The sequence below is a fragment of the Mycobacterium sp. NGS67 genome (genome assembly GCF_059812185.1).
Genome location: NZ_JCALCF010000020.1, coordinates 1 through 110,177 on the forward strand (window position 1 = coordinate 1; position 110,177 = coordinate 110,177).

At 66.5% G+C, this 110,177-nt stretch carries 117 protein-coding genes and 1 pseudogene (1 of these 118 running past the window's edge); 54 read left to right on the plus strand and 64 right to left on the minus strand.

Annotated elements, in window-relative coordinates; genetic code table 11:
• Positions 1-99: 99 nt before the first annotated feature.
• The gene (locus AC5Y4D_RS18345) at positions 100-840 is read right to left on the minus strand and encodes a dienelactone hydrolase family protein (RefSeq protein ID WP_500037824.1); all 741 of its coding nucleotides are present in this window, start codon (positions 838-840) and stop codon (positions 100-102) included.
• Between the two features lie 153 nt (positions 841-993).
• Here AC5Y4D_RS18345 and AC5Y4D_RS18350 point away from each other — a divergent pair, with 153 nt between their 5' ends.
• Genes AC5Y4D_RS18350 through AC5Y4D_RS18365 form a run of 4 tightly spaced genes read left to right on the plus strand, consistent with a single transcriptional unit; the run spans position 994 to position 4,328 of the window.
• Positions 994-1,794, plus strand: a complete 801-nt coding sequence (locus tag AC5Y4D_RS18350; protein WP_500037825.1) for a thymidylate synthase — start codon at positions 994-996, stop codon at positions 1,792-1,794.
• Positions 1,791-2,276: a dihydrofolate reductase gene (locus AC5Y4D_RS18355; protein WP_499942298.1), complete on the plus strand. Its 486-nt coding sequence runs from the start codon at positions 1,791-1,793 to the stop codon at positions 2,274-2,276. The genes AC5Y4D_RS18350 and AC5Y4D_RS18355 overlap by 4 nt, the downstream gene beginning before the upstream one ends.
• Positions 2,277-2,331: 55 nt before the next feature.
• Positions 2,332-3,066 carry a cell division protein DivIVA gene (locus AC5Y4D_RS18360; protein ID WP_500037826.1) on the plus strand — a complete coding sequence of 245 codons (735 nt, stop codon included), beginning with the start codon at positions 2,332-2,334 and terminating at the stop codon, positions 3,064-3,066.
• Positions 3,067-3,089: 23 nt separating this feature from the next.
• Positions 3,090-4,328, plus strand: coding sequence for a winged helix-turn-helix domain-containing protein (locus tag AC5Y4D_RS18365; protein WP_500037914.1), 1,239 nt, complete (start codon positions 3,090-3,092; stop codon positions 4,326-4,328).
• 18 nt (positions 4,329-4,346) lie between these two features.
• On the opposite strand, the gene AC5Y4D_RS18370 is transcribed toward AC5Y4D_RS18365, so the two are convergent.
• Positions 4,347-5,777: a Fis family transcriptional regulator gene (locus AC5Y4D_RS18370; protein ID WP_500037827.1), complete on the minus strand. Its 1,431-nt coding sequence runs from the start codon at positions 5,775-5,777 to the stop codon at positions 4,347-4,349.
• Positions 5,778-5,945: 168 nt separating this feature from the next.
• Between AC5Y4D_RS18370 and AC5Y4D_RS18375 the strand changes: the two genes are divergently transcribed.
• From AC5Y4D_RS18375 to AC5Y4D_RS18410, 8 genes are all read left to right on the plus strand, one after another.
• On the plus strand, positions 5,946-7,817 hold the full coding sequence (locus AC5Y4D_RS18375; RefSeq protein WP_500037828.1) for a hypothetical protein: 1,872 nt from the start codon (positions 5,946-5,948) through the stop codon (positions 7,815-7,817).
• Between the two features lie 14 nt (positions 7,818-7,831).
• A complete protein-coding gene (locus AC5Y4D_RS18380; RefSeq protein WP_500037829.1) occupies positions 7,832-9,457 on the plus strand; it encodes a class I SAM-dependent DNA methyltransferase in 1,626 nt (541 codons plus the stop codon).
• Positions 9,458-9,575: 118 nt separating this feature from the next.
• On the plus strand, positions 9,576-10,676 hold the full coding sequence (locus tag AC5Y4D_RS18385) for a restriction endonuclease subunit S (RefSeq protein WP_500037830.1): 1,101 nt from the start codon (positions 9,576-9,578) through the stop codon (positions 10,674-10,676).
• A complete protein-coding gene (locus AC5Y4D_RS18390) occupies positions 10,676-11,770 on the plus strand; it encodes a PDDEXK nuclease domain-containing protein (RefSeq protein ID WP_500037831.1) in 1,095 nt (364 codons plus the stop codon). The genes AC5Y4D_RS18385 and AC5Y4D_RS18390 overlap by 1 nt, the downstream gene beginning before the upstream one ends.
• Positions 11,767-14,946, plus strand: a complete 3,180-nt coding sequence (locus AC5Y4D_RS18395) for a type I restriction endonuclease subunit R (protein WP_500037832.1) — start codon at positions 11,767-11,769, stop codon at positions 14,944-14,946. Before AC5Y4D_RS18390 ends, AC5Y4D_RS18395 begins: the two co-directional genes overlap by 4 nt.
• 49 nt (positions 14,947-14,995) lie before the next feature.
• Positions 14,996-15,769, plus strand: coding sequence for an FAD-dependent thymidylate synthase (gene thyX, locus AC5Y4D_RS18400; protein ID WP_500037833.1), 774 nt, complete (start codon positions 14,996-14,998; stop codon positions 15,767-15,769).
• 40 nt (positions 15,770-15,809) lie between these two features.
• Entirely contained in the window at positions 15,810-16,712 is a 903-nt protein-coding gene (gene dapA, locus AC5Y4D_RS18405; RefSeq protein ID WP_499942305.1) for a 4-hydroxy-tetrahydrodipicolinate synthase, read from the plus strand.
• 7 nt (positions 16,713-16,719) lie between these two features.
• Entirely contained in the window at positions 16,720-18,396 is a 1,677-nt protein-coding gene (locus AC5Y4D_RS18410) for a ribonuclease J (protein WP_500037835.1), read from the plus strand.
• Here AC5Y4D_RS18410 and AC5Y4D_RS18415 read toward each other — a convergent pair.
• From AC5Y4D_RS18415 to AC5Y4D_RS18425, 3 genes are read right to left on the minus strand one after another with little or no spacing between them, the layout of a single operon-like run.
• Positions 18,393-19,265 (minus strand): SAM-dependent methyltransferase, encoded by an 873-nt coding sequence (locus AC5Y4D_RS18415; RefSeq protein WP_500037836.1) that lies wholly within the window; start codon positions 19,263-19,265, stop codon positions 18,393-18,395. The two genes, AC5Y4D_RS18410 and AC5Y4D_RS18415, sit on opposite strands and share 4 nt — an antisense overlap.
• A 3-nt stretch (positions 19,266-19,268) precedes the next feature.
• Positions 19,269-20,090, minus strand: a complete 822-nt coding sequence (locus AC5Y4D_RS18420; protein WP_499942311.1) for a mycofactocin-coupled SDR family oxidoreductase — start codon at positions 20,088-20,090, stop codon at positions 19,269-19,271.
• The gene (locus AC5Y4D_RS18425; RefSeq protein ID WP_500037837.1) at positions 20,090-20,404 is read right to left on the minus strand and encodes a putative quinol monooxygenase; all 315 of its coding nucleotides are present in this window, start codon (positions 20,402-20,404) and stop codon (positions 20,090-20,092) included. The genes AC5Y4D_RS18420 and AC5Y4D_RS18425 overlap by 1 nt, the downstream gene beginning before the upstream one ends.
• 173 nt (positions 20,405-20,577) lie before the next feature.
• On the opposite strand from AC5Y4D_RS18425, the gene AC5Y4D_RS18430 reads away from it, so the two are divergent.
• Positions 20,578-23,097, plus strand: coding sequence for an FtsK/SpoIIIE family DNA translocase (locus AC5Y4D_RS18430; protein WP_500037838.1), 2,520 nt, complete (start codon positions 20,578-20,580; stop codon positions 23,095-23,097).
• Positions 23,098-23,144: 47 nt separating this feature from the next.
• Here AC5Y4D_RS18430 and AC5Y4D_RS18435 read toward each other — a convergent pair whose 3' ends face one another.
• The gene (locus AC5Y4D_RS18435) at positions 23,145-23,657 is read right to left on the minus strand and encodes an amino-acid N-acetyltransferase (RefSeq protein WP_500037839.1); all 513 of its coding nucleotides are present in this window, start codon (positions 23,655-23,657) and stop codon (positions 23,145-23,147) included.
• A gap of 58 nt (positions 23,658-23,715) precedes the next feature.
• On the opposite strand from AC5Y4D_RS18435, the gene pgsA reads away from it, so the two are divergent.
• From pgsA to pspM, 4 genes are all read left to right on the plus strand, one after another.
• Positions 23,716-24,312 carry a CDP-diacylglycerol--glycerol-3-phosphate 3-phosphatidyltransferase gene (pgsA, locus tag AC5Y4D_RS18440; RefSeq protein WP_500037840.1) on the plus strand — a complete coding sequence of 199 codons (597 nt, stop codon included), beginning with the start codon at positions 23,716-23,718 and terminating at the stop codon, positions 24,310-24,312.
• A gap of 103 nt (positions 24,313-24,415) precedes the next feature.
• A complete protein-coding gene (gene clgR / locus AC5Y4D_RS18445) occupies positions 24,416-24,736 on the plus strand; it encodes a transcriptional regulator ClgR (protein WP_500037841.1) in 321 nt (106 codons plus the stop codon).
• Between the two features lie 126 nt (positions 24,737-24,862).
• Entirely contained in the window at positions 24,863-25,684 is an 822-nt protein-coding gene (pspA, locus tag AC5Y4D_RS18450) for a phage shock protein PspA (protein ID WP_500037842.1), read from the plus strand.
• A gap of 20 nt (positions 25,685-25,704) precedes the next feature.
• Entirely contained in the window at positions 25,705-26,532 is an 828-nt protein-coding gene (pspM, locus tag AC5Y4D_RS18455; protein WP_500037843.1) for a phage shock envelope stress response protein PspM, read from the plus strand.
• Here the strand turns inward: pspM and AC5Y4D_RS18460 are convergent, their stop codons facing one another.
• The gene (locus AC5Y4D_RS18460; RefSeq protein ID WP_499942324.1) at positions 26,533-26,967 is read right to left on the minus strand and encodes a limonene-1,2-epoxide hydrolase family protein; all 435 of its coding nucleotides are present in this window, start codon (positions 26,965-26,967) and stop codon (positions 26,533-26,535) included. It abuts the gene before it with no gap.
• 43 nt (positions 26,968-27,010) lie between these two features.
• Between AC5Y4D_RS18460 and AC5Y4D_RS18465 the strand changes: the two genes are divergently transcribed.
• Positions 27,011-28,177 carry a glycosyltransferase gene (locus AC5Y4D_RS18465; RefSeq protein ID WP_500037844.1) on the plus strand — a complete coding sequence of 389 codons (1,167 nt, stop codon included), beginning with the start codon at positions 27,011-27,013 and terminating at the stop codon, positions 28,175-28,177.
• A 21-nt stretch (positions 28,178-28,198) separates the two neighbouring features.
• Positions 28,199-28,393, plus strand: a complete 195-nt coding sequence (locus AC5Y4D_RS18470) for a DUF3046 domain-containing protein (RefSeq protein WP_499942328.1) — start codon at positions 28,199-28,201, stop codon at positions 28,391-28,393.
• 78 nt (positions 28,394-28,471) lie between these two features.
• Here the strand turns inward: AC5Y4D_RS18470 and AC5Y4D_RS18475 are convergent, their stop codons facing one another.
• Positions 28,472-29,107 (minus strand): (2Fe-2S)-binding protein, encoded by a 636-nt coding sequence (locus tag AC5Y4D_RS18475; protein ID WP_500037845.1) that lies wholly within the window; start codon positions 29,105-29,107, stop codon positions 28,472-28,474.
• 161 nt (positions 29,108-29,268) lie between these two features.
• Here AC5Y4D_RS18475 and recA point away from each other — a divergent pair, with 161 nt between their 5' ends.
• Genes recA through AC5Y4D_RS18495 form a run of 4 tightly spaced genes read left to right on the plus strand, consistent with a single transcriptional unit; the run spans position 29,269 to position 32,963 of the window.
• Positions 29,269-30,309 carry a recombinase RecA gene (gene recA, locus AC5Y4D_RS18480; RefSeq protein WP_499942331.1) on the plus strand — a complete coding sequence of 347 codons (1,041 nt, stop codon included), beginning with the start codon at positions 29,269-29,271 and terminating at the stop codon, positions 30,307-30,309.
• Positions 30,275-30,793 carry a recombination regulator RecX gene (recX, locus tag AC5Y4D_RS18485; protein WP_500037846.1) on the plus strand — a complete coding sequence of 173 codons (519 nt, stop codon included), beginning with the start codon at positions 30,275-30,277 and terminating at the stop codon, positions 30,791-30,793. Before recA ends, recX begins: the two co-directional genes overlap by 35 nt.
• A 38-nt stretch (positions 30,794-30,831) precedes the next feature.
• Positions 30,832-32,355 carry a tRNA (N6-isopentenyl adenosine(37)-C2)-methylthiotransferase MiaB gene (gene miaB, locus AC5Y4D_RS18490; RefSeq protein WP_500037847.1) on the plus strand — a complete coding sequence of 508 codons (1,524 nt, stop codon included), beginning with the start codon at positions 30,832-30,834 and terminating at the stop codon, positions 32,353-32,355.
• A gap of 11 nt (positions 32,356-32,366) precedes the next feature.
• On the plus strand, positions 32,367-32,963 hold the full coding sequence (locus AC5Y4D_RS18495) for an Rv2732c family membrane protein (protein WP_500037848.1): 597 nt from the start codon (positions 32,367-32,369) through the stop codon (positions 32,961-32,963).
• On the opposite strand, the gene AC5Y4D_RS18500 is transcribed toward AC5Y4D_RS18495, so the two are convergent.
• Complete coding sequence (locus AC5Y4D_RS18500; RefSeq protein WP_500037915.1) at positions 32,960-34,327, minus strand: DUF349 domain-containing protein; 1,368 nt, start codon at positions 34,325-34,327, stop codon at positions 32,960-32,962. The genes AC5Y4D_RS18495 and AC5Y4D_RS18500 overlap by 4 nt on opposite strands.
• 529 nt (positions 34,328-34,856) lie before the next feature.
• Between AC5Y4D_RS18500 and AC5Y4D_RS18505 the strand changes: the two genes are divergently transcribed.
• The 7 genes from AC5Y4D_RS18505 to AC5Y4D_RS18535 all read left to right on the plus strand — a co-directional run bounded on the left by AC5Y4D_RS18505 (position 34,857) and on the right by AC5Y4D_RS18535 (position 43,817).
• The gene (locus AC5Y4D_RS18505) at positions 34,857-35,822 is read left to right on the plus strand and encodes a DMT family transporter (protein WP_499942338.1); all 966 of its coding nucleotides are present in this window, start codon (positions 34,857-34,859) and stop codon (positions 35,820-35,822) included.
• A 38-nt stretch (positions 35,823-35,860) separates the two neighbouring features.
• On the plus strand, positions 35,861-36,550 hold the full coding sequence (locus AC5Y4D_RS18510) for a class III extradiol ring-cleavage dioxygenase family protein (RefSeq protein WP_500037849.1): 690 nt from the start codon (positions 35,861-35,863) through the stop codon (positions 36,548-36,550).
• Positions 36,547-37,467: a tRNA (adenosine(37)-N6)-dimethylallyltransferase MiaA gene (gene miaA / locus AC5Y4D_RS18515; protein WP_500037850.1), complete on the plus strand. Its 921-nt coding sequence runs from the start codon at positions 36,547-36,549 to the stop codon at positions 37,465-37,467. Before AC5Y4D_RS18510 ends, miaA begins: the two co-directional genes overlap by 4 nt.
• A gap of 4 nt (positions 37,468-37,471) precedes the next feature.
• Positions 37,472-38,341: a diaminopimelate epimerase gene (gene dapF, locus AC5Y4D_RS18520; RefSeq protein ID WP_500037851.1), complete on the plus strand. Its 870-nt coding sequence runs from the start codon at positions 37,472-37,474 to the stop codon at positions 38,339-38,341.
• 47 nt (positions 38,342-38,388) lie between these two features.
• Positions 38,389-39,819 (plus strand): GTPase HflX, encoded by a 1,431-nt coding sequence (gene hflX / locus AC5Y4D_RS18525; protein WP_500037852.1) that lies wholly within the window; start codon positions 38,389-38,391, stop codon positions 39,817-39,819.
• Between the two features lie 74 nt (positions 39,820-39,893).
• Positions 39,894-41,054, plus strand: coding sequence for an acyl-CoA dehydrogenase family protein (locus tag AC5Y4D_RS18530; RefSeq protein WP_499946290.1), 1,161 nt, complete (start codon positions 39,894-39,896; stop codon positions 41,052-41,054).
• 447 nt (positions 41,055-41,501) lie between these two features.
• A complete protein-coding gene (locus AC5Y4D_RS18535; RefSeq protein WP_499946289.1) occupies positions 41,502-43,817 on the plus strand; it encodes an LGFP repeat-containing protein in 2,316 nt (771 codons plus the stop codon).
• A 9-nt stretch (positions 43,818-43,826) separates the two neighbouring features.
• Here AC5Y4D_RS18535 and lexA read toward each other — a convergent pair whose 3' ends face one another.
• Positions 43,827-44,495, minus strand: a complete 669-nt coding sequence (lexA, locus tag AC5Y4D_RS18540; protein WP_499946288.1) for a transcriptional repressor LexA — start codon at positions 44,493-44,495, stop codon at positions 43,827-43,829.
• A gap of 293 nt (positions 44,496-44,788) precedes the next feature.
• On the opposite strand from lexA, the gene AC5Y4D_RS18545 reads away from it, so the two are divergent.
• From AC5Y4D_RS18545 to AC5Y4D_RS18555, 3 genes are all read left to right on the plus strand, one after another.
• Entirely contained in the window at positions 44,789-45,295 is a 507-nt protein-coding gene (locus AC5Y4D_RS18545; RefSeq protein ID WP_499946287.1) for a LysM peptidoglycan-binding domain-containing protein, read from the plus strand.
• A gap of 88 nt (positions 45,296-45,383) precedes the next feature.
• Entirely contained in the window at positions 45,384-45,845 is a 462-nt protein-coding gene (gene nrdR / locus AC5Y4D_RS18550; RefSeq protein WP_499946286.1) for a transcriptional regulator NrdR, read from the plus strand.
• A gap of 17 nt (positions 45,846-45,862) precedes the next feature.
• A complete protein-coding gene (locus tag AC5Y4D_RS18555; protein ID WP_499946285.1) occupies positions 45,863-46,348 on the plus strand; it encodes a peroxynitrite isomerase in 486 nt (161 codons plus the stop codon).
• 24 nt (positions 46,349-46,372) lie between these two features.
• Here the strand turns inward: AC5Y4D_RS18555 and AC5Y4D_RS18560 are convergent, their stop codons facing one another.
• Both AC5Y4D_RS18560 and AC5Y4D_RS18565 read right to left on the minus strand, forming a co-directional pair.
• Positions 46,373-47,398, minus strand: a complete 1,026-nt coding sequence (locus tag AC5Y4D_RS18560) for an alpha/beta fold hydrolase (RefSeq protein WP_500037853.1) — start codon at positions 47,396-47,398, stop codon at positions 46,373-46,375.
• Positions 47,399-47,439: 41 nt separating this feature from the next.
• Entirely contained in the window at positions 47,440-48,411 is a 972-nt protein-coding gene (locus tag AC5Y4D_RS18565; RefSeq protein ID WP_499946283.1) for a proteasome assembly chaperone family protein, read from the minus strand.
• Positions 48,412-48,608: 197 nt separating this feature from the next.
• On the opposite strand from AC5Y4D_RS18565, the gene AC5Y4D_RS18570 reads away from it, so the two are divergent.
• Positions 48,609-49,313 carry a trypsin-like serine peptidase gene (locus AC5Y4D_RS18570; RefSeq protein WP_500037916.1) on the plus strand — a complete coding sequence of 235 codons (705 nt, stop codon included), beginning with the start codon at positions 48,609-48,611 and terminating at the stop codon, positions 49,311-49,313.
• Here AC5Y4D_RS18570 and sthA read toward each other — a convergent pair whose 3' ends face one another.
• Positions 49,314-50,720, minus strand: coding sequence for a Si-specific NAD(P)(+) transhydrogenase (gene sthA, locus AC5Y4D_RS18575; protein ID WP_499946300.1), 1,407 nt, complete (start codon positions 50,718-50,720; stop codon positions 49,314-49,316).
• Between the two features lie 112 nt (positions 50,721-50,832).
• Here sthA and AC5Y4D_RS18580 point away from each other — a divergent pair, with 112 nt between their 5' ends.
• Complete coding sequence (locus AC5Y4D_RS18580; protein ID WP_500037854.1) at positions 50,833-51,888, plus strand: DUF4192 domain-containing protein; 1,056 nt, start codon at positions 50,833-50,835, stop codon at positions 51,886-51,888.
• Between the two features lie 7 nt (positions 51,889-51,895).
• Here AC5Y4D_RS18580 and ideR read toward each other — a convergent pair whose 3' ends face one another.
• The 3 genes from ideR to AC5Y4D_RS18595 form a co-directional block, all read right to left on the minus strand.
• On the minus strand, positions 51,896-52,588 hold the full coding sequence (gene ideR, locus AC5Y4D_RS18585) for an iron-dependent transcriptional regulator IdeR (RefSeq protein ID WP_499946280.1): 693 nt from the start codon (positions 52,586-52,588) through the stop codon (positions 51,896-51,898).
• A gap of 147 nt (positions 52,589-52,735) precedes the next feature.
• A complete protein-coding gene (gene sigB / locus AC5Y4D_RS18590) occupies positions 52,736-53,725 on the minus strand; it encodes a sigma-70 family RNA polymerase sigma factor SigB (protein ID WP_499946279.1) in 990 nt (329 codons plus the stop codon).
• 119 nt (positions 53,726-53,844) lie between these two features.
• On the minus strand, positions 53,845-54,276 hold the full coding sequence (locus tag AC5Y4D_RS18595; protein WP_499946278.1) for a DUF3099 domain-containing protein: 432 nt from the start codon (positions 54,274-54,276) through the stop codon (positions 53,845-53,847).
• Between the two features lie 58 nt (positions 54,277-54,334).
• Here AC5Y4D_RS18595 and AC5Y4D_RS18600 point away from each other — a divergent pair, with 58 nt between their 5' ends.
• Positions 54,335-54,574, plus strand: coding sequence for a DUF3039 domain-containing protein (locus AC5Y4D_RS18600; protein WP_499946277.1), 240 nt, complete (start codon positions 54,335-54,337; stop codon positions 54,572-54,574).
• Here AC5Y4D_RS18600 and AC5Y4D_RS18605 read toward each other — a convergent pair whose 3' ends face one another.
• Together AC5Y4D_RS18605 and AC5Y4D_RS18610 are read right to left on the minus strand one after the other, a co-directional pair.
• Positions 54,575-55,564 (minus strand): YihY/virulence factor BrkB family protein, encoded by a 990-nt coding sequence (locus tag AC5Y4D_RS18605; protein WP_499946276.1) that lies wholly within the window; start codon positions 55,562-55,564, stop codon positions 54,575-54,577. It lies immediately after the preceding gene.
• 65 nt (positions 55,565-55,629) lie between these two features.
• Positions 55,630-55,815, minus strand: a complete 186-nt coding sequence (locus tag AC5Y4D_RS18610) for a DUF7455 domain-containing protein (protein ID WP_306241216.1) — start codon at positions 55,813-55,815, stop codon at positions 55,630-55,632.
• A gap of 126 nt (positions 55,816-55,941) precedes the next feature.
• On the opposite strand from AC5Y4D_RS18610, the gene AC5Y4D_RS18615 reads away from it, so the two are divergent.
• Entirely contained in the window at positions 55,942-56,313 is a 372-nt protein-coding gene (locus tag AC5Y4D_RS18615) for a DUF952 domain-containing protein (RefSeq protein ID WP_500037855.1), read from the plus strand.
• On the opposite strand, the gene AC5Y4D_RS18620 is transcribed toward AC5Y4D_RS18615, so the two are convergent.
• The 3 genes from AC5Y4D_RS18620 to ppgK all read right to left on the minus strand — a co-directional run bounded on the left by AC5Y4D_RS18620 (position 56,253) and on the right by ppgK (position 59,543).
• Positions 56,253-56,669, minus strand: a complete 417-nt coding sequence (locus AC5Y4D_RS18620; RefSeq protein ID WP_500037856.1) for a RidA family protein — start codon at positions 56,667-56,669, stop codon at positions 56,253-56,255. The two genes, AC5Y4D_RS18615 and AC5Y4D_RS18620, sit on opposite strands and share 61 nt — an antisense overlap.
• A 406-nt stretch (positions 56,670-57,075) precedes the next feature.
• Entirely contained in the window at positions 57,076-58,584 is a 1,509-nt protein-coding gene (locus tag AC5Y4D_RS18625) for an RNA polymerase sigma factor (protein WP_500037857.1), read from the minus strand.
• Positions 58,585-58,760: 176 nt separating this feature from the next.
• The gene (gene ppgK, locus AC5Y4D_RS18630) at positions 58,761-59,543 is read right to left on the minus strand and encodes a polyphosphate--glucose phosphotransferase (RefSeq protein WP_500037917.1); all 783 of its coding nucleotides are present in this window, start codon (positions 59,541-59,543) and stop codon (positions 58,761-58,763) included.
• A gap of 115 nt (positions 59,544-59,658) precedes the next feature.
• Between ppgK and AC5Y4D_RS18635 the strand changes: the two genes are divergently transcribed.
• On the plus strand, positions 59,659-60,528 hold the full coding sequence (locus AC5Y4D_RS18635) for an inositol monophosphatase family protein (protein WP_500037858.1): 870 nt from the start codon (positions 59,659-59,661) through the stop codon (positions 60,526-60,528).
• 5 nt (positions 60,529-60,533) lie between these two features.
• On the opposite strand, the gene cei is transcribed toward AC5Y4D_RS18635, so the two are convergent.
• Positions 60,534-61,196, minus strand: coding sequence for an envelope integrity protein Cei (cei, locus tag AC5Y4D_RS18640; protein ID WP_499946270.1), 663 nt, complete (start codon positions 61,194-61,196; stop codon positions 60,534-60,536).
• Positions 61,197-61,387: 191 nt separating this feature from the next.
• On the opposite strand from cei, the gene AC5Y4D_RS18645 reads away from it, so the two are divergent.
• Entirely contained in the window at positions 61,388-61,690 is a 303-nt protein-coding gene (locus AC5Y4D_RS18645) for a DUF4193 domain-containing protein (protein ID WP_008258544.1), read from the plus strand.
• On the opposite strand, the gene AC5Y4D_RS18650 is transcribed toward AC5Y4D_RS18645, so the two are convergent.
• Positions 61,691-62,170, minus strand: a complete 480-nt coding sequence (locus tag AC5Y4D_RS18650; RefSeq protein ID WP_499946269.1) for a DUF3093 domain-containing protein — start codon at positions 62,168-62,170, stop codon at positions 61,691-61,693.
• A 25-nt stretch (positions 62,171-62,195) separates the two neighbouring features.
• On the opposite strand from AC5Y4D_RS18650, the gene dut reads away from it, so the two are divergent.
• Positions 62,196-62,660 carry a dUTP diphosphatase gene (dut, locus tag AC5Y4D_RS18655; protein ID WP_499946268.1) on the plus strand — a complete coding sequence of 155 codons (465 nt, stop codon included), beginning with the start codon at positions 62,196-62,198 and terminating at the stop codon, positions 62,658-62,660.
• A complete protein-coding gene (locus AC5Y4D_RS18660) occupies positions 62,660-63,427 on the plus strand; it encodes a DUF3710 domain-containing protein (RefSeq protein WP_499946267.1) in 768 nt (255 codons plus the stop codon). Before dut ends, AC5Y4D_RS18660 begins: the two co-directional genes overlap by 1 nt.
• On the opposite strand, the gene AC5Y4D_RS18665 is transcribed toward AC5Y4D_RS18660, so the two are convergent.
• Positions 63,424-64,143 (minus strand): alpha/beta hydrolase, encoded by a 720-nt coding sequence (locus AC5Y4D_RS18665; protein WP_499946266.1) that lies wholly within the window; start codon positions 64,141-64,143, stop codon positions 63,424-63,426. The genes AC5Y4D_RS18660 and AC5Y4D_RS18665 overlap by 4 nt on opposite strands.
• A gap of 153 nt (positions 64,144-64,296) precedes the next feature.
• Here AC5Y4D_RS18665 and AC5Y4D_RS18670 point away from each other — a divergent pair, with 153 nt between their 5' ends.
• On the plus strand, positions 64,297-64,665 hold the full coding sequence (locus AC5Y4D_RS18670; protein ID WP_463755996.1) for an OB-fold nucleic acid binding domain-containing protein: 369 nt from the start codon (positions 64,297-64,299) through the stop codon (positions 64,663-64,665).
• 28 nt (positions 64,666-64,693) lie between these two features.
• The gene (locus tag AC5Y4D_RS18675; protein ID WP_499946298.1) at positions 64,694-65,386 is read left to right on the plus strand and encodes a DUF3159 domain-containing protein; all 693 of its coding nucleotides are present in this window, start codon (positions 64,694-64,696) and stop codon (positions 65,384-65,386) included.
• Here AC5Y4D_RS18675 and AC5Y4D_RS18680 read toward each other — a convergent pair.
• Together AC5Y4D_RS18680 and AC5Y4D_RS18685 are read right to left on the minus strand one after the other, a co-directional pair.
• Positions 65,383-66,057: a potassium channel family protein gene (locus AC5Y4D_RS18680; RefSeq protein WP_499946265.1), complete on the minus strand. Its 675-nt coding sequence runs from the start codon at positions 66,055-66,057 to the stop codon at positions 65,383-65,385. The genes AC5Y4D_RS18675 and AC5Y4D_RS18680 overlap by 4 nt on opposite strands.
• A gap of 7 nt (positions 66,058-66,064) precedes the next feature.
• Positions 66,065-66,736: a potassium channel family protein gene (locus tag AC5Y4D_RS18685; protein ID WP_499946264.1), complete on the minus strand. Its 672-nt coding sequence runs from the start codon at positions 66,734-66,736 to the stop codon at positions 66,065-66,067.
• Between the two features lie 101 nt (positions 66,737-66,837).
• Between AC5Y4D_RS18685 and AC5Y4D_RS18690 the strand changes: the two genes are divergently transcribed.
• The 4 genes from AC5Y4D_RS18690 to dxs all read left to right on the plus strand — a co-directional run bounded on the left by AC5Y4D_RS18690 (position 66,838) and on the right by dxs (position 73,525).
• Positions 66,838-68,835 carry an APC family permease gene (locus AC5Y4D_RS18690; protein WP_499946263.1) on the plus strand — a complete coding sequence of 666 codons (1,998 nt, stop codon included), beginning with the start codon at positions 66,838-66,840 and terminating at the stop codon, positions 68,833-68,835.
• Positions 68,832-70,025, plus strand: coding sequence for a class I SAM-dependent RNA methyltransferase (locus AC5Y4D_RS18695; RefSeq protein WP_499946262.1), 1,194 nt, complete (start codon positions 68,832-68,834; stop codon positions 70,023-70,025). Before AC5Y4D_RS18690 ends, AC5Y4D_RS18695 begins: the two co-directional genes overlap by 4 nt.
• A 70-nt stretch (positions 70,026-70,095) precedes the next feature.
• Positions 70,096-71,559: a cation:proton antiporter domain-containing protein gene (locus tag AC5Y4D_RS18700; RefSeq protein WP_499946261.1), complete on the plus strand. Its 1,464-nt coding sequence runs from the start codon at positions 70,096-70,098 to the stop codon at positions 71,557-71,559.
• A 37-nt stretch (positions 71,560-71,596) separates the two neighbouring features.
• On the plus strand, positions 71,597-73,525 hold the full coding sequence (gene dxs, locus AC5Y4D_RS18705; protein ID WP_499946260.1) for a 1-deoxy-D-xylulose-5-phosphate synthase: 1,929 nt from the start codon (positions 71,597-71,599) through the stop codon (positions 73,523-73,525).
• Here dxs and AC5Y4D_RS18710 read toward each other — a convergent pair.
• The 3 genes and pseudogenes from AC5Y4D_RS18710 to AC5Y4D_RS18720 all read right to left on the minus strand — a co-directional run bounded on the left by AC5Y4D_RS18710 (position 73,522) and on the right by AC5Y4D_RS18720 (position 76,308).
• Entirely contained in the window at positions 73,522-74,808 is a 1,287-nt protein-coding gene (locus AC5Y4D_RS18710; protein ID WP_499946259.1) for an HRDC domain-containing protein, read from the minus strand. The genes dxs and AC5Y4D_RS18710 overlap by 4 nt on opposite strands.
• 1 nt (position 74,809) lies before the next feature.
• Positions 74,810-75,465 (minus strand): annotated as a pseudogene (locus AC5Y4D_RS18715) (DUF3000 domain-containing protein).
• 36 nt (positions 75,466-75,501) lie between these two features.
• A complete protein-coding gene (locus AC5Y4D_RS18720) occupies positions 75,502-76,308 on the minus strand; it encodes an enoyl-CoA hydratase/isomerase family protein (RefSeq protein WP_499946258.1) in 807 nt (268 codons plus the stop codon).
• Between the two features lie 53 nt (positions 76,309-76,361).
• Between AC5Y4D_RS18720 and hemE the strand changes: the two genes are divergently transcribed.
• The 7 genes from hemE (at position 76,362) to AC5Y4D_RS18755 (ending at position 81,896) form a co-directional block, all read left to right on the plus strand.
• Positions 76,362-77,423 (plus strand): uroporphyrinogen decarboxylase, encoded by a 1,062-nt coding sequence (gene hemE, locus AC5Y4D_RS18725; protein WP_499946257.1) that lies wholly within the window; start codon positions 76,362-76,364, stop codon positions 77,421-77,423.
• A complete protein-coding gene (locus tag AC5Y4D_RS18730) occupies positions 77,420-78,754 on the plus strand; it encodes a protoporphyrinogen oxidase (protein WP_500037859.1) in 1,335 nt (444 codons plus the stop codon). Before hemE ends, AC5Y4D_RS18730 begins: the two co-directional genes overlap by 4 nt.
• 5 nt (positions 78,755-78,759) lie before the next feature.
• Positions 78,760-79,455 carry a hydrogen peroxide-dependent heme synthase gene (hemQ, locus tag AC5Y4D_RS18735; protein ID WP_499946255.1) on the plus strand — a complete coding sequence of 232 codons (696 nt, stop codon included), beginning with the start codon at positions 78,760-78,762 and terminating at the stop codon, positions 79,453-79,455.
• 292 nt (positions 79,456-79,747) lie between these two features.
• Positions 79,748-80,641 (plus strand): tyrosine-type recombinase/integrase, encoded by an 894-nt coding sequence (locus tag AC5Y4D_RS18740; protein ID WP_500037860.1) that lies wholly within the window; start codon positions 79,748-79,750, stop codon positions 80,639-80,641.
• Between the two features lie 46 nt (positions 80,642-80,687).
• Positions 80,688-81,029 (plus strand): hypothetical protein, encoded by a 342-nt coding sequence (locus AC5Y4D_RS18745; protein ID WP_500037861.1) that lies wholly within the window; start codon positions 80,688-80,690, stop codon positions 81,027-81,029.
• Positions 81,030-81,159: 130 nt separating this feature from the next.
• Complete coding sequence (locus AC5Y4D_RS18750; protein WP_500037862.1) at positions 81,160-81,432, plus strand: hypothetical protein; 273 nt, start codon at positions 81,160-81,162, stop codon at positions 81,430-81,432.
• 83 nt (positions 81,433-81,515) lie between these two features.
• The gene (locus AC5Y4D_RS18755) at positions 81,516-81,896 is read left to right on the plus strand and encodes a hypothetical protein (RefSeq protein WP_500037863.1); all 381 of its coding nucleotides are present in this window, start codon (positions 81,516-81,518) and stop codon (positions 81,894-81,896) included.
• A gap of 154 nt (positions 81,897-82,050) precedes the next feature.
• On the opposite strand, the gene AC5Y4D_RS18760 is transcribed toward AC5Y4D_RS18755, so the two are convergent.
• The 35 genes from AC5Y4D_RS18760 to AC5Y4D_RS18930 form a co-directional block, all read right to left on the minus strand.
• Positions 82,051-82,191 carry a hypothetical protein gene (locus AC5Y4D_RS18760; RefSeq protein ID WP_500037864.1) on the minus strand — a complete coding sequence of 47 codons (141 nt, stop codon included), beginning with the start codon at positions 82,189-82,191 and terminating at the stop codon, positions 82,051-82,053.
• Positions 82,188-82,403: a hypothetical protein gene (locus tag AC5Y4D_RS18765; protein WP_500037865.1), complete on the minus strand. Its 216-nt coding sequence runs from the start codon at positions 82,401-82,403 to the stop codon at positions 82,188-82,190. Before AC5Y4D_RS18765 ends, AC5Y4D_RS18760 begins: the two co-directional genes overlap by 4 nt.
• A complete protein-coding gene (locus AC5Y4D_RS18770) occupies positions 82,400-83,005 on the minus strand; it encodes a hypothetical protein (protein WP_500037866.1) in 606 nt (201 codons plus the stop codon). The genes AC5Y4D_RS18765 and AC5Y4D_RS18770 overlap by 4 nt, the downstream gene beginning before the upstream one ends.
• Positions 83,005-83,421, minus strand: coding sequence for a hypothetical protein (locus AC5Y4D_RS18775; protein ID WP_500037867.1), 417 nt, complete (start codon positions 83,419-83,421; stop codon positions 83,005-83,007). The genes AC5Y4D_RS18770 and AC5Y4D_RS18775 overlap by 1 nt, the downstream gene beginning before the upstream one ends.
• A 12-nt stretch (positions 83,422-83,433) precedes the next feature.
• Positions 83,434-83,778, minus strand: coding sequence for a hypothetical protein (locus AC5Y4D_RS18780; RefSeq protein WP_500037868.1), 345 nt, complete (start codon positions 83,776-83,778; stop codon positions 83,434-83,436).
• The gene (locus tag AC5Y4D_RS18785; RefSeq protein ID WP_500037869.1) at positions 83,779-84,150 is read right to left on the minus strand and encodes a hypothetical protein; all 372 of its coding nucleotides are present in this window, start codon (positions 84,148-84,150) and stop codon (positions 83,779-83,781) included.
• Positions 84,147-85,118 (minus strand): peptidoglycan-binding protein, encoded by a 972-nt coding sequence (locus AC5Y4D_RS18790; RefSeq protein WP_500037870.1) that lies wholly within the window; start codon positions 85,116-85,118, stop codon positions 84,147-84,149. The genes AC5Y4D_RS18785 and AC5Y4D_RS18790 overlap by 4 nt, the downstream gene beginning before the upstream one ends.
• 37 nt (positions 85,119-85,155) lie before the next feature.
• Positions 85,156-86,481, minus strand: coding sequence for a M15 family metallopeptidase (locus AC5Y4D_RS18795; RefSeq protein ID WP_500037871.1), 1,326 nt, complete (start codon positions 86,479-86,481; stop codon positions 85,156-85,158).
• Positions 86,481-86,603, minus strand: a complete 123-nt coding sequence (locus tag AC5Y4D_RS18800; protein ID WP_500037872.1) for a hypothetical protein — start codon at positions 86,601-86,603, stop codon at positions 86,481-86,483. Before AC5Y4D_RS18800 ends, AC5Y4D_RS18795 begins: the two co-directional genes overlap by 1 nt.
• A 149-nt stretch (positions 86,604-86,752) precedes the next feature.
• A complete protein-coding gene (locus AC5Y4D_RS18805; RefSeq protein ID WP_500037873.1) occupies positions 86,753-86,965 on the minus strand; it encodes a hypothetical protein in 213 nt (70 codons plus the stop codon).
• A complete protein-coding gene (locus tag AC5Y4D_RS18810) occupies positions 86,962-87,360 on the minus strand; it encodes a hypothetical protein (RefSeq protein ID WP_500037874.1) in 399 nt (132 codons plus the stop codon). The genes AC5Y4D_RS18805 and AC5Y4D_RS18810 overlap by 4 nt, the downstream gene beginning before the upstream one ends.
• Entirely contained in the window at positions 87,357-87,668 is a 312-nt protein-coding gene (locus AC5Y4D_RS18815) for a hypothetical protein (protein WP_500037875.1), read from the minus strand. Before AC5Y4D_RS18815 ends, AC5Y4D_RS18810 begins: the two co-directional genes overlap by 4 nt.
• Positions 87,669-87,675: 7 nt before the next feature.
• A complete protein-coding gene (locus tag AC5Y4D_RS18820) occupies positions 87,676-90,690 on the minus strand; it encodes a hypothetical protein (RefSeq protein ID WP_500037876.1) in 3,015 nt (1,004 codons plus the stop codon).
• Positions 90,687-91,130: a hypothetical protein gene (locus tag AC5Y4D_RS18825; protein WP_500037877.1), complete on the minus strand. Its 444-nt coding sequence runs from the start codon at positions 91,128-91,130 to the stop codon at positions 90,687-90,689. Before AC5Y4D_RS18825 ends, AC5Y4D_RS18820 begins: the two co-directional genes overlap by 4 nt.
• On the minus strand, positions 91,127-92,890 hold the full coding sequence (locus AC5Y4D_RS18830; RefSeq protein WP_500037878.1) for a Gp37-like protein: 1,764 nt from the start codon (positions 92,888-92,890) through the stop codon (positions 91,127-91,129). Before AC5Y4D_RS18830 ends, AC5Y4D_RS18825 begins: the two co-directional genes overlap by 4 nt.
• Positions 92,887-94,086 carry a hypothetical protein gene (locus AC5Y4D_RS18835; RefSeq protein WP_500037879.1) on the minus strand — a complete coding sequence of 400 codons (1,200 nt, stop codon included), beginning with the start codon at positions 94,084-94,086 and terminating at the stop codon, positions 92,887-92,889. Before AC5Y4D_RS18835 ends, AC5Y4D_RS18830 begins: the two co-directional genes overlap by 4 nt.
• Complete coding sequence (locus AC5Y4D_RS18840) at positions 94,086-96,644, minus strand: hypothetical protein (RefSeq protein ID WP_500037880.1); 2,559 nt, start codon at positions 96,642-96,644, stop codon at positions 94,086-94,088. Before AC5Y4D_RS18840 ends, AC5Y4D_RS18835 begins: the two co-directional genes overlap by 1 nt.
• A gap of 301 nt (positions 96,645-96,945) precedes the next feature.
• Complete coding sequence (locus AC5Y4D_RS18845; RefSeq protein ID WP_500037881.1) at positions 96,946-97,173, minus strand: hypothetical protein; 228 nt, start codon at positions 97,171-97,173, stop codon at positions 96,946-96,948.
• A 164-nt stretch (positions 97,174-97,337) separates the two neighbouring features.
• Positions 97,338-97,652: an adenylosuccinate synthase gene (locus tag AC5Y4D_RS18850; RefSeq protein WP_500037882.1), complete on the minus strand. Its 315-nt coding sequence runs from the start codon at positions 97,650-97,652 to the stop codon at positions 97,338-97,340.
• Between the two features lie 2 nt (positions 97,653-97,654).
• Positions 97,655-98,464 (minus strand): hypothetical protein, encoded by an 810-nt coding sequence (locus tag AC5Y4D_RS18855; RefSeq protein ID WP_500037883.1) that lies wholly within the window; start codon positions 98,462-98,464, stop codon positions 97,655-97,657.
• A gap of 106 nt (positions 98,465-98,570) precedes the next feature.
• Positions 98,571-98,972: a hypothetical protein gene (locus tag AC5Y4D_RS18860; protein WP_500037884.1), complete on the minus strand. Its 402-nt coding sequence runs from the start codon at positions 98,970-98,972 to the stop codon at positions 98,571-98,573.
• Complete coding sequence (locus AC5Y4D_RS18865) at positions 98,969-99,262, minus strand: hypothetical protein (RefSeq protein WP_500037885.1); 294 nt, start codon at positions 99,260-99,262, stop codon at positions 98,969-98,971. The genes AC5Y4D_RS18860 and AC5Y4D_RS18865 overlap by 4 nt, the downstream gene beginning before the upstream one ends.
• Positions 99,259-99,573, minus strand: a complete 315-nt coding sequence (locus tag AC5Y4D_RS18870; RefSeq protein ID WP_500037886.1) for a head-tail adaptor protein — start codon at positions 99,571-99,573, stop codon at positions 99,259-99,261. Before AC5Y4D_RS18870 ends, AC5Y4D_RS18865 begins: the two co-directional genes overlap by 4 nt.
• Positions 99,570-100,115, minus strand: coding sequence for a hypothetical protein (locus tag AC5Y4D_RS18875; RefSeq protein WP_500037887.1), 546 nt, complete (start codon positions 100,113-100,115; stop codon positions 99,570-99,572). Before AC5Y4D_RS18875 ends, AC5Y4D_RS18870 begins: the two co-directional genes overlap by 4 nt.
• Positions 100,108-100,278 carry a hypothetical protein gene (locus AC5Y4D_RS18880; protein ID WP_500037888.1) on the minus strand — a complete coding sequence of 57 codons (171 nt, stop codon included), beginning with the start codon at positions 100,276-100,278 and terminating at the stop codon, positions 100,108-100,110. Before AC5Y4D_RS18880 ends, AC5Y4D_RS18875 begins: the two co-directional genes overlap by 8 nt.
• Positions 100,279-100,290: 12 nt before the next feature.
• Positions 100,291-101,538 (minus strand): phage major capsid protein, encoded by a 1,248-nt coding sequence (locus AC5Y4D_RS18885; protein WP_500037889.1) that lies wholly within the window; start codon positions 101,536-101,538, stop codon positions 100,291-100,293.
• A gap of 20 nt (positions 101,539-101,558) precedes the next feature.
• The gene (locus AC5Y4D_RS18890; RefSeq protein ID WP_500037890.1) at positions 101,559-102,827 is read right to left on the minus strand and encodes an HK97 family phage prohead protease; all 1,269 of its coding nucleotides are present in this window, start codon (positions 102,825-102,827) and stop codon (positions 101,559-101,561) included.
• Entirely contained in the window at positions 102,824-104,209 is a 1,386-nt protein-coding gene (locus AC5Y4D_RS18895) for a phage portal protein (protein ID WP_500037891.1), read from the minus strand. Before AC5Y4D_RS18895 ends, AC5Y4D_RS18890 begins: the two co-directional genes overlap by 4 nt.
• Positions 104,210-104,218: 9 nt before the next feature.
• Positions 104,219-106,030: a terminase large subunit gene (locus AC5Y4D_RS18900; protein WP_500037892.1), complete on the minus strand. Its 1,812-nt coding sequence runs from the start codon at positions 106,028-106,030 to the stop codon at positions 104,219-104,221.
• Positions 105,987-106,409, minus strand: a complete 423-nt coding sequence (locus tag AC5Y4D_RS18905; protein WP_500037893.1) for a phage terminase small subunit P27 family — start codon at positions 106,407-106,409, stop codon at positions 105,987-105,989. Before AC5Y4D_RS18905 ends, AC5Y4D_RS18900 begins: the two co-directional genes overlap by 44 nt.
• A 621-nt stretch (positions 106,410-107,030) precedes the next feature.
• On the minus strand, positions 107,031-107,249 hold the full coding sequence (locus tag AC5Y4D_RS18910) for an HNH endonuclease signature motif containing protein (protein ID WP_500037894.1): 219 nt from the start codon (positions 107,247-107,249) through the stop codon (positions 107,031-107,033).
• A 207-nt stretch (positions 107,250-107,456) separates the two neighbouring features.
• Positions 107,457-108,302, minus strand: coding sequence for a DUF1922 domain-containing protein (locus AC5Y4D_RS18915; protein WP_500037895.1), 846 nt, complete (start codon positions 108,300-108,302; stop codon positions 107,457-107,459).
• A gap of 310 nt (positions 108,303-108,612) precedes the next feature.
• Positions 108,613-109,035, minus strand: a complete 423-nt coding sequence (locus AC5Y4D_RS18920) for a hypothetical protein (protein ID WP_500037896.1) — start codon at positions 109,033-109,035, stop codon at positions 108,613-108,615.
• 3 nt (positions 109,036-109,038) lie between these two features.
• Complete coding sequence (locus AC5Y4D_RS18925) at positions 109,039-109,917, minus strand: hypothetical protein (protein ID WP_500037897.1); 879 nt, start codon at positions 109,915-109,917, stop codon at positions 109,039-109,041.
• Positions 109,918-109,946: 29 nt separating this feature from the next.
• Positions 109,947-110,177, minus strand: the 3' end of a protein-coding gene (locus tag AC5Y4D_RS18930) for an AAA family ATPase (RefSeq protein WP_500037898.1). The gene runs 1,428 nt beyond the window's last position; the window shows 231 of its 1,659 coding nt (coding positions 1,429-1,659); the start codon falls outside the window, past its right edge; the stop codon is at positions 109,947-109,949.

Consider the following 110,177-nt stretch of genomic DNA (forward strand, 5'->3'; position numbering starts at 1 on the left):
AAAATCCCCTTGGAGCGTCCGCTCCCGGGTGATTTTGCGTCTGCTCGCCCGGGAGCGCCCGGTCAGGAGCCCGCGCTGTTCGCCCGGGAGCGAGCCCGGTCAGGCGCCCAGCGCCGAGGCGAAGGTTTCCGTCATCGCGGCCCAGTGCCGATCGGCGGCGGCCTCGTCATAGGGCGCGTTGTCCGGCACTGCGAACCCGTGCCCGGCCCGATACCACTCGATGGTGTGCCGCACGCCCGCGGCCGTCAGCGCCTTGCCGAGCTGCTCGGCCTGGTCGGCGGTGAACGACGGGTCGTTCTTGGCGCCGCCCACGTAGACGACGGCGTTCATCCGGTCGGCCAGCAGATGCGGGCTGTGCTCGTTGTCGGTGACCAGGCCGCCCCCGTGGAAGGATGCAGCCGCGGCCACCCGGTCCGGGAGACGGCCGGCCAGCAGCACCGAGATGCGGCCGCCCATGCAGTAGCCGCACACGCCGAAGCGGTCACCGGCGACCTCGGGGCGGCCGGCCAGGTAGTCGAAGTAGGCGTCGGCGTCCCGGGTGATCCGGTCAGGGGTCAGGGTGCCGATCATGAACATGATCCGGGCCCGCTCCTTGGCATCACCGAACGCGCTTGCCATGTCGAAAGGCGCCCAGTCGCCCTCGCGGTAGTACACGTCGGGAAGCAGCACCGCATAACCGAATCCGGCGAGCTTGGCGGCCATCTCGTCGAACGTGGTGCGAACACCGCCGGCGTCGGGGAACATCACCACACCCGGCCAGGGACCGGTGCCGTCGGGAGTGAAGAATTTCACTTTGGGGGTGCCGTCGGGGGTGGTGACGGTGTCGGTGATCTCAGGCATGGTCTCCGTTCTACTCCTGCGATCGCCGCGGGATTTTTTGGGCGTCGACCCGCCGCGCCCGGCTTCGCCGCGCTTGCGATCGCCGCGGGTTTTTTTGCGTCGACGCGCCGCGCCCGGCTTCGCCGCGCTTGCGATCGCCGCTAAGCTGACGGCGTGCCGATCGCGACGCCCTACGAGGATCTGTTGCGTCTGGTGCTAGCAACGGGGACGCCGAAATCCGACCGCACCGGCACCGGAACACGCAGCCTGTTCGGCCAGCAGCTCAGGTATGACCTGTCGGCCGGGTTCCCGCTGCTCACCACCAAAAGAGTGCATTTCAAGTCGGTGGTGTACGAGTTGCTGTGGTTCCTACGCGGCGAATCCAACATCGGCTGGTTGCATGAGCACGGCGTCACCATCTGGGACGAATGGGCAAGTGACACAGGAGAACTCGGTCCCATCTACGGCGTGCAGTGGCGCTCCTGGCCGACTCCGGACGGGGCGCACATCGACCAGATCAGTGCGGCGCTGAACTTGCTGCGCACCGACCCGGACTCGCGTCGCATCATCGTCTCGGCCTGGAACGTCAGCGACATCCCGCAGATGGCGCTCCCGCCCTGCCACGCGTTCTTCCAGTTCTACGTCGCCGACGGCAGATTGAGTTGCCAGCTCTACCAGCGCAGCGCCGACCTGTTCCTCGGCGTGCCGTTCAATATCGCCAGCTACGCGCTGCTCACCCACATGATGGCGGCGCAGGCCGGTCTGCAGGTCGGGGAGTTCGTCTGGACCGGCGGCGACTGTCACATCTACGACAACCACATCGAGCAGGTCGAGCTGCAACTCACCCGCGACCCCCGTCCGTATCCGAAATTGGCTCTGCAGCATAGGGATTCGATTTTCGACTACCGCTACGAGGACGTCCTCGTAGAGAACTATGACCCGCATCCCGCGATCAAAGCCCCCGTGGCTGTATGACGCGCACGAGTCTGGTGTGGGCTCAGTCGACATCCGGCATCATCGGCCGCGGCGGCGACATCCCGTGGCAGCTGCCTGAGGACCTGGCCCGGTTCAGGCAGCTGACCCTGGGACACACGGTGGTGATGGGCCGGCGAACATGGGACTCGCTGCCGGCTCACGTGCGTCCGTTGCCAGGTCGTCGCAACGTGGTGCTGTCTCGCCGATCGGACTTCACCGCCGACGGCGCGCAGGTCGTCGGCTCCTTGGAGCAGGCGCTGACCGCGGACGACACCTGGATAATCGGCGGAGCGGAGATCTACGCGCTGGCGCTGCCGCTGGCCGACCGCTGCGAAGTCACCGAAGTGGACATCGAACTGCCGCGCGACGACGAAGACGCGCTGGCCCCCCTGCTCGACGAGGCGTGGGTGGGTACAACGGGGGAGTGGCAGGTCAGCCGCCTGGGGCTGCGGTACCGGTTTCACAGCTACGCTCGGGCTTAATCCGGTCGCATCCCTCCCGCGGTGCACGTTGAGCAATTGAAGGGGGAATTCAACAGTGGTAAATGAACCCGCAAAAGCGTTTACTCGCAAATTCTGGGGCTACGAAACGAACGCGGTCGACGCCCATATCGAGGCGTTGACCACCAGGCAGGAGCTGCTGCGCGCCGACGTCGAGAACCTGCGGGCACGGTTGACTCAATCCGGCGACGAAGTCGCCGCGCTGCGCAAAGAGGTTGCGCTGCTCATCGAGACTTCTGACTCACCACACGCTGTGCAGCAGCGGATGGCCCAGATGCTGCGACGCACGGTCGACGAGGTGTCGCAGATGCGGGCCGAGGCGCAGTCCGAGGCGGAGGCACTGATCGTGGCGGCCCGCGAGGAAGCCGAGGCTGAGCGGCGCAAGCACGAGGAGTTGGTGGCGGGCATGGTCGCCCGGCAACAGGAGATGGAAGCCGAGTACGGCGACACCAAGCAGCGACTCGACGCCGAACTGGCCGGCATGCGCGCCGAGGCGCGATCGGAGATCGACGAGGCCTGGCGGGACAGCAATCGGGAACGTGAGCAGCTGCTCGCCGACGCCAAGCTGGAGGCCGATCACTACCGCGAGCAGGCGCGGCGGGCGGTGGACGAAGCGACCCGGCAACGGATCGAGGTGCTCGAGCAACTGATGGGCGTCTACCGCGACCTGCAACCTGTTCCGGCCGCTCTCGAAGCCGCAAAGAATGCGGCGGAGTCCGGTTCCGAGTCGAACGGCCGGATGCCGTCGGCCCAGAAAGTCGGCACCGGTTAAGCCCGCGGCGATCTCGCGGCCGACTGTCGCCGACCGGTAGTCTCGGCGCCGTGCCGGTCCGGACCCCCAGGTTGACCGCTGCGCAGGCCCGGCGGATCGCCGTTGCGGCGCAAGGATTCAGCGAGCCGCCGCCACGCGGAAACATCACGCGCGCACACCTACGACGGCTGATTTCCCGGATCCAGGTACTGCAGCTGGACTCGGTGTCGGTTGCCGTGCGAGCCCACTATGCACCCGTCTTCAGCAGACTCGGACCCTATGACCGCGACGTGCTGGACCGTGCCGCATGGGGACCGGCCAAAGGGCGGTTGCTCGTCGAATACTGGGCGCACGAAGCGGCGCTGATGGCCGTCGACGACTGGCCACTGCTGCGCTGGCGAATGCGTCAGTGGCGGCACGGCCGGTGGGGCAGTCACATCGTCAAAGCCAACCCCCAACTCGCCGAGGACATCGTGGCCGCCGTCACCGAACTCGGTCCCAGCAGCGCCGGGCAGATCGAGGCGCATCTACAAGCGGAGCCGCGCGGTCCGCGAGGCCCCTGGTGGGGGCGCAGCGACACCAAGTGGGTAGCCGAGGGGTTGTTCGCCGCCGGGGTGCTCACCACGGCCACCCGGGTCGGCTTCGCGCGTCACTACGACCTGGTCGAACGAGTGCTGCCGCGCGACGTGCTGGCGCGTCAGGTCGACGACGACCACGCCATCCGCGAGCTCACGCTGCGCGCGGCAACCGCGCTGGGCGTGGGCACCGAAGCCGACATCCGCGACTACTTCCGACTGGCCGCCGGGCAGGTCAAGCCGGCGATTGCCGACCTGTTGGGCACCGGTGAGATCGAACGCGTGGAAGTCGACGGCTGGACTGCGCCTGGCTACCTGCGGGCAAATACCGTGCCGCGCAGCGACCGCGGCACCGCCTTGCTGTGTCCGTTCGACCCGCTGATCTTTTTCCGGCCGCGGGTCGAGCGGATCTTCGGCTTCCACTACCGCATCGAGATCTACACCCCGGCCGCCAAGCGTCAATACGGCTACTACGTGTGGCCGCTGCTGCTGGACGGCAACTTGGTGGCGCGGGTTGACCTCAAAGCCGACCGCGCGGCGGACACGCTGCGGGTGGTGGGCGCATTCGGTGAGCCCGACATCGAGCGGCCAAGGGTTGCCGCGGCACTCGCCGCTGAGTTGCAGTCGATGGCGTCCTGGCTGGGATTGGGCGGGGTGAGCGTGGCCGCGCGGGGTGACCTCGCTGGAGAGCTGCGTCGGGCCGCTTGACATGGTTTCGATGTCCTACTACGCCACCGCATCGGGTGCTGCCCCGCCAGGTGACTGCCCTTCCAGTTCGGGCTTCGCGTCGGTCAGGGCGGCGAGTGCGTCGCTGAGCATCCGCTGAATCCCCGAATTGATTCCACCGCAAGCCGTTTCGATCTTGATAGCGCTTTTCTGGATCGAGCTGGCAGTCTTCTTCACTTCGTCGAGCTTTTCCAGCTGCGCGATGGCTTCGGTGATTTTTTCCTCGGCCGTGGCGATTTGGTGTGCGCCCCTGCGGGTGGCCGCCGCGACCGCGGCCGTCCGCAACAACATGACGACTGTGCGTACCAGGCCCGGGTCATCTGACCCGGGATCGAACGCGAGCACGATGCGGCGTGCGCTGAGCACCCGGATGGACTGTCCGCCGTTCTGCTCGGTGGTTCGGACCAGACCGAGCGCCGCCCCGGCAAGGCGGTTGCGCTCGGCCTCGTCGAAGTACTCCGACCAACTCGCGCGGGCCGAGTCTGTCATTTCGATCACCACGCGCGCCGCACCACCATCGATAGTCAGCACCGCGTCGCCCTTCTTCGATCGCGGCACAGAGCCGACGAGGGCGCGAGTGTCCGTGAACTCGTCGCCGAGGCCCACGGCAATCTCCGACAACACGGCGTTAACTTGGTTCTCGAAGGCGCCACCCTTGATCGGAGTGACTTTGGCGAGACTGGCGCGGGCTTCCTGAACCTTCAACGCGGTCATGAGTTCCTCGACCTTCTTGACGACGTCGGCGTGGTTCTTGTCGATCTGCTCGGTCAGCCGCTCCTGGCGCGCACCGAGATCGGCGGCATGTTTCGCCATCGGCGACGTCGGATCGCTTGGGTCGAACTGCTTGGCCGCCTTAGCCAGTAGCTCGCTGGTGCCGGCTTTGACCTTGGCGTCCAGGTCGGTGCCGAACTTGTCGAGGACGGGCTGAAGGCGGTCCAGGAGCTCCGGGCTTTCGCCGCCAAAGATGCGGCGGACCTCCGCGTTGAGGTCCTGCTTCGCTGCCGCGACCGATTCGGTGAACTCCTTGCGGCTGGCGGCGTCGGCTTCGGTAATCGCTTTCTTCGCGTCCGCGGCAGCTTTCCCGACGACTTCGGACGCCGACTTGACCACGCGCTCGGTGGCCGCGGCGGCCTTGCTGGTTGAGTCGGCCGCTTTCTCGCCAACGTCCTTGAGCATCTGCTCCAGCACGCGCGACTCCTGCGCCTGGCCGGTGACGGACAAGGCGTGCGCGCCGATCTTGATGGCCTCGACGGTGAACGCCGAGAGGTCCGCGGCAATCAGGGCGTCGGGATCGTCGACTACGGGTCCGCGCTCACCGTTGGTCCAGCGCTGTGCCTCGCGCGCAACGTCCTTGTCCCGCACGGTGACTCGTTCGATTTCGAGGGCGGTAAGGGCTTCGTCAAAGTGAGCTTGGGGTGTGTCGTTGGGCATGGGTTTCTCCGGAGATCGGGCCGCCGCGGGGTGCGGAAGCATCGTCCGAAGAATCTGCCAGTCGACAAATCCCTGCAACAGTATCTACTGATAAGGGGGGTTATCGGCATCCACAATTGGTCTAAGCCCAGCAGGCGTCTAGTTTGAGGGGAGCCGGAAGGAGGCCCTGTGACAACGCTGACGCTGCAAGACATCGCTGACCTCGCCAAAGTACAGCGGCCAGTGGTCAGCATGTGGCGAACGCGTCCAATGGTGCGCGGCGTGTCGATGCCGTTTCCGGCACCGGTAGCGACCACCAACGGCGTTCCGCACTTCCGCCTGGACGATGTGATGGATTGGCTGACCCGGACTGGCCGCGGCAACAATTCCGAGCACCTCTACGACGCGCCTGCGATTGCTGCGCCGGACGATGCCGGACTCGAGGACGTGGTCACGCTGCTGTGCTGGCACGTGCTCACTGGACAGGAGCTAACCGGTACGCCGGCCGCTGAGTTGGTGCGCTCGGCCGTCGAGTTCGATCCGAAGGACAGTCTGCTGGCCACAGAGGTTCGTGAGCTGCGCGTGTCTGAAGGCGTACTCGCCTACGTCGATGATCTGGTGGAAGCGTCACACGGCCCGGCCGACGCACTAGAGCGCGTCGAGACCGGGTGTCTCAAGCGTCGCGAACAATTGCGCGGACTCACCGACGACGCGGTGCAACTATTGCGATGCATTGTTGAAGCTGCTGTTGTTCACCTTGAGGATGATCGGGTGGTGTTGCGCGCCGACGGTTCGTTGATGGCGCTCGATGTGGCCGAGGTCTGCGGGATCGATGTGGTTTCGGCTGATCGCGCACTCCGGCGGCGCGCAGTCATTCGTGGTATCCACGTCCGGGAAACGGTTGTGTCCAAATGTGTTTCGACCATGTCTCTGGTTGGTCTGGATATTGCGGACGCTCTTGATGCTGTTGAGGATGCTGTACTTGAGTTGCCCAAGGGGAATGTCGCGATTGTCGTCGGCTCCGCGGCTGCGTTGTCCGACAAGCTCGCCGGGCCATTGCAGAACACCCGCGCGCAAGCACTTCGTGTGCGCAATCTTGTTGCCGCGGTACGGCTCCCGCGCGGACTGTGGCGGGAGGCGCACCGACAGAGCCTCGCCGTTTGGGTCTGCCGCGGTGGCGCTCAGGCGCACCAGCTATGGGTTGCCGATCTCGGCGCCATCGACCAGATCGAGTTGACCGATGTTGCCGCCGATGTCGCCGGCGCATTGGCACAGACGGAGGACCGCGCGTTCCGTTACGCCCGCCGCATCGAGCTGGCGAGCGTGTTGGCCGGGGCTGCAGTTGTGCCCAAGGGAGTGCGGGCAGTGCGGCTACGCGGGCACGACGAAGCAGAACACGTGGAGCGAGTGCACCGCGCAACGTTGACGACGATGACGCCGCTGGTGCCGCTGGATGTGTTGGTCACCCCGGCCCCCGGGCGGATTCACCTGGCGCACCGTTCCCTGCATGAGCTCCAATCCGCCAACCGGCTGGTCCTCAAACGAGGGCGGCGCATCGAGGTCGGTCACGGGTCAGCGGACGGAACGGTGCGGGTGCTGCCGGAGGACGTGGTGGGGAAGCTTGCGCTCGATCCCCTTGACGCCGAGGCGAAATACCCCCGTGCGACGCGGACTGAGCCGGGTGACGTGATCTTCCTGGAGAAGCCGCGGCCGAGGGCGTGGGTGGACCGAGTGGGTGGTGCGTTGGTAGCCAGCCCCGCCCGGATCATCCGGTTGGCCGAAACGGCTGAGGTCGGCCCGCTGGTGCTCGCGACCATCATCAACGAAACGGCTTGCCCCGGAAGTGAATGGCAGACCTGGTCGGTGCCGTTGCTGCCGCGTGCTGAAGCCGAGCGTCTCGAGGCTGCGCTTGCCGACGCCGACGAATACGAACATCAAGCGAGCCGCCGGGTTGAAGCTGCACGCGAACTCAAGACGGCGCTGATCAACGGTGTCGCCGCCGGTGCCCTGACTCTCGACGTGGAACACAGTGCACCCGGTTTACCGGGCGCTGGGAAATAGGAAGGAGGCACACGATGCCGCCCCGGAAGAAGCAGGAACCGCAAGCACCGTCGACTATGAAAGAGCTCAAGGACACGCTCTGGAAGGCTGCGGACAAACTGCGCGGGTCGTTGTCAGCGAGCCAGTACAAAGACGTGATCCTTGGCCTGGTGTTCCTGAAATACGTTTCGGACGCATTCGACGAGCGACGCGAGTCAATTCGCGCGGAGCTCGCCGCAGACGGCATGGACGACGATCAGATCGAAGAACTGATTGACGATCCCGAGGAGTACCACGGCTACAACGTGTTCGTGGTTCCCCCGGTCGGGCGATGGAACTTCTTGGCGGAGAACGCCAAAGGCAAGCCTGCCGTCGACGGCGAACCCGGCAAGAACATCGGCCAGCTCATCGACGAGGCGATGGACGCCGTGATGAAGGCAAACCCGACGTTGAACGGCACGCTGCCACGGCTATACAACCGCGACAACATCGACCAGCGCCGACTGGGCGAGCTGATCGACCTGTTCAACAGCGCACGGTTCAGCCGCCAGGGGGAACACAAGGCCCGTGACCTGATGGGGGAGGTGTACGAGTACTTCCTCGGCAATTTCGCTCGCGCGGAAGGCAAGCGGGGCGGGGAGTTCTTCACCCCACCGAGCGTTGTGAAGGTGATCGTCGAGGTGCTGGAGCCCACCAAGGGACGAGTGTATGACCCGTGCTGCGGATCGGGCGGCATGTTCGTGCAAACCGAGAAGTTCATCGCCGACCACAACGGCGATGCGAAAGACATTGCCATCTATGGCCAGGAGAGCATCGAGGAAACCTGGCGGATGGCCAAGATGAACTTGGCCATCCACGGCATCGACCACAGCGGACTCAGCAGCCGGTGGGGAGACACGTTCGCGCGTGACCAGCATGCCGACGTGCAGATGGACTACGTCATGGCCAATCCGCCCTTCAACATCAAGGACTGGGCACGCAACGAGGAAGACCCACGATGGCGGTTCGGGGTGCCGCCGGCCAACAACGCCAACTACGCCTGGATTCAGCACATCCTCTTCAAGTTGAAGCCCGGCGGCAAGGCCGGAGTGGTGATGGCGAACGGTTCGATGTCGTCGAACTCCAACGGAGAGGGCGTCATTCGTGCGCAGATCGTGGAAGCGGACCTCGTTTCGTGCATGGTCGCGCTGCCAACCCAGCTGTTCCGCAGTACGGGAATCCCAGTCTGCCTATGGTTCTTTGCCAAGGACAAGACGGCGGGCAAGCAGGGCTCGATCGATCGTTCCGGGCAGGTGCTATTCATCGATGCCCGCGAGCTGGGTTTCATGGTGGATCGGGCCGAGCGAGCGCTGAGTGACGACGAGATTGTGCGGATCGGGGACACCTACCACTCTTGGCGTGGGTCTGCTTCCGCCGCTGCGAAAGGCCTTACCTACGAGAATATTCCTGGGTTCTGTAAGTCGTCGACTTTGGCGGAGATCAAGGCAGCCGACTATGCGCTGACGCCTGGACGGTATGTCGGTGCGGCGGAGGTGGCGGATGACGGTGAACCAATCGACGAGAAGATCGTGCGGCTAAAGACGGAACTTCTTGCCGCGTTTGACGAGTCGGCAAGGTTGGAGAAGGTAGTTCGGAAGCAGTTGGAGCGGATCGGTGGGTGAATGGCAGGAAACAACCCTAGGCCAGATCTGTGTGGAAACAGGTGGTCATATCCAGACTGGGCCATTCGGATCTCAGCTCCACGCTAGTGACTATGTGGCTAACGGGACACCCAGCGTGATGCCACAGAACATCGGCGACAACCGGATCGACGCCACTGGCATTGCGATGGTGTCGGACCGCGATATTGCACGGCTGCAACGATACGTCCTCCGCGACGGTGACATTGTGTATTCGCGACGAGGCGACGTTGAACGGCGTGCGCTAGTTCGTGAGGAGAATGACGGTTGGTTGTGTGGCACGGGTTGTCTCCGCATTCGATTCGGTGACAAAGGTCTGCACGATTCTCGGTATATCTCGTACGCGTTGGGTCTACCCGACATCCGTGCCTGGATCAGGCGTCACGCTGTTGGGGCGACAATGTTGAATCTCAACACGGGGATTCTAAGTGCCGTGCCGCTGTCCGTGCCATGCTTTGCTAAACAGGTTGCGATCGCCGACGTACTCGGTGCTCTCGACGACAAGATCGCCGCAAACGAGCGAGTTGTAAATGGTGTTCGAGATTTTCTTGCCACGATGTTCGATGCGCTCGCGATCGATCACGAGCCGAATGCTGGGTCAGAGGCGATGCTGTTGGGTGACCTCGTAGAACTCAACCCGCGCGAGGCGGCGGAACGCGAAACTTACGTCTACTTGGAAATGAAGAACCTGCCTGATGCCGCGATGACGGTGTCGAAATGGTCATACAGAGAGAGTAAGGGCGGAGCCCGCTTCAGAAACGGCGACACTTTGCTGGCTCGAATCACGCCATGCCTGGAGAATGGTAAGACAGGATTCATCGATTTCCTTGAACCAGGGGAGATCGGTCTGGGATCGACGGAGTTCATCGTGATGCGGCCGCGCGACGGGATCCCGCGTATGCTGCCGTATTTCCTGGCCAAGAGTCGGCAATTTCGTGACTACGCGATTAAGCGCATGGTCGGAACGTCTGGCCGGCAACGGCTGCCCGCGGTCGACGTCGGCAACTTCATCGTGCCCCGGCCAGAGCAGCGTGCTATAGCGACCTTTGCCGAACTTTCCGAACCGATGATGCGTCGGGTTCGAGCTTGTGTCGTTGAGTCTGGCCATCTCGCCCGTGTCCGCGACGAACTCCTTCCCCTTCTGATGTCGGGCAAGCTCCACGTGAAGGACGCCGAGGCTGCCGCTTCGGAGGTGTTGTGATGCTTCAGGACGAAGATCCCGATAGTCAGGTCCGCTTTACTGCGATACACGCCGACAGGTCTCTAGTCCCAGACTGGTATACGGAGTTGCTCGATGCCGTGGTCGGACAGGTTCAGGCGGGCCGTCAGCGCGCGATCACTGCGGCCAATCAGGAGTTAGTCGAGACGTATTGGCAGGTCGGCAGGGAAATCCTGGCTCGGCAGGATGCCGAGGGGTGGGGTGCTCGCGTCATCGACCGGCTGGCCTCTGACCTGAAAGAACGTTTCCCGGACGCCAAAGGATTCTCGCCACGCAACCTCAAGTACATGCGTGGCTTCGCTGCTGCATGGCCGGACTGGTCAATTGTGCAACGCAACGTTGCACAATTGCCGTGGCGTCATCAGATCGCTCTACTAGAGAAACTTGATGGCTATGACCTGCGGCTATGGTACGCGAAGGCTGCCATCAACCAAGGCTGGAGCCGGGACGTCCTCGTCCACCACATCGACACGCAGCTACACCAACGAGCCGGCCGAGCCGTCACCAACTTCGCCGACACACTGCCGCGCGCCGACTCCGATCTGGCCCAGCAGGCCACCCGCGACCCGTACCTCTTCGACTTCGTCGGCGTTGCCGACATTCGGCGCGAACGCGATCTTGAGCAGGCGCTGACCGACCACGTCGAAAAGTTCCTACTGGAACTCGGGCAGGGATTCGCGTTCGTGGGCCGTCAGGTCCACTTGGAAATCGGCGACGCCGACTTCTACGCCGATCTGCTGTTCTACCACCTGACGCTGCGGTGCTTCGTCGTGATCGAGCTCAAGGTCGGCGACTTCGACCCGAGCTACCTAGGCCAACTCGGGATGTACATGTCGGCGGTCGATGACTTGCTGCGTCACCCTAAGGACAAGCCGACCATCGGCCTGGTGCTGTGCAAGACGAAGAACAACATCGTCGCTGAATACGCGCTGCGCGGATACATAGCGCCGATCGGTGTCGCGGAATGGAAAACCGCGATCACCGCGAGTCTCCCTCCAGAACTCGAAACAAGCCTTCCCACAGTCGAAGAGCTCGAAGCCGAGCTAGACGACGGAAGAGATAAGGAACGGCCATGACCGAATTCAGCGAGGCCGCCTGGGAACATAAGGTGCTCGACGAACTGGCCGACCATGAGTGGATCGCAATGTCCGGCAGCGAGATTGCCCCCGGCGCCGAAGGCGGCCGCGAAGCCTGGTCGGACCTCGTGCTGCCGGATCGCATGCTGGCTAAGATGCGCGAACTGAACCTCGATGTACCCGGCAAATATCTGGACCAGGCGCGGGCAGAGATCATTGCCCCCCGATCCCAGGACGCCATCACCGAGAACTTCCGGCTGCACCGCTACCTCGTCGAGGGCTACCGCGGAATCACCTACATCGACTCCGACGGCATTGAGCAGAACCCCACGATAAGGCTCGTCAGCCACCGGCCCGAGGAGAATGAATTCCTTGCCGTCCAACAGGTTACGATCCGCGCCACCGAGAAGAGCCGCCGTTTCGACGTTGTGGCGTATCTCAACGGGATGCCCATCGCAATCTTCGAGCTCAAACAGGCCGGTGCGCAACACGCTGACATCGCCGCAGCTCACGTTCAGCTCCAAACCTACCTGCGTGAGTTCCCGATGGCGTTCCGATTCGCTGTGCTCACCGTAATCAGCGACGGCATCAATGCCCGCTACGGCACACCTTTCACCCCCTTAGAGCATTTCGCGCCGTGGAACGTTGACGACGACGGCAAGGTCATCGAGGTTGGGAAGTCTGTCGCCGATGCGGACGTGCCGATCGAGTTGGAGACCCTGATCGACGGCCTGTTCAACACCGAACGCTTCCTGCAGCTGCTCCGGAACTTTACTGCGTTTGACGAAGACGACGGCTTGACCAAGCGAATTGCCAAGCCGCATCAGTATTTCGCCGTCACCAAGGCGGCTGGTCAGACGGTGCAAGCGGCCGAGACCAACGGCAAAGCCGGCGTGGTCTGGCATACCCAGGGCTCGGGCAAGTCGATGGAAATGGAGCTCTACGCGCACCTGGTTGCCCAGTACCCCAAACTGAAGAACCCGACCATCGTCGTTGTCACGGACCGCACCGACCTCGACTCCCAGCTCTATGAAACATTCAATCGCTCAGCGCTTCTCGCCGAATCGCCGGTCAAGGTGACCAAGCGATCGGAGCTGCGCGAAGAGCTGACGAACCGCACCACCGGCGGCATCTATTTCACCACCTTGCAAAAGTTCGGTCTCACCAAGGCCGAACGTGCTGCCGGCGCTGACCACCCACTGCTGACTGACAGACGCAACATCATCGTCATCGTCGATGAAGCGCACCGCAGTCACTACGACAACATCGACGGCTATGCCCGTCACATTCGCGACGCGCTGCCCAACGCGGTGTTCATCGCATTCACCGGCACCCCGATTTCGGAAGTCGACCGCAATACCCGCGAGGTCTTCGGCCCGACCATCGACACCTACGACCTGACTCGTGCGGTATCCGACAACGCAACGGTGCCGGTGTATTTCGAGCCGCGTTTGGCCAAAGTTGGTTGGGCCGACGGCTTCAACGAGGGCACCTTGGACGCGGCCGCCAAGGAGGCGACTCTCGGACTCGACGACGTCGAACGTGCACAGATCGAAAAGTCAGTCGCCGTCATCAACGCAATCTACGGGGCACCGGAGCGCCTGGCGAAGCTGGCAGAAGACATCATCACGCACTGGAAGGCGCGCTCCGAAGCGATTCAGCCGTTCATCGATTGCACAGGCAAGGCGTTCATCGTTGGTGCGACACGGGAGATCTGCGCACGACTCTACGAGCAGATCATCAAGCTCCGCCCGGACTGGCATCACGAGTCCGTCGACAAGGGCGTCATCAAAGTCGTCTACTCGGGTTCTGCGCACGATTCGGAGCTGATCGCGAAACACGTCCGCAGAGAAGCCCAAAACAAGACCATTCAGAAGCGGCTACGCGACCCTGACGACGAACTGCAGATCGTCATCGTCAAAGACATGATGCTGACCGGGTTCGACGCGCCGCCATTGCACACCCTGTATCTGGACCGGCCCCTCAAAGGCGCGCTCCTAATGCAGACGCTTGCCCGGGTTAATCGGACGTATCGCGGCAAGCCGTCGGGATTGCTGGTCGCCTATGCGCCACTGGTCGACAACCTCGCGGCGGCCTTGGCCGAATACACCGACACCGACCGCGCCGAAAAGCCACTCGGCAAGGACATCGAAGCCGCAGTTGTCGAGACCCGCAAACTCATTGCGAGGCTGGACGACCTGTGTGTTGGTTATGACTGGCGGTCCAAAGTGGGACTGTTGGGCTGGTTGAAGGCGGCCATCGGCCTAGCCGCCTACCTACGCGCGCCGAGCGCCACCGGCGATCAGGATCAGCCGACGCTCGGCGATCAGTTCCGGGGACTGTCAAACCACCTGGCGCGGGCATGGTCGCTGTGCGCCGGCAACGAGACTCTGAGTGAGTTGCGGCAGACCGTGAAGTTTTATGAACAAGTCCGGGTGGTGATGGGCAAGTTCGACGCCCAGCAGCGGCAGGCCGAAGGCAAGCCGATCCCGGAGGAAATCAAACGACTGCTCTCGGCGCTGGTCGATGCATCGACCGCCGGCGGCGAGATCATCGACCTCTATAGGGCTGCGGGACTGGACAAGCCGTCGCTTTCCGACCTGACGCCTGAATTCGAGGTCAAAGCCAAGAATTCGGAGAGCCCGCACCTTGCCATTGAAGCGTTGCGGGCTCTGCTCACCAAGGAGATGGGCGCCGCGACCAAGAACAATCTGGTCCGGCAGCGTGACTTCTCCGACCGGGTCTCGGAGTTGATGCGCAAATACACCAACCAGCAGCTCACCTCCGCAGAGGTCATCGCCGAACTCATCGCGATGGCTAATGAAGTTGCGGCCGAAGGGGACCGGGGCAAGCGTTTCACTCCTCCGCTGTCCCATGACGAACTCGCGTTCTACGACGCCGTTGCGGACAATGAATCCGCCGTTGAAATCCAGGGGGAGGAGGTCCTGGCGCAGATTGCCCGAGAACTGGTGACGGTGATGCAGCGTGACACAAAAACCGACTGGACTGTGCGGGATGACGTGCGAGCTAAACTGCGATCGTCGATCAAGCGGCTGCTGGTCAAATACAAGTACCCGCCGGACAAGCAACCCGCGGCGATCAAAATTGTCATTGAGCAGATGGAATCGTTGGCACCGCATTACGCCCAACAGGCCGCAGACAATCACCGCGTGTGATGCGCAACCATTACGAGCTCTTCGACTTCGCCCAGTTAAGGTGAGCGCCGTGGCCGAGACGGCGCCGCTGCGCGTGCAACTGATCGCAAGGACCGAGTTCCTGGCGCCGCCGGACGTGCCCTGGACGACCGACGGCCCTGATGTTCAAGGCGGGTCCGCCCTGGTCGAGTTCGCCGGCCGGGCCTGCTATCAGAGCTGGTCCAAACCCAATCCCCGGACCGCGACCAACACCGGCTACATCAAGCACATCATCGACGTCGGTCATTTTTCGGTGCTCGAGCACGCGAGCGTCTCGTTCTACATCACCGGAATCTCACGGTCCTGCACCCACGAATTGATCCGGCACCGGCACTTCTCCTACTCGCAGCTGTCCCAGCGTTACGTGCCGGAGACCGAGTCGCAGGTCGTGATCCCGCCGGGCATGGAGGACGATCCCGAGCTGGCCGAGATACTGCTCGCCGCTGCCGACGCCAGCCGCGCCACCTATACAGAGCTGCTGGCCAAGTTGGAAGCCAAGTTCGCAACCGACCAGCCCAACGAGAAAATGGGGGTCTTGCGGCGCAAACAGGCCCGCCAGGCCGCCCGGGCCGTCCTCCCGAACGCCACCGAGACCCGGATCGTGGTGACCGGCAACTACCGGGCCTGGCGGCACTTCATCGCCATGCGGGCCAGCGAGCACGCCGACGTCGAGATCCGGCGACTGGCCATCGCGTGCCTACGTCAGCTCACCGATGTCGCCCCGGCGGTGTTCGCCGACTTCGAGGTGTCGACTTTGGCCGACGGCAGCGAGGTCGCGACCAGCCCGTTAGCGACCGAAGCCTAACTGCCAAAGCCCTTGCCGCAGCCAGGTAATCTAAGGAACCGTGAGCACCGTCGGATTTGACGCCCCGGCACGTCTGGGGACCTTGTTGACCGCGATGGTGACACCGTTCGACGCCGACGGCGCCCTGGACGCCAGGGCCGCCGCCCGGGTGGCCAATCACCTGGTAGATCAGGGCTGCGATGGTTTGGTCGTCTCGGGAACCACCGGAGAGTCTCCGACCACCACCGACGACGAGAAGCGCGAGCTACTGAGGGTCGTCCTGGAGGCGGTCGGCGACCGGGCGCGGATCATCGCCGGGGCCGGCACCTACGACACCGCGCACAGCATCAAGCTCGCCCAGGCTGCTGCGGCCGAGGGCGCGCACGGACTGCTGGTCGTCACCCCGTACTACTCCAGGCCCCCTCAGCGCGGGTTGCAGGCGCACTTCACTGCCGTCGCCGATGCCACCGACCTGCCGATCGTGCTCTACGACATTCCGCCCCGCTCGATCGTGCCGATCGACCCCGACACCCTGCGGGCGCTGGCGTCGCACCCCAACATCGTGGGGGTCAAGGACGCCAAGGCCGACCTGCACAGCGGGGGACAGATCATCGCCGAGACCGGGCTGGCCTACTACTCCGGCGACGACGCCCTCAACCTGCCGTGGCTGGCCATGGGCGCCACCGGATTCATCAGCGTCATCTCCCACTTGGCGGCCGGTCAGCTGCGAGAACTGTTGTCGGCGTTCAATTCTGGAGACATCGCCACCGCGCGGAAGATCAACGTCTCGGTCGGCTCGCTGTGCAACGCGATGGCCCGCCTGGGTGGGGTGACGTTGTCCAAGGCCGGCTTGCGCTTGCAGGGCATCGACGCCGGCGAGCCGCGGCTGCCGCAAGTTGCGGCGACACCGGAGCAACTCGAGGCACTGGCTGCCGACATGCGTGCGGCGTCCGTGCTCAGGTGAGTCAAGCGTGAACGAGGAACTCACCCCGCCCGGTCCCCTCGCCGCGGGCGGACTGCGGGTCACCGCGCTCGGCGGCATCAGCGAAATCGGCCGCAATATGACGGTTTTCGAGCACCTGGGCCGGCTCCTGATCATTGACTGCGGGGTGATGTTCCCCACCCACGACGAGCCCAGTGTCGACCTGATCCTGCCCGACCTGCGTCACATCGAAGACCGGCTCGACGACATCGAAGCGCTGGTGCTGACCCACGCCCACGAAGACCACATCGGCGCGATCCCGTTCCTGCTCAGGCTGCGCCCCGACATCCCGGTCGTCGGTTCCAAGTTCACCCTGGCTCTGGTGTCCGCCAAGTGCCGCGAACACCGCATCAAGCCGGTGTTCGTCGAGGTCAAAGAGGGGCAAAGCACTCGGCATGGCGTATTCGAATGCGAATACTTCGCCGTCAACCACTCCATCCCGGACGCGCTGGCCATCGCTGTCTACACCGGAGCGGGCACCGTCCTGCACACCGGTGACATCAAGCTCGACCAGCTGCCACTCGACGGACGCCCCACCGACCTGCCCGGCATGTCGCGGCTCGGCGACGCCGGAGTCGATCTGTTCCTGTGTGACTCGACCAACGCCGAACACCCCGGTGTCGGGCCTTCGGAAAGCGAGATCGGTCCGACCCTGCACCGCCTGATCCGGGGCGCCGACGGGCGGGTCATCGTCGCCTGTTTCGCCTCCAACGTCGACCGGGTGCAGCAGATCATCGACGCCGCAGTCGCTTTGGGACGTCGGGTGTCGTTCGTCGGCCGGTCCATGGTGCGCAACATGGCGATCGCCCGCGAACTGGGTTTCCTGCGAGTCGCCGACTCGGACCTGATCGACATCGCCGCGGCTGAAATGCTGCCGCCCGACCAGGTGGTGCTGGTCACCACCGGCACCCAGGGCGAACCGATGGCGGCGCTGTCTCGGATGTCGCGAGGTGAGCACCGCAGCATCACCCTGACCGCCGGCGACCTGATCGTGCTGTCCTCGTCACTCATCCCCGGCAACGAGGAGGCCGTCTACGGCGTGATCGACGCACTGGCCAAGATCGGCGCCCGGGTGGTCACCAACGCCCAAGCGCGCGTGCATGTTTCGGGTCACGCCTATGCCGGTGAGTTGCTGTTCCTCTACAACGGGGTACGTCCGCGCCACGTCATGCCGGTGCACGGAACGTGGCGGCACCTGCGGGCCAACGCCAAACTGGCCGCCAGCACCGGGGTGCCCGAGGACTCAATCCTGTTGGCGGAGAACGGTGTCAGCGTGGACCTGGTGGCCGGCAAGGCGTCGATCGCCGGCGCGGTGCCGGTCGGCAAGATGTTCGTCGACGGTCTGATCACCGGCGACGTCGGCGATATCACGTTGGGGGAGCGGCTCATCCTGGCGTCCGGTTTCGTCGCGGTGACCGTGGTGATCCAGCGCGGCACCGGCAAACCGGCGGCGCCGCCGCACCTGCATTCGCGCGGATTCTCCGAGGACCCCAAGGCGCTGGAACCTGCCGTGCGCAAGGTGGAGGCCGAGCTGGAAGTGTTGGCGGCCGACAACGTCGTCGACCCGATCCGGATCGCCCAGGGCGTGCGTCGCACCGTCGGCAAATGGGTCGGCGAGACCTACCGCCGACAGCCGATGATCGTGCCGACCGTCATCGAGGTCTAAACCTTCTCCGCGTACCCCGACCACTCGATCTGCGAGGCCGTGAGCCTGCGTCCGGTAGGCGCGAGGTAGCGTTCGACGATCTCGTCGGGACCGATCTGCTCCACCAGTCGCCAGCCGTACTCGTGCAGGAACGCGGCGATCTCGTCGGGCGCAATGCCCCAGTGCCACAACCGATGTCGTTGGCGCACCGAACGGTACAGCGCGCGGGAGCCATACCGGTTCGTGCCGTCGATGAAGTCGCGGCGAACGTAGGTGAAGGCCAGGCGACTGCCCGGCGCCGTCGCGCGCAGTCCCGCCAGGGTGGTGCGGACGGCGTCCTCGGTGAGGTACTGGGTCACGCCCTCCCAGATCAGGAACACCCGGTAGTCGGGGCGGTAGCCGTGTTCGGCCAACGCGGTCAGCAGATCGTCACGCTCGAAATCCATTGCGACCAACCGAACTGACAGCGGCAGCTCGCCCAGTACCCGTCGCACCGTCTTGGCCTTGCAGGCGATGTTGGCCGGCAGGTCCACCTCGAACACCGGCTTCCGGACCCGCCGGGTCAACCGGTAGGCCCGGGTGTCCAGTCCCGCGCCCAGGATCACGACCGCGTCGACGTCGTCGAGTGCCCCGGCAAGCTTGTCGGCGATGAATTGTTTGCGGCACGTCAAATTGGCCCACAACCCGCGACCGGTGAACTCCGATACACCGATCAGTGCGCGCCGGAACGGTGCGAGCCGGGTGGCGGCGACGAGCCAGCGCAACGGAGCGGGAAGGAACAACCCGGCCAGGTCGTCGTCCACCAGTCTGCGGTCGCCGGACTCGTTCTGTTCTATCGCTGCCAGCACCATCGGCCCGAAAGCCGTGCGCGCCGCGGGATTCGGAGCCATTGGTCAGCGCTTGTTGACCGAGCCGGCGTCGACCGGCAGCGTCACACCGGTGATGTAGCGAGCCTGGTCGGACACCAACCAGGCCACCGCGTTGGCGATGTCGTCGGCCTGCAGGATCTGCACCGGCAACGCGTTGCTCATGCCCGGCGCCGAACCCGACTCGGCAACCAGGTCGGCCAGCCACTTGAGGGTGAATTCGTTGTTGATCATCGGGGTGTTGACCCCGGACGGGTGCACCGAGTTCACGCGGATGCTGTGTTTGGCAAGCAGATTGGCGTACAGACGCATCAGGCCGACCAGGCCGTGCTTGGCGGCCGCGTAGCCCAGGGAGCCGGCGTCACCACTGCCCACACCCGCGAGTCCGGCGGCCGAGCTGATCAGCACGATCGACCCGCCGTCACCGTGCTCGACCAGAGCCGGTATCGACACGTCGACGGTGTGGTAGGCGCCGGTGAGGTTGACGTCGATGACGTCGCGCCAGCCGTCCGCGGACTGCATCGGCGCGATGCCGGCGTTGACCACCACGATGTCGAGCCGGCCCAATTCGTCGAGCCCGGCCTGCAGGGCGGCCGCCAATCCCGCGCGGTCCCGCACGTCGGCCTGCCTGGCCACGATCCGCGCCCCGGTGCCCTCGACCAACTGAACGGTGCGGGCCAGGTCTTCGGCGGTGCCCAACGGGTAGGGCACGCTGTCGATCTGGCCGCACAGGTCGACGGCGATCACGTCGGCGCCGTCCCGGGCCAGCCGGACCGCGTACGCCCGTCCCTGGCCGCGCGCGGCACCCGTGATGAACGCGACCTTGCCGGCGAGCGGACCCTCGGCCATCAGGCGCGCAGCTGCCCTTTTTCGCTGTCGCCGGCCGGAATCGGCTGCAACATCTTGATGTCCGGGGCGCCGGCCAGGTGCTCGCCGGCCGCGGTGAACATCTTTCCGATCGCCGGCGACGTGCTGTGCGTCTTCAGCGCCTCCTCGTCGGCCCACTGCTCGACGAACACGAAGGTCTCGCCGGTCTGGTGCAGCGAATACAACTGGCAGCCGGGCTCGTCGTGCACCTCTTGCACCGCGGTGGTGAGGATCTCGCGGACAGTGTCGACCGACTCCGGTTTGACGGTGAGGGTGGCGACCACGACGACGGGCATGCTGGGACTCCTGACGACTCTGGCGGGGCAGCGGGTATGACGTGGCCAAACGGGCTGGCCGGTTGACACCCTACTCACGCCGTCAGGTCACCGAACGAGCACATCGCGATCAATGCGCTGTTACCAGTGTGGCGGTTGGTGCAGATGAGGTCACTGGGACTAGGCTTGCGGTCATGGCCAGTAAGACCGCCGCCAGTTCCGGTGCCCGAACGAGCCGGCCCAAGGGCGCTTCGGGGGCCGGAGCCCGAAGTGCGCGTTCGGGTGCGCCGACGCGGGCCTCCAAGAAGCGCCCCGGCAAGCCCGTCAAGCGGGTCTCCAGGCCTGCCAAGCGGCGCAACCAGTCGCTACTGGTCTCGGCCGGGATCAAAGGCGGTCGCGCCGCCCGCGCGACCTGGATGATGGCCGCCAAAGCCACCGGAGGCGCGGCACGCTCGATCGGCCAGGCCCGGCACATCGAACCGGGTCACCGTCGCGACGGAATCGCGCTGGCCCTGCTCGGCTTTGCCGTCATCGTCGCCGCGGGTTCGTGGTTCGGCGCCGCCCGTCCGGTGGGCGCGTGGTTGGACGCGGGGCTGCGGATGTGCGTCGGCTCGGCAGTCCTGCTGCTGCCGCTGGTCGCGGCGGCGACGGCGGTCGTGCTGATGCGCACCGAGCCTGATCCCGACGCCCGACCCCGGTTGATCCTGGGCTCCACCCTGATCGCGCTGTCGTTCCTGGGCCTGCGGCACCTGTGGGCGGGATCGCCCGAGGAGCCCGAATTGCGCCGGCGGGCAGCCGGATTCGTTGGGTTCGCCATCGGCGGGCCCCTCTCGGATGGACTCACGCCGTGGATCGCCGCGCCGATGTTGTTCATCGGCGCGCTGTTCGGGTTGTTGTTGCTGGCCGGCATCACCGTCCGCGAAGTGCCTGATGCCTTGCGGCGCATGTTCGGTACCCGCCTGTTCCAGGACGAGTACGAGGACGACTACGACCAGGACTTCGCGGAGGACTTCGCCGGTGACGACGCCGACACCGTGGAAGTCGCACCGCGCGAGGACTTTTCCGACGGCTACTACGACCAGCCGGTAGACGACGCGCCGGTGGCGTGGCCGTCGGTGCAGGAGGCTCCGGCCGAGGACGACACACCGACGACGCCGGAACCCGCAGTTGCCCGAAACCGCAAGTCGCGCAAGGACACTGAAGTCCTGGACCGCGTCGTGGAGGGCCCCTACGTGCTGCCGCCGCTGGATCTGCTGGTCGTCGGTGATCCGCCGAAGAAGCGCAGCGCCGCCAACAACCACATGGCGGGCGCCATCGGGGACGTGCTGACCCAGTTCAAGGTCGACGCGGCCGTCACCGGCTGCACCCGCGGCCCGACCGTCACCCGCTACGAGGTCGAGCTGGGACCCGGGGTCAAGGTCGAGAAGATCACCGCCCTGCAGAAGAACATCGCCTACGCGGTGGCCACTGAGAGCGTGCGCATGCTGGCGCCGATCCCGGGCAAATCCGCCGTCGGCATCGAGGTGCCCAACACCGACCGCGAGATGGTGCGGCTGGCCGACGTGCTGACCGCGCCGTCGACCCGTCGGGACCACCACCCGCTGGTCATCGGCCTGGGCAAAGACATCGAGGGTGACTTCATCTCGGCGAACCTGGCCAAGATGCCGCATCTGCTGGTCGCCGGGTCCACCGGCTCGGGCAAGTCCAGCTTCGTCAACTCCATGCTGGTGTCGTTGCTGACCCGGGCCACCCCCGAGGAGGTCAGGATGATCCTGATCGACCCGAAGATGGTGGAACTGACGCCGTACGAAGGCATTCCGCACCTGATCACCCCGATCATCACCCAGCCCAAGAAGGCGGCGGCCGCGTTGGCGTGGCTGGTCGAGGAGATGGAGCAGCGTTACCAGGACATGCAGGCCTCCCGGGTGCGCCACATCGACGACTTCAACGCCAAGGTGCGCTCCGGCGCGATCACGGCGCCGTTGGGCAGCCAGCGTGAGTACCGGCCCTACCCCTATGTGCTGGCGATCGTCGACGAGTTGGCCGACCTGATGATGACCGCCCCGCGCGACGTCGAGGACGCGATCGTGCGGATCACCCAGAAAGCGCGGGCGGCCGGCATCCATCTGGTGCTGGCCACGCAGCGCCCGTCGGTCGACGTGGTCACCGGGCTGATCAAGACCAACGTGCCGTCGCGGCTGGCGTTTGCGACGTCGTCGCTGACCGACAGCCGGGTGATCCTGGACCAGGCCGGCGCCGAGAAGCTGATCGGCATGGGCGACGGCCTGTTCCTGCCGATGGGCGCGAGCAAGCCGGTCCGGCTGCAGGGCGCCTACATCAGCGACGAAGAGATCCAGGCCGTCGTCGCCGCCTGCAAGGATCAGGCCGAACCGGAATACACCGAGGGCGTCACGGCCGCGAAACCCACCGGCGAGCGGACCGACGTCGACCCGGACATCGGCGACGACATGGATGTGTTCCTGCAGGCCGTGGAACTGGTGGTGTCCAGCCAGTTCGGTTCGACGTCGATGCTGCAGCGCAAGCTGCGGGTCGGGTTCGCCAAAGCGGGCCGGCTGATGGATCTGATGGAGACCCGCGGCATCGTCGGCCCCAGCGAAGGGTCCAAGGCCCGCGAGGTGCTGGTCAAACCCGACGAACTGGCCGGGACACTAGCGCTGATCCGCGGCGGCACTTCTGAGGCCGAGCAGACGTAAAAGCCCCCGTTTCGCGCCTCAATTAGGGGCCTTCGCGTCTGCTCGCGCTACAAAACCAGCAGCATGCGGGAGTTGCCCAACGTGTTGGGCTTCACGTAGCTCAGGTCGAGGAACTCCGCGACGCCGATGTCGTAGGAGCGGCACATCTCCTCGAACACCTCGGCCGTGACCGGTGTGCCTTCGATCTCGGTGAACCCGTGCCTGCCGAAGAACTCGGTCTCGAACGTCAACACGAACAACCGTTGCAACTGCAACTCACGGGCCACCTCGAGGAGCCGCTCGACGATCGCATGACCGATGCCGTGACCCGTCATGGCGGGGTCGACGGCGACCGTGCGAATCTCGCCGAGATCCGACCACAGCACGTGCAGCGCCCCGCACCCGACGACTTTCCCCTTCTCCCCGGGGTGTTCGGCCACCCAGAATTCCTGGACAGCTTCATAGAGCGTGACGAGATTCTTCTCCAGCAGGATTCTTCCGGAATAGGTGTCGACGAGTTGCTTGATCGCGGGGACGTCGGACGTCCGCGCGCGCCGTACCACCGGTCGACTTTCGGTCACGGAACGACACTATCGACGTCGACCACCGCTTGAGCTGGCCAGCCGTTATTCTGTTGCCGTGTCGGGGCAGCCTGAAACGGGTGAGGTGGCAGGGCCTGCCCGTATCGCCAATCTGGCGAATACTCTGACGCTGCTGCGCCTGGTGCTGGTTCCGATTTTCTTGTACGCGTTGTTCTACGGCGACGGCCACCATACTTATGCCCGGATCGCCGCATGGACGATATTCGCGCTGGCCTGCATTACCGACCGATTCGACGGGCAATTGGCCCGCAACTACGGCATGGCGACCGAGTTCGGCGCGTTCATCGACCCGATCGCGGACAAGACCCTGATCGGTGCGGCACTGATCGGCCTGTCGATGCTCGGCGATCTGCCCTGGTGGGTCACCGTGCTGATCATGACCCGCGAAATCGCCATCACCGTATTGCGACTGGCCGTGATTCGCCGCGGCGTCATTCCCGCGAGCTGGGGCGGCAAGGTCAAGACCCTGGTGCAGGCGGTGGCGATCGGGTTGTTCGTGTTGCCCCTGTCGGGGGTGCTGCACACCGCCGCGCAGGTGGTGATGGGTCTGGCGGTCGTGCTGACGGTGGTCACCGGCATCGACTACGTCGCGTCGACAGTGCGCGAAATGCGCCACACGAGACCCGCTGCCTGAATCCGGACGCCATTCCGGGAACCAACGCGCCCAGCGCCGGCGTTGACCTAAAGTTCCATGCTTTCTGGATGGGATCCGTGGGAGAGAAGCGAAGGAGAGCCCGATGACGTCATTGGTGCGGGAGGTCATTGGCGACGTGCTGCGGGGGACCCGGACGACGCAGGGCCGGACGTTGCGCGAGGTGTCCGATTCGGCGCGGGTGAGTCTCGGATACTTGTCCGAGGTCGAGCGGGGTCGCAAGGAGCCGTCCAGCGAGTTGCTCACCGCGATCTGCGACGCGCTGCACGTCCCGCTGTCGCAGGTACTCATCGATGCGGGGCAGCGGATGGCCGGCGAGGAGCGCGCCGCCCGCAGCGCGGTTCCCAGCATCGACGCCAGCACGAAGGTGGTCATTCCGCCGGTCGCCACGCTCGCCGTTGCCTGATCGCTGACCCGCCCGGCCCCAGATACGCACCATGGGTAGGGCGATGCGCGCTGACCCACTAAATTGGGCTGCAGGGGTAGCGTTGCGGCCCAACCGGCACACAAGAAGCGAAGGCGGAGCTCACTGATGGCCAATCCGTTCGTCAAAGCGTGGAAGTACCTGACGGCGCTGTTCAACTCCAAGATCGACGAGCACGCGGACCCCAAGATCCAGATCCAGCAGGCCATCGAGGAAGCCCAACGGACCCATCAGGCTTTGACCCAGCAGGCTGCGCAGGTGATCGGCAACCAGCGCCAGCTGGAGATGCGCCTCAACCGGCAACTGGCCGACATCGAGAAGCTGCAGGTCAATGTGCGCCAAGCGCTGACCTTGGCCGACCAGGCCGTCGCCAACGGTGACGCCGCCAAGGCGACCGAGTACAACAACGCCGCCGAGGCGTTCGCGGCCCAGCTGGTCACCGCCGAGCAGAGCGTCGAGGACCTCAAGACCCTGCACGACCAGGCGCTGCAGGCGGCGGGGCAAGCCAAGAAGGCCGTCGAACGCAACGCAATGGTGCTGCAGCAGAAGATCGCCGAGCGCACCAAGCTGCTCAGTCAACTCGAGCAGGCCAAGATGCAGGAGCAGGTCAGCGCCTCGCTGCGGTCGATGAGCGAGCTCGCCGCACCCGGCAACGTTCCCAGTCTCGACGAGGTGCGCGACAAGATCGAGCGCCGCTACGCCAACGCGATCGGTTCGGCCGAACTCGCGCAGAGCTCGGTGCAGGGCCGCATGCTCGAGGTCGAACAGGCCGGTGTTCAGATGGCCGGGCATTCCCGGCTGGAGCAGATCCGCGCGTCGATGCGCGGCGAGGCTCTGCCGGCCGGGGGCGCGGCTTCACCCGGGATCAACACGTCCAAGCCGGCCACCGAGACCGGCGGGGCGATCCCCGAGAAGCCTTTCGGTCAGTAAGCGGTCAGTAAGGGGCAGTGATGATGGCGAGGTCGGATCGGCACGGGCTGTGGCGGCGGCTGCTGCAGCGCGGATTCGACACCTTGGCCGACGTGTCCGACCTGGTTGCGCGAAAAATCAACGCAGCATCCGATCCCCGCGCCCGTCTGCTGCGCCGCCGTCGGCGCGCGCTGCGCTGGGCGTGGATCTTCACCGCCGGGGTGGCATTCTGGGCGTTGGTGACAGCCGTGCTGGCGGCGTGGGGCTGGTTCGCGTTGCTGCTGCAGATCACCGGCGCGGTGGCCGTCCTGATGGTGATCCCGGCGACGCTGTTGTTCTTCCGCTACTACTGGCTGAAGTCCGAGCCGCTGCCGGCGCAGCGTCCGGCCGGCGCCCGTCGGCTGCCACCATCGGGTTCGGCCGCACGACCGGCGATGTACGCACTGGGCGCCTCAGAGCGCGGCTTCTATTCGCTGCTCGGCGTGATCGAGCGGGGTGCGATGCTTCCGGCTGACGAGATCACCGACCTCACCGACGCCGCCAAGCGAACCTCAGCGGCGATGGCAGCCACCGCGGCCCAGGTGGTGTCGATGGAACGTGCCGCGCAGTCCTCGAAATCGTCGCGCGACTATCTGGTGCCGACCATCAACGCCTACACCGCGCAGCTCGGCGCGGGTGTCCGTCAGTACAACGAGATGGTCACCGCCGCGGCGCATCTGGTCTCGTCGGCGAACGGCGACGGTGCCGGCGGCGGCGTGGTCATGCTGACCCAGCAGCGCTACCGCGACGAACTCGTGGGCGCCACCGACCGTCTGTCGGGTTGGGCGCAGGCGTTCGACGAGCTCGGCGGCTTGAGAAAAGCTCAGTAGCTAGAGCGTGGGCCGCAGCGACGGGATGGCAATGCCGGCCACGCCACGCGCGATCGCCTTCAGGAAGTCGAAGGCATCGAAGTAGTCCCGCCACAGGGTGATTCGGCCGTCGCGGAGCTCGAAGATCCCGCAGACCCAGAACTGCAGTCGCAGCGGTCCGAGAATCAGCGCGTCGGTGCGCTCGGTCAGCACCGCGTTGCCGTCGGCGGCCACGCGGTGGAACTTCACCTCGAAGCCGATGCGGCCTTCCATCTTGCGGAACAGCTTGCCCACCTTGCGCCCGCCGCGCATCCGGGAGAAGCCGACGTTCTCGTAGACGAGGTCGTCGGCCAATGCGGCCTCCGCGGTGTCGAAGTCCTCGTCCTGCAGTGCGTACAGGAATCCCTCGACCGTGCGGATGTTGTCGTCGGTCGTTGTCTGAGTCAGCTCGGTCATGCTTGCCAGCGTAGGTGAGGGCGGCTGTGGCAGGGTAGGGCCGATGCGCGTCGCCGTGGTCGCCGGGCCGGATCCCGGGCACTCGTTCCCCGCGATCGCGCTGTGCCAACGCTTCCTGGCTGCCGGCGACACACCGACGCTGCTGACCGGGGTCGAATGGCTGGAAGCCGCCCGCGACGCCGGCGTCGACGCCATCGAGCTGGACGGACTCAAAGCGGTCGACGAGGACGTCGACGCCGGGGCCAGGATTCATCGGCGGGCAGCCCGGATGGCGGTGCTGATCGCGCCGACGCTGGGTGGCCTCGCTCCGGATCTGGTGGTTTCCGACGTCATCACCTCGGGTGGCGGTCTGGCCGCGGAGCTCCTCGGCATCCCGTGGGTCGAGCTCTGCCCACATCCGCTGTATCTGCCGTCCAGGGGATTGCCGCCGATCGGCAGTGGGCTGGCTCCCGGGGTCGGACTGCGCGGCCGACTGCGTGACACCGTGATGCGGGCGCTGACGGCCCGCTCGGTGCGCAAGGGTCTGCAGCAGCGGTCCGCCGTCCGGGTCGACATCGGGCTGCCGGCGCACGATCCGGGGCCGGTACGGCGGTTGATCGCCACGCTGCCGGCGCTGGAAGTGCTGCGCCCGGACTGGCCGGCCGAGGCGGTGGTGGTGGGCCCGCTGCATTTCGAGCCGACCGATCAGGTGCTGGACATTCCATCGGGTTCGGGCCCGGTGGTGATGATCGCGCCGTCGACCGCGGCGACCGGCACGGTGGGTCTGGCCGGACTCGCGCTGAAATGCCTGACGCCGGGGGAGACGCTGCCGACCGGTGCCCGACTGGTGGTCTCGCGACTGGGCGGCGAGGAGCTGACGGTGCCACCGTGGGCGGCGGTGGGGCTGGGCCGGCAGGACGAGCTGTTGAAGCACGCCGACCTGGTGATCGGCGGAGGCGGACATGGACTCGTGGCCAAGGCGTTGCTGGCGGGGGTGCCGCTGGTGGTGGTGCCCGGCGGCGGAGATCAGTGGGAGATGGCCAACCGCGTGGTGCGCCAGGGCAGCGGGCAGCTGATCCGGCCGCTGTCCGCCGACGCGCTGGTGGCCGCGGTGGGTGAGGTGCTGTCGTCGCCCAGCTACCGCGCCGCCGCTCAGCGGGCCGCCGACAGCGCGTCCCGGGTGGCCGATCCGGTGCGGGTGTGCCGCGACGCGCTTGCTTTAGCCGAATAACCGGCTGGGTATCTTGCTGGCGTGCGGTTGACGGAGTTCAACGAACGGGTGGTGCTGCGGTTCGGCGCAGCCTACGGGTCGTCGGTGCTGGTCGATCACGTTCTGAGCGGCTTCGACGGCCGGACCGCGGCGCAGGCCATCGAGGACGGTGTCGAGCCGCGCGACGTGTGGCGGGCGTTGTGCGCCGACTTCGACGTGCCTCGTGACCAGTGGTGATTGTTTGGCCCCCTGTTGACTCTGCGCTCAGGGCGGGGAAATGCGAGAAGACAACGCCCTGAGCGCAGAGTCAATCGGTTAGATGCCGCAGTCCCCGCATTTACCCGCGCCGGGCAGCCGGTAATACAGGCAACAGCTGTGGCGCCGGAAGCCGAGATCGCGGCTGGTGAGCACCCCGGTCCCGGCCAGATCACCGGTGCCTAATAAGGCGATCGTCAGCTGCGTGATCTGCTCACGCAGGTCGGGCCGTGCACCGAGCAGCATCCTTGCGGTTCCCGCCAGCGCGGACGCAATGTTGCCGGAGAGCAGTCCCGGAGCCAGGTCGACGCTCAGTCCGGCTGCGAACCGCGCCATGTGGTCGGTCACCACGACGCGGTAGACCAGTTCGGGGGAGGGGTCGACGGGATCGCCGACGGGGATGGGCAGCCGCAGTTGCGCGCTGTCGTCGGCCCGCTGCAAATCGGTCAGGTGGGGCAGGACGCCGTGGGCGAGCACGCAGGCCAGCACGGGTGACCACAGTCGGGCGGCGTGGCCCAGGTGCACCAAGGACGCGCCGATGCGGCGCTCGGAGGTGCGGTACCGGCCGACGAGGTCGCCGAATCCGTCGGCGTAGGACTGGGTGACCGGGTGCCACCCGACCGGGTCGCCGCCGACGGTCAGGGCGAAAAACCCACCGTAAGAGGAAATCTCGGCCAGCTCCGCGGAGATGTCCATGTGGGGAGATGGTGCCACACGCGGCGTGTCGAACCCCGGTCGAACACATGTTCGTCTACTGTGGTGGCATTCGGTGATCTCGACTTGTCGGTGGCCTTCTCTAGTGTCACGGCCAACCGACCGATACCGGTCACCGAACACACGACTACAGGAGAGGCACCATGGCACAAGCCCCTGACCGCGAGAAGGCTCTCGAACTGGCGATGGCCCAGATCGAGAAGAGTTACGGCAAAGGCTCGGTGATGCGCCTCGGCGACGAGGTGCGTCAGCCGATCTCAGTGATCCCGACGGGGTCCATCGCACTGGACGTCGCCTTGGGTATCGGCGGCCTGCCCCGGGGCCGGGTCATCGAGATCTACGGCCCGGAGTCCTCGGGTAAGACCACCGTGGCGCTGCATGCGGTGGCCAATGCCCAGGCCGCCGGCGGCGTCGCGGCGTTCATCGACGCCGAGCACGCGCTGGATCCGGAGTACGCCAAGAAACTCGGCGTCGACACCGATTCGCTGCTGGTCAGCCAGCCGGACACCGGCGAGCAGGCCCTCGAGATCGCCGACATGCTGATCCGCTCGGGCGCGCTGGACATCGTGGTCATCGACTCGGTGGCCGCACTGGTGCCACGCGCGGAACTCGAAGGCGAGATGGGTGACAGCCATGTCGGTCTGCAGGCCCGGCTGATGAGTCAGGCGTTGCGGAAAATGACTGGCGCACTGAACAATTCGGGCACCACCGCGATCTTCATCAACCAGCTGCGGGAAAAGATCGGCGTGATGTTCGGGAGTCCAGAGACCACCACAGGTGGCAAGGCGCTGAAGTTCTACGCGTCGGTGCGCATGGACGTGCGGCGGATCGAGACGCTCAAGGACGGCACCAACGCGGTCGGCAACCGCACCCGGGTCAAGATCGTCAAGAACAAGGTGTCGCCGCCGTTCAAGCAGGCCGAATTCGACATCCTCTACGGCCGGGGCATCAGCCGGGAAGGCTCGCTGATCGACATGGGGGTGGACCAGGGCTTCATTCGCAAGTCCGGTTCCTGGTTCACCTACGAGGGCGAACAACTCGGTCAGGGCAAGGAAAATGCCCGCAACTTCCTGCTGGAGAACGCCGACATCGCCAACGAGATCGAGAAGAAGATCAAGGAAAAGCTCGGCATTGGCGCAGTGGTGACCGATGACAGCGTCCTGCCCGCCCCCGTCGACTTCTGAGCGGCGCGAGGAGCAGGCGCGGGCATTGTGCCTGCGCCTGCTCACCGCACGTTCCCGGACCAGGGCCGAGTTGGCCGGGCAATTGGCCAGGAAGGGCTTTCCCGACGACGTCAGCACCCGGGTGCTGGACCGGCTGGCCGGCGTCGGACTGGTGGACGACGCTGACTTCGCCGAACAGTGGGTGCGATCCCGACGGGCCAACGCGGGCAAGAGCAAGCGCGCGCTGGCCGCCGAGTTGCACACCAAGGGCGTGGACAACGACGTGATCAGCACGGTGCTGGCCGGGATCGACGCCGGCGCCGAGCGGGACCGCGCCGAGCAGTTGGTGCGGGCCCGGTTGCGCCGGGAGGTGCTGGGCGACGACGACACCAGGGTCACCCGCCGACTGGTCGGGATGCTGGCCCGCCGCGGGTACAGCCAGGCGGTCGCGTGCGAGGTGGTGTTCGGCGAGCTGGCTGCCGAACGGGAGCGCCGACGGGTCTAGCGCGGCCCGTGGCGGACGGGCGCCAGTACCATGGCCCCGTGACTTCGACGGTGGCCCGGCACGTGGCAGACGATGCTGCGTCGGACTCGGCGCGCACCTACCAGGTCCGCATTTACGGCTGTCAGATGAACGTCCACGACTCCGAACGGCTCGCGGGCCTGCTCGAAGCGGCCGGCTATCGACGCGCGCAGGACGGAACCGAAGCCGACATCGTCGTCTTCAACACCTGCGCCGTCCGGGAGAACGCCGACAACAAGCTCTACGGCAACCTCAGCCACCTGGCGCCACGCAAGCGCAGCAATCCCGACATGCAGATCGCGGTCGGGGGCTGTCTGGCCCAGAAAGACCGCGACACCGTGCTGCGCCGGGCGCCGTGGGTCGACGTCGTCTTCGGCACCCACAACATCGGGTCGCTGCCGACGCTGCTCGAACGCGCGCGCCACAACAACGCCGCCCAGGTGGAGATCGCCGAGGCGCTGCAGGAGTTTCCGTCGTCGCTGCCGAGTGCCCGCGAATCCTCTTACGCCGCTTGGGTTTCCATTTCCGTCGGCTGCAACAACAGCTGCACCTTCTGCATCGTCCCGTCGCTGCGGGGCAAGGAGGTCGACCGCAGCCCGTCCGACATCCTGGCCGAAGTCCAGACGCTGGTCGACGACGGCGTGCTCGAAGTCACCCTGCTGGGCCAGAACGTGAACGCCTACGGCGTCTCCTTCGCCGACCCGGCGATACCGCGCAACCGGGGCGCTTTCGCCGAGCTGCTGCGGGCCTGCGGCGACATCGACGGCCTGGAGCGGGTCCGGTTCACCTCGCCGCACCCCGCCGAGTTCACCGACGACGTCATCGAAGCGATGGCCCAGACCCCCAACGTCTGCCCGGCGCTGCACATGCCGTTGCAGTCCGGATCTGATCGGATCCTGCGCGCCATGCGCCGCTCCTATCGCGCCGAGCGCTACCTGGGCATCATCGAACGCGTGCGGGCGGCCATGCCGCACGCCGCCATCACCACCGACCTGATCGTCGGTTTCCCCGGCGAAACCGAAGAGGACTTCGCAGCCACCCTCGACGTCGTGGCCCAGGCTCGCTTCGCCGCCGCGTTCACCTTCCAGTACTCCCAGCGCCCCGGTACCCCGGCCGCGGAGCTGCCCGACCAGCTTCCGAAAGCCGTTGTGCAGGAACGTTATGAACGGTTGGTCGAGCTGCAGGAGCGGATCTCGCTCGAACACAATCGCGCCCTGGTCGGCCGGACCGTCGAGCTGCTCATCGCGACCGGCGAAGGGCGCAAGGATGCCAGCACCGCACGAATGAGCGGGCGGGCACGCGACGGCCGGCTGGTCCACTTCAAAACCGATGGCGAGTCGGTGCGGCCCGGCGACGTCGTCACCGTGCAGGTCACCGATGCCGCTCCGCACCATTTGATCGCCGATGCCGGCATCCTGACCCACCGTCGCACCCGTGCCGGCGATGCTCACGCAACCGGCCGGCGCCCGGGCGGTGTCGGTCTCGGGATGCCCGGCGTCGGGCAGCCCAGCGCCGCGGTCCAGACCCTCGGCTGCCGCGGATAGGCTGGAACGAGATGAGCGAGCAACCGAACGCGGCGGATTTCGACGCCTACCGGTCTGAAATCGAGGCGGCAGAGCGCCGCGTCGCACGGGAGATCGATCCCGGGGCGCGGGCGCTGGTCGTGGCGATCCTGGTTTTCGTTTTGCTGGGATCGTTCGTACTGCCGCACACCGGCAGCGTGCGGGGCTGGGACCTGCTGTTCAACACCCACGGCGCCGTCGGCACCGTGTCGGCGCTGCCGTTGCGGGTCTTCGTCTGGTTGACGCTGGTGTTCGCGGTCGGGTTCTCGATGCTGGCGTTGCTGACCCGGCGCTGGGCGGTGGCCTGGGTGGCGCTGGCGGGTTCGGCGTTGGCCAGCGCAACCGGACTGCTGGCCGTCTGGTCACGACAGACCGTCCCGGCAGGCCATCCTGGCCCGGGTATCGGGCTGTTCGTCTGCTGGATCTCGGTAATCCTGCTGGCGTTCCACTGGGCGCGAGTGGTCTGGCAGCGCACCATCGTGCAACTGGCCGCCGAGGAACAGCGTCGCCGAGTGGTCGCGCAACACCAGTCCAAAACGCTGTTGGACAACCTGGACCAGACCGACAAACCCGACCCGGACGGCGGCTAGGACCTGCGGGTCAGCGCTTTGGCAGCGGCATCCGCCCACTGCCGCCACTGCTCGGCATTCGCCTTCGCCGTTTCGGCTTCCTTGGTCTTGCCGGCGGCCACAGCCTTCGCAGCCTGCTGCTCGTACTGCTCGGCGCGCGAGCGGAACTGCTCGGCGCGGGCCTGCGCCTGCGGGTCGGTGCGGTCCGCCTCCCCGGCATCGCGCACCTTCTTCTCCACCGCGCGCAGCCGTCGCTCGAGATCCGCGGACCGTTCCCGCGGCACCTTGCCGATCGCGTCCCACTTGTCACCGATCGTGCGCAACGCGGCCCGGGCGGCGTCCTGGTTGCTGGGATCGATCTTCTCGGCCTCGGCCAGCAGCGCCTCCTTGGCGACGGCGTTGGCGCGCAACTCGGCGTCCTTCTCCGCGGTGACGGCATTGCGTGCGGTGAAGAAGGAATCCTGTGCCGCCTTGAACCGGCGCCACAGCGCGTCGTCGACGTCCTTGCTGGCGCGCCCCGCTGCTTTCCATTCCGTCAGGAGTTTGCGGAACTCCGCGCTGGTGGCGGCCCAGTCCGTGGAGTCCGACAACGATTCGGCGCGCTGGCACAGCCGCTCCTTGGCCTGGCGCACACCCGAGCGCTCCCGATCCAGTTCGGCGAAGTGGGATCCGCGCCGCCGGTTGAAGGTCTCACGGGCACTCGAGTAACGCTTCCACAGCGCGTCGTCGACCTTACGGTCCAGTCCGCTGATCGTCTTCCACTCCTCGAGGATGGCGCGCAGACGGTCGCCGGCAACCTTCCACTGGGTGGAGTTGGCGGCCAGATCTTCGGCCTCGACGGCGAGCGCCTCCTTGCGGGCGGTCTGCGCGGCCCGATGCTCTTCGCGACGGGATCGGTGCGCGGTGACGTAGACGTCGATGCGGGCGCGAATGTCGGACAACCGGCCGGCCAGCGCGTCCACGTCGCCGAGCACCGCCGCCGTCGAGAGCGTCTCGGCCAGTGCCGCGGCGTTGGCGTTGATCTTGCGGGGATCTCCGGTCCCGGATACCAGCCGCTCCTCCATCAGGGTGACCTCGGTGGACAGATCGTCGAAACGCCTGCCGAAGTGCGCGAACGCGGCTTCCCGGTCTCCGGCCTGCCACGAGCCGACGACACGCTCGCCGGATCGGCTGATCAACCACACGGTGCCGTCGTCGTCGACCCGGCCGAACCGGTGCGGATCGCTGTGCGGGGCCTTCGCCAGGTGATGTGCGGCCGCGGCGCGGGAACCAGATCCGGGTGCCGGCCCGGGACGTGGCCTCGGACGGGGTCCTGGCACCGGCCTGGCGGCGGATTCACTGATCGACTCTGCGGAGTCGTTGCCACGGGGCTGGTCACCCGTCATAACGCTCGTCACCTATCCTTCTCCGATCGCGCGGTCGACTTCCCGCGCAGCTGCCGCGCGAAGCGGCACCTCGACGGTTGGCAGTTCCGTCTCGGTCGCCAACCGGTTTCCCACAAGTATTGAAGCAGTTCGGCGTGCGCTGCGCGGCCACCTTGGGTCACCGATGCTGTCTGCACCACGGCGACCAGTCGGTGAAGCCGATGGCGGGGGTAACGAATCGGTTCCCGTTCAGTTGCACCGGATAGCCGTCTCAGGCGTGCGGGTACCGTAGCGATGGGCGCGACTCCATCGTGGTGTTCACAGCTGCCACATAGCTAGACCTGGGTGGCGCTCAGTTCGATGAGCAAAGCTGTGGGTCGACAAAGTCGAGTATCGGAGGCGTCGGAAAACGGTAGGCGACCGGCTGAGTCACTGTTCACAGCCGGGGCCGAGCCATAAAGTAGTCGGTTAACTGCCAGTGAAAACCAGGTGTACACACCTGGCACCGTGGGGAACGCTGGTAGCGAAGTTTGGGGAATTGAGGATCGCGATGTCAATGGTTGGTATCGCCGGGGGCATCGCCCTTGTCGCGGCGTTCGCATCGGCAACCGGTGACGTGATCCGGCAGCGCTCCGCCCACGAGATCACCGACGAGGAGGTCGGCCATCTCAAGCTCTTCGGCATGTCGTTGCGCGACCTTCGCTGGTGGACCGGCGGTCTGTGCGCGATCCTGAACTACAGCCTGCAGGCGGTGGCGTTGATCTGGGCATCGGTGATGCTGGTGACCACGCTTCAGGTGACCGCCCTGCTGTTCGCGTTGCCGATCTACTCACGTCTCACCCACCACAAGATCACCCGGTCGGAATGGGTGTGGGCCGTCACGCTGGCCGCGGCCCTGGCGGTGGTCATCAAAGTCGGCGACCCGGCGCACGGCAATGAACGCGCGCCCCTGCTGACCTGGCTGATAGTCGCCGCGGTGATGGGACCGATCCTGGTGTCGTGTCTGATTGCGGCGAAGGTGTGGCACGGACGGCCGCAGGCGGCGGTGCTGTTGGCATTCGTCGCGGGTTCGTCGCTGGCGCTGTTCGCGGTGCTCACCAAGGGTGTCGTCCACGTGCTGCACGACGACGGCCTCGGGGCCGCGCTGACGTCGCCGGAGTTCATTCCGTGGTTGGTGACGATGCTGTGCGGGATGATCTTCCAGCAGTCCGCTTTCCGCGCCGGCGCGCTGACCGCATCGTTGCCGACGATGACCGTCGCCAAGCCCGTGGTGGCCGCGACGCTGGGCATCCTGGTGCTCTCCGAGACGATCGACGCCGACGGCGCAGAGGCTTTCGTCTTGCTCGCGGCCGTCGCCCTGGTGATCGTCGCCACCGTGGCGCTGGCGCGCGGCGAGGCCGCTCAGATCGTCGCCGACGCCGGCGCCGACAGCCCCCGGGACGAGGAACCCGCGCCGTCACCCACCCCGACCGCGATCGCGGCCGATGGCGCCGCCCTCGGGCCCACGCCCGGGTAGGCGGCCCCGACTCCGCACCGGACGTTTAGTTTGGTGGCGTGCTCAGCGCCGTCGCGATCGTGCCGTCCGCGCCGGTGCTCGTCCCCGAACTCGCCGGCGCGGCCGACGCCGAGATCGCCGATCTGAGCGCGGCGGTGACCGCGGCGGCCGCCGTCCTGCCCGCGCGCTGGATCGCCGTGGGCATCGGCGAAACCGATGCGGTGTTCGGCCCCGAAAGTGCGGGCACTTTCGCGGGATTCGGGGTCGACGTGCGGGTCGCGCTGGCACCGCACGCCGGGGATCTGTCCCCGATGAACCTGCCGCTGTGCGCCCTCATCGCGGCTTGGCTGCGCGGCCGGGTCCGACCCGGCGGCAGCGCGCGAGTCCAGGTGTTCGAGGCCGGCCGGGACGCCGCCGACGCGCTGGCCTGCGGGCGCCGGCTGCGCGCCGAGATCGACCGCGACCCCGAACCGGTCGGCGTGCTGATCGTGGCCGACGGCGCCAATACCCTTACCGCCCGCGCACCCGGCGGCTACGACCCCACCGGTGCCGAGGCGCAGCACACCCTCGATGACGCCCTGGCCCGCGGCGACGTCGAGGCCCTGACCCGGCTGCCGGACCGGGTCCTGGGGCGTACGGCGTTCGCGGTGCTGGCCGGCGTGGCCGAGCCCGGCCCCCGTACCGTCAAGGAGCTGTACCGCGGATTCCCTTGCGGTGTCGGCTATTTCGTCGGTGTCTGGCAGCCGTGAGACCGCTGGCAATCGTCGGTCCAACCGGCACCGGCAAGTCGCAACTGGCACTTGACGTCGCCGAGAGGCTCGGCAGCCGGGCGGAGATAGTGAACGCCGACGCGATGCAGCTCTACCGCGGCATGGATATCGGGACCGCCAAGTTGCCCGCCGCGCAGCGCCGCGGCATCCCGCATCACCAACTCGACGTGCTGGACGTCGCCGAGACCGCGACCGTGGCCAACTATCAGCAGGCCGCCGCGGCCGACATCGAAGCGATCCTGGGTCGGGGAGCGGTGCCGATCGTGGTCGGCGGGTCGATGCTCTACCTTCAGTCGCTGCTGGACGACTGGTCGTTTCCGGCGACCGACCCCGCCGTGCGGGCCCGGTGGGAACACCGCCTCGCCGAAATCGGTGTCGGCGAGTTGCACGCCGAACTGGCCCGCCGGGATCCCGCCGCGGCCGCGACGATCCTGCCCACCGACGGCCGCCGCACCGTGCGCGCACTGGAGGTCATCGAACTCACCGGCCAACCGTTCGCCGCGTCGGCACCGCGCATCGGAGCCCCGCGCTGGGGCACGATGATCGTCGGATTAGACTGCGAGACAACGGTTCTCGACGAGCGACTGGCGCGACGCACCGAAACGATGTTCGCCGACGGCCTGGTCGAGGAGGTGCGCGGGTTGCTCACCCGCGGCCTGCGCGAGGGCGTCACCGCATGCCGCGCGCTGGGGTACGCGCAGGTGATCGCGGCGCTGGATGCCGGCGCAACGCTGGCGTCGCTGGAAGACGCGCAGCAGCAGACCTTCGTCGGTACCCGCCGCTATGTGCGACGGCAGCGATCCTGGTTCCGCCGCGATCATCGGGTGCGCTGGATCGACGGGACCGCCTCCGACGCCGTGGACGAGGCGGTGCGGGCATGGCGGCACGTACCCTGATCGGGTGCACTTCGCCAAGGGCCACGGCACCCAGAACGACTTCGTGCTGCTGCCCGACGTCCGGGCCGAGACCGACCTGTCCGCTGCACGGGTCGTCGCGTTGTGCGACCGCCGCCGGGGCTTGGGAGCCGACGGAGTCCTGCGGGTCACCACAGCCGGCGCAGCGCTGACTGTCGGCGCGCTCGATCGGATACCCGACGGGGTAGGCGCCGACGACTGGTACATGGACTACCGCAACGCCGACGGGTCCACCGCACAGATGTGCGGCAACGGTGTGCGGGTTTTCGCACACTACCTGCGGGCCAGCGGGCTGGAGTCGCGCGACGAGTTCGTCGTCGGGTCACTCGCCGGACCGCGGCAGGTCACCATGCACAGCGTCGATGCGTCCAACGCCGACATCACCGTCGACATGGGCAAGGCCAACCGGCTCGGCACCGGCGAAGCGGTGGTGGGCGGCAGGCGATTCACCGGCGTGGCCGTCGACGTGGGCAACCCGCACCTGGCCTGCGTCGACCCGCAGCTGACCCCCGCGGAACTGGCGGCGCTGGACGTCGCGGCGCCGGTCAGCTTCGACCGCGGGCAGTTTCCCGAGGGCGTCAACGTCGAGGTCCTCACCGCACCCGCGCAGGGCGTGGTCTGCATGCGGGTGCACGAACGCGGGGTGGGGGAGACCCGCTCCTGTGGAACCGGGACGGTGGCCGCCGCGGTCGCGGCGTTGGCCACCGAGCACGCCGAGACCGGGACAGTCACCGTGCGGGTGCCCGGCGGCGACGTCGTCGTCACCGTCACAGACGCGACCAGCTTCCTGCGCGGGCCGTCGGTACTGGTGGCGCGCGGGGAACTCGACGACGGCTGGTGGGCGTCGCAAGCCTGATATTCGGGTGCGTCGGCCGTCGCGACGTGCCACCATCGAAATTGCTTATGAATTATCCAGATTCGCCCGAGACGGGCCTACCGGAATCCTTGCCCAGCCTCGGTGAGCTGGCCCTCGAGGATCGATCCGCGCTGCGCCGGGTCGCCGGACTGTCGACCGAACTCACCGACGTCTCCGAGGTCGAGTACCGACAGCTGCGGCTGGAACGGGTGGTGCTGGTCGGGGTGTGGACCGAGGGCAGCGCGTCGGACAACCAGGCCAGCATGGCCGAGCTGGCCGCCCTGGCCGAGACCGCCGGCTCCGAGGTGCTCGAAGGACTCATTCAGCGCCGCGACCGGCCCGACCCGTCCACCTACATCGGCTCGGGCAAGGCCCAGGAGCTGCGCGAAGTGGTGGTGGCCACCGGCGCCGACACGGTGATCTGCGACGGCGAGCTGTCCCCGGCGCAGTTGACCGCGTTGGAGAAGGCGGTCAAGGTCAAGGTCATCGACCGCACCGCGCTGATTCTGGACATCTTCGCCCAGCACGCCACCAGCCGGGAAGGCAAGGCGCAGGTGGCGCTCGCGCAGATGGAGTACATGCTGCCGCGGCTGCGCGGTTGGGGTGAGTCGATGTCGCGCCAGGCCGGTGGCCGCGCCGGCGGCAGCGGCGGCGGGGTGGGCCTGCGCGGTCCGGGTGAGACCAAGATCGAGACCGACCGGCGCCGCATCCGCGAGCGGATGGCCAAGCTGCGTCGCGACATCAAGGCGATGAAGCAGGTCCGCGACACCCAGCGCAGTCGCCGATTGCAGGCCGACATGCCCTCGATCGCCATCGTCGGCTACACCAACGCCGGGAAATCCAGCGTGCTCAACGCGCTGACCGGAGCCGGCGTCCTGGTGCAGGACGCGCTGTTCGCCACCCTGGAACCCACCACCCGGCGCGCCGAATGGGACGACGGCCGGGCGTTCGTGCTCACCGACACCGTCGGCTTCGTCCGGCACCTGCCGACCCAACTGGTGGAGGCGTTCCGGTCCACGTTGGAAGAGGTGGTGGACGCCGACCTGCTGGTGCACGTGGTCGACGGTTCCGACGTCAACCCGTTCGCGCAGATCAGCGCGGTGCGGCAGGTCGTTTCGGAGGTGATCGCGGATCATCACGGCGATGCCGCGCCGGAACTGCTGGTGGTGAACAAGATCGACGCGGCGGACGATTTGATGCTGGCCAGGCTGCGTCACGAACTGCCCGGCGCGGTTTTCGTCTCCGCTCGCACCGGGGAGGGGATCGACGCGCTGCGCCGGCGGATGGCCGAACTCGCGGCGCCGACCGACACCGCGATCGACGTGGTGATCCCCTACGACCGCGGTGATCTGGTGGCCCGGCTGCACTCCGACGGACGGGTGCAGCAGGCCGAGCACCAGGCGGACGGCACCCGGATCCAAGCCAGAGTCCCGTTCGCACTGGCCGCCGCGCTGCAGGAGTTCGCGCCGCGCGCCTAGCGGCGTCCCCGTGCCGACCAACCACCCGGTTGGTATATCTTGGGGCGGAGAGACTTCATCGCCGGAGGTAATCCATGGGTAGTGCCGTCAAATACCAGCGCACACTGTTCGAACCCGAGCACGATCTGTTCCGGGAGTCCTACCGGACCTTCCTGGATCGTCACGTCGCGCCCTACCACGAGGAGTGGGAGAAGGCCAAGATCGTCGACCGCGGGGTGTGGCTGGAGGCCGGCAAACAAGGGTTCCTCGGCATGGCGGTGCCCGAGGAGTACGGCGGCGGGGGCAATCCCGACTTCCGGTACAACACGATCGTCACCGAGGAAACCACCCGCGGCCGCTACAGCGGCATCGGGTTCGGCCTGCACAACGACATCATCGCGCCCTACCTGTTGCACCTGGCCACCGACGAGCAGAAGCAGCGCTGGTTGCCCAAGTTCTGCAGCGGCGAACTGATCACCGCGATCGCGATGACCGAGCCGGGAACGGGCAGCGACCTGCAGGGCATCAAGACCCGAGCGGTCAAAGAAGGCGATCACTACGTACTGAACGGCGCGAAGACGTTCATCACCAACGGGATCAACTCCGACCTGGTGATCGTGGTGGCCCAGACCGACCCCGACAAGGGTGCTCAGGGGTTCAGCTTGCTGGTCGTCGAACGGGGCATGGAGGGCTTCGAGCGGGGCCGCCACCTGGACAAGATCGGCCTGGACGCCCAGGACACCGCCGAGCTGTCGTTCACCGACGTCAAGGTGCCGGCGGAGAACCTGCTCGGCGAAGAAGGCATGGGGTTCATCTACCTGATGCAGAACCTGCCGCAGGAGCGGATCAACATCGCCGTCATGGCCGCCACGGCGATGGAGACCGTGCTGGAAGAGACCTTGCAGTACACCAAGGAGCGCAAGGCATTCCGCAAACCGATCGGCAGCTTCCAGAACAGCCGCTTCCTGCTGGCCGAGCTGGCCACCGAGGCCACCGTGGTGCGCATCATGGTCGACCAGTTCCTGGCGCTGCACCTGGAAGGCAAGTTGACCGCCGAGCAGGCCGCGATGGCCAAGTGGTACTCCACCGAGAAGCAGGTCCACCTGATCGACCGCTGCCTGCAGCTGCACGGCGGATACGGCTACATGCGCGAATACAACGTCGCGCGTGCCTATCTGGACGCTCGGGTGCAGACCATCTACGGCGGGACGACCGAGATCATGAAGGAGATCATCGGCCGCAGCCTGGGCGTCTGACCGAGGCCGCCTCGCGTTGTTCGTCCGCCGGACACATCGCGTACGGACCCGATGCACAACGTTGACGGGATCGAGTCCTGACGTAACGTCGGTGCGTGCGTAGCGCGTGCGTTGACGGGGACGAGGTGCATTCCGTTGCCCGGTGTGCAGGGCCGTCGTGAGCTGGGCTTTGTCCCGCTACGGTAGAGAATTTGCCGGACCGTCGGCGACGATCCGCAGGACCCTCAGCCGGCTCCGGGATTTCTCGCGACACGGACGCAGCACCGCATCATTTCGACATCGGGTCGATATCCGTTTCCGTAATATCTACAATTTGACTTCGCATTTCTCGTTCGCTAGAGCAAAGTTATGCGAGCCCGGCCGCGATGCGATTCGTAGCTGGGGAACGGCCCACGGCGGTGGATCCGCCGGCTCGCCGGGTGGGCAGGGCATCAGCTGGGAGGCTTGGTGAACGGGCGGAGAGGTCATTTGAGCAAGCTGGTCGGGCGGGCGCTGCTGGGCTTGGCGGCTGGCGCGTTGGCCGTCACGCTGCTGGCGCCGACAGCGTCGGCGTCTCCGATCGGCGACGCCGAGGCGGCCATGATGGCCGCGTGGGAGAAGGCCGGCGGCGACACGTCCACGCTGGGCGCCCGGAAGGGCGACGTCTATCCCGTGGGCGACGGATTCGCGCTGGACTTCGACGGCGGCAAGATGTACTTCACGCCGGCTACCGGCGCCAAGTTCATGTTCGGCCCCATTCTGGACAAGTACGAATCTTTGGGCGGACCGGCGGGCAGCGACCTGGGATTTCCGTCCATCAACGAAGTTCCGGGCCTCGCCGGACCGGACAGCCGCGTCAGCACGTTCGCAGCCAGCGACAACCCGGTGATCTTCTGGACGCCCGACCACGGCGCGTTCGTGGTGCGTGGCGCGCTCAACGCCGCCTGGGACAAGCTGGGCAGCTCGGGCGGGGTGCTGGGCGCCCCGATCGGCGACGAGACCTATGACGCCGAGGTGACTTCGCAGAAGTTCACCGGTGGTGAGGTGTCCTGGAACCGCAAGACCAAGGAGTTCAGCACCAATCCGCCGGGCCTGGCCGAGCAGCTCAAGGGGCTGCAGGTGGCGATCGACCCCACCGCCGCCATCAACATGTCCTGGCGTGCCGCCGGCGGCGCCAACGGGCCGCTGGGCGCCAAGAAGGGCAACCAGTACCCGATCGGCGGCGACGGCGTCGCTCAGGACTTCAACGGCGGCAAGATCTTCTTCAGCCCGGCGACCGGCGCCAACGCCGTCGAGGGACCGATCCTGCAGAAGTATGAGGCGCTGGGCGGGCCGGTCAGCAGCGATCTGGGCTTCCCCGTCGCCAACGAGGCAGACGGCGGGATCACTCCAGCCAGCCGCGTCGCGACGTTCTCCGCGGCGGACAAGCCGGTGATCTTCTGGACCCCCGACCACGGCGCCTTCGTCGTGCGCGGGGCCATGAAGGCCGCGTGGGACAAGCTCAAGGGCGCCACCGGCAAACTCGGTGCGCCGGTGGCTGACCAGACGGTGGACGGTGACGTGGTGTCGCAGAAGTTCACCGGCGGCAAGATCTCCTGGAACCGCGCCAAGAACACCTTCAGCACCGATCCGGCGAATCTGGCGCCGCTGCTGTCCGGACTCCAGGTTTCGGGACAGAATCAGCCCAGCAATTCGGCCTCACCCCCGGCGGGCAAGAAGTTCACCTTCCACTGGTGGTGGCTGATCGCGGCCGTGCCGGTGCTGTTGCTGGTCCTGATGTGCGTGTTGGTGGTGTTGGGTCTGCGCAGGCGCCGCGCCGCGGGTCCCGATGCACCCGTCTTCGACCCGGACCCGGACCGCAACGCCGGTGTGGACTATGACCCCGGCGCGGAAGGGCGCTGGCCGCGCGAGGACATCGATTACGGTTCTGAGCGGTTCCCCCCGGCCGACGAGCACGACCAGCACGTCGAGGACCATCCCGACGCCGGCTCGGGAGCCCGGGTCAGCTGGTCCCGGGGTGGGGCGACGGCGGTCCTCCCGGTCGAGCAGGACGCCGACGACGACGAATTCACCCACGATGCCGACGAGAGCTACGACTCGTCCTCGTATGAGGAGTACGACGAGGACCCCGACGCGGTGGGCACCACGCCCATCCCGGTGGTGTCGCACGAGGGCTACGGGGAACCTTTCGAGGAGGAGCCGCGGGTTCCGGAACGGGTAGGGCCGGAGGACTACGTGCCCGAACTCTCGGCGCCACCGACGTACGTGCCGGACGCGGACGTCCCCGAAGTGCCGCACTCCCGGGAAGAGCCGGAAATCCCGGAAGTTCCGGAGATCCCGGAAATCGAGCCGGACGAGCCATACCTCGACGAATATGCGGGGGCCCGCTACCCGCAAGACGAACTCAGGGACGACGCGGAAGGCGAGTCACCCGACCTGGCGTCGCCACCGGACACCGATCCGGTGCCCGAGGCGAGAACGGGACGGCATGCGGCCGCGGACCCGGCCGGCTACGCCGCCGAAGCCGGCACGCCGTTCGGAGCGGCTCCGCAGGCCGAGGCGCCGGCGGCGGCACCGGCCGGCAGCGCCGCGGTGCGTCCGACGATCCACCTGCCGCTCGACGACGACCCCTACCGGGCCCCGGACGGCTATCCGATCAAGGCCAGCGCCCGGTTCGGTCTGTATTACACGCCCAACAGCGCGCTCTATCACGACACACTGGCCGAGATCTGGTTCGCCAACGAGGACGCCGCGCGCGCCAACGGTTTCGTCCGGGCCGACTGACGCCGGCGGCTACACCTTGCGGATGACGGTGACCACCTTGCCCAGCACGATCGCGTCGTTGCCGGGAATCGGGTCGAATGCCGGGTTGTGCGGCATCAGCCACACCTGACCGCCGGCCCGCTTGAATGTCTTGACGGTGGCCTCGCCGTCGATCATCGCCGCGACGATGTCGCCGTTGTCGGCGACGTTCTGCTGGCGCACCACCACCCAGTCCCCATCGCAGATGGCGGCTTCGACCATGGACTCACCGACGACCTTGAGCAGGAACAGCGTCCCTTCGCCGACCAGCTCGCGGGGTAGGGGGAAGACGTCCTCGACGGCCTCCTCGGCCAGGATCGGCCCGCCGGCGGCGATGCGTCCCAGCACTGGGACGAAAGTCGGCTCCGGCAACGCATCCGAACCCGCTACATCGGTGAGCGGAGGCGTCACCGTGTCGTCGGCGCTGCGCACGTCGACAGCACGCGGGCGGTTCGGGTCCCGCCGCAAGTAGCCCTTGCGCTCCAGGGTGCGCAGTTGGTGTGCCACCGAGGACGTCGACGTCAGACCGACGGCATCACCGATCTCCCGGATGCTCGGCGGATATCCGCGGGTGGTCACCGACGCGCGGATGACGTCCAGGATTGTTCGCTGTCGGTCAGTCAGCGTCGCATCGGCCGGGGTGTCGTTGCTGTCGCTCATGGCACTGAATGTAACCCCACTCCGTCCAAGAATCAAACATGTGTTCGACCGGCGTGTCGTCGCGCCGTTGAGGGCCGCCGATCTGCGGAAACAAAATGAATCACAAGTGTGTAACTTCGGCGCGTACCGGGTATCTGAAAGTCACCAGCTGGTTGCACCGACAAAAAACTTGTCGGTGGTGAGGTCTACGGTTTTGCTCGTGCGACACGCTCGCTCAAATGTTCGGTTGTCGAACACATGAGCGACTAGTGTCGAACACACGAGCGATAAGTAGTCGACCGGAGGGAAACGGCATGACACTCATCTACGCGGGTCCGCATCGCGCCAGCAACGCGCAGAGCCCGTTGAACAGGCCTCTGAACAGGCCGATTCGCGAGTTTCCCTCCTATCGGTCCGGTCAGCCACGGTCGAACAGGCCGGGCCCGTCGCGCCCGGCGGGCGCGCCGATGCGCTACTACGGCACCGGTGTCGCGAGGTCGACCGTTGTCCACCGCAGACGGCCGGTCAGTGTGGCAACCACGATCGGGCTGGCCCTGGCCGCCGGTGTCATCACCCTCTGGTTAGGGCTGATGGCCAACTTCGGCAGCATGGTCCACGGCGAATCGGTCGAGGCGGCGCCGCAGGTGCCCGCCGCGCTGGCGGTGGTGCGGGTCGAGCCGGGCGAGTCTCTGCAGGATCTCGCGGTCCGCGTGGCGCCGGGCGCACCCGTGCGCGACGTCGTCGAACGCATCCGTGACCTCAACGCGCTGGACTCCAGCGCGGTGACCGCAGGCCAGACCCTGATCGCACCGGTCGGCTGACCGGCCGCAACCCGGGCTCGGCAGGTCGCGCGGGTACTCTCGGGGTGTTCTGTTATCCGGACGTCACGGCGTGGCAAAGGAGCGGCCATTGCACTGCCCTTTCTGCCGGCATCCCGATTCCCGGGTCATTGACTCCCGGGAAACCGATGAAGGCCAGGCAATTCGCCGTCGCCGGTCGTGTCCGGAATGCGGACGCCGCTTCACCACCGTCGAGACCGCGGTGCTCGCAGTGGTCAAGCGCAGCGGCGTCACCGAGCCGTTCAGCCGGGAGAAAGTGATCAGTGGTGTGCGCCGCGCCTGCCAGGGGCGCCAGGTCGACGACGACGCGCTGAACCTGCTCGCCCAACAGGTGGAAGACGCGGTGCGGGCCGCCGGGCCGGAGGTCCCCAGCCATGAGGTCGGGCTGGCCATCCTGGGTCCGTTGCGCGAACTCGACGAAGTCGCCTACCTGCGCTTCGCCTCGGTGTACCGGTCCTTTTCCTCAGCCGACGATTTCGAACGCGAGATCGAGGCGCTGCGCGCGCACCGCAACGTATCGGCCCCGGGCTGAACGGCGTCTTCCGACCGATGGCCGCCCAACTTCATCCCGACGTCGCTGCGCTGGCGCCGCTGCTGGGTACCTGGGCGGGGCGTGGGGCGGGGGAGTACCCGACCATCGAGTCGTTCGAATACTTCGAAGAGGTCGTCTTCTCCCACGTGGGCAAGCCTTTCCTGAGCTATGGACAGAAAACGAAAGCCGTCGCCGACGGCAAACCGCTGCACGCCGAGACGGGCTATCTTCGAGTGCCGCGACAGGGCCACCTGGAACTGGTGGTTGCCCATCCCAGCGGCATCACCGAGATCGAAGGCGGCAGCTACTCGGTGCGCGACGGCGTCGTCGAAATCGACTTGGCCACAACCGATGTCGGAATGACCCCGACTGCCAAAGAAGTGTCGGCACTGGCCCGGTCGGTCCGGGTCGACGGCAACGAGCTGTCCTACTCGCTGCGCATGGCCGCTGTCGGCCAACGCCTCCAGCACCACCTGTCCGCGACGTTGCGCCGACAGTCCTGAGACCTCAACGTCGACGGCCGTGATTCAGGTGGCGCTGCGTTCGTCGGCCCCTATGGCGTTTAGCACGGCCAGCCGGGTGTCGGCGGGCCCGGAGACCGTCGCTTCGCCGCCACCGCTGCGGAGTAGTTCGCGCAGCGCGGCCTGGTCGTGGTCGGGGGGTGCGGTGGTGTCGATGAAGCTCTGCACGAGATCGAGGAACCGGGCCGGGTCGTCGTGAAACGGGAAATGGGCTGCGTCCTCGAAGATTTCGAGTTGGGAGCCCGGCATGGCGGCGTGCGCCAGGTAGGCGTGCCGCACGGGGATGACCGAATCTCTGCGGCCCCAGATGATCAACACGGGGACGGCCTGGGTCAAATAACATCGGTCCAGCATGGTGACGATCTGGCCGCGCCAGTCCACGACCGCCCGCAGGGTGCGGGTGAACGCCGACGAGGCTGTTGGTTCCGGCAGGTCGTCCAGGATCCGCAGCATGTTGGGCAGATCCCGGCCGATGGCCGTCGAACCGATGGCCAAACCGGCCACCCGGCCCAGCAACTGGACCGCGGGCAGCACCAAGGGCAGCCGCAATAACGCCAGCGCTTCGGCACCCATCGGCAACGAGGCGAACCGCAGCGCGATGTTGACGTCCTTGGTGACGCCGCCGGCGCCGACCAGGACCAGCCGTTCGACCAGGTGGGGGAACTGGTAGGCGAACTGCATCGCCACCCCGCCACCGAGGGAATGACCGATGATGGTGACCCGTTCGATGTCCAGCACGCTGAGCAGGTCACGCATGCCGTTGGCGTACGCCGCCGCCGAGTAGTCGGCACGCGGCTTGTCAGACTTGCCGTGCCCCAACAGATCCGGCGCGATGACCGTGAACCGCTGGGCGAGCTTGGCGTGGACGCCGGTCCAGGTCGTGGAGTTGTCGCCGATGCCGTGGATCAGCAGGATCGCCGGACCGGACCCGGCGATGCGGAATGCCCGCTTATAGCCGTGGATGGTGCGGTACTGCAGCGACGGGGATGTCACTTCCCGCACCGGGCGAAGATTGCGCGTCCGCACGGTCATGTCGCCAACCTTGTCATCGAGCCTTGCAAAGGCGTCCGGGGCTAACCAGGGTCGTGATCGTCATGCTTTTTCTCGGCCTGCTGGGCCAGGAAGCGCTCGAACTCCGCACCGAGCTCGTCTCCGCTGGGTAGATCCTCGTCACGGGCGAGCAGGGATCTGTTTTCCTGAGCGTCGATGAACGCATCGTACTGGCGCTCAAGCGCGCTCACCACTTGAGCGACTTCCGCGCTCGCCTGAACCTGTTCGTCGATCTTGGTCCGGATCTCCGCGGCCGCTTCGGTCAGCGCCGTCACCGGCAGGTCCAGCGATCCGGTCTTGGCCACCTGCTCCAGCAGGGCCTGCGCCGCGGCGGGGTAATCGGTCTGGGTGAGGTAGTGCGGGACGTGGACCGTGAATCCGACCACCTCGTGACCGTGTTGCGCCATCCGGTACTCCAGCAGGTTCGACGCGCTGCCCGGTACCTGGATCTCGGAGATCCACGGCGTGAAGTCGGCGATCAATTCGGCGTTGTTGGAGTGCGCCGTCATCGTGACGGGCCGGGTGTGCGGAACGGCCATCGGGACGGTGCCCAGGCCGATCGTCTGCCGCACCCCGAGGCGCTCGGCCAGCAGGCGTACCGCGTTGATGAAACGTTCCCACTTCAGGTCCGGTTCCAACCCGGCCAACAGCAGGAACGGCGTTCCGACGCTGTCGCGCAACGCATACAGGTTCAGTTCGGGATCGTCGTACTTGGTGAAGTGGTCGGTCTTGAACGTCATCAGCGGCCGCCGGGACCGGTAGTCCAGGAGTTCGTCTATCGCGAAGGACGCGACCAGCTCGGTGTCCAGCGCCGCCTTCAGGTGAGCGGCGGCCAGCCGGATCGCGTGACCGGCGTCAGAGAAACCCTCCAAGGCGTGCACCAGAACCGGGCCGCGGCCATCGGATGCCGACAACTGCGGCGCGGGGAACTCAAGCTCGTACATGCCTGGCTGTCCGCGGTGGTATTCCTGAGCTTCGCCGGGATGATCGGACATGAGTGTGCCTCCTTTCGGGGGGCTCATGGGTCTCTCTAGGGTGCCCTAACCAGTCTCGCCTAATCGACACCGCACCCACCGTAGAAAGTGCGGACGTGACTGCCACAATTTGCTGGCACATCCATCAACGCATTGGGACGGTTTTCTATTCGCTTGCTGAGAAATCCGATCGGGCATGATGGGACGCCATGCGCGCAATGACGGTCGTGGTCGGCCTGGCGGTGGTCTCGGCGTCGTGCGCTGCCCACGAAGCCGTGACACCGGACCCGCGCGTCGGCGCCGTTTTCCGGGGCGACGGCAACGTGCACACCTGCACCGGTGCGGTGGTGCATGCCAAAGGCGGTGACCTTGTGTTGACAGCCGCGCACTGCCTGCTCGGGCCTGCGAAGACGACGTTCGTTCCGGGTTTCCGCGGTTCGGCCGGGCGCGCCGACACCTGGACGGTCGAGGCGGTGTACTTCGACGAGCGCTGGCTCGACAGTCGGGACCCGCGCGCGGATTACGCCTTCGCCCGGGTAAGCGGCACCCGCGGCACGCTGGAAGGCCGGACCGGTGCCGCGCTGACTTTGGGCAGTGACCCCGCCCCGGGCACCCGGGTAAGCGTCACCGGCTATCCCGCCGGGACCGGTGGTGAGCCCGTCGGTTGCCAGGGCACTTCGGGCCGCACCGGGAGCGGTTTCCCGTCGCTGCCGTGCGCGGGGCTGGTCGGCGGAACCAGCGGCGCGCCCTGGGTCCACGGCTCTACGGTCGTCGGCGTGGTCGGCGGTTTCGAAGGCGGGGGCTGCACCGCAGACCTGTCGTACTCGTCGCCGTTCGACGAACGCACCGCGCAGTTGCTGGCCCGTGCCGAAACCGGCGGGGCCGGTGACACGGCGCCGACCGATTACGACGACGGGTGCTGATCAGCGCAGGAACTGGCTGAGGGCCCGCATCTTGTTGGTCACGTCCAGCGCGGCGACCTTGTAGGCCTCCGAGAACGTGGGGTAGTTGAACACGGCGTCGACCAGGTAGTCGACGGTTCCGCCGCAACCCATCACGGCCTGTCCGATGTGCACCATCTCGGTGGCGCTGGTGCCGAAGATGTGCGCGCCGAGCAGTGTGCGGTCGCGGGTGGACACCAGCAGCTTGAGCATGCCGTAGGAGTCGCCCGCTATCTGACCGCGGGCCAGCTCGCGGTACCGGCACACACCCACCTCGTAGGGGATCGAGTTCTTGGTCAGTTCCACCTCGGTCGCGCCGACATAGGAGATCTCCGGTATCGAGTAGATCCCGATGGGCTGCAGCGCGGTGATGCCATCGGTCGGTTCACCGAACGCGTGGTAGGCGGCCAGCCGGCCCTGATCCATCGAGGTCGCCGCCAGCGCCGGAAAGCCGATCACGTCTCCGACCGCGTAGATGTGTTCGACTTTGGTCTGGAACTGGTCGTCGACGAAAATCCTTCCGCGATTGTCGGTTTCGAGTCCGGAGTTCTCCAGGCCCAGGTCCGCGGTCTGGCCCTCCCGGCCGGCGGAGTACATCACCGTCTCGGCGGGGATCTGCTTGCCGCTGCCCAGCGTGGTGACGGTGCCCGAAGCGCCGACGTCGACGGCGGTCACTTCCTCGCCGAACCGGAACGTCACCGCCAGGTCGCGCAGATGGAACTTCAGCGCTTCGACGATCTCGGGGTCGCAGAAGTCCAGCATCGTGTCGCGCTTCTCCACCACGGTGACTTTGGTGCCGAGGGCGGCGAACATCGAGGCGTACTCGATGCCGATCACGCCGGCGCCGACGACGACCATGGACGCCGGCAGCGTCCGCAGATCGAGGATGCCGTCGGAATCCAGTACCCGTCGCTCGTCGAACTCGACACCGGATGGACGCACCGGCTTGGTGCCGGTGGCGATGACGATGTAATCCCCGCTGACCGTCACCCGCTCGCCCTGGGCGTCCTCCTCCACCAGGACGGTGTGCGGGTCCACGAAGCGGCCGTGGCCCAGGACCAGGTCGATCCGGTTGCGCATCAGCTGCGAACGCACCACGTCGACCTGTTTGCCGATCACGTGCTGGGTCCGCGCCAACAGGTCGGCCGGGGTGATCTTGTCCTTGACCCGGTAGCTGGCGCCGTACAGCTCGCGCTGGCTCATCCCGGTGAGATAGACGACGGCCTCGCGCAGTGTTTTCGACGGGATCGTGCCGGTGTTCACGCAAACCCCGCCGACCATGCGCCCGCGCTCGACGATCGCCACCGACTTGCCCAGCTTGGCCGCGGCGATGGCGGCCTTCTGACCGCCGGGACCGGAGCCGATGACGACCAGGTCGTACTCGCGCATCGAAGTCATGAGTAGACGATAAAGCCCACAGTCGAGACTTTCTCCACAAGCACGCGGCTGAATCACGCTGCGCGAGCACGAACTGACGGTGCCGGTCGTCAGCGTGGACCGCATGACGAAACATCGAGAAAACTTTCAGCTCACTCGCCCCGCCGCCCTGATCGCGGCGCTGCCGGCCATCCTCGGGTTCGTGCCCGAAAAATCGCTGGTGCTGGTCTCCCTGGAGGGCGGTGGGCTCGGCTCGGTGATACGGGCCGACCTGTCCGACGACCTGATCGACGAGGTGGATCACCTCGCGCAGGTCGCGGCGGCGGCGGAGCCGGACGGGGCGATCTTGGTGGTCGTCGATCAGGAAGGTGCGCATTGTTCGGTGTGCAACGACGGATACCGCCGGCTCTGCGACGCGCTGACCGACGCGTTGGGCCGGCACGGCATCGAGCGTCGTTCAGCACACGTCGTCGACGAGATCGTGCGCGGTGGGCGCTGGCACTGCGTCGAGCTCTGCGGCGAGAGTGGGGAGATCGACGATCCGTCGGCTTCACCACTGGCTGCCGCGGCGGTGGTGGATGGCCGGCGGCTCTACCCGCGGCGGGCCGACCTGCAGGCGGTGATCGCGGCCGATCCCGTGCGCAGCGCGGCTCTGGTGCCCGCGGTCGAGCAGGCGGCGCTCACCCGCGCGGAAGCGTACGACAGTGACCCAACCGGTTGCTGTCGACGCGACGTGGAGAACGCGATGGCCGCCGCGGCGCGCGTCGCCGACGGTAAGTCGCTGTCCGACGCCGAGATGGCGCAACTTGGCTGCGCGTTGAGCGACGTGCAGGTCCGCGACACGCTGTATGGCTTGGCTGTCGCCGAGAGCGCTGATGCCGCCGAGTCGTTGTGGTCGGTGCTGGCGCGGGTGCTGCCCGAACCGTGGCGCGTGGAGGCGTTGGTGCTGCTGGCTTTCAGCGCCTACGTGCGCGGCGACGGACCCCTGGCGGGGGTATCGCTGGACGCCGCGCTGCGCTGCGACCCGAGCCACCGCATGGCGAGCATGCTGGACAGGGCGTTGCAGTCGGGGTTGCGTCCCAAAGACATTCAGCGACTGGCGAGTACGGGTTACCGGTTGGCTGAGCGACTCGGCGTGCGGCTGCCACCGCGCCAGCCGCTTGGCCGCCGCGCGGGGTGACGGGGGGTCAGACCTTCTCGACCTTGACCGCGTGCGCCATCTCGTGCGGGAGGGTGACGTTTTCGTGGCCGGGGATGACGATGGTCACGCCGCCGCCGACACCGGTCTCGACGGTGACGCGCGCGTTGGGCACCACCCCGGCGTCCTTGAGCCGGGTGATCAGGTCGATGTCGCCTTGGACATGCTCGGTGAGCTGGCGGACGACGACCGCGACCGGCGAACCGGCGGGCAGTTCGGTCAGCCGGACCAGGTTGGCGCCCTCGGCGCCGAACTCGGGACCGACACCGAGGTCCAGAAGTCCCGGGATGGGGTTGCCGAACGGGGACGTCGTCGGATTGTTGAGCACCTGGACCAGCCGGCGTTCGACGTCCTCGCTCATCACGTGCTCCCACCGGCAGGCTTCGGCGTGCACCTCTTCCCACGGCAACCCGATCACGTCCACCAGCAGGCGCTCGGCCAGACGGTGCTTGCGCATCACCGCGACGGCCAGTGCGCGGCCCTTGTCGGTGAGTTCGAGATGACGGTCGCCCGCCACCCGCAGCAGCCCGTCGCGTTCCATCCGGGAGACGGTCTGGCTGACGGTGGGACCGCTTTGTTCGAGGCGTTCGGCGATCCGGGCACGCAGCGGCGTCACGCCCTCTTCTTCGAGGTCGTAGATCGTCCGCAGGTACATCTCGGTGGTGTCAACCAAGTCGTTCATTCGCCCATCCTCCGTTGCCGCCGAGTCTACTTCGCCAGCCCTGCGAGTGGTTCGTCCAAAACGCCCCACGGCAGCAGTATGCCCGCCGCGATTTCGCGGCGGGCACACCGTCTCCGGTGAAGCTTGTCTGGCTAGCCTATTCGCACCTCAGCTGGCGTAAGACCGTAACCGATCGGCCCGCTCGCCGTGTCGCAGCTTGCACATGACGTCACGCTCGATCTGCCGAACCCGTTCCCGGGACAGACCGAACAGCTTGCCGATCTGGTCGAGCGTGCGCGGCTGACCGTCGTCCAAGCCGAACCGCAACCGGATCACCTGATGCTCACGCTCGTCGAGAGTGGCCAGCACACTGCGGATATCGGTGTGCAGCAACTCGGCGATCACCGCATTCTCGGCCGACATCGCCTCGGCGTCCTCGATGAAATCACCAAGCGGCGCTTCCTCTTCCGAACCGACCGGCATGTCCAGGCTGACCGGGTCGCGGCTGTGTTCCAGCAAGTCGTTGATCTTTTCGACCGGGATGCCCGATTCTTCGGCGAGTTCCTCGTCGGTGGCCTCACGGCCCAGGTTCTGGTGCATCTCACGCTTGATCCGCGCCAGCTTGTTGACCTGCTCCACGAGGTGGACCGGCAGCCGGATGGTGCGGCTCTGGTCGGCCATGCCGCGGGTGATCGCCTGTCGGATCCACCAGGTGGCGTAGGTGGAGAACTTGAAACCCTTTGTGTAGTCGAACTTTTCCATCGCCCGGATGAGACCCAGGTTGCCTTCCTGGATGAGGTCCAGCAACGGCATACCGCGACCGGTGTAGCGCTTGGCCAGCGAAACCACCAGGCGCAGGTTCGCTTCCAGCAGGTGCCGGCGCGCCGCCTGCCCGTCGCGAACGACGGTTGCCAGATCGCGTTTTCGGTTCTCGCCGAGGCGCTTCCGGGTTGCCAGCAGGTGCTCGGCGTACAGCCCGGCCTCGATGCGCTTGGCCAACTCGACTTCGTCGGCGGCGTTGAGCAACGCCGTCTTGCCGATGCCGTTCAGATATACGCGCACCAGGTCTGCAGCTGGGCTCTGAGCATCCAAATCGCCGTCAAACCGGCCTGTGGTGGCATGTGCCATTGCGCCCTCCCGATTGGCTTGTCTTGTCATGTGTTGTAACGAGAAGCCCGCACCGAGAGTTCCCACGAGGTAGCCATCTCACACGCTGTGACGTGCGGGAATACGGCGGTGACCTGAGAATGTCCTGAGAAGTGGCGCCGCGGAGGCGCTCAGTCGGAACTGTCCGGGTCGATCGTCTGCCATTCCGGTTGCCGCACCGGGTGCGGCCGCGGCTCCAGTGCCGGCCGCTCGGCCGTCGGGAACAACGGTGTCCGGCGCCCGGTGCCTTCGAAGCGTCGCGGCTCGTCGGGGCTGCGCGGCGGTCGGTCGTTGGCGATCAGCACGGCCATCCACGGCAACGGGATCGACGCCGCCACGATGAGAAGTGAGATCAGGCCGTTGTGCCAGGTCCCGTAGGCGATTGCGGCCAGGATCAGCGCCGGGATCCGAAACGACATGAGCGTCAGGTATTTGCGCACCCGCGCCCGATGCTGCACCTCGTAGGAGGGTGCAGCAGCAGTGATCAGTACCGGGCGACCGTGTTCGTCGAAGTCGTCGAAACTCAGCTCGGGGCCGCGCTTCATCACTCCACTGTGGCACATGAAATCCGATAGCGGTTCTCCGGTGTGGTGCCGCCGGCCGCGAGGCAGAATGTAGGACATGCAGACCCAGACGATTGAGCGCACCGACGCCGACGAACGCGCCGATGACGGGACCGGCAGCGACACACCCAAGTACTTCCATTACGTCAAGAAGGACAAGATCGCCGAGAGCGCGGTCATGGGTAATCACGTTGTTGCCTTGTGCGGAGAGGTGTTTCCCGTGACAAAGGCGGCCAAGCCGGGTTCGCCGGTCTGCCCGGACTGCAAGCAGATCTACGACCGGCTCAAGAAGGGCTGATCAGGCTTTTGTCTCCGCGGAAGCCGGATCCGGGTCGGCACTGGGCTTGGGCAGTTCCGGTTCGTCCTTTCCGGCGATAGCGGAACCGCGACGGACCAACCACGTGCGCAGCCGGTGCGCGTGCGTGGCCGGCGCCGGCCACTCTTCCTGAATTGCCGCGTTGAGTTCGGCGCCGATCATGATGGAGAACCCGCCGAAGAACGCGAACAGCAGGAAAGCGATCGGTGTGGCCAGGGCGCCGTAGGTGTAGCCGGTGCTGCCGATCCACTTCAGGTAGAACCGCAGTCCCAGGGTCGCGACGGCGAACACCACCGTGGCCAGCACTGTGCCGGGTATCAGCCGGTGAGTGGGCAGCGGCACCGGAAGCGCCACCCGGTACAGCACGGTCACCCCGGCCATCAGGCCGAGGATCAGCGCCGGGTAGTAGCCGTAGTGCAGCAGGTTCTGCGTGCCCTCGGGAATGTGCTCGCTGACCTTGCGGGGGCCGACCACCGCGACGGGCGCAGTCGCCACGACGAACAGCAGCATCACGATGTAGATAAACAGCGCAAAGAGGCGCTGCCGGACGGGATGGCGTAACGGGGTCTGGTCGTGTGCTTCCACGATCGCGTCGACGAACGACGAAATCGCCGAGGAGCCCGCCCACAGCGAAATCAAGAATCCCAGCGATGCCACCTCACCCCCCGCGATCCCGGTGATGTCGCGGATGGTCGGCTGGATGATCTGGTCTACGACGTTGGGGGAGAAGAAGTTTCGGGCCGTGGACAGAAGGCTCTTGATGATGGAGGACAACGTGTCCGGGCCGAAAAGCGGCGCCACCCAAGCCAAAGTCCCCAGAATCCCCAACAGCAGCGGCGGCGTGGAGAGACAGGTCCAAAAGCCGGCTTCGGCTGATTCGGAAAATATCGAATCGTCCCAGGCTTTGGACAGTGTCCTACGGCTGATTTGCCAGATGTGGTGGCGGGACGGTTTTGCGGCCTGGTCGCTCATACCCGTCCAGCATTACCGATAGGGCCTCGCCCGGTCGACATTGGGCCGGGCGAGTTCCTCGGCAATTACTGGCTGCTGACTTCGAGCACGGCCGCCAGTTCGGCCAACTTCGCTTCGTGCTTGTTGGCGTGGTGCTGGCAGAAGAGGAGCTCAGCTCCCGAAGGCAGCTTGGCGCGGACCCGGGCCGCGGCACCGCAGCGATCGCAGCGGTCTGCGCGAGTGAGCTCGGGGCTGGTCAGAGTTGCGTTCATGGCTCCTCCGTTCTGGCGGTAATTTCACTCTGTCAGACGTTCGGAGTTTTTGCCTTGTTCCCCGACCGTTATTGGGTGTGTCGTTTCTCACGCATATTTGCCCCGAATTCGGGCAGGGTAATCGTCATGTTGGAAAACTCCGACAAACTGTTGGTGCGTTTGTGTTCCGAACAGGAGTGGGCGGCCGCCCGCGAGCACGGCGCGATCCTTCCGGAGCCCGCGGAGGGCTTCGTTCATTTGTCGACCGCGACGCAGGTGCACCTGCCGGCGAACCGTCTATATAGCGGTCGCCGTGACTTGGTGCTGCTCTACCTCGACGCCGCCGCCCTGGACTCGCCGGTCCGCTGGGAGCCCGGCGTGCCGAGTGACCCGGAGTCGCTGCTGTTTCCCCATCTGTACGGTCCGCTGCCGGTCGCGGCGGTGCTCAAGGTCGAGGATTACCGGCCAGGCGCCGACGGCTCGTTTGCGCCGCTAGTAGCCGGCGACGGCTCGATGTAGGCGTCCGCCTCGATCTCCACCAGCAGATCTGGCGCGATCAGCGCTGATACCTCGACCATGGTGGCCGCCGGCCGGACCTCGCCGAAGATCTGTGCGTGCACGTCGCCGACTTCGCGCCAACGGGAGATGTCGGTGACATAGATGCGGGTGCGGACGACGTCGGCCAATGTCGCACCGGCATGTTGCAGTGCAATCTCGATGCGACGCAGCGCATCTCGGGTTTGATCGGCCACGCCGGCTCCACTGCCCGTCGTCCCCGCAACCGCGACATGCTGGCCCACGCGCACCGCTCGCGAATAACCGACGACCGATTCGAAGTCGGACTCGGAAGCAACATTGCGGCGGGTGGCTGCCATCTGGTCACAGTACGTACTGACGGTCCCGTGGGCTGGACCAATGCTTTACCGGCAAGAGACACGAGGATGCGCTCAACATCGGCAGTCGAGAGGACCGGGTGCGGAAGCGACGGCACATATCACCGCGCACCGACCGGTTCCGGTATTTGTGCTGGTGGCGACATGTGCACGAGTTTTATTGCAGCCCTTGGCAATTCGGCTTTCAGGTGGTTAGCTCCGCTGGTTGCGGGCCAAGCCCCGCACCAGTTCTACGCCAGGCGTCAGCACTCACCGGCATGCACGAGACCGCAATCGGTGCAGGGTTGTTCATGGCGCTGCGCGCGCGCCTCAACCGGACTCAGGACGCGCAGAGTGGCCTTATTGTGGGCAACGCAATGCGCATGCGCTGATCAGAGCACTTTCCCGGTTAGTCCAGGTAGTCGCGCAACACCTGCGAGCGGCTGGGGTGGCGCAGCTTCGACATGGTCTTGGACTCGATCTGCCGGATCCGCTCGCGGGTGACGCCGTAGACCTGGCCGATCTCGTCCAAAGTGCGCGGCTGGCCGTCGGTCAGACCGAAGCGCAACCGCACCACGCCGGCTTCGCGCTCGGACAGGGTGTCCAGCACCGACTGAAGCTGGTCCTGCAACAGCGTGAACGAGACGGCGTCGACGGCCACCACAGCTTCGCTGTCCTCGATGAAGTCACCGAGCTGACTGTCGCCCTCGTCGCCGATGGTCTGGTCCAGCGAGATCGGCTCCCGGGCGTACTGCTGGATCTCCAGCACCTTCTCCGGGGTGATGTCCATTTCCTTGGCGAGCTCTTCCGGGGTCGGCTCGCGCCCCAGGTCCTGCAGCAGCTCGCGCTGGATGCGGCCCAGCTTGTTGATGACCTCGACCATGTGCACCGGGATACGGATGGTGCGCGCCTGGTCGGCCATCGCGCGGGTGATGGCCTGACGGATCCACCACGTGGCGTAGGTGGAGAACTTGTAGCCCTTGGTGTAGTCGAACTTCTCCACCGCGCGGATCAGGCCGAGGTTGCCTTCCTGGATGAGGTCCAGGAACGCCATGCCGCGGCCGGTGTAGCGCTTGGCCAGTGACACCACCAGACGCAGGTTGGCCTCCAGCAGATGGTTCTTCGCGCGATCGCCGTCGCGGCAGATCCACATCATGTCGCGGCGCTGCGCGGCGGGCAGCTTCTCGCCCCGGTCGGTCAGTTCCAGCATCAGCTGCGTCGCGTAGAGGCCCGCCTCGATCCGCTTGGCCAGCTCGACCTCTTCCTCGGCGTTGAGCAGCGCGACTTTGCCGATCTGCTTGAGGTAGGCGCGCACCGAGTCGGCCGATGCGGTGAGCTCGGCGTCCTTGCGTGCCTGCCGCAACGCCTCGGACTCGTCCTCGTCCCAGACGAAATCGCCGGAGGCCTTGTCCTTTTCGGTGGGCTCGGCGATCTCCTCTTCGTCCTCGCCGGCAGCCCCGCTGGACTCGGCGGCCGCGGCGGGCTCGCTGTCCTCGGCTTCGGCGTCGGCGTCGGGCGCATCGATGTCGGCGTCCTCGGCGTCGGGTGTCTCGTCGTCCTCGAGGTCCTCGAGAGCGAGGTCGGCGGCATCGATTTCGAGATCTTCGCCGGGCTCGACGTCGATGTCGGTGTCGAGTTCCTCGGCGGCTTCCAACGTCACTTCGGCGTCGGACGAGGTTTCGGCGTCTTTGGGCTTTGCGGCGCCGCGCGCAGTCGGAGCCTTCACGGCGGCCTTGGCGCGAGCCTTCTTCGGAGCCGCGCTCGCCGCGCCGTCCGAGTCGGACGCGGCGGTTTTGGTAGCCCGTTTGGCCGGTGCGGTGCCGTTGGCGGCCTTCGCGGCCGTGCGTTTGGCGGGAGACTTCGTGGCTGTGCGTTTCACCGGCTCATCGGTCGCCGGAGTAGCCTTCGTCGCTGCCACATACACCCCTTCGGTCGGACGCACTTCCGGTGGATCTGGGCATGTTTGACCGAAAGTGCTGCTATGTCGAATGTCGGCGTTTGATATCAGCGTGAGTATCGCGCGCTATCGGTTTGGGCGGCCGCCGACGACCATTGTAACTTCACCAGGACCTCGTACCAGCCGAGCGCCGCAAATCAGTGCGTCACGTCCCCGGTCGCGGCCATGGCCGCCCCCACGATACCGGCGGTGTTCTGCAACGTCGCGGCCACGACGGGGGTCCGGTTCTTCAGCAGATGCACCCATTTATCGGCCTTGCGGCTGATCCCACCGCCGGCGATGAACAGGTCTGGCCAGATCGCGTTCTCGATGGCGATCAGCACCCGGGTCACCTGTTGGGTCCACTTCTCGTAGGTCCAGCCGTTTTTCTCCTTCACCGACGACGCGGCCCGGTGCTCGGCCTCCTTGCCGCCGACCTCGAGGTGACCGAATTCGGTGTTGGGTATGAGTTTTCCGTTGTGGATGACCGCCGAACCGATCCCCGTCCCGAAGGTGAGCAGCACGACCAAACCCGCATGGCCCTGCCCGGCCCCATAGCGTTCCTCGGCGAGTCCCGCCGCGTCGGCGTCGTTGAGGATCGTGACGTCCTGGCCGTCGAGTTCGGCGCTGATCACGTCGCGCGCATTGGTTCCGATCCAGGCTTTGTCCACGTTGGCGGCGGTCTGCACGATGCCGTGGGTGACGACGCCGGGATAGGTCACTCCGAGTGGGCCGGTCCACCCGAATCCGTCGACGACCTCGGCGATGGTCTTGGCGACTGCCGCGGGGGTGGCCGGCTGTGGGGTCGGCAGCTTGATGCGGTCGCCGATCAGTGCCCCGCTGTCCAGGTCGACGATCGCGCCCTTGATGCCACTGCCCCCGACGTCGATGCCGAATCCACGACGCTGCTGGCCATCGGTAGCAGGGACGGTGCTGGTCATCGAAATCTCCTCGGCGAGATCGGGTTGTTCGCTCACCTTAGCGACCCCGCGGCGCCGAAGCGGTGAGGCGGGATGGGCCCGTTGTGAAGTCGCCACTCTGTGATGCGATAGACCGGTGAGGCCAACCGAGGGAACTCTTGCCCAGCGCGCGGATCTGCGCTCGGTGGCCGAAACTCTTGCGGCCGAGGCGGCCGCGTTCGTGCGCCGGCGGCGTGTCGAGGTATTCGGCGGCGGCGCAGGATCAGACGCGAGCGCGGTGCGTGCCAAGACCACGCCGACCGATCCGGTGACCGTGGTCGACACCGAGACCGAGCGGCTGCTGCGAGATCGGCTGGCGCAGTTGCGGCCCGGTGATCCGATTCTCGGTGAAGAGGGCGGTGGGCCGGCCGATGCGCGGACCGGCGCAGACTCGGTCACCTGGGTGCTCGACCCGATCGACGGCACGGTGAATTTCGTCTACGGCGTCCCGGCCTATGCGGTTTCGGTCGGCGCCCAGGTCGCGGGCATCTCGGTGGCCGGTGCTGTCGCCGATGTGGTTGGGCAGCAGGTGTTTTCGGCGGGGCTTGGTCTTGGTGCCCACGTCACCGACTCGGACGGCAGGCGGGCGCTGCACTGCACCGCGGTCGACGAGTTGTCGATGGCGTTGCTGGGTACCGGGTTCGGGTACTCGCCGCGGCGCCGCGTCCGGCAGGCCGCGCTGTTGGCCCAGATGCTGCCGATCGTGCGTGACGTGCGCCGGATCGGGTCGGCCGCGCTGGACCTGTGCATGGTCGCGGCGGGCCGGCTGGACGCCTATTACGAGCACGGACTGCAGGTGTGGGATCGGGCGGCGGGCGCATTGATCGCCGCGGAGGCCGGTGCCCGGGTTCTGCTGCCCGCAGCCGATGTCGACGGTGCCGGCTTGGTGGTGGCGGCCGCGCCCGGCATTGCGGACGCGTTGCTGGCGACGCTAGCGGACATCGGAGCCCTGGAACCGCTGGGCTGACCGCGTCAGCAGCTGTTCGAGTGGATCTTGGTCAGCAGCGCGTGATCTGCGGGCTCGGTGGCACCGGGACGCAGGGTGGCCAACACGGAGTCGATGTCGTCGTTGTGGGCCAGCGAGTTGAAGTCGGTGCCCAGCGCCAGGTCGACGGAGTCGTCGCCGCGGCTGTCGCGGAACAACTCGGTGCACGGCGCGACCAGCCAGAGCGCTGCCGCCGTGGCCTGTCCGGCCGTGCCGAACCGAATCTGACCCTGACAGGTCAGGCGGGTGCCTGCGTAGATCGGGTCGTTGCTGGCGGTCGGGTTCGCAAAGCCCAGATCCTGCAGGGCACCGGCGATGTCGCCGGCCTGACCGCCGCGCCCGCTCGCGTTGAGCACGCGGACCTTTGTTTCGCTGAGTTTGGCCGGTGTCACGTCGACCATGTCCGAGCGCGACACCGGCTCACCGAGCTTGGCCGGGCCGGAGTTGGCGGCCGTGCCCGCGGGCTCCGGCGGAGGGTTGCACACCGCGACCTCGTGGACGTCGGTCGGACGGGTGAGCGCGACCGTCCACACCACGCCCGTCACGACGACCAGGAAAATCACCACGATGATGGCGGGGCGCGGATTGCGCCGCCGGAACGGCCGGCCGTGCTTGTCGAAGGCCGTACCCTCGGTGATGTGTGCAACCACACATGCACTCTAATCGCACCGTAATCGCACCGTTTCGGGCCGACCACGAGCCCCGATGCGCCTCTGTGACGCAAATCACACTCTATTCACCCGCAATACGGGCACGAATCATTTGGTGCATGCGTTCGACGCTGGTACAAAGCGTTGCTTGAACTTGTGCGTGCTTTGAGGGGACAGGACGGGGAAAGAAGATGCCTACCGACTACGACGCTCCACGACGCACCGAGACCGACGACGTCTCTGAGGACTCGCTGGAGGAACTCAAGGCGCGGCGGAACGAGGCTGCGTCGGCGGTGGTCGACGTCGACGAATCCGAATCCGCCGAGAACTTCGAGTTGCCCGGCGCCGACTTGTCCGGCGAAGAACTGTCGGTGCGGGTGGTTCCCAAGCAGGCCGACGAGTTCACCTGCTCGAGTTGCTTTCTAGTGCAACACCGCAGCCGGCTGGCCAGTGAGAAGAACGGCGTGATGATCTGTACGGACTGCGCGGCCTGATCAACTTCTCAGGGCCGACAGCACCCGCTCGGGGTGGCGGCAGCTCACCAACCAGTACGGCGTCGGATCATCAGGATCGTCGAGGACCAACAAGACCATCGGACCTACCCAGGCCCGGTGCACCACGAAAGCCGCCGGGTCGAGTTGGCGGCCCAATGCCGCTGACTTGGCGCTACGGGCGATCGCGGCGGAGCGGGAGATCACGGTGACGGGCAGATGTGCTTGTCCGACCCACAGTTCGACCCCGCCGGCGCCGGCGCTCACCCGCACCTCGACGCGGCCCAGCCACAACAACGTGGCGGCGGCGACCGCGAACATCGTGCCGAACGGCAACCAGTCAGGCAGCGAGCGCATACCCACGTTCACTTCGGCGGCGATGAGTGCGGCGAGCGCAAAGCCCAGCGGCCACCACCACCACGGCACCCACAGTCGCTCGCGATATCGCACGCTCTGCGGCGCGATGTCGCGCGTATCGGACACGCGGTCAAGGGTAATCTGTGCCCCCGTGTCGACCAGATTGGCCATCGTCCGTCTCGACCCCGGGCTCCCGTTGCCGAATCGCGCGCACGAGGGTGACGCCGGGGTCGACCTGTTCAGTGCCGAGGACGTGGAGTTGGCACCCGGCCACCGGGCGCTGGTGGGGACGGGCGTCGCGGTCGCGGTTCCGTTCGGCATGGTCGGGCTGATCCATCCGCGCTCGGGTTTGGCGTCGCGCGTGGGTCTTTCGATCGTCAACAGTCCCGGCACCATCGACGCGGGTTATCGTGGCGAAATCAAGGTTGCGCTGATCAATCTGGACCCTGCCACGCCGATCGTGGTGCACCGAGGTGACCGCATCGCGCAGTTGCTGGTGCAGCGGGTCGAATTAGTCGAGCTGGTCGAGGTGTCGTCGTTCGACGAAGCCGGGCTGGCCCAAACCTCCCGTGGCGAAGGCGGTCACGGTTCCTCCGGCGGACATGCGAGTTTGTGATGGCATTTGGTAGACGCAAAGACGACACTTCGGGCGAACCGACTCAGGACCCGGCGGAGAACGAAGCCGTCGTCGAAGAGCCCCCAGCCGACGGGGAACTCGAGGGCCCGTTCGACATCGAAGACTTCGACGACCCGGCCGCGGCCGAGGTGGCCCGACTGGACCTGGGGTCGGTGCTGATCCCGATGCCGACGGCAGGTCAGGTGCAGGTCGAGTTGACCGAGACCGGAGTTCCCAGCGCGGTGTGGGTGGTGACTCCCAACGGTCGTTTCACCATCGCGGCCTACGCCGCTCCGAAGAGCCCCGGCCTGTGGCGCGAAGTGGCCGGCGAGCTCGCGGAGTCGCTGCGAAAGGACTCGGCCAAGGTCTCGATCAAGGACGGTCCGTGGGGACGGGAAGTGGTCGGCACCGCTTCCGGGGTGGTGCGCTTCATCGGGGTGGACGGGTACCGCTGGATGATCCGGTGCGTGGTCAACGGCCCGCACGAAACCATCGACGCGCTCACCGAGGAAGCGCGGGAAGCCTTGACCGACACGGTGGTTCGCCGCGGCGACACCCCGCTGCCGGTGCGCACACCGTTGCCGGTGCAGCTGCCCGAACCGATGGTGGAGCAGTTGCGGGAGGCCGCGGCCGCCCAGCAGGCCTCCGAACAAGCAGAGGCACAAGCACAGGCCGATCCGGTCCAGCCGTCCAACGAGCCGGTCGCGCGTCGCAGCGCCGAGGGTTCGGCGATGCAGCAGTTGCGCTCCACGATCACCGGCGGCTAAGCCGGCGGGGTCGCCGCGGCCAGCGCTGCCAGGCATGCCGCGCCCAAAGCGGCTGTGTCGCAACCGATCTCGTCGAGTGTCACGGTGCGCAGCGCCGCATGGGGCGCCGCGGTCACCCAATCGACGCCGACCTGCAGCGGGTGGATCGGATCATCGACCGCCGCCGCCACACCCAGCGGCGGGGCCAATCGGGCCAGATCGGCGCACGTCGGCGCCGGATACGCCGCCGCTTCTTCCATGGCGTCGGGCAACTTCGGCCACTGCACCCGCCAGGATCGGGACAGCTCGTCGGCCAGCCAGGGCGGGCTGGAGGCACGCATCTGCGACGTCGTTGCGTCCAGTCCGTCGCGGCGCAACTGCGACGCCGTGTATCGCGCCGCGTGGGCGGCCGGAGCCGAGCTCGAGTCCCCGGTCCACGGCGGCAACGCGGCCAGCACACCCACGGTGCATTCGGGATGGGCCAGCGCCCACGTCGCTGCGACCACGGCGCCGATGGACACACCGCCGACTGCGATCCTCCGGCCACCCGCGGCGGCAACGGCGACGTCCAGGGCGGTCAGGTAGCCGTCGATCAACCGGTCCGGCTGCGGCGCGGGTGTGACCAACACCGCACCGACGTCGCGTAGCGGACCGGAAAACGCCCGGTAGACGTAGTCGTCGTCGGATCCGGTGCCCGCTAACAGCACCGTGGTGACACCACGCAACTCGACAGCCACCTCCTCATAGTGCCCGGTGCCGCGGACGCCCAGGAATCGGTGGTTTCACCGGTGTGGCATACGGGAACCAACACGTCTACGGTGACCGTTGGCATGGTGGAATGTTGTCGGCTATAGAGCATTCACAACGACGTCGAATTTTCAGGAGTGGCCATGGGGGCCCAAGGTTATCTACGCCGGCTCACCCGTCGGTTGACGGAGGACCCGGAGCAACGCGACGTCGAAGAACTCTCTGACGAAGTCCTCAATACCGGCGCGCAGCGCGCCATCGACTGCCAGCGTGGCCAGGAGGTCACCATGGTGGGCACGCTGCGCAGTGTCGAGACCAACGGCAAGGGTTGTGCGGGCGGCGTCCGCGCGGAATTGTTCGACGGCAGTGACACCGTGACGCTGGTGTGGCTGGGTCAACGGCGCATCCCGGGCATCGACTCGGGTCGCACGCTGCGGGTGCGCGGTCGTCTCGGCAAGCTGGAGAACGGGACGAAGGCCATCTACAACCCGCACTACGAAATTCAGCGGTGACGGGCTTTTCCATCCTGGGACGCACCGGATCCCCGTGAGCAGCCACCGGGCCGAACGTCTACTGGCACAGGCCGGTGGCCTCGGCGGTCTCATCTACTCGTCGCTGCCGGTGCTGGTGTTCGTGATCGCCTCCAGCGTCGCCGGACTGCTGCCCGCTATCGGCGCAGCTCTGGGCGCGGCGGCTCTGATCATGCTGTGGCGGCTGATCCGGCGGGAATCGGTGCAACCGGCCGTGTCCGGGTTCTTCGGAGTCGCCGTTTGCGCCTTGATCGCCTACCTGGTCGGGCAGTCCAAGGGCTACTTCCTGCTCGGCATCTGGATGTCGTTGGCGTGGGCCGTGGTGTTCGCGGTGTCGATACTGATCCGCCGGCCGGTGGTGGGTTACCTGTGGAGCTGGGCCAGCGGACGCGACAACAGTTGGCGCGGGGTGACGCGGGCGCTCTACGCGTTCGATCTGGCGACGCTGTGCTGGACGTTGGTGTTCGTCGCTCGGTTCGTCGTCCAAGGGCAGCTCTATGAGCTGGGCAAGACCGGTTGGCTCGGGGCGACTCGGATAGCGATGGGGTGGCCGCTGACCGCGCTGGCGGCGTTGGCGACGTATGCGGCGATCAAAACCGTGCTGCGCGCGACCGCGCAGGGTCCCGCCGAGACCGAGGCCGAGACCGAGCCCGAGACCGAGCCCGACGACGCGGATATCGACGGCAGGGCCGTCCTCGACTAGTCGACGCGGTCGGAAGCCGGCAGCAGCAACCCGCGCAGCTCCTCTTCCACCTCGGCGACCGCGACGAACAGCAACTCGTCACCGCCTTCCAGCGGTTCATCGCCCTGCGGCACGATCACCCGGGGTCCGCGCAGGATGGTCACCAGCGCGGCGTCGCGCGGTAGCCGCAGTTTGCGCACCGCTTTGCCGCCCCACGGCGTGTCGTCGGGCAGGGTGATCTCGACGAGATTGGCCTGACCCTTGCGGAACTCCATCAGCCGCACCAGATCGCCGACGGCGACCGCCTCTTCGATCAGCGAGGCCAGCATGCGCGGGGTGGAGACGGCCACGTCGACGCCCCAGGCATCGGTGAACAGCCATTCGTTGCGCGGGTCGTTGACCCGGGCCACCACCCGGGGCACCGCGAACTCGGTCTTGGCCAGCAGGCTGAGCACCACGTTGACCTTGTCGTCGCCGGTGGCGGCCACCACGACGTCGAAGTCCTCCAGGTGCATCTGCTCAAGCAGGCTCAGTTCGCAGGCGTCACCCAGCAGCCAGTGCGCGGCCGGGATGGCGTCGGTGTCCAGGTGGTCGGCGTTGCGCTCGATGAGCGTGACGTCGTGCGAGTTCGCGACGAGCTCACGGGTGACCGAGCGGCCGACGGCGCCCGCCCCGGCGACAGCTACCTTCATGCGCGCCTCATCTGTCCAGGTCCTCACTGGGCGGCAGCGCCGCGATGGCCACCGCTTCGGCGGCCCGGCCCGAGATGGCCGCGACGTAGACCTGGTCGCCGTCCTGCAAGACGGTCTTCGGCTCGGGCAGGACGCCTTTGCCGAACCGGATCAGGAACGCGACTCGCGCGTCGGTGGCCTGTTCGAGAGCGGTGACGCGGTGCCCCACCCAGTCCTCGTGCAGCACCACCTGGGCGACGGCGACGGTACCGGTCGGGTCCCGCCACTTCGCGGTCTCGGTCTCCTGCGTCAGGGCGTTCAGCAGCCGGTCGGTAGTCCACGGCACCGTGGCGATCGTCGGGATGCCGAGGCGTTCGTAGACCTCGGCGCGCTTGGCGTCATAGATCCGGGCGACCACGCGCCGCACACCGAAAGTCTCGCGGGCCAGCCGCGCGGAGATGATGTTCGAGTTGTCACCGGAGGACACGGCAGCGAACGCGTCGGCGCCTTCGATGCCCGCACGCAGCAGCACGTCCCGGTCGAAGCCCTGGCCGAGCACCCGGTCGCCGGCGAATTCCGGGCTGAGCCGGTTGAATGCGGCGCTGTCGCGGTCGATGACCGAGACGTCATGGCCGATCCGCGACAGTCCGTCCGCCACCGAAGACCCGACCCGGCCACAGCCCATCACAACCACCCGCACGTGGAGGTCCTTTCGGTTGTGTACTGCGTGGATTCCGGTCGTGAAGATTCTCGCCTACGGAACGCTACCGCCAAACCCGCGTGGGCTTACTCTTGGCTCTCGTGTCCAAACTTTCAACCGCTACGCGCCGGCTGCTCATCGGGCGGCCGTTTCGTAGCGACCGGCTGAGCCACACGCTGCTGCCGAAGCGGATCGCCCTGCCGGTGTTCGCCTCGGACGCGCTGTCTTCTGTGGCATATGCCCCCGAAGAGGTATTCCTGATGCTGTCGGTGGGTGGCCTGGCCGCGTACTCGCTGTCCCCGTGGATCGGGCTGGCGGTGGCCGCGGTCATGTTGGTGGTGGTGGCCAGCTACCGGCAGAACGTGCATGCCTACCCTTCCGGCGGCGGCGACTATGAGGTGGTGACCACCAACCTCGGGGCCAACGCGGGCCTGACCGTGGCGAGTGCCCTGATGGTGGATTACGTTCTCACCGTTGCGGTTTCGACGGCTTCGGCGATGTCGAACATCGGCTCGGCGGTTCCGTTGGTGGCTCACCACAAGGTGTGGTTCTGCGTGGGCGCGATCCTGCTGGTGACGGCGCTGAATCTGCGCGGAGTGCGGGAGTCCGGGCTGGCGTTCGCCATCCCCACCTACGCGTTCATCATCGGCATGGCCGGGATGCTGGGCTGGGGACTGTTCCGGATCGTGGTGTTGGGCGATCCGCTCAAAGCCGAATCCGCGGGATTCCAGATGCATTCCGAGCACGGTCAGATCGCCGGGTTCGCGTTGGTGTTCCTGATGGCGCGCGCGTTCTCCTCCGGCTGCGCGGCGCTGACCGGTGTGGAAGCGATCAGCAACGGGGTGCCCGCCTTCGAGAAACCGAAGTCGAAGAACGCCGCGACGACTCTGCTGATGCTGGGCGCCATCGCGGTGGCGTTGTTGATGGGCATCATCCTGCTCGCCAAGCGGATCGGGGTTCAGCTGGTCAGTGATCCCGCATCGCAGCTGTCCGGGACACCGGCCGGCTATTACCAGAAAACGCTGGTCACTCAGCTGGCGGAAACGGTCTTCGGCAACTTCCACATCGGCTTCGTCCTGATCACCGCCGTGACCGCACTGATCCTGGTGCTGGCGGCCAACACCGCGTTCAACGGCTTCCCGGTGCTGGGTTCGGTGCTGGCCCAGCACAGTTACCTGCCTCGCCAGTTCCACACCCGCGGCGACCGGCTGGCGTTCTCCAACGGCATCGCGTTCCTGTCGATATCGGCCCTGCTGGCGATCGTGGCTTTCCGGGCCGAGCTGTCCGCGCTGATCCAGCTGTACATCGTGGGTGTGTTCATTTCGTTCACGCTGAGCCAGATCGGCATGGTGCGGCACTGGACCAGGCTGCTGCGCACCGAGACCGACCAAGTGGCGCGTCGGCGCATGATGCGCTCGCGGGTCGTCAACACCATCGGGTTCATCGCGACGGGGACGGTGTTGCTGGTGGTCATGGTCACCAAGTTCCTGGCCGGGGCGTGGATCGCCCTGGTCACCATGGCGATGCTGTTCATGCTGATGAGGTTGATCCGCCGTCATTACGACGGGGTCAGCAGGGAACTGGCCGAGGAGGCAGCCGAGCACGGCGACGAGATCGTGCTGCCCAGCCGCAATCACGCGTTGGTGCTGGTGTCGAAACTGCACCTGCCCACGCTGCGCGCGCTCGCCTACGCGCGCGCGACCCGGCCCGACGTGCTCGAGGCCGTCACGGTCAGCGTCGACGAAGGCGAATCCAGGCAGTTGCAGCGTGAATGGGAGGAGAGCGACATCAGCATTCCGCTGAAGGTCATCGCTTCCCCGTACCGGGAGATCACCGGTCCGGTGCTGGAATACGTCAAGCGGCTCAGCAAGGAGTCGGTGCGCACCGTGGTCACGGTGTTCATCCCGGAGTATGTGGTGGGCCGGTGGTGGGAACAGTTGCTGCACAACCAGAGTGCGCTACGGCTCAAAGGGCGGCTGTTGTTCATGCCCGGGGTGATGGTGACTTCGGTTCCGTGGCAGCTGACTTCGTCGGATCGGGTCAAAGCGTTGCAACCGCAGTCGGCTCCCGGTGACGCGCGCCGGGGCATCTTCGATTGAATTCCGAATTCCCCTGTCGGGAAGCGCTTTTAACCACCGAAGCCGCAGCGAACGGCGGCAGCTGCATAGCGCATCATGACGGCCGGGTGGTCTTCGTTCGCTATGCCCTGCCGGGGGAACGGGTCCGGGTGCGGGTGACCGAGGAGCGTGGATCCTATTGGCACGCAGAGGTCATCGAGGTAGTCGAACCGTCGCCGGATCGCACCGAGTCGTTGTGCCCGATCGCCGGTGTGGACGGCGCCGGGTGTTGCGATCTGGCGTTTGCGCAGCCCGCGGCGGCCCGCGCGCTCAAGGCGGCGGTGGTGGCCAATCAGCTGGAACGGCTCGGCGGGCACGAATGGTCGGGGACGGCGGAGCCGTTGTCGGAGAGCGTCACCGGGTGGCGTACCCGCGTTCGGCTGCAAGTCGGAGCGGACGGACGCCCCGGGTTTCACCGCTACCACAGCGACGAACTTGTCACCGATCTGCACTGCGGGCAACTGCCCACCGAGATGCTGGACGGGCTGGATCACCCCGACTGGCCGCGGGGGGCGCACCTGCATGTCGCCGTCGACGACGACGGGCAACGACACGTGGTGCGCACCGTGCGGCAGGGTAAGCGGACCGTCGCCAAGGTGATCGAAGGCGACTACCACGCGGTACAGCGGGTCGGGACGCGAAGCTGGCGGGTGCCGGTGACCGCGTTCTGGCAGTCGCATCGCGACGCCGCGCGGGTGTACAGCGCCCTGATCGCGGACTGGTCGGGTGTGGGTTCTGGGATGACGGCCTGGGACCTCTACGGCGGGGCCGGAGTTTTCGCCGCGCAGCTCGCTGCCGCGGTGGGGGAGTCCGGCCGGGTGCTGACGGTCGACACCTCGCGGGGCGCGACCGGAGCGGCGCGTGCCGCGCTGGCTGACCTACCCCAGGTCGACGTCGTCACCGATTCGGTGCGACGGGTGCTGGCGGCCCGGGACATGACTGCCGACGTCGCGGTGCTGGACCCGCCCCGAACGGGCGCCGGACGCGAGTTGATCGACCTGCTGGCCGCGGCCGGAGTGCCCCGGATCGTTCATATCGGCTGTGAGGCAGCGTCTTTCGCGCGTGACGTCGGCCTCTACCGAGGGCACGGCTATGTCGCCGAGGCGATCAGGGTTTTCGACGCGTTCCCGCTGACACATCACGTGGAATGCGTCGCGTTGCTGACCCGCTAGACTCCGTCGCGGTGTGCCGGGAAGTCTGGTCGGCGCTGTCGTTGTCGACCGACCGGAAGGCTTCCCCGCTGTGAGCGAGACTCTGCGCTACGCGCTGATCGTCTTGTTCTGCAGCGCCGTCGGATTGGTTGCCGTGCTCGCCAACCGTCTCACCGAGAAGGTGAAAGTCCCAGTGGCTCTGCTGGTACTGCTCGGTGCTGCCGCCGCGGTGCGGCTGGTGCCCGCGGTGCAGCCGCCGTCCGAACGGACCGTGGAACGGGTGCTCACCATCGCGCTGGTCTTGGTGTTGTTCGACGGGGGAATGCACATCGGAGCGGCGCGCTTCCGGGCCGCGATGGTCCCGATCCTCTCGGTCGGCGTCATCGGTACCGCCCTGACCGCTGCCGGTGCGGCGGTGCTGTTGCACTACACATGCGGAATCAGTTGGTACGCAGCGGCACTGGTGGCCACCGCGGTGGCCCCCACCGACCCGGCGGTCGTCTTCTCGGTCCTGGGCAAACGTGAGATCGCCGGCCGCAGCAGCACCATCCTGGAGGGTGAATCCGGTGCCAACGATCCGGTCGGCATCTCGTTGCTGAGCAGTCTGATCGCCGCCGGTGGCCTCAGCGCGGCCGGATTCGCCCGCGTAGGAACCGAATTCGCGCTGCAGATGGCGATCGGCCTGGCGGTGGGGGTGATCGGCGGGCGGGCCCTGCTCGTGTTCATGCGGCGGGTGGCGCTGCCCAGCGAAGGGCTGTACTCGCTACGTACGTTGGCGTCCTGCCTGATGTTGTACGGGCTCGCCACGCTGGCGCACGGATCGGGTTTCCTGGCGGTCTTCGTCGCCGGCATCGTGATCGGGGACGCGCGGGCACCCCACAAACCCGACATCAAGCGATTCCACGCCGCCCTGGCCGGGCTGGCGGAAATAGTCGCGTTCGCGGTGTTGGGTTTGACTGTGAACGTCGACGTGCTGGTCCGGCCCGAGGTATGGATTCCCGGGTTGATCCTGGGGGTGGCCCTGACGGTGCTGATCCGACCACTGGCGGTGGGCGCCTGCCTGGTTCCCGTCGACCTGGCGCGCAACGAGCGACTCTTCATTCTCTTCGCGGGCCTCAAGGGTGCGGTCCCGATTCTGCTGGGTGAGTTCCTGCGGGCGGCTCATGTGCCCGACGCCGAACGCCTCTACGGCATCGTGGTGGTTGTCGTCGCCTTCTCCGTGCTGGTGCAGGGCAGCTCGGTGCCCGGCGTCGCGCGACTGCTGCGGCTGCCCATGCGGACCGTGGAACCGCAACCGTGGGAGATCGGTGTCCGCCTCCAGGACGAACCGGAAGGCGTCCATCGCCTGCACGTCGCGGCCGGCTCGGCTGCCGAGGGATGCACCATCGAAGGTCTCGGCGACCGGGTCGGCGACATCTGGGTCAGCATCGTGGTGCGCAACACCGGACTGGTGCCGGTGCGCGGCGACACCGAACTGCGGGCCGGCGACGAGGTCGTCGTACTGGCCGACCCCGACCTGCGCGGCTCCTTGGCCGAAGTGTTCGGCGCTTCGTAGGAGTGTCGCTCTCGTGCCTGCTGCGTAGACTGGCCTGATGCTCGAACAGATCCGGGGGCCCGCCGATCTGCAGCACCTTTCCCAACAGCAACTTCGCGACCTGGCGCAGGAAATCCGCGAGTTCCTGATCCACAAGGTTGCTGCCACCGGGGGACATCTCGGCCCGAACCTCGGTGTCGTCGAGCTGACGCTCGCGCTGCACCGGGTGTTCGATTCGCCGCACGACCCGATCATCTTCGACACCGGTCATCAGGCCTACGTGCACAAGATGCTGACCGGGCGCGCGCAGGATTTCGAGACCTTGCGCAAGAAGGGCGGCCTGTCGGGTTATCCGTCGCGGGCCGAGAGTGAGCACGACTGGGTGGAGTCCAGCCACGCCAGCGCGGCGCTGTCCTACGCCGACGGCCTGGCCAAGGCGTTCGAACTGACCGGGCACCGCAACCGGCACGTGGTCGCGATCGTCGGCGACGGCGCGCTCACCGGCGGCATGTGCTGGGAGGCACTGAACAACATCGCCGCTTCGAACCGGCCGGTGATCGTCGTCGTCAACGACAACGGACGCAGCTACGCCCCGACCATCGGCGGCGTCGCCGATCACCTGGCCACGCTTCGATTGCAGCCGGCCTACGAACAGCTGCTGGAGCGTGGCCGCAACGCGATGCGGTCGGTGCCGCTGGTCGGCGAGGCCGCCTACCACCTCATGCACAGCGTCAAAGCCGGCATCAAGGACTCCCTGGCGCCGCAACTGCTGTTCACCGACCTCGGTTTGAAGTACGTCGGCCCGGTCGACGGTCACGACGAGCGTGCGGTGGAGGTCGCGCTGCGTAGCGCCCGCGGCTTCGGCGGCCCGGTGATCGTGCACGTCGTCACCCGCAAGGGGATGGGTTACGGCCCCGCCGAGGCCGACGAGGCCGAGCAGATGCACTCGACGGGACCGCTGGACCCGCTGACCGGCCTGTCCACCAAGGTCGCCGGGCCCGGATGGACCGCGTCGTTCGCCGACGCGCTGATCGCGATCGGCCGCACCCGGCGCGACGTGGTCGCCATCACCGCCGCGATGCCCGGTCCCACCGGGTTGAAGGCGTTCGGGGAAGCCTTCCCGGACCGCTTGTTCGACGTCGGCATCGCCGAGCAGCACGCGATGACATCGGCGGCCGGGCTGGCGATGGGCGGCATCCACCCGGTGGTGGCGATCTATTCGACGTTCCTGAACCGGGCGTTCGACCAGATCATGATGGACGTGGCGCTGCACAAGCTGCCGGTCACGATGGTGCTCGACCGCGCCGGTGTCACCGGCAACGACGGCCCGAGCCACAACGGCATGTGGGACTTGTCCATCCTGGGCGTCGTGCCCGGCATGCGGGTGGCCGCCCCGCGCGACGCCGCCCGGCTTCGGGAGGAACTCGGCGAAGCCCTGGATGTCGACGACGGACCGACGGCGTTGCGCTTCCCGAAAGGCGATGTGGGCGAGGACATTCCGGCCCTGGAACGGCGGGGCGCGGGTCTTGCGGGGGTGGACGTGCTGGCGCTCCCGGCCGCGGGCCTGAACAAGGATGTGCTGCTGGTCGCGGTCGGCCCGTTCGCGTCGATGGCCCTCGCGGTCGCCAAGCGACTGCACAAGCAGGGCATCGGCGTGACGGTGATCGACCCGCGCTGGGTGTTGCCGGTGCCGGAGGTGTTGCGCGAGTTGGCAGTTGAGCACAAGCTGCTGGTGACGTTGGAGGACAACGGGGTGGCCGGCGGTATCGGTTCCGCGGTGTCGGCGGCGTTGCGGCGTGCCGACGTCGACGTCCCGTGCCGCGATGTCGGGTTGCCGCAGGACTTCTACGACCATGCGTCGCGGGGCGAGGTGCTGGCCGATCTGGGACTCACCGACCAGGATGTGGCTCGCCGGATCACGGGTTGGGTTGCCGCACTGGCGAGTTCGCCGGTGGAGCAGACGAAGATCAGCGAGCAGCTCGACTAACTTTCCGGTTGCGCTGCCCGCAGCACCGCCGCGCTCAGCACCGGCACTACAAGTTCGCGCTGCCACGGCCGGGCCTGCCCGGCGCGCAGATATCCCTCGGTGACCGCGACCGCATCGGTGGTGCCGGACGCCGGCGCCAATGTGTCCCATTCCCAGCACAGCCGTCGCACCAGGTCGGGGGCGATCAGGTTCTCCGCCGGGATCTGTACCCGCTCCGACAATTCGGCCAGCCCCGCACGGGCCGCCTCCAACCGGGCGGCCGCATCGGGTTTGCGCCGGCTCCACCGCGCCGGCGGCGGCGGACCGTACGGCGCATCCGCCACCTGCGGCGGATCCGGGTTCGCCCGCGCTTTCTGCAACGCCGACAGCCACATCGAGGCGTTGCGACGCTGGTTGCGCCCGCCGAATATCGGCAGTGCGGTCAGGTCGTCGACCGTTGCCGGGTCGGCGATGGCGGCGTCGATGATGGCCGAATCCGGCAGGATCCGCCGCGGCGCGATGTCGCGGCGCTCGGCGATCCGGTCGCGGGTGGTCCACAATTCCCGCACCGCGGCCAGCGCCCGTCGATCATGCACCTTGTGGATGCCCGACGTGCGCCGCCAGCGGTCCCGGCGGGTGATCGGGGCCACCCGGTCCTCGAACGTTCTCAGATACTCGAATTCCTGTGCGGCCCAATCGGTTTTGCCCTGCTGCGCCAAGATGTCGGAGATCGCCGCGCGCAGCTCGATGAGCAGTTCGACGTCCAGGGCGGCGTAGTTGAGCCACGCCGGGGGCAGCGGCCGTTTGGACCAGTCGGCCGCACCGTGCCCCTTGGCCAGTCCCTGGCTGAGCAGCCGTTCGACCATGGTGGCCAGGTTCACCCGGTCGAAGCCGGCCAGCCGTCCGGCCAGTTCGGTGTCGTAGAGCGCCGGCGGCCGTAGACCGACCTCGGCCAGGCAGGGCAGATCCTGATCCGCGGAGTGCAGAATCCATTCGTCCTGCCCGAGCACCTCGGCGACCGGCTGCAGCACCGTCAGGGGGTCACCGCCATGACTGACCGGGTCGATGAGCACGGTGCCGGCGCCGGAGCGCCGGATCTGGATCAGATAGGCCCGGTTGGAGTACCGGAAACCCGAAGCCCGTTCGGCGTCCACCGCGAACGGGCCGCGTCCGCGGTCCAATTGCGCTGCGGCCGAGGCGATCTGGCGGGCGGTGACGGAGAGGTCGGGCATGCCGTCGGCCGGGTGCAACAGCGGGGTGGGCTCGGGTTCGGTGCCACCCGGCGGATCAGTCTCCGCAGGCATGTCAGGCGCGTGACCGTGAGCTCAGGTCGGTGACTCCCGCCGGCGGCAGACCCGCCGCGTGCTCCAGCACATCGCAGAACGCCTGGACGTGGCTGCTCACGTCCGGGGTGGTGGCCGTCCAGGATGCGCGCAGTTCCAGCTGGTGCGCGCGAGGCGGACCGGAGATGTCGCCGTAGCGGACCGACGTGGTCGCGGTGACGGTGCCGCCGAGCGCGGTCATGTGTTCGGTGTGCGAATCCAGCGCCTCGGACAGCCAGCTCCATGCGACTTCCGGCAGCAGCGGGTCGATGGCCTCGTGCGAGTCCAGGTCGGCCTGGATGTAGGCGACCAGCCGCAAGGTGCCGTCCCAGGCGTCGGAGCCTTCCGGGTCATACAGCAGGATCAGCCGACCGAAGGCGTCGCCCTCGGACCGCTCGGGGACGATGTCGAGTTCGGGGTGTTTGACTTCGGCCCCCAGCGCGTAGCTGTAGGGCGCCAGGCGCTGCGGGGGACGGATGGGGCCCAGCTCGATCTCTGAACGCACGGTGACGGCGTTCATCGCCGCGACCGCCTCGCGGAACGGTTGGGGTTCGGCCGAGGTCATGAACGCAGCTCCAGCTCTAAGCCGCGCTTCGCATCGTTGTGGGCCCGCCTCACAGCTTCCGACGGTAGACCCATCGTCCAACCAGCGAAATCAGGCGCGCCGATCCGCACTCAGCTGTCGCGGCGTTCATTGAAGCGGGCGGGCCGCTTTTCCCGGTGCGCGGCCAGGCCTTCGCGCACGTCGGGGCCGGCGAACCCGATGAATTCCAGGCCGAGGGAGGTCTCGAACGCGGGTGCGAACATGCGGTACCAGTGATTGAGGCTGTGTTTGGTCCAGCGGATCGCGTTCTGGGCGCCGTCCGCGAGGTTCTCCGCGAGCCGCGTTGCGGTGGCCAGCACGTCGCCGTCGTCGACGCAGGTCGAGACCAGGCCGATGCGCTCGGCCTCTTCGCCGTCGAGCGGTTCGCAGGTGAGCAGGTAGTACTTGGCTTTGGCCATGCCGGCCAGCAGCGGCCAGCAGATCGCGGCGTGGTCGCCTGCCGCCACGCCCAGCTTGGTGTGTCCGTCGATGATCTTCGCCGACCGGCCCGCCACCGAGATGTCGGCGAGCAGCGCCACCACCAGTCCGGCGCCGACGGCCGGGCCGGTGATCGCCGACACCACCGGCTTGCCGAAGTTGACCAGGTTGAGCACCAGGTCGCGGGCCTCGCGCATGATGCGCAGCCGGCCCTCGTAGTCGTTGATGGTCTCGTCGATCAACTCGAAGCTGCCGCCCGAGGAGAACGCCCTGCCTTCGCCGCGGACCAGCACCACCCGCACCGCGGGGTCGCGGTCGATCACCGGCCAGATGTCGGCGAGGTCGCGGTGCATCTGCGGGCCAACCGAGTTCAGTCCGGGTGCGTCGAGCACCAGGTTGAGCAGGCCGTTACCGGTGAGTTCGCAGCGCAGGCTGGGGAAGTCGTCGTAGGTGGCGGGCATTGGCGTGATGTTACGGGCCGGGCCGCCGCGGCCGCGTGGCAGCATTGATGCCGATGAGTACCCGTCGTGACCTTCCGCAGTCGCCCTACCTGGCCGCGGTCGCCGGTCGTAAGCCCACCCGCACACCGGTGTGGTTCATGCGGCAGGCCGGGCGTTCGCTGCCCGAGTACCGGGCGTTGCGGGAACGGCACAGCATGCTGGCGGCCTGCTTCGAGCCCGAGGTGGCATGCGAGATCACGTTGCAGCCGATTCGCCGCTACGGCACCGACGCGGCGATCCTGTTCTCCGACATCGTGGTGCCGTTGCGCGCGGCCGGCATCGACCTGGACATCGTTCCCGACGTGGGGCCGGTGATCGCCGACCCGATCCGCACGACCGCAGACATCGAAGCCATGAAACCCCTTGATGCGCAAGCGATTCAGCCGGTGCTGGATGCTGTCGGCCTGCTGGTGGCGGCATTGGGTGACGTTCCGCTGATCGGGTTCGCCGGGGCACCGTTCACGTTGGCGTCCTATCTGGTCGAGGGCGGGCCGAGCCGCAACCATGCCCGCACTAAAGCGATGATGCTGGCCGAACCGGCCAACTGGCATGCGTTGATGACCAGGCTGACCGACCTGACCATCGAGTTTCTGCGCGGCCAGATCGGTGCCGGCGTGGACGCGATCCAGCTGTTCGACTCGTGGGCCGGGACGCTGTCGCTGGCCGACTACCGCGAGTACGTGCTGCCGCACAGCGCGCGCGTGTTCGCCACGCTGGCCGAACATGACGTGCCGATGACGCACTTCGGGGTCGGCACCGCGGAATTGCTGGGCGCGATGTCGGAGGCGGTGCAGCCGGGACGTGCTCGCGCGGTCGGGGTGGATTGGCGGACCTCGTTGAGTGACGCCGCCGCCCGGGTCGTTCCCGGCACGGCGCTGCAGGGAAACCTCGATCCGGTGGTGGTGCTGGCCGGCTGGGCGGTGACCGAGCGGGTGGCGCGGGCCGTCGTCGACGACGGGCGCCGCGCCGTCGATGCCGGGGCTGCGGGACATGTCTTCAACCTCGGTCACGGTGTGCTGCCGGAGACCGATCCCGGTGTGCTGACCGAGTTGGTGTCGCTGGTCCACTCGCTATGACAGCCCGCTCGTATTGCGTTGTGGGCGGCGGCATTTCGGGGCTGACGGCAGCGTACCGACTGCGGTTGGCCGATGCCGATGCGGACATCACGCTGTTCGACCCGGCAGACCGGCTCGGCGGGGTGCTGCGGACCGAGCTGGTGGGCGGGCAGCCGATGGACCTGGGCGCCGAGGCGTTCGTGCTGCGTCGTCCCGAGATGCCGGCGCTGCTGGCCGAACTGGGCCTGTCGGATCAGCAGCGGGCCAGCACCGGGGTGCGGCCGCTGATTTACAGCGGGCGACGGTTGAATCCTTTGCCGTCGGACACGGTGGCCGGGATCCCCTCGTCGGCCGCCTCAGTGGTGGGTCTGGTCGACGAGGCGACGGTCGCGCGCATCGAAGCCGAACCCGAACGGGCATTGCGCTGGACCCCGGGCAGCGACCCGGCGGTGGCCGAGTTGGTGGCCGACCGGTTCGGCGAGCAGGTGGTAGCCCGGTCGGTGGACCCGCTGCTGGGCGGGGTGTACGCGGGCTCGGCGGCGACCATCGGGTTGCGCGCGGCGGTTCCCGGCGTGGCGGCGGCGCTGGACCGCGGTGCGGCCAGCCTGACCGAGGCGTTACGGGGCGTCTTGCCGCCGGCCGGCGGCGGACCGGTGTTCGGCTCGCTGCGAGGCGGCTACCAGGTGCTGCTCGACGAGCTGGTCAAGCGCAGCGGCGTCCGGTGGGTTCGGGCCGGGATCGACGCGCTGGAACCGGGCTGGACGTTGCGCGATTCGACCGGTGGCTGTTGGCAGGCCGACGGCGTAATTCTGGCGGTTCCGGCGGCGGAGGTCGCGCGTCTGGTTCAGACGGTGGCCCCTTCCGCGTCGTCGGCCGCCTCCCGGATCCTGACGGCCTCGTCGGTGGTCGTAGCGCTCGCGGTACCGGCCGAGACCCCGTTCCCACAGTCGTCCGGTGTGCTGGTCGCCACCGGAGAACGCTTGCGCGCCAAGGCGATCACGTTGTCGTCGCGCAAATGGGGGATGGCAGGGGAGGTGCAGCTGTTGCGGCTGTCGTTCGGACGATTCGGCGACGACCTCGCTGTGCGAGCGTCTGATGACGAGCTGCTGGGTTGGGCGCTGAGCGACCTGGTCGACGTGTTCGATCTGTCCGTCGAATTGCTCGACGCCCGGGTGCAGCGCTGGATCGACGCCATGCCGCAGTACGGGCCCGGGCATGCCGGACTGATCGCCGAGTTGCGCGCCGGCCTGCCGCCGACACTGGCCGTGGCGGGCAGCTATCTGGACGGGATCGGTGTGCCGGCCTGCATCGGGGCGGCCGGCCGGGCGGTCGCCAGCGTGATGGCACCATAGAAGGCATGTCACGCCTCGACTTCGACGCCCTCAACGCCACCATCCGCTACCTGATGTTCTCGGTGTTCTCGGTGAAGGCAGGCGAGTTGGGCGAGGACCGCGAAGCCGTCGTCGACGAAACCGCCACCTTCATCAAGCAGCAGGAGGAACGCGGCGTCGTGGTCCGCGGTCTCTACGACGTCGCGGGTCTGCGCGCCGACGCCGACTTCATGATCTGGACCCACGCCGAGCGGGTCGAAGCGCTGCAGGCGACCTACGCCGACTTCCGGCGCACCACCACGCTGGGTCGCGCGTGCACGCCGGTGTGGAGCAGCGTGGCGTTGCACCGCCCGGCTGAGTTCAACAAGAGCCACATTCCCGCGTTCCTGGCCGGTGAGGACCCCGGCAACTACATCTGCGTGTATCCGTTCGTGCGGTCCTACGAGTGGTACCTGCTGCCCGACGAGGAGCGGCGCCGCATGCTGGCCGAGCACGGGATGGCCGCGCGGGAGTACAAGGACGTTCGCGCCAACACGGTGCCCGCGTTCGCGTTGGGCGACTACGAGTGGATCCTGGCCTTCGAGGCGCCCGAACTGGACCGCATCGTCGACCTGATGCGCGAACTGCGCGCCACCGACGCCCGGCGGCACACCCGGGAGGAGACGCCTTTCTTCACCGGGCCGCGGGTGGGGGTCGAGCAATTGGTCAACGCGCTGCCCTGACGCGCCGGCCGAGGGTGAATTCCACGACGAGACACGCCGATTGCGTGTCGCCAGATTCCCACTCGGCGCAGCAGCCGGCTAGGGGGCCTCAAGCCTGGTCCGGGACCAACCGCAGCGAGATCGAGTTGCTGCGATTGCCGAGGTCTGCATAGTGTCGCGACAACCTCGGCCCCTGCCCGTTCCCGGCCGAAGGTGGCAACGCCGAATAAAGTTGCCAATTTTGACAACAAGCGCATGCAAAAACCTGTAGAACTCTCTCTCAGCAAATAGCAGAAGATTGGGGGAGAGTTCGGTGACGCAGATCGCGGGGGCGTATTACGGGTTCGATGTGTCGCACCTGGACGAGCACTGCCGATGGATGGTGCGCGCGGGCCGCGCGCCGAGAACGGTCCGCGTTCGCAGAATGCAGATGCAGTACCTCGCGGACTACCTTGGACGCGATCCGGTCGACGCGACGCAGTTCGAGCTGGAGGATTGGCAGGACAGCTTGCCGCTGGAGCAGCTGCGGTTCAAGACGTCCGTGATACGCCCGTACTTCGATTACCTGCATAAGCGGGGCATACGTCCCGACAATCCGGCGGCGCTGCTGGTCACGCCGAAGGCGAAGCGAGGCATTCCACGGCCGATCGCATTCGACGTTATGGAACGCGCGATCCGCACAGCTCCGGCGCGTCTGCAGGCGTGGCTGGTCCTCGCGGCGTACGGCGGATTGAGAGCGAAAGAGATCGCCTACCTTGAGCGGGCGTGTTTCGAAGCCGCTCCGGGCGGCGGGGTGTTCATCCGGCTGTCGCGCACGAAGGGGGAGCGCGAGCGAATGTCGGCGCTGCCGCGGTGGGCGTGGGATTGGATTCAACCGGCGTTAGCGGAGACGGGGCTGTGCTTCCGTCGCGAGCGGGGATCGGGGCCGGTGACGCCGCAGCAGGTGTCCCAGCAGTGCAACGACTGGCTCCACAAGAGCGGCACCAGGTCGACGTTGCACACGCTGCGCCACTGGGCGGCCTCATCCGGCATCGAGGTCGAAGACATTCGCGTGGTCCAGGAATTCATGGGACACGCCAGCCCCGTGACCACCGCCGTCTACACCCGAGTGCAGCCGAAGCGGATCGCAGCGATGGTCAACAGCTTTCCAGCGCTGGACCTCGGCCGGCCACCCATTGAGCTCAATCCGTTCCGCGGGGCGGCGTGACACGCGCAGAATCGAGCAACCCCATCACAATGACAACGGAGAGGAATTGATCGCGATGCGTGATCAGATATTCAAGCTGGCGGGAGCCGCCGTGCTGTTTGCTGCGGCCACACTGACGGTGAACGCACCGACAGCGCACGCTGCCGGGCAATGCACCGACAGGACCAACGCCCAGGCCCACCAGGCATGCATCGCGAACATGGGCGGCCAGTGCGGCGGCATCGGAATGTTCGGTGCGTCCCACATGACCTGCAACTACCCCGATGGTTCACGCGATGAATGCGACTGGCACATGACCAGCCTCACCACTACGGCCGGTTCTTGCACATGGTTCCCGAACTCGCCAGACTTCCCCATCGACCCGCAGCCGGAAAACCCGGCGCCGTGATGATCAACACCGAATGGATGAGTTCGGAGCGCGACGACGAGCGCCTGGAAATCCGCGACGCCTGGGCCGCGCTGCCCGAAGCGATCAATCGCCTTGATCCATTCCGTGCCGCGGCGTAGGTGTAGCTGGTATGGAGTTGGTGTTTTTCCTGCTGGTATGTGGTCTGGTCGCGCTGGCGATCGCCCGATCCAAAGACACACCGGCCGTCCAGGCGTTCATCGTCGGCACGCTGCTCGGCCCGATCGGCATCATCATCGTGGCCTGTGCGAAACCTGGCCTTCCGAAACCGCCAGACGGTATGCGCGCGGTGAAGTGCCCGCGCTGCAACGCAATCCAGAACGTCTACGAGGGGCAGCCAGAGTACGAGTGTTGGCAATGCAAAGCCCTGCATAGGGCGGGTTAACAGTGACAGATGAAGCGTTCTTTTCCGATGATGGCCATTACCCGCCGCGGCGGGACCGTGGGCTCCAGGTTTCCCGTACGGCCATGCTGACCTGCGGCGGCGTGGTATTGGCGCTTATCGGGGGGTTGATCTGGTGGAAGTGGTTTTCCGGGCCGAATGAATCCGAGCGGACAGAGCGGCTGGCCGAGTCGATAAAGGAGTCGCTGCAGCATCACTTCGACACAGACGAGCCATTCGTCCACTACGGGATGCGCGTGGAGCGGGTGGTGTTGGTGAAGAAGTCGGGCAACGAGTACGACGGGCTGGCGGTGGTCACGGTCGGCGGGCGCAGCACCGAGCACAAGGTTCCTGTACAGGTGACGGCCGACAAAGACGGTTCCGGAATTTGGCGCACAGACGGAAGTGCGTTCGTGTTTCTGCTTCAAGAGCATCCGCCACCAACTCCCGCGGTTCCCAGCAGATGAGACGACGGGCCGCGGGGCCTGGACATTTGGGCGACTGAACGCCGAAAGCCCCCGGCAGCCGTGAGGCCACCGGGGGCGGGTTAGCTCTTTTCCGCCGCGATCGTCGGGGCGGCGGGAGACGTTTGCGCGCCAGGTCGGCCGCTGGGCGAGCGGATCAGACCGGCTGGCCCGAGCCGTACGCGACGATCAGGGCGGCGCTGAGCGCCACGAGGCTGAGCATCGCCAGGAACGCCGCAACGAGCACCAGCAGCTCCTCCTGCGGGACCGCGGTGGCCCGCCGGTGCGCGGGTTTCACTGCCGGTTGGCTTGTCGTCGGGTTGCTTTGCGGCGGTCGTGGCCGGCGCGGAAGATGTAGCCGCTGGTGAACATGCAGGCGGCTGCGGCGATCAGGCCGATGAACCAGCCGAATTGTGGTGGGTGGGAGAAGATTTCGCGTGCCGCGACGGCTCCGCAGTAGATGGCGAAGAAGGCCAGCCCGTACAGGTGTTCGCGGGTGTCCTGGTTCACGGTTGTCCTTTCACTCTTTGCCGCAGGTGATCTCGGGCAGCGGGTTGCGCTGCCGCTTCTCGGCGTTGTCGGCCTGGCGCTGTTTGACGGCCTGCATCTGCGCCATGATCTGGTTGAAGCGGTCGAAGTAGACGCGGGTGACGTCGTACATGTACTGCTGGCGGCGCTCGACGCTGTCCCCCGATGTTGGGTGGGGCGTTGAGGAGGCGGCGGATCCACTCCGCGTTCGCCTCGAGCAGCTCGTCTCTGTGTTCGCCGAGTTCTTTGGTCAGTGCGGCGTCCTGGTCGTTGATGTCGGCGCGGGCTTTCGCGGCCTCGTAGGATTCGGCCCAGCAGCGGGTGACGTCTTGGTTGAGTTGCCCGGCTTGTTCCTGGGTGCGTTGGGCGGTGAGCAGCACGTAGCCGAGCATGGTGATGGCGATCAACCCTGCCAGCCATGTTTGTGAGATTTTGCCGGTGATGTGGTTTCCGCCGTCGGGGAGCGGGTGGTGGCGGTCCAGCCATTTCGCGCGGGCGTGGGCGTAGCAGCGTTGCCCGCAGAAGCCGGCGGCGGCGCCGATGATGAACGGCAGCGAGTAGACGAGTTCGAGGATGTGCAGCATCAGGATTCACCACCGGGGGGGTTGTCGATCAGCGGCGGCGGGAGGTGCTCGGCGACTTCGGGGTGGTTGGCTTTGGCGACTTCGGCGAGGCGGTCGGCTTTCGTTTCGGCGCGGATCGCTGTCTCGTTGACGTCGAGCATCCGCGTCTTGGCGGTTTCGGCGGCGCTGCGCGCGGTCTTCGCGTCGTTGGCGATCTCGGCTTCGCGTTTCTGCTTGTCGCTGCCGGCTGCGCCGAACAGCCACGCCCCGGCCATGCCGCACAATCCGGTCAGGTACGGGGGGGCGTCTTGGCCGGGGCCGTTGGCGATGTCGACGGCGATGGTGGCGATGAAGATGATCAGCGCGCCGACGGCGGTGATCGCGGTGTCCGACGCCCACCACGTCTGGTGTCGGCGGCCTTTCTCCCATGCAGCCATCAGCCGCGGGTATCAGCCTTGCCCGGGGACGGTGATGTCGTCGAGCCAGTGCTGGTTCTCAACGAGGAACGTCGACAGCACGGTGATGACGCCGATCCCGATGGTCAGGTAATGCTGGTATTGGGCGGGCAGCAGATGCGACAGGGCGCCGATCTCCGGGGCCGTCAACAGGGTGAGGATGGTTCCGATGAGCGCGACCAGACCCTTGTAGTAGCGGGCGGCTTTCTGCCGCAGCGTGACCGGGCCGTCGGTGGCGGCGACGACTTCGGCGGGCACAGCCGCGACTTTCACGCCGGGTGTCGCGACCAACGTCGCCACGGTGCGCGGGTTCGCGAGGGGCTTGATTCGTTTGGCCATTCAGGTCGCCTTTCGTTGCTGGGGCCGCCACCAGTCCAGGAGTTCGTCGAGGACCGGGATACCGAGGTCGATGTCGGGGATCAGGTTGTTGAGTTCGTCGCGGGCTTTGTTGGTGGCGCGAGTCAGGTCCACGACACCGTCAAGGGCGGGTACCTTCTCCACGATCTGATCGACGGCGGCTTTGGCCGCGGCGCCGACAGCCACCGGCAGCAGCGGCAGCAGCCGTTCGGTGATCAGCTTCCCGAGCAGGTCCTCGACAAACGTCGCCGTGCCAGGGTCGGCCAGCGTCTTTTTCAGGATGGTCAGGACAGCGGCCTGGGTGCGTTCGTCGGCGACCGCCTCGACGAGCAGATCCTTGATGAACTTCCTCATGCGGCGGCCTCAAGTCGGTCCCGCGCCCACGTGAGGCCGTCCTCGATGTCGTAAGGCGAGTAGTGCGGGTTAGGTTGGTGGCCGAGGAATGAGACTCCGGAGATGATGGCCTGCACGATCGGCATGACCATCGTGAACGGCGCCGACACCAGTTGCACCACCTGGAAAGCCAGGGTCATGGGGTTGGAGAACAAGTTGCCGCGTGCAACGGCTTCGTAGACGGCGGCCTTGATCTGGCCGGCCTTATCGCTGGTGTTCTCGGCGAAGATGTCGCCGCGGCGCCACACCTCTTTGACGTTCGGCAACTCTGGGACGCAACCAGGAAGGCCGAACCGCTTGATGGGGTCGAGTCCGTGGGTTCCTGTGTGGTCGGTGGCGCGGCAGGGGTTGCCGTATTGGAGGAACCCCACGCAGTCGGGCATTCGCCACGCCAATGGCCTGCCGGGCATGAGCTGCTGTTCGATGAAGTCGTAGAGGACGATCATGCCTTGGGAGAAGCCGCCGAGCAGGAACTTCGTTCCCGTCGGGAAGGGGACGCCGTTGTCCTGGGTGGTCTGGCCGACACGGCGGGCGAGTTCGGCGACCCCGGATTGGTTGTCGAAGGGGATGGCGCCGTTGTTGTACCAGGTGGGTAGGTGGTGGCAGCGGCCTTCGCGTTCGAGCTGTGTGGCGGTGTCTGCGACCGGGCCGCGGAACATATCGGAGAGGTGGCCTTCGACGGTGAAGAACAGCGGCAGGGTTCGGACCCGGATTCCGAGGCCGGCGAGGTCCTGGTCGGAAACGATGCCGTCAACGACCTGGAAAGTGCGGCGCTCGTACTCCTGCTGCCACGCCACTGCACGTAGGCCGAACTCGTCGGTGTCGGTGGGCAAGTCGCCGAGGACGCGAGCGTAGCCCTTGAAGCGGGCGGCCATCGCGGTGCGCCACTGGCGGACGGTTTCGTTGCGGTCGCCGAGCTTGAGGGGCATCAGACTGCGTCCGCAAGCGGCAGAGGTACTGTTCCAATCACTTGTTCACCGCCTCGGTGTGGAATGAGACGATGGCGACCTCTGGGGAGTCGACCTTGCGTTTGAGGTCGGCGATGCCGTCGCGCAGCGTCATTTCGCCGCCGTCGGCGTAGACGCCGAGCGACGAGCCGTCCCCCCAGTCGGGGTGTTTGGGGCCGAGCTGGTCGAAGATGTAGCGGACCTTGTCGAGTAGTTCGGTCTGTTCGTCGTCGGTGAGCGCCATGAGCGGACCTTCCTGTGGTGCGGTTCGGACGAGGGTGAGGAGGCGGTCGCCGAGGGCGATGGCCTGTTGGTATCGGTTGCGGCGATCAGCGAGCCCGTTGGTGCCGCCGTTGATGACGCGTGTGGCGCCTTCGAGGTCGCCGGCGTCGAACATCGCCGGTAGTTGCGGGCGGGCGACGGTGATGTACCAGGCGGGTCCGAGGGCCGCCCAGGTGTCGCGGGCCAGCTCGGTGGGCCAGTCGACGAAGTAGGTCGGCGAACTGACCAGCCCCCGCTCGTAGCACCACTGCGAGAAACCGCGGTAGTTCGATTCCCAGGTGATCTGGATCCAGGTGCGGCCGATGTAGGGGGCGTAGCGGCCGTTCTTCGCGATTTCTTCGGTGTAGAGGAATCCGCCGGACTCGTGGCCGATCTGGGCCAGCCACATCGCGATGGCGTTGACTGTGGTGCATCGGGCGAGGGCGAGTCCTTCGACGATGCGGTCGGCGAGTTGCGTGGCGCGGGTTTCGTCGATGACCGGGACGGCGTCGTAGAGCACGGCGGCCGCGGTGTCGGCGGCTGGGCCGGGTGCGTGGTCGACGGGTGCGCCGCGCCGGAACGTGGAGAATCCGTCGGCGCGGATCTTGCGGCGGATGAAGTCGGCTGTGCGCGGGTTGTTGTAGGTGTCACCGTTCAACTGGAAATGCATCCAGTCGCCGATGTCCCAGAAGCCTCCGCAGAAGACGATGTCCTCGTAGAAGTCCAGCAGCTCGCGCAGCTTGAGGGCCTTGTCGCCGGGGTAGGCGACGCTTTCGGGGATGCCGAGGCGGAAGGTGCGGCCGTCGGCGCCGTTCCAGTTCAGGTCCATGCCGGTGCCTGACAGGTGGTTGGATGTGGCGACGTCGTTGGTGGGGGTCCAGCACGCCGAGTCGGCGTCGCGCAGCGGTTCGACGTGGGCGTGGAAGTCGGCGGCGAACGCGCGCAGGATGGCCAGCGGGGGGCCTTGCTGGATTTGCAGACTGACGTCGGCGCCGGGGACTGTGACCCATTCGCATGAGCCTTGGTCGACCATCGGCCAACCGTTCTCGGAGTGGGTGTTGCCGTAGACCGTTCGAAAGCCCATCAGCGGTGGCCTTTCTTGTTGTGATGTGTTGTGCGCCAGACCCATTCGCAGATTCCGATGATGGCGGCGGCGGCGAGGCAGACCACCGCGGCCAGGATGGCCGGTGATGGTGTGACGGTCATCGGCGTACCGGGCGTAGCGCGCGGGCAACCCGGGTGGGTAGGCGGTGTAGCAGCCATGCGCGCAGGAAGTAGCGCGCCGGGATGTGGTCTGCGCAGGGGGCGCCGCACCACAGGCAGCGTGCCTGCGGTGGGTAGGTGGCGCGCATCGGCTACTTGGTGGGTTTTTCCGGGTCGGGGATCGTTATCGGCGGCCAGGTTTTGACGACGTCGATTTCCCAGCGGGCGGCGATGCGCAGGCCGTGGTCGGCGGAGATGATGGCCCAGGCGTCGGGCTGGTTGAGTTGGCGGACGGCGATGGCGCGGTGTTGGGGTTCGATGCGGACGTCGCCGTCGGCGAACGTTGGGGTGGCGGGTTGGGTCATGAGGTTTCCTCCTGCGGCGGTTCTTCGGGTTCGGGATCTGGCTCGGGATCTTGTTCGGGTGCGGGTGGTGGGCCGGTCCACACGTTGAGGTCGTATCCGGTTTGGACTTCGGTGTCGGTGAGGCGGTAGCAGTAGGTGCCGTCGGTGGCGAACCAGTCGCCGTACTTCGCGACCAGGGTCGGTGAGACCCCGTCTTTTTCGATCAGGATCTGCTGCAACGTCTTCGGGTTGTCCGGGTCCTCGGTGAGCCGGTAGCGCCAGCCGATGCGTTGCAGCATCACGATGCCTTCGAACACGTCCATCGCGGTGGCGCCGGTGACCCGCCACGCGAGCAGCTCGTTGGACAGGCCAGTATCGGGGTGCGGGGCTTTCGGTGTGAGCCGGTGTGTGGTCATGGTGTTGCTTCCAGGTCGCCGGTGTCGAAGTAGTAGGTGGTGCCCTCGTAGCCGTAGTTCGGGTTCTCGTAGTCCCAGTCGGGGCCGAGGATTTTGACGGGGATGCGGTCCAAGGACAGGTCGGTGACGGGCAGCCAGCGGCGGGTGTCGGAGGTGGGGTCGTATTCTTCGTGGTCGCCGGGATAGTTCGGCGGGTCGCCCGCCACCAGCGTGTGCCCGGGCTTGATGGGGTCGCCGACCACGACACCTTTCATCGGGTCCATACCTTCGACCTGAATGTCGACGTAAGTGCCTACCCCGTAACCCATTTCGCTCCTATCGGAAGTAGGTGGCCCACGCCGCGCCCGCAGCGCCAGCACCCGATGCGGAGTACGGACCCCCGGCCGCGCCACCGCCGCCGGGGAAGATGCCGCCCTGGCTGTAGGTGGGCTGGTTGCCGCCACCCTGGTAGGTGATGCCGGTATCCGGCGAGGCCAGGTTGCCGGGACCGGAGCCGCCCGCGCCGGCTGCGGTGTAGCTGCCAGGCCCGGTCAACCCGAGCCCGCCGGGGCCGCCGACACAGGTCAGGGTGCGCGGGTTACCGAGCGGGTCAGTCCACGAGAACACCGTGTTGCCGCCGTCGAAGCCGCCGTACCCTGCGGCGGTGTTCACCGACGACCCGGCGCCGCCGCCCTTGGTGACATTGATGACCGCGCCGGCCGCAATATCGGTTCCGACCGTGAGGATTTGCCGGTTCCACGAACCCAGGCATCCACCGAAATAGGTGGTGTAGGCGTACGCGGCGGCGCCGGATCCGCCGCCGCCAACCCCTGCGAGTTCGACGAGGTCGCCCGCGATTGCGGTAGACGGCACTGTCCAGGTCGCCCCGGTGATGTTCGTGGTCTGCGGCGCGATCCGGCGCGGCCCGGCCGCGCCGGACAGGGAGAAGTACGGGACGTTCTGCGCGGTGGCGGCGTACCCGCCGCCGGTGGCCGGGTTGGCGGTCGTGGTCGGCGCTGTCTGCCATAACCCTTTGAGCGGCAGGACGATCGACGCCCAGTTCTGATAGTTGCCGGTGATCCCCGAACCGCTGGCCGAGTACGTGATGTTGCTGCCAGTGCCCTGCGCGACACCGACGACGTACGGTTTGGCGCTGCCCTGCGCCGACCGGTTCTGCAACGTGGTCTGGCTGTAGCCGGTGAACGCCTGTCCGTTGGACGCTCCAGCAGCCATCCCGAGCACGTTGAGCGACAACTCATTCGCGGCGACCCCGTTCGTGGTGTGCGACGGCGCATTGCCCGACTGGTTCTGCACCAGCACCGGGGTGCCGCTGCCCGAGCAGTTCGCGAAGGCGAACGAGTTGACCGACACCGTGCCGTTCTGAGGCGAGAACGCGAAATTGAACGTCAGGGTCATGGCCTGGTTGGTGGCCGCCGGCGGATTGACCAACTCGAAAATCCGCAGCTCCCACGACGCCGTACCCGACACCGACGCCACCGACGCCTGCGCTTTCTGCGTCAACGTCTGAGATCCACACTTGGCCACCAGGTTCTGCGACCCGTTGCCCTGAGTCAGCGCGACGATGTACACCGCCCCCTTGGCGGCAATGTCGGCGCTGATCGTGTGTGTCCACGACGCCGAGACAGACGAGGTGGTGGTCGTCTGCTGAAATCCGGTACCCATCGAGTCGAACGTCGGCGCGACGGCCGGGGCGGTGCGGGTGACGCCCTTCCCGGCCGGTTTTACCGCCGGGTGCTGCGCCAGCCAGTGCCCATTCACACCCATCAGCTGGTAGGTTCCGGTGCCGGTCACCACCATCTCGACGACATACTTATCGCCCTGGCTGGCGTTGATGTAGTTCGCGATCGGCAGGTTCGTCGAATTCCAGCCGATCGTGTTGGTGACCGCGCCGATAATGTTGGCCGACGACCACATCCACGTCCACACCCCGGTCGTCGGGTTGACCGAGTAGACGTTGACATACATGCCGGTGATATTCGCGGTCGTCCCGCCGTACCACCAGATCGCCTGCTTCACAGCATTATCCGGGGTATCGATGTAGCTGCCCACCGGATTCGCCTGTGTCACAGACAGATACGTCGGCGTGTTCCCGAACGGCGCGTGCCAGATATCGAACGTCGAGTCGGCGGTCGGGTCGATCGCCGCCACCGCGGGCTGGTCGACAGCACGGTTCGCGAGCAACTGCGCGTTCTGGTTACTGATGCTGGCGGTCGCATCCGCCTGCGCTTTCAGCTGACCGACCTGGGAACCGACCGTGGCGAAGTTCAAACCCGACCCGGACAAACCGACGGCCGCGCCGATCCTATCGGCCAGCGTCGTCAACGCCGTCCCGATATTCGGAAGACTCTGCACACCCGTCACAACATCATTCGCGACGGTGCCGCCCCACCCCGACGACAACGACGGGATCAGCGACTGCGCAAAAGCCGTCCCCGTCTGAATGATGCTGGCGGGCAACTGCGGAATCGACGCCACCGGCGCCAACCCCGTCAACAACGCCGCATTCAACGGCGACCCAGCCGTCAACCGAGTCGCCAAATCCGCCGCCAAACCAGGGATTTGGCTTATCGACGCAGTAACACCCACCGGCAACGAACCAGTACCCAACCCCGCCAACGACAGCAGGCCCGACGGGCTCAAATTCGTCAAATAGCCGCCCAACAACGGCATCTGCGACAACGGCAAACTCGGAATCGACGGCAGCGGCACACTGCCGCTCAACAGGTGCGCCGGAATCGCAGACAGCCAGCCGATCAGCGTCTGCAACGCCGCACCCAACAACGCGAAACTCGCCTGCCCCGTCGCAGACAGGAAGGTAGCCGTGTCCGCAGCCACCGCGGACAGCGCATCGCTGAGAGCCAACCACCCGGAGGTGGTCTCCTCAACCGTGGGCCACCCCACAGGCTGACCCGACACCAACTGCAACAACTTGCGGATCGGCATGAAAATCTCTTGGATCGCCAACAACACCGCGTCATCACCGTCGTAAGTGCCGAGGATCGCCTCCATCAACCCGACCAGCTCGCCCACCACCGGCAGACTCTCGATGAAGTCGAGCAGCAGCGGCGGCAGATCCTCCGGCCCGTTGATGTCCGCCGGATCAGCGTTAGCGATCGCCGAATTCACCTCAGCCCAGATCCGGGTGATGATCCCGAACGGCGTCAGATCCGACAGCATGCTGCCACCGTTCGATGTGTCGAAAATCGACGGCATCCGCTCGTTCGCCCACGCACGCATCGCCGGAGGCGTCAAATCCTGCACTTTGGCGGCCAGCGTGTCGATAGTCAGCGCACCAACAGGAAGATTCGGCACACCCCCCGGCGTCGTCACCGCCGCACCGCCCGCGCGGCCTTAGCCATCCGCTTCGGCGGAGCCGGCGCCTCCGCGACGCGCGCCACAAACGGATCCGCCTCAGTGTGCCGCGGCTGCTCAGGCACCTTGATCGACTCCTGACGCACACCGTCGGTGATCCACGCCGGCGCATGCACCGCAGCCGGGTCGATATGCTCAGTCTGGCGGATACCGAGCGCAACCAGCTGGGCCGCCAAATCAGCCACAACCGGCTGCAGCAGATGCAGCGGCATTTCAGTGGCCGTCAACAACGCCGAAGCCAGAGCACCACCCAACGCTTTGGTCTGCCCGTCGACGTCGTCGACAGCGGGGATCTTCTTCGGAACGAACTTCTGCTCGATGACCTTGTCGGCCAACGCTTTCGCTGACTCCGCCGTGATGCCGGCAGCCTGCGCGGCGGCATCCTTCTCCACATTCACCACAAACCGATCTCCTGCAGTCCGGTCATCGCCTTACCGATCAGCCCCGCCATCCGCTCGATCGCGTCGACCAGGTTGCGGGTGTTCCCGAACTTCGCCTGAATGTCGACGCCTTTCCTGTCGCCCCAATCGATTTCGAGGCTGCGGCAGCGCCGCACGAACACCCGCGGCATCAGATACTTGCTGGTGCCGCCGACGCGATCACCGAGCCACCAATGCCCGAAACCGTTGTCGCCGATCAACCACGGCGCCGCCTGGAACACAGTGAGGGTGAACGCGAGGTCGGGGTCGGTTTCGCGGCGCCGCCGCCGCAGGTCCATCACGCTCGCGGCGGTGAACGCCTGCGTCACGTTCGTCGAGGTGGTTTCGAGGTAGTGGCCCCAACCCTGTTTGGAGACGCGCAGCAGCAGCGGCACCGACATGTGCGCCAAGATGCTGTTCTCGTAGATCGGTTTCAGGAACGAGTCCAGGGCGCCGCCGAGCGACCCCACGGACACGGTGACGCCGAGGCCGAAGGAGATCGCCGCAGAAATGTTGTCCCCCAACACATCTCCGCCGTACTGCACAGCCGCCGACAGCAACTCGTTCACGCCGGGCATTGACTGGCCCCCCACGGTGATCCGCCCCGCCCCGCCGGGCGACCGGGCGAACTCCGACGCCTGAATGCCGGTGATGTCGCCGTCCCGATAAATCACATACGGGTGCGACGGCAGGGTGCCGAGGATGCCGGGCAGACGGTAATACCGTGAGTCGATCGTTTCCCCGGTGAACAGGTCGTAGGAATCCTCGACGTGATTCGACAGGACGTCAGCGATGGTGCGGGTCAGGCCGAGGAGCAGGTTCCCGCCGATCGAGGTGCCCTCGCGGAATCCGGACTTGTTGACGATCCCGACGAACAAGGTGCCGTTGCGCCATCCGGTGCCCGCGCCCGGCCACGGTTCCGGGTCGCCGGTGAACCACCGCCGCAGATCCCATTGCAGCTCAGCGTCTTCCAGGATCGGCGCGGCCACATCGAAGATTGATGTTTTGATGCTGCCCACCAGCAGCGTCAGCGGCGCCGCGCTGTCACCGAAAGCGCGTGGCTTGACGACGATCTGCGACTGCTGCCACAGGTTCATCAGCGATTCGAGGATTCCCTCGATCGTCCAGTGGGCCGGGTTCAGCAGGTTGAAAATCTGTTCGATGCTGATGTTCGTCAGCTGCAACCGCAGCAGGTTCACCGCCAGGGTCAGCAGGATCGCGTGGTCGGCCTGGGCGAGCAGCATCCACGCCTTCGGCTGCTGGATCAGCGACAACGGCAGGAACGGATTCCCGGCGGTGTGAACGAATTTCAGCTCTTCGATGTCGTCGAGGAAGTCGATGACAACTTCGTCGGTCTTCTCGCCGCGCACCACGGTCACACCGTTTTGTGGCTTCATCCGGCCGCAGATACGGGCGCCCATCATCTCGACTCGGACGTGGATGTTCGTCGTGCCGCGGGCTTCTTCGTCCAACGCCCAGAACGCCGCCCAGGTGCCGCGCCGGTCTTCCAGGTCGATCGGCAGCCGCAACTGGATGGTGCCGGTCTCGTTGACGATGATGTTGACCGAGCCGCCGATCTCGCCGTACACGGTGCCCCGGTACACCCAGTCGCCGTCGTAGAGCATGACTTTCGGCGGGTCGTAGGCGCGTTCGATGCGGTATTCGCGAAGCTCCCGCGCCCAGGCGTTGAAGTCGTCGTGGTCGGTGCCGACGAAAGGCTCAGCGAACGCCGCGGTCACGCGTCTAAACCACTTTCCGCGGACCAGAAACGGCGTTGCCGCAGAGTCGCTTTCGCCCCGGCCGGGCCGGTACAGATCACCGGCACCAGCACCGGATCATCCTCGGTGCCGGTGTACGGCGGAACCGGGTACAGCGGCTCCACACCGTTGAACAAACCGGCCGCGTTGCTCAAATCCGCCGACACGTAGGTGTCCATAAACGGATCGGCCATCACCGATAGCATCTGGTCGAGCTGCGGGGTGACGATCATCCGCGCCGCGTCCGCATCGGCCGCCCGGCCCCACTTGCGTTCCTGCCCGAAACTGAAGTCGGGGAACTGCCACTGCAGCGCGGGGTCTAACTCCCATTCCAGCCACCCAGCCTGGTCTGTGGGGTTCCACACGTCGAACCAGCCGGTGTTCGGCGCCCGGCCGATCGTGGCCTTGCCGTGCGCGAGGCCCAGGTCGCCCCAGAACCCGCCCACTGTCAGGGTGCCGTCCGTCCCGGTGAGGACACCGTTGGTTCCCGGGGCGAACACCACCAGATAGGTGCCGGCGGTGGAGGCGGTGGCCGGGGTGCCGGTCACTGTCACGTTGCCTGCGCCGACCGAGCTGAGCCCTTCCAGCGTGGTTGTCAGCGCGGCTGGGCTGACATTCCAGGGGACAGCGGATGCGGTCTGCCCGCCGAACGACAGCGGGAATGTGCCGCCGTTGGCTTGGATCGTGATGGTGAACCGGTCATCTGGGTTGGTCCACGACTGGACTTCCTCGGCGGATTCGTACATCGGGTTGTAGGCGTGCGCGGCGACCACGGCGTGATACACATCGGCGATCGCGGCGTCGAAACCGTCCTCGGTGGTGTAGCTGATCTCTTTGGCCAGCCGCAGGATCAGCCACCGCGGCCCTGACGGGCCGTCCCAGGTGCATTTCACCTTCTGCAAGTTGCCCGGTGTGCCCCACAGGCGTTGGAACCGCGGCCGGGAGGCGGGGGTGAGCCAGAACGGCAGGACCGGCTCCCGGATCGGGATGTCCTCGTTGACGGGGCGGCCACCTGTCTGGAAGGCGCCGGACACGGTGACCACGCTGAATCCGACGTCGTACATGCCCTTCGGGTCGGTGTCGAGGACGATGTCGTCGTCTAGGTAGTCGTCGTTGGGTGCGCAGACGACGACGCTGTCACCGTTGGATGATTCGAGGGTGATCGTGGAGACCGGCACTAGGTCCACCGGGCCAAAGGCGTTGCGGCTCTTTCAAGTTCCTGTTGCCGCGCCCGCATGAAGGCATCCTCGACGCGGGCAGTGCTGATGGAGTAGTTGACCACGGTGCGCGGGCCGGGCCGCTGCCCCGCGCTGACACCATGCACACCGTCGGGCACCGCGGCCGGACCGGACGCCGGGACAGCGGCAACCGCCGGCGCCGCACCCCCGACGCCCTTGAATCCCTCTGGCGTGCTCGCACCGTCGCCGCCGCTCGACGATCCGCCCACGGATATGCCGCTGACGAACTGCGAGATCCCCTGCAACCAACCGGGCGAACCCGGGACACCGAACGCTCCGAGCGCCGAGGACAGTTGCCCGCTGACGGCTGCGCTCGCAGCCTTGGGGAAGTAGGCGTTGGGGTCGCGGTGGCCTGGTTTGCTGTTGCCCTCCGCGGCGGAGACCATGTCGTCGAATGCCCAGCTTGCTATGCCGGCGAACGACGCCGGAACCGAGAAACCACCCGAAGAAGAACCGTCCGGCGATCCATCGGTCCCGCCGTCGGCGGCCACCGGGGTCGCACCACCAGGAGCCCCGGCAGCGGCCGAACCTATACGCTTGAGCGCCGACATATCGATGCCCCCGCCCGGCACCGACCCGCTGCCTGGTGAGTAGCCTCCTGCGCCGCCGAAGCTGTAGGACTGCCGCGTGTGGACATGGTTGGTGTGATCGCCCCAGTCGGCGGCGTAGTAGCCGGGCTGACTCGTACCAGGACCCACCATCTGCCCATCAGCGACACCGATCTTCTGCCCGGTGTTCGGGTTCATCCAGATAACCTGCTCAAGTTCGCTGCGGATGCTGGCCAAATATTCGGCGAACCGCTGCATCGCATCAACCGAACCGACCCAGTCGATGCCCTTGTTCAAACCGGATTTCTCCTGATGACCCGGATAGGTGGACGCTTTCACGCCGAAACGCTGCTCGATCTCGTGGACCCACGCAGGAAACACCGGCCCCGACGATCCGTATCCGCCGGTGTTCGTCCCGGCCGGCAACCCGTAAGGCACTCTGCCGCCGCCATCGAAACGCGGCATCTGCTTAAGCCAATCCCACAGCGGCACACCAGCATTCACCGCCTCCAACAGCGGAAGATTACGGTCGGTGGCCCGCTGGTTCGTGATGAACTCACCATTGGACACCCGCACCGTCGCAGGCCAACCCAGGATGCTGTCCGACGTCCCGCTACCCGGCCCCCGGATCAACCCGTTGATGACATCGGCCACACCACCAGAGGCTTTCCTCGCCAACCCGCCGACCGCGAAATGCCCTGAGCCGCCATAAAAGTCTTTGGCATCCGGAATCGGATCGCCTGGTCTTAGCCGCTCAGTCGGATCATTCGGATCAGGCATCTGCCCCGCCGGCACCGGCGGCAACCCAGCGTCACGGCGCCGCCGGTCCTCAGCATCTCTGTAATACTGCGGGTCTACGGGGATCGTCGGCACAGTGATGCCGTTCTGATTGAACTGGTCGCGCAGCCAACTGCCGGCATTGCTGGGCCACTTGTTGATCAAGTTGTCCAACACACCCAAGCCAGGCAGATGAGCCAACTTATCCCCGTTGCCGACGAGCCACTCAACCGCGCCCTTGATGTCGTTGTAGGCGCCCGCGACGTAACTTGCCTTTTGACCGACGTTCCCGAGCTTGCCCTCTAATCCGGGGGCGTTCTTGTCGAACTTCGACAGCGCCTCCCCGGCCTCACCGACGTGTTTAGCGAGGTTGTCGAAGTTGATGTTACCGTTCGCGGCTTCTGTGGCGATATTCGCCAGAATCCCCGGCAACGGCGTGGCCTTGGTGACCAGGTCCCCGGCCTTCGGGTTCAGATTCGCTATCGCGTTGCTGATGCCATCGATCGCCGGCCCATAATTACCGTCCCGCAACCCGTTCAACGCGTTGACAATGCCGTCCAACGCGGGAGCTAAACCGCCGGTCGCGTTACGCACTATGTCGCCGAGCGAAGCCCCATTAACCGCGTCCCCGATCGCCCCTCCGATCGCGCCGCCGATCTCCTCACCGATCCGCGCCCGCAACTCATCGAAGCTGATCCCCATATCGCCGGCCGCATCACGCAAAGACTCATTGATAATGTCGCGCAGCACATCACCCGCGCTCTGCCCCGCCTGCGCGGCCTCCTCACGGATCGGCTCAGCATCGATACGCGGCTGAACCACAATCTCAGGCGGCTTCGACTGCTTAAGCGCCCTATCCAACGCCGCATCAATCTGCCTACTCAGCTCATCAGCCGAAACCCCGAATTCCTCCCCAACACCCTTCAAACCCTCAACGAGGGAATCATGCAACGCCTCTTTAAGTCCGCTGTCCTCCGAAATCTGATCCTTCAACTCATCCAGCGTCACCCCGAACTCATCGGCGGATTCCTGCAGCGCCTCGTTGATAGCGTCACGCAACGCCTCACCGGCATCTTCCCCGGCCCGCTGCGCATCCCGCCGAACACTCTCACCATCCACCCGCGGCTCAACCCGAATCTCCGGCGGCTCAGCCTTTTCGACCGCATCACGCACCGACTTATCGACCTGAGAAACATCGACCCGCGCCTCAACCGTGACAGGAATGACCTGGCCGGCGATCTCTTTCTCAATCGCCTCCGAAACACCCTTAAGCGACGGAATTATCTGAAGCTAAAAGGACGGCGTATCCAATTGATGTTTCATCCGCCATCCGCCACCACCCCCTTTCTCCGCGGCGCGCTCAGCGCGCTGGGTTCACGAGATGCCCAGCGGGCACTCTTGTTTCGTACGATCACTCAGGCCACCCGATCGGACTTCGCCATTGGGTTGTCGCACAACGGGACATTGCAGGCCGTCATCCACTTCCTTTCTGTCGTTGCGCTCGATCGCGTTTGCGTTGCTGATATTTGGCTTTCAGCGCCGCCATTGAGGCGGCCTTGGCCTTCGTTGTGGCCGCGGCGCGCAGCGGGTGGTCAAACCCCTTCGGCAGGGCGTCCTTCTCGGAGTTCACCAAGACCGTCGCCACCCACAGATCAGCAAGCAATTCATCGGTGAGCGTCCATACCGGCCGGCCGTCATTCATGGACCGGGCGGTCGCCGAGTCGGCGGGAAGCCCCTCGATCAGGACGGATAGCCGCCGCGGCGACAGCCGGCCGCGGTGGAAATCGAGGAGGTCGACGCCGTAGTACCGGAGCAGGTCTGCCTCTATCGCGGTGCCGTGCTCGTCGAGCTGCCCGCAGAGGCCGACTAGTTTCCCCCCGTGGCGCCCCTGATCTTCTCGCCCAGTTCGCGCAGGTCGCGTGACCCGGCGCCGGCGTCATTGAGCGCCTTCCACTGCTTTTCGCCGAGCAGCGCCTTGGTGGCGCCGTATTCGTCGCCCGCGCGGGCAGCGTCCATCGCGCTGAGAGGGACGTTGCCGATCGGGATTCGCAGCTTCACGCCGCATTGCTCAATGACCACGCAGTCGTTCGCGGCTTCGGCTTCGCGGGCTTTGGCCGCCGCCGACTTCCTGGGCTTCTTGGGCTTGTGGTCCTGCGGCGCGGTTTGAGGTTCGGGTGCCATGACTACGCGACGGTGACGGTGCCGCCGGTACCGGACGCCGACACGGGGGTGATCGGGCCGGTGAAGACCGCGACGAGCGGGCCTCCGTCCGGGCCGGTCACCGTCGCGCCGGGTGCGGGCAGCGCCTGCACGCTGGCCAGTGTCCGTAGCGCCGTCTGCAACGCGGCGGCGGTCTTCGGCACGATCGACGACGACGGCCCTGACCCACCAGCGCTCACCGTGTACGCGGTGACACCGCCGGCGATGGTGAATGTCTTCACGACGTCATCGAAACTGGCGTCGATGACCTGGAACACGTCGCCGTTGGCGGCGTTGGTGTGATGCACCACCAGCTCCGCCCACGACAGCTCGCCGTAGACGATGCCGCCGTGCGACTTCAGCTCGATCAGCGCCGGCCGCAACTGCACCCACACGACAGCCCGATCCTCGTCGATGTAGCGGTACAGCAGGTAGCCCTGCAGATCCTTCGGGGCGCCGACCCGGTCTTCCGCTGACCCCGACAACACGAACTTACGGGTCACCGAGTTCCACTCCAGCGCAGTGAATCCGGTCTTGAGCAGTCCTCTGAGGAACTTCATGCGGAACGCCACATGCCCGAAGCCGTCGTACTGCTTGACGTCGCCGCTCGGAGTGACCGGGATGCCTTTCTTATCGTCGATCAGGCCGACTTCTTCCCAGCCGAGCACTTCGAGGTCCTCGTCGGGGCTGCTGGGGTACATCGTCTCGATGTCGTCCACGTCGGACTTGAGGACGAACCACACTTCGGCCTGGTCCGGAATGATGGTGGCCTCGGGATTGATGTTCTGCGCCATGCGTTTTCCCTCCTTCAAGGGCGTATATCTGCCCTTGCGGGCTCAAAACCCCCGGCCCGGAATTGGGCCGGGGTCGAACAGGGTGCCGCACCCGGGTGGTGCGCGCCTATTGGGTGCGGGCGCGGGCCTGCACAATGACCGAGGCGAGGTCGCCGCCGGTCGATTTATCGCGGGCTTCCAAGATTCCGGAAACCGGCCGAATCGCCGCGATACCGGGGATCCGGGCGCCGCCGGGCAACCTGGTGCCCAACAAGCGCGCCGCCGCGGCGGTCACGTAGGTGGGGTTCCTGCCTGACGTCCACGACGTCAGGCGTATCGCCGTGGCTGTGGCCACCGGCCAGTCGTCCATCGGTCCGCCGTCGTCAGCGATGATCAGCACCGGATTTGATCCGAGTTTCCAATCTCCCGGCAACTCCAGACGCGCCGATAACTCCGGAAATGGTTCTGCCATTTCGGTTTTCAGCCAGTCTTTGATGAGCCTGGCCATGTCGGCTGGTTCAAAGGTCACTTCTCGGCCTTCTTGCGGCGGGGTTTTCGCGGCCGCCGCTTACGCTGCACCACTTCCAGCCCCGCCGCGGCGGCTGCACGGCTGAGCACACCGTCCTTGGCTTGCTGCTCAGCGGGGACCCGCACGGTCGCGCGGGCACGGTCTGTGACGGTCTGCGTGACCTCGGCGTCCGCGCCGGCTTGCGCTGCGACCGTCTCGGCTATCCCGCCGATGGCCTCAGCAGCCATCTCCTTGAGCACGACGGCGCCGCCGGCCAGGTCGAGGTGGAAACCAATCTCACTCTCGGTCATCCTTGCCCCCGCATGCATACCACTTCGAGGCCGCCGCGGCCCTGCACCTGCCAGTCGTTGACGACGATCCGGTACCGCTCGCCGCGCACCGTGAGTTCGTCGCTGTTGACCAAATCCGTTCCGGGAGGGAGGTAGACGACGGCGCCGATGTCCTCGCCGTCGCGGCCGAGGCTGATCCTCTCCCGCGAGTTGGGACCTGGGTAGATGCTTGGTGCCACTGCGATCGCCGTCAGCGGCGACGAAGACGCTGGGACGATCTGGCCGTTCTCGTCGCGGCCGCCGCCGCGGTGCCGGATCACCTGCTCGCTCATGGCGCGGATTCGAGCCGGTACTGCTCGAGCAGCGACCGCTCCACGACGCTGAACGCCGACGCTGCCGCCATCGCTTCGGCGTTGTACTGGATCGGCCCGACCGCCTTGAGCTGGCCACCGGTGGCCGCCAGTGATGACCGATCCACGAAGGACAGCACCGCGGCGTTGAAGTCATCCGCCTGGTCGAACCCGTGATTCATCGTCACCGTGATCGATCCGTACAGGTGTGACCAGCGGGCGCCGGACCGCTTGCGCACCAGGCCGCGCGCCGACACATGCACATCGGTGGCCACGTCGAGCGTGACGCCGTTCTCGGCCACCGCGGTCAATTTGACCAGCCGCAGCGTCGGCAACACCAGCAGCACCGAGCCGGGACCGTCGAGCTTCACCTCGTCGCCCTCGCGGACACCGGTGACGTGCCAGCCGCAGAAACGCCGCGCGGCCCCCAGGCCGGCCGCCAACAGACGCTGCGTCTCCGCGTTGTCTGCCGCCAGCCGGCCCGAGGTGTACCGCGCGACGTCTTCCGGCGTCGGTTCAGCCATCGGCCTTCTGAGGCGCCGAAGCCGACTTGTTCGCAGGCGCGGCCTGCTTGTCCGCCGGCTTGGCCGCCTTGCCGCCGGTCAGGCCGCGGGCCTTGGCGTCCTCATCGGACAGGAGAACGGTGGTCTCCATGCCGTCCGGCGGGGTGATGGTGTATTCCTTCATGGTCAACGCTCCTTACGCGGTGAGGGTGACTTTGCAGACGCCGAGCGGCACGCGGAGTGCGAGCGCGACGCGCTCCTCGGCCCGGATAGTCACCAGGTTGCTGGTGAAGTCCGAGGCGTGCTGCGTGGCCGACTCGACGCGGACACCGCCCTTGCGGTACACCGTCGCGACGGACTTGAACGCGCCGACCGCGACCGTGCCCTGCGCGATCGCCGGGGTGACGACGGTACGCAGACCCCACAGCGGCGGCTTGTCGATGACGCCGCCGACGCCGTAGGGCCCCGTGAAGAACCCGCCGCCGTAGTACTGGTTGTTGGCGTCGGTGCGCAGCCGGAACGTCTGGTAGTCGGTCGGGTGGATGATCACCCCGTCCGCCGGGAATCCCGAGTTGACCTCGACTTTGGTCGAGGCGCGGAAGATCGCCTTCTCCCAGTCGGCGGGCGTGGTCGCGAAGGACGCCGACGTCTCGGTCTGGATGCCGGAACGGTTGAGCAGGCCCAGGACGTTCTGCCCGGTGCCGTTGCCGTTCAGCAGCTGCTGCTCCTCGAAGTAACCGAGCTGATAGATCAGCCGGTTGTCGATCTCCGACTTGAGGAACTCGGCGTCCTCGAGGAACTCGTCGGTCAGCTTGATGAATCCGGCGATCTTCTTCAGAGCGTCGGTCACCTGCGTCGGGTTGACGAAGTGGATCTGCGGCTTGGCGCCACCTTCGGCGACGGTCGTGAAGTTGCCTTCCATCGCGCCCTCGACGAGGTACGAGATGGCGTTGCCCGAGACGGTGCCCTGACCGAGCAGGTCAGCGACGGTGAGCCGGATCCGCAACGACTGGACGATGGTCCGGTCGAAGTCGGTCAGGAACGGCACGCCTTCGGTCCAACCGCCGACGACGTGGCTGTCGGAGTTGGCCTTCACGGCGAATTCGGGCGCGGCGATCGTCACACCGGACTGGCCTTTGACGTCCAGCATCCGGCCGTGCGCGTGCTTGATGAAGTGCTCACCGAGCGACTTCGCCCGCTGTTCACTGTCGCCACCGCGTTGGCCGTTGTGGTCGGCCTCGGACGCCATCGCATCGAGCGCAGCGAAAGTAGCTGCGGATTTCACGCTGGCCGCGATGATGCCCTTGAGTTCCTCCATCCGCGCCAACTTGGCGTCGATGTCGGTCTGCTCCTCCGCAGTGAAATCGCGGTTCTCGGACTTGGCCTTCGTCGCGATTTCGAGAGTCGCCTTCCTCAGCGACTCGAGTTCTTCCTTGGGATTCATGTGATATCTCCGTTTTCCCTCTAGATGGAATGAATGAGTGCCTGGTAGACGGACGGGCTTGGCGTGGCCGTGACCGACGGCGACGGAGACTTGGTCTCGGTCACCCCGGGCGGCGGTTCCTTACCGCTGGTCTTGTCCTGGTCTTCTTCGTCTGCCGAACTGTCATCCGGCAGCACACTTTTCAGTGAGGAAACGATCTCCTCGGCTTGCGCCAGCGCGCCGCGTATCCCGTCCTCGTTCTTCGCCGACAGTGTCTTGCCGGCCTTCGCGGCCAGCGACCCGACCACGGATTTGACCGCGAGGATCTCGGTCTCCTGGTTGGCGCCGATCGGCACAATGGACACCTCGAACAGGTCGAGTTCGCGTAGCTCGTAGTAGGCGTCGCGCCACGAAGTCGCCCCGTCGTCACCGATCGGCTCGACGTACGCGCCGTCAACGATCGAGTAGGCGAACGACATCTGGTTGACGCGACCGGATTTCAGCAGGCGGTAGGTTTGCGACGCCTTCGGCGACTCCATGTCCAGGCGGCCGTGCACCTTCAGGCCGTGATCGTCCTCCTCGGCGGTGACGATCTCCCCGAGGTTGAAGTCGGGGTCGGCGGTGTTGTGGCCCCAGAGCAGCGGAATCGGCACACCTTTGCGCTCCCATTCGGCCAGCGTGTTCGCGAACGCGCCCTTGAGCACGACGTCGCCGTACGAATCTTTGTTGCCGAATACCGATGCGTAGCCGACGAACTCGCCTTCGGCGAGGCCAGTCGTCTTGAATTTCACCGTGACCGACTTGACGGCGGCGCCCGCATGGTCGCGGTCAGCTCGATCTTTCCGCGCTGCGAAGGTAGCCGTTGCAGCAGACATTGATTTTCTCCTCGATCGGCCGTGCGCCTTTTCTTCATCGGTTGACGCGTTGGCGTACCAGTCCTCAATAGCCGCGGCCGTCCACTCCGGCCGCTCGTCGCTCTTGGCGCGCTCCAAGCACACCTCTTTGCCTGGGTCGACGAGGTGAATAACCGCGCCGGCGCCGAGGTACAGGTCCATCCACTGCGACTTCGGCTGGGTGTGGATCAGCCATGCATCGACAGCCAGATCGCTGTCGAGCACTTCCCGGATCGCTTCGGATCGCGCTGCCATCGCGACACGTTTGATGTCCGCCGGTGCTTCGTGGGGGTCACCGGAGCCCAGCGCGGCCGCGATCTTGTCGAAGTCGACGATGACATCGCCGGACTCGGCGTTCTCTGTGACGAACGTCGACTTCCCCGCGCAAGGCGGCCCGACAACGACCGTGATGGTCACACGTACACCTGAAACCCGTTGAGCAGAGCAGTTTTACCGGCCTGCTGCGCCGCGTCACCGGCCGCGCTGTCCGCTGTCTGGTCGTCGGGCGCCGCGGCCGGAATCGGATCGTGGTCGCCGTTAGCCGTCACGTTCAGCGGGACGATCAACTCGTCGCCGCCGTCGATGCGCGGCATGTTCAGCCGCGATCGGCCCTCATTGCGGGTCATGTACGGGCCGCCGATCGCGGTCTGCAGCAACGCGCCCTGCTCTTCGAACGAGCCGGCGAGCTTCGTCTGCAGGTTGAACTCGACGTACACGCGGCTGCGGTCGGCCAGCTTCGGGACCAGTTTCTTGTTGATCCGCTGAGTCACGCGCTCGATCTCGGGGCCAAGGTTGTCCCCGTACAACGCCTTGCGGAATTCGCGGACGTTGGAGTAATTCGCGTTGTCGAGGATCCCGACCATTGTCGGGTTGATGAAGTACACCTGCGCGCACGTCTCCAACGACAACTTCGATGCCTCGATGAACTGTTCGTCCTTCGCCGAGAACCGCGTCGTCTTGAGTTCCATGCCGTCCTCGAGTAGCGGGGTGCCGCCGGCGTTGGAGCCGGTGTCGCCGGAGAACTTCTCCTGCCACTGTTCGACGAATCTGCTACGCGCGCTTGGCTGGTCCGGCGCGGAGGTCTTGCCCCAGTCGGGCGCTCCGACGGGGCGGGTCAGGTAATTCCCGACGCGGCCGCCGCGCTTCCACATCTGATCGCGGAACACCTGGGCGTGTACCTGCTCAGCAAGAATGGCTTTCAGCGCGTGCACCGGGGAAACACCGGATATCGGGTTGACGGGATTCCACCCGCGGAACACGATCATGTCGTCGGCGGGGATCTCGACCCATCGACCGCCCGCCCCCGGTATCGCCACCTTGTATCCCGCCACACCGAACGCCGCAGCACCAACCACGCCGATCACCCACGACGTCGGGATATGCCGAATCACCCATCCGGAAGGCGCCGCCAAATCCCGGCCCACGTACCAGTAGGTTTCGTCGTACAGCATGCGCGACGCGACGGTGGCCTCGATCAAGTCGAACTGCGTCATGTCGCCGTTGGGTTCATCCAACAGGTCGAACAGCGGCCCGGAGCGGATCCGGTTACGGCCGTCCTGCTCGTCACGTTCGAACGCGTGCAGACCGAGGTGCGCGATGTTGCGGGAGACGAACCCGACCACCGTCCGCAGGTGCGGCTGCTCGCGCCACAGCTTCTCCACCGGTTGGCGCAGCACGCTCTTGAGGTACTCGTCGAGCGACATGCCTTCCGGGATCAGCTCGTACACCGGGCGGACCGGCACACTGGCAACCGGTGCCGGAGAGCTTGGGCTGAAGCCCAGCCAGGAGGCTAAGCCCACCAGCCAACCTCACAACGCGATGAAATCGCTGTTCTCGTATGCACTGTGCGTCTCCGTCTCCTTCGCCGCCGTCACCCGCGCCAGCGCCATGATCAGCGCCACCACACCATCGATCTTGTCGCCGGCGTTCTTCTTGTCCGGCTTCACATTTCCCGCCGGGTCCATCGCCACCGCGAAGTTGTCCACCATCCACCGCAACAGCGGATTGCCGCCATGCCGGATCATCGGTTTCACCGGCGCCCCGCGCTCGTCGGCGCGCGCACCCACCTTGATCAACCGCTGCAGATCCTTCGTCGGCGCCGACATCGACGCGAACCCCTGGCCGAACGTGAGCATCGGCGCACCGTCGGTCGTCAGGTCGTTGACGATCTGGGTCGCGTTCCACCGGTCGTAGGCGATCTCCTGCACCAGGAACTCGTCGCGGTCCCGCCCGATCTGCGCCTTGATGAAGTCATAATCGGTGACATCCCCCGGTGTCGTCGTCAACCAGCCCTGCCGCACCCACACCGACGCCGCATCCGCCGTCCGCGCATCCAGATTCTCGATAGAGTCCTCCGGCGCCCAGCACCGCAACAGCACATCGAACGCGCCGTCATCAGCCGGGAACACCCACGCCAACGCGCACAGGTCCGACGTCGACCCCAGGTCCAGGCCGCCCCAGCATTCGCGGCCCTTCAACCGCGACCGATCGACCATCGAGGCGTTCATGTCCCACTGGTCGACGTCGAGATAGCGGGTCTCCTGCTTCGTGCGGATCCCCAAGTGCAGCCGCAGGAACCGCGCCAGCTCGGACGGAGAGTCCTTCGCCTTCTCCGCGGCCTCAACCATGTACCGCTTCGTCGGCGAGATCCCGTACCCGGGACTCGCCTTCTTCCACGTGGATTCCGCGAACGGGTCATCGCCTTTCACGAGTTTCCCGTCGTGGTACTCAGGTTTCACCGCCGCGAACACCACGCCGTACGTTGTCGGCCGCTTCAGCACACCCCTGGCGAGCTTCTCAATCAACGACCGCTTCTCGTCATACGGCGTGTGCCGGCGGCCGGCGTCCGCGGTCGTGATGGCCGCGATCAGTGGCTGCTCGCGGGAACCGGTGCCGGTCTCCAGCGCCTCGATCAGGTCCATCGTCTTGTGCAGGTGCAGCTCGTCGATGATCGCGCCGTGAAGGTCCGCGCCGTGCTGTGCATCGCCCGCGTTGGCGATCGGCTGGAAGTAACTCCCGCTGGCCGCGTGAGTGATGCGGTGCTTCAGAGGGCGTAGGTGCCGCTTGAGGCCCGGCGACTTGTTCACGATCTGCCGGATTGGCTCGAACACGAACCCGGCCTGCTCTTTCGTCGTGGCCGCCGCGACCACCTGCGCGCCCTGCTCGCCATCGGCCGCCGTCAAATAGATGCCGATCCCCGCAGCTAGCGAAGTTTTCCCGTTCTTCCTCGGTATGTCGACGTAGGCGTTGGTAATGATCCGCACCCAGTTGCCCGAGTCAACCGACCGGTGCACCCACCCGAAGATCGGGCCGATCACATACGCGATCTGCCACACATCCGGATCGAACCGCTGGCCGGCGAACCGGCCCTTTGTGTGCCGTAGCTGCCGGAACGCCGCGATCACCTTGTCGACCCGCACCGGATCGAACCGAGCACCCGGAACCCCTCTTGGTTCAGGTGTCTTGATCAGCGGCGGACAGTCGGGCGGCCGATACCCGCGATCCCGCAAATACCAGGCCACCTCCTGGCTGAGCTTCAGCTCATCGAGATCAGCGGCAGCCCAGGCTTCGTCGAACTCAGTCGCCGACAGCACCCGCGAACGGGTTCGCCTCGTCGTCACGATCGCCGTCCTGCTGCTTCGAGATGTGCCGCTCACCGGCCGGCGACAACCCGAAGTCATTCGCATACTGGCGCAGCCGGGTCTCCGCCTGCTCCGCCACCGCCACCGCCGGGTTCTTCGTGAACCAGACCGACTCGGTGCCGTCCTTCTTCACCGACGTGTTCCGCACCACCAGGCCGTTCGCCGCGATGTCGCGCGTCGCCTCCACCCACCGCGACCACACCTCGCAGTACGCCGTCAGCGTGGCCCGATCCTCCGGCTTGATCAGGTCCAAACGCGTCAGACCAGGCACGATGCGCTTCCACTCGGCCTTCGCCTCACGCGACAACCAGCTCGGCGGGTTCGGCGCCAACCGCTTGAACGCCGGCGGCGGAGCCACTGGACGACCGGCCGAGTCTTTCCCCTGACTTCTCCCGTTCAGCAGCAGCAAGTTTGCTGGCTGCGGTGGTCTACCCACCGTTCGCCGCCGATGTTTGCTGGCGATGGGGGCATGTTTGCTGGCGATGGGGGCATGTTTGCTGGCGGGGTGCCCGAATTAACTGCAGCGGGGGCGAAGTTTGCTGCAGGAGGCCACCCATCAGGCAAAATGCCCCCCCTACCAGCGTTTTTGTGCAAAAATCAGCCGCAGCACCGGGGCGCGGGCCAGGCTGGAAGTTTGCTGCGATTGCATCCCCCCTGGTCAGGCCCCGATTCGGGTTTGCAGGAGCGGGGTGGCGTTTGTGCTGGTCAGGACCGCGTCCGCGCAGGTGAGGAGGCTCACACTTTGCTGGCCCGCCCGCGGAGTTTGCTGGACGGGGCCGGAAGTTTGCTGCAGCCCGGGCCGTGGGGCACCGAAGTTTGCTGGGTTTGCTGGCGACGCGACCCCGACCCGCCGAACCCGACCCTGAACCCGACCCCGGACAGACGCTGACACCGACCCCAGGACCGCCCGAGCCCACCGAGCACGCGCCTGGACAGGGGCGGCGGGAGACAGGGGCGGCGGCGGGGTTGGTCATCGCGGTCACCTCGCTCTCGTCTTGCCACGCAATGCGTCGGCGGTGGTCTTCTGGTCGTGGTGTGTCTTGCACAGGGACTGGTAGTTGGCCCAGTCATATCGGTCGCCGCCTTCGGCGAGGGGGACGATGTGGTCGACCTGGTGCATCAGACGCATCAGGACCCGACATTCGGGGTGCTCGCAGTAGGGGTGGGTGGCGCGGTAGGCGTCCATGCTGCGGCGCATTCGCCTGTCGGTCTTGCCGCCGATGTGGGTGCTGCCTTCCCAGGCTGGCCGGCAGGGGCAGCGGTGGCCGCGTGGGACGGGTTGGTGGCAGCGGGTGCAGGCCCGGGGCGGGGCGCTAGGCACGGGAGGATTCCAGGTCGTGGGCGCACTTCTCCCCACCTGAAACCGAAGGATAGCAGGTCAGCGCGTCAGAAACCGGATTCGGTGTTATGCGCGTGCCCTCCCGCGTGCTAACAGATCGTGGTCTCGTCGTCGTAGCCGCCGTGCTCGGTCGAGGCTGTAGACGGGTTCGGCTGTGGGGTGGATGCGGTATTCGGTGATGGTTCCGTCGTGGATCCAGCCGGCGGGTCGGAGTCGGCGGGCTGTGATCCAGCGGGTGAGTTGGCCGTCGGTGGTGGGCTCGTCGATGTTGGTGAGGACGTCGATGAGGGATTGTCGGGTGTGGAGGTCTCGGTCTGCTGCGGCTTGGCGGCGTGTGGTTTCGACGTCGATGTCTTGTTGGCATGTGGGGCAGGTGACGGTGCGGTCGTAGGTGTCGGCGAAGAGGATGTGTCCGCATTGGCGGGGGTGGCCTTGGTGGTCGCGGCCGGTGATGGTGGGGCAGGGGCCGACGAGGTGGTGTTCGGTGGGGTTGATGGCGCGGACGAGTTGTCCGCCTTGTTGGCCGGGGCCGACGAGGCGTTTCAGTTCGCGGTAGACGTGGCCGGCTTTGGGGTGTCGGGCGATCATGTTGAGGCGGCGGGTGAGCCAGTCGATGAGTTCGATGATGGTTGGTTTGTAGCCGTGTGGGAGTCGGCGCCAGGCGGGTCGGAGTGGGCCGATGAAGTCGTGGGTGACGGTGCACTGTAGGCGGATTGGGCCGGGGCCGTTGATGGTTGCGGCGAGTTCTCGCAGTGCTTTATCGACTGTTCGGGCGGTTTCGGCGGCGTCGAAGTCCATGACGTTGAGTTCGTCGGGTCGGCGTTGGCGGCCGATGGTGCCGGTGCTGGTGCGGTCGAGGCGTTGGATTCGGGCGTCGAGTTCGTCGAGGAGCCAGGGTAGTTGGTCGAGCATGTTGGTGAGTTGTTCAGTGCATTCTCGGCAGAGGAACAGATCTGTTGGGCGCGTGCAGCTTTGGCAATCAGTCACCGCGATGCACTCCTACGTTTGCGCGCCAGGTCGGCCAGATCGGCGTTCAGTTGCGCACGTTCCTCGGCGTTGACCTTCTCCCGCCGACTTCCGGCAGTATCGGAACACGTTGTACGCGCTGCCAGCTGTTTTCATGCTGGTGTAGCCGGGTGGGTTGTGCATCCACTGCGGTCCGAGTGCGTAGTTCACGAGGGTGATTGACTCACCGCAGTTCTTGCAGACCATGGCGGGCATTTCAGCGTCCAATTACTCGAGTTGTCCGGCTGGTGGTGGTTGCGCGGCTGGCCAGTTGTTGGACGCGGGCGATTTCGGCTTTGGTGGCGGCGGTGCCGTACTCGGCCAGGTACACCACCAGGTTTTCCTGGCCGTAGCGCAGCTCTTCGGCTGTCAGCCCGTCCAGCGTCACCTTGCCGGTGCGGTCCATGCCGACCCGCACTGCGCGTTCGGCGATCCGCTTCTCCACGGCCTCGGCTAAGGCCTTGGCGGCGCGGGCTTCTGGTGTGTCTCCCTGCCCTTTACATAAGCCCCCGTGGCAGCACGGCAGTTTGTGGGCGGCAGGCGTTTGGCAGAAGTAGCATCCCTTCGGGCAGGGGTAGTTGTTGAGCGGTTTGCCCGTCAACGCCGCGACTCGCTGGCGGCGGATGATGTCGTCGACCACGAGTCACTCCCCAGCGGCGGTGTCGTTGGTGTCCAGCTCCATGTCGAGAGGGGCCGGTGCTGCCTGAGCCGGTGCCGCGGCCGGCGGATCGGCCTGGTCCAGTTCGTCGTTCCACATGTCGAAGTCCACGGCGCGGGCTGGGGTGGCGCTGGGCTGTGCGGGCGCATCGTCGGCGTCGCTGGTGTCGTCCAGGTCGAGGTCCAGGAAGCTGGTGCGGGCTGCTTTGAGGGCGGCCAGGGTGTCCTGGTCGATTTCCACGGCGGCCTGCTCACCGGCCTTGACGACCTTGGTTGCCGCGGCCCGGGCCGCGCTGATCGCCTCGTCGAGGCGCAGTTTCGCGTCCGCGCTTAACATCTGGCCCACGGACTTGGCTTTCTTCGCGGCCTCACGGACCGCTTTTACGTCCATGTTGGCCAGCCCGGTTTCCATGGTGGCCATCAGGTCGCGCAGCTCCCCGGAGATGGCGCGCACAGCTTCCACATCGTCCTGGGCGATCGTGCCGGCCACGACGCGCACGTTGATCCGGGTGGTGGCGGCGCCATTGTTGAACTGGGTGGCCAGCGCGCGAGCCTCCTGGATACGCGCCCGCAGGTCGCCCTGGCGGCTGTTGGGGCACAGCAGCCCGAAGTCCGATTGGGCGCACACCCCGGTCACGAGCGCGCGGACTTTGCCGCGGACCTTGACGGCGGCGGCGTGCTCGTCGGGGTCGATGACCACCCGGGTCGTTTCCCAGCGGGACCGCGCTTGCCCCTCGTCGTCGAGCTGCTCGGTTTCCAGGTCGACCCGGTGATATTTGACGCCGCCGGCGATGTTGGTGCGCAGGCTGACCAGCAGGCCGGGCCGCAGCGTGCGGGCTTCGATGGGTTCGGTGGTCGTTGTCATGGGCGTATCTCCCTGCGTTGCTGCGTTATTCAGTTGTCGATGTCGATTTGGCGGCGTGCCTTGGTGGCGGCGCGTTTGGCTGGTGCTGCGCTGCTGGCTGGCCGGGTGCGCGACGCCCACTCGGAGCGCAGGGCGGTGATCTTGCGTTCCTGGGTGGTGGCCATCGGCACGATCCGTTTCGCGGCCAGCACCAGGTCCTCGGTGGTGGGTTCGCGTTGCCCGTCGGCGAACGCGGCTTTCAGCGCGTCGGGGATCAGGCT

Excerpts from the sequence above, each read along its gene's own strand:
- AC5Y4D_RS18645 (WP_008258544.1), top strand. The coding sequence starts at position 61,388 with ATGCCTACCGACTACGACGCTCCACGACGCACCGAGACCGACGACGTC.
- sthA (WP_499946300.1), bottom strand. The coding sequence starts at position 50,720 with ATGCGCGAGTACGACCTGGTCGTCATCGGCTCCGGTCCCGGCGGTCAG.
- AC5Y4D_RS18805 (WP_500037873.1), bottom strand. The coding sequence starts at position 86,965 with ATGACCCAACCCGCCACCCCAACGTTCGCCGACGGCGACGTCCGCATC.
- AC5Y4D_RS18460 (WP_499942324.1), bottom strand. The coding sequence starts at position 26,967 with ATGACCGAGCTGACTCAGACAACGACCGACGACAACATCCGCACGGTC.
- AC5Y4D_RS18370 (WP_500037827.1), bottom strand. The coding sequence starts at position 5,777 with ATGCCCAACGACACACCCCAAGCTCACTTTGACGAAGCCCTTACCGCC.
- lexA (WP_499946288.1), bottom strand. The coding sequence starts at position 44,495 with ATGAGCGACAGCAACGACACCCCGGCCGATGCGACGCTGACTGACCGA.
- AC5Y4D_RS18390 (WP_500037831.1), top strand. The coding sequence starts at position 10,676 with ATGCTTCAGGACGAAGATCCCGATAGTCAGGTCCGCTTTACTGCGATA.
- AC5Y4D_RS18775 (WP_500037867.1), bottom strand. The coding sequence starts at position 83,421 with ATGGCTGCATGGGAGAAAGGCCGCCGACACCAGACGTGGTGGGCGTCG.
- AC5Y4D_RS18785 (WP_500037869.1), bottom strand. The coding sequence starts at position 84,150 with ATGAGGAAGTTCATCAAGGATCTGCTCGTCGAGGCGGTCGCCGACGAA.
- AC5Y4D_RS18710 (WP_499946259.1), bottom strand. The coding sequence starts at position 74,808 with ATGCCTGCGGAGACTGATCCGCCGGGTGGCACCGAACCCGAGCCCACC.
- ppgK (WP_500037917.1), bottom strand. The coding sequence starts at position 59,543 with ATGACCAGCACCGTCCCTGCTACCGATGGCCAGCAGCGTCGTGGATTC.
- AC5Y4D_RS18475 (WP_500037845.1), bottom strand. The coding sequence starts at position 29,107 with ATGGACATCTCCGCGGAGCTGGCCGAGATTTCCTCTTACGGTGGGTTT.
- sigB (WP_499946279.1), bottom strand. The coding sequence starts at position 53,725 with ATGACAAGACAAGCCAATCGGGAGGGCGCAATGGCACATGCCACCACA.
- AC5Y4D_RS18600 (WP_499946277.1), top strand. The coding sequence starts at position 54,335 with ATGCAGACCCAGACGATTGAGCGCACCGACGCCGACGAACGCGCCGAT.
- pspM (WP_500037843.1), top strand. The coding sequence starts at position 25,705 with ATGATGGCGAGGTCGGATCGGCACGGGCTGTGGCGGCGGCTGCTGCAG.
- AC5Y4D_RS18500 (WP_500037915.1), bottom strand. The coding sequence starts at position 34,327 with ATGACGGGTGACCAGCCCCGTGGCAACGACTCCGCAGAGTCGATCAGT.
- AC5Y4D_RS18755 (WP_500037863.1), top strand. The coding sequence starts at position 81,516 with ATGCTGACCTGCGGCGGCGTGGTATTGGCGCTTATCGGGGGGTTGATC.
- pspA (WP_500037842.1), top strand. The coding sequence starts at position 24,863 with ATGGCCAATCCGTTCGTCAAAGCGTGGAAGTACCTGACGGCGCTGTTC.
- AC5Y4D_RS18815 (WP_500037875.1), bottom strand. The coding sequence starts at position 87,668 with ATGGGTTACGGGGTAGGCACTTACGTCGACATTCAGGTCGAAGGTATG.
- clgR (WP_500037841.1), top strand. The coding sequence starts at position 24,416 with ATGACGTCATTGGTGCGGGAGGTCATTGGCGACGTGCTGCGGGGGACC.
- AC5Y4D_RS18810 (WP_500037874.1), bottom strand. The coding sequence starts at position 87,360 with ATGACCACACACCGGCTCACACCGAAAGCCCCGCACCCCGATACTGGC.
- AC5Y4D_RS18380 (WP_500037829.1), top strand. The coding sequence starts at position 7,832 with ATGCCGCCCCGGAAGAAGCAGGAACCGCAAGCACCGTCGACTATGAAA.
- recA (WP_499942331.1), top strand. The coding sequence starts at position 29,269 with ATGGCACAAGCCCCTGACCGCGAGAAGGCTCTCGAACTGGCGATGGCC.
- AC5Y4D_RS18670 (WP_463755996.1), top strand. The coding sequence starts at position 64,297 with ATGGGGGCCCAAGGTTATCTACGCCGGCTCACCCGTCGGTTGACGGAG.
- AC5Y4D_RS18885 (WP_500037889.1), bottom strand. The coding sequence starts at position 101,538 with ATGAATCCCAAGGAAGAACTCGAGTCGCTGAGGAAGGCGACTCTCGAA.
- AC5Y4D_RS18680 (WP_499946265.1), bottom strand. The coding sequence starts at position 66,057 with ATGAAGGTAGCTGTCGCCGGGGCGGGCGCCGTCGGCCGCTCGGTCACC.
- AC5Y4D_RS18795 (WP_500037871.1), bottom strand. The coding sequence starts at position 86,481 with ATGGGCTTTCGAACGGTCTACGGCAACACCCACTCCGAGAACGGTTGG.
- AC5Y4D_RS18345 (WP_500037824.1), bottom strand. The coding sequence starts at position 840 with ATGCCTGAGATCACCGACACCGTCACCACCCCCGACGGCACCCCCAAA.
- hemQ (WP_499946255.1), top strand. The coding sequence starts at position 78,760 with ATGTCACGCCTCGACTTCGACGCCCTCAACGCCACCATCCGCTACCTG.
- AC5Y4D_RS18425 (WP_500037837.1), bottom strand. The coding sequence starts at position 20,404 with ATGCCCGTCGTCGTGGTCGCCACCCTCACCGTCAAACCGGAGTCGGTC.
- AC5Y4D_RS18720 (WP_499946258.1), bottom strand. The coding sequence starts at position 76,308 with ATGCCCGCCACCTACGACGACTTCCCCAGCCTGCGCTGCGAACTCACC.
- AC5Y4D_RS18750 (WP_500037862.1), top strand. The coding sequence starts at position 81,160 with ATGGAGTTGGTGTTTTTCCTGCTGGTATGTGGTCTGGTCGCGCTGGCG.
- AC5Y4D_RS18505 (WP_499942338.1), top strand. The coding sequence starts at position 34,857 with ATGTCAATGGTTGGTATCGCCGGGGGCATCGCCCTTGTCGCGGCGTTC.
- AC5Y4D_RS18845 (WP_500037881.1), bottom strand. The coding sequence starts at position 97,173 with ATGAATGACGGCCGGCCGGTATGGACGCTCACCGATGAATTGCTTGCT.
- AC5Y4D_RS18870 (WP_500037886.1), bottom strand. The coding sequence starts at position 99,573 with ATGAGCGAGCAGGTGATCCGGCACCGCGGCGGCGGCCGCGACGAGAAC.
- AC5Y4D_RS18580 (WP_500037854.1), top strand. The coding sequence starts at position 50,833 with ATGACGAAACATCGAGAAAACTTTCAGCTCACTCGCCCCGCCGCCCTG.
- AC5Y4D_RS18355 (WP_499942298.1), top strand. The coding sequence starts at position 1,791 with ATGACGCGCACGAGTCTGGTGTGGGCTCAGTCGACATCCGGCATCATC.
- AC5Y4D_RS18495 (WP_500037848.1), top strand. The coding sequence starts at position 32,367 with ATGAGCGAGCAACCGAACGCGGCGGATTTCGACGCCTACCGGTCTGAA.
- AC5Y4D_RS18605 (WP_499946276.1), bottom strand. The coding sequence starts at position 55,564 with ATGAGCGACCAGGCCGCAAAACCGTCCCGCCACCACATCTGGCAAATC.
- AC5Y4D_RS18865 (WP_500037885.1), bottom strand. The coding sequence starts at position 99,262 with ATGACCGAGAGTGAGATTGGTTTCCACCTCGACCTGGCCGGCGGCGCC.
- AC5Y4D_RS18430 (WP_500037838.1), top strand. The coding sequence starts at position 20,578 with ATGGCCAGTAAGACCGCCGCCAGTTCCGGTGCCCGAACGAGCCGGCCC.
- AC5Y4D_RS18530 (WP_499946290.1), top strand. The coding sequence starts at position 39,894 with ATGGGTAGTGCCGTCAAATACCAGCGCACACTGTTCGAACCCGAGCAC.
- AC5Y4D_RS18780 (WP_500037868.1), bottom strand. The coding sequence starts at position 83,778 with ATGGCCAAACGAATCAAGCCCCTCGCGAACCCGCGCACCGTGGCGACG.
- AC5Y4D_RS18560 (WP_500037853.1), bottom strand. The coding sequence starts at position 47,398 with ATGACCGTGCGGACGCGCAATCTTCGCCCGGTGCGGGAAGTGACATCC.
- AC5Y4D_RS18660 (WP_499946267.1), top strand. The coding sequence starts at position 62,660 with ATGGCATTTGGTAGACGCAAAGACGACACTTCGGGCGAACCGACTCAG.
- hemE (WP_499946257.1), top strand. The coding sequence starts at position 76,362 with ATGAGTACCCGTCGTGACCTTCCGCAGTCGCCCTACCTGGCCGCGGTC.
- AC5Y4D_RS18415 (WP_500037836.1), bottom strand. The coding sequence starts at position 19,265 with ATGGCTCCGAATCCCGCGGCGCGCACGGCTTTCGGGCCGATGGTGCTG.
- recX (WP_500037846.1), top strand. The coding sequence starts at position 30,275 with ATGACAGCGTCCTGCCCGCCCCCGTCGACTTCTGAGCGGCGCGAGGAG.
- AC5Y4D_RS18620 (WP_500037856.1), bottom strand. The coding sequence starts at position 56,669 with ATGGCAGCCACCCGCCGCAATGTTGCTTCCGAGTCCGACTTCGAATCG.
- hflX (WP_500037852.1), top strand. The coding sequence starts at position 38,389 with ATGAATTATCCAGATTCGCCCGAGACGGGCCTACCGGAATCCTTGCCC.
- AC5Y4D_RS18385 (WP_500037830.1), top strand. The coding sequence starts at position 9,576 with ATGCCACAGAACATCGGCGACAACCGGATCGACGCCACTGGCATTGCG.
- ideR (WP_499946280.1), bottom strand. The coding sequence starts at position 52,588 with ATGAACGACTTGGTTGACACCACCGAGATGTACCTGCGGACGATCTAC.
- AC5Y4D_RS18855 (WP_500037883.1), bottom strand. The coding sequence starts at position 98,464 with ATGGCGCAGAACATCAATCCCGAGGCCACCATCATTCCGGACCAGGCC.
- AC5Y4D_RS18570 (WP_500037916.1), top strand. The coding sequence starts at position 48,609 with ATGACGGTCGTGGTCGGCCTGGCGGTGGTCTCGGCGTCGTGCGCTGCC.
- AC5Y4D_RS18850 (WP_500037882.1), bottom strand. The coding sequence starts at position 97,652 with ATGGCACCCGAACCTCAAACCGCGCCGCAGGACCACAAGCCCAAGAAG.
- AC5Y4D_RS18880 (WP_500037888.1), bottom strand. The coding sequence starts at position 100,278 with ATGAAGGAATACACCATCACCCCGCCGGACGGCATGGAGACCACCGTT.
- AC5Y4D_RS18875 (WP_500037887.1), bottom strand. The coding sequence starts at position 100,115 with ATGGCTGAACCGACGCCGGAAGACGTCGCGCGGTACACCTCGGGCCGG.
- AC5Y4D_RS18395 (WP_500037832.1), top strand. The coding sequence starts at position 11,767 with ATGACCGAATTCAGCGAGGCCGCCTGGGAACATAAGGTGCTCGACGAA.
- dxs (WP_499946260.1), top strand. The coding sequence starts at position 71,597 with ATGCTCGAACAGATCCGGGGGCCCGCCGATCTGCAGCACCTTTCCCAA.
- AC5Y4D_RS18545 (WP_499946287.1), top strand. The coding sequence starts at position 44,789 with ATGACACTCATCTACGCGGGTCCGCATCGCGCCAGCAACGCGCAGAGC.
- AC5Y4D_RS18420 (WP_499942311.1), bottom strand. The coding sequence starts at position 20,090 with ATGGCCGAGGGTCCGCTCGCCGGCAAGGTCGCGTTCATCACGGGTGCC.
- AC5Y4D_RS18800 (WP_500037872.1), bottom strand. The coding sequence starts at position 86,603 with ATGACCGTCACACCATCACCGGCCATCCTGGCCGCGGTGGTCTGCCTC.
- AC5Y4D_RS18465 (WP_500037844.1), top strand. The coding sequence starts at position 27,011 with ATGCGCGTCGCCGTGGTCGCCGGGCCGGATCCCGGGCACTCGTTCCCC.
- AC5Y4D_RS18610 (WP_306241216.1), bottom strand. The coding sequence starts at position 55,815 with ATGAACGCAACTCTGACCAGCCCCGAGCTCACTCGCGCAGACCGCTGC.
- AC5Y4D_RS18770 (WP_500037866.1), bottom strand. The coding sequence starts at position 83,005 with ATGCTGCACATCCTCGAACTCGTCTACTCGCTGCCGTTCATCATCGGC.
- AC5Y4D_RS18555 (WP_499946285.1), top strand. The coding sequence starts at position 45,863 with ATGGCCGCCCAACTTCATCCCGACGTCGCTGCGCTGGCGCCGCTGCTG.
- AC5Y4D_RS18915 (WP_500037895.1), bottom strand. The coding sequence starts at position 108,302 with ATGCTCGACCAACTACCCTGGCTCCTCGACGAACTCGACGCCCGAATC.
- AC5Y4D_RS18790 (WP_500037870.1), bottom strand. The coding sequence starts at position 85,118 with ATGCCCCTCAAGCTCGGCGACCGCAACGAAACCGTCCGCCAGTGGCGC.
- AC5Y4D_RS18925 (WP_500037897.1), bottom strand. The coding sequence starts at position 109,917 with ATGACAACGACCACCGAACCCATCGAAGCCCGCACGCTGCGGCCCGGC.
- AC5Y4D_RS18565 (WP_499946283.1), bottom strand. The coding sequence starts at position 48,411 with ATGTCCGATCATCCCGGCGAAGCTCAGGAATACCACCGCGGACAGCCA.
- AC5Y4D_RS18615 (WP_500037855.1), top strand. The coding sequence starts at position 55,942 with ATGTTGGAAAACTCCGACAAACTGTTGGTGCGTTTGTGTTCCGAACAG.
- AC5Y4D_RS18910 (WP_500037894.1), bottom strand. The coding sequence starts at position 107,249 with ATGCGCCGCAGCATGGACGCCTACCGCGCCACCCACCCCTACTGCGAG.
- AC5Y4D_RS18595 (WP_499946278.1), bottom strand. The coding sequence starts at position 54,276 with ATGTGCCACAGTGGAGTGATGAAGCGCGGCCCCGAGCTGAGTTTCGAC.
- AC5Y4D_RS18730 (WP_500037859.1), top strand. The coding sequence starts at position 77,420 with ATGACAGCCCGCTCGTATTGCGTTGTGGGCGGCGGCATTTCGGGGCTG.